We start from the raw sequence: 115343 nt of genomic DNA, 5'->3' as shown, positions 1-115343 counted from the left end.
GTAAAAGAAGTTGCGAGGTATGGAGGAAGTGTAGTGGATCTTGTACCTCCTATTGTAGAGCGTGCTTTAAAAGAAAAGTTTCAAACCCCGTTAAAGTGAACGGGGTTTTTCTTTATACGTGCGCAAAAATAATAAAATAACATATAAGTATAGACAAAATAATGTAAAAATTGGTCCATAATGTATAAAAGATGTCCAAATTTCATGTAGTATAGAAGGATGCTCGGATAAAAATACAGGAATATCTTTTGGCATAGGTGAGAAAGAACTCACTTTCTCATAAAATGGTGTCCAAAATACAAATGTAAAAATAGGGGCAAGAATACTTTGAATAATTCGTGCGAAAAAATAGGGTTTAAATCGGATATCTGTTTCAGCTAATATGCTAGCAACTTGTGCCTGAATAGAAAGACCGCTAAATGCTAAAATGAAGCTTGTTACCATAGCTTGTTGTAAGAGCGGTGTTTCATTTATTTGACTAATCATTTGGCTTCCGAGTGTCATTTCGAAAATACCTGATAATATAGGTATACTAAAATCTGTACTTAGTTGGAAGAATGATAAAATATGTTGCATAATAAAAGAAAGAGCTGCTGTAATGTGGAATACAGTAATCATTTTATTTAACACAGAGAATAAAATAATAAATCCGCCAATCATAAGTAATGTTTGAATAGAAGAAACAATGGCATCCCCAAGTAATTTACCAATTGGTCTTTTTTCTTGTAAGCGTGTCTCGTGAAGAATTAAAAAAGGGTTTTGAAAGCGACGTTTTTTTGTAGTGTGTGTATTATTTTTGTAAGCGGTATTATCGCCGTAAAAACGCATAATTAATCCGACAGCAAAGTTACTGAAATAATGGGCAGCGGCTAATATAATTCCTAATTTCGGATTATTAAAAAAACCGATAGACACAGCACCGAAAATAAAAAGTGGATTAGAAGAATTTGTGAAAGAAACGAGGCGCTCTGCTTCAATCTGAGTTAAAAGATTGCTTTTTCGTAGTCTAGCGCTTAATTTGGCGCCTGCAGGGAAACCAGAAGCCATTCCCATCGCCCAAACAAATCCGCCTATCCCTGGAACGCGAAAAAGTGGGCGCATGAGTGGTTCTAATATAACGCCAATAAATTTTACAACACCGATACTAATTAGAAGTTCCGCAATGATGAAAAACGGTAGTAGTGAAGGGAATACAACTTCCCACCATATATTTAACCCGCGAATAGAAGCTTGCAAAGCGGCTTGGGGGTGGAGTACAAGAGAAAAGGTTAAAAATAGCGTTGATATGGTAAGGAAAGCGGTTTTCCATTTTTCATACATGTAAGTAAATCCCCCTTTGTCCCAAAAAACGTTCATTTCAGTATACGTGGATACGTAGTGAATTTAGACCATAAGTATGAAAAAGGAATGAAAAAAATTAAAGGGTGAGAAAAATGAAAGAACCAAAGATTGGTTTAGCACTTGGGTCTGGAGGAGCCAAAGGGTTTGCTCATATTGGTGTAATAAAGGTTTTAAGGGAAGCTGGTATCCCTATTCACATGATTGCAGGAAGTAGTATGGGGGCGCTAATAGGTACGTTTTATGCGGCAAGTAGTAACGTTGAAAGATTGTATAAATTGGCATCTGTTTTTAAGCGGAAGTATTATTTAGATTTCACGGTACCGAAAATGGGATTTATTGCTGGAAAACGTGTCAAAGATATGATTAAAATGTTTACATATAATAAAAATTTAGAAGAGTTAGATATCCCGACGGCTGTTGTGGCTACTGACATATTGAAGGGGGAAAAAGTGGTTTTTACAAGTGGGCCAGTTGCAGATGCGGTGAGGGCTAGCATATCTGTTCCTGGAGTGTTTGTACCAGAAAAAATAGATGGAAGATTATTAGTGGATGGTGGAGTCATTGATCGCATCCCAGTATCGGTTGTGAAAGAGTTAGGGGCCGATATTGTTATCGCTGTTGATGTATCTCCAATTAAGGTGAATGGCGATGTTACGTCCATTTATGACGTAATCATGCAAAGTATTGAAATTATGCAGCATGAGCTTGTAATGAATCGGCAAATTGCATCGGATTTAATGATGCGACCAGCTGTAGAGCAATTTAGTTCACGTGCTTTTACAAACATTGAAGACATTATTCGAGTTGGAGAAGTAGAAGCAGAAAAACATGTTTCAAATATTTATTTATTAATTGAGCAGTGGAAGGAGAAACATAATGTTTAAGCGTTTTCGGTTTATATATGCAATCTTAATAGGGGTTATATTGGCGATGTTACTTGTTTACGTACGTTTACCGTATTATATAACAAAACCAGGAATGGCTGCCAAATTAGAGCCTTATGTTCAAGTTGAGGGTGGAACGAAAGAATCTGGTGATTTTATGCTTGTTACGGTTTCAATGGGACCAGCAAATGTGGTGAATTTAATAGCGGCACAGTTTAATAAATATACACATATTTCGAAAGCGGAAGAAATATTGCAAAAAGGTGAGAGTGATGAAGAATATCAATTTCGCCAAAATTATGCGATGAAAGATTCGCAAAATGCAGCAATTTATAATGCATATAAACGTGCAAATCGCTCAGTATCTTTTGAAAATAAAGGTGTATTAGTTGCTGGTGTGGCAAAAGGAATGCCGTCAGAAGGAAAGCTTAAGCTTGGTGATGTTATTATAGCTGTTGACGGAAAAACATTTGAAAAGACGGAGCAATTTATTGAATATATGACAGGGAAAAAAGAAAACGATGCTGTAAGTATTGAGTACATGAGAAATGGAAAACAATTGAAAGAGAATTTAAATGTAAAGACGATTCCTAATGGGAATGGGCGTGTCGGCATAGGTGTTTCTATCGTTACGGAAAGAGAATTAGTGGTCGATCCGAAAGTGAAAATTAATTCTCATGAAATTGGTGGACCATCCGCAGGTTTAATGTTCACATTAGAAATATATAATCAACTTGTGGAAGAAGACTTAACGAAAGGACATGAAATAGCTGGAACAGGTACAATTAATGAAAAAGGAGAAGTGGGCCCAATTGGTGGTATAAATCAAAAAGTGGTGGCTGCTAGCGATGCCGGGGCTGAAGTGTTCTTTGCGCCAAATGAAAAAGGTGCGGAGAAATCGAACTATAAAGATGCACTTGAGACTGCAAAGGATATTAAAACAAAAATGAAAATTGTACCAGTAGATACGCTGGATGATGCGTTAACATATTTAGAAAAGATGGATAAGGAAAAAACCTCTCTGAAATAGAGAGGTTTTTTTATAGGAATTTTGTAGTTGTTTCATCATAGCGAACAGGATGGTGTGTTATATCCTGTTTTAATAGTTGTGTGCGTAACGGTTCGTGCATGATGGAGAAATATACAGAGTTTGCTTTTTTCTCTATATCTAAAGCGGCATGGTCGAATGTTTTTGTATGAGTAAGGATTGGAAGTTCGATTTTTTTCTTGTTTTTTGAAAGGTAAGTTTGTCCTTTTTGTGACATACCTAGCAGGCGAATATATGGTGCGTGTTGTTCTATATTTGCGCTACGTATTTCCTCTTTTGTTGTGTTTGTTAAAATGTGTGTACAAGCTCTTTGTAATCTAGTCCATGTATAACGTTTTGTTTTTAATGCTTCCATGAATGAATAGAAGGAGGAACTGTTTTGTATTTTTGATAAAATACGATGCTCTAAACCTTCTTCTATTTCATATATATGTCGTAAGTCCCCTGGAGACATCGTCATGAGTCTATATTTAAAAAATGAAAAGTATTGTTCCCAATTATGTAATATCCCGTAATTTTGTTTGTAATTTGCTAAAAGCGAAGTGGTTGCCTGTGGGAGAAAAGGTTCAATTGTTGTAAATGATCCTTCTTCGCTAAAGAGTTGTTTTCGGATGCTTGTCGCGCTTGCAATATGTTGGTCATTAAATGTTTCATCATGATAATGAGAGGCAAATCTTTTTATAGTTTGAGCTTGTATAGAGCTATTTTGTGACAGAATTGCTTTCATATATTGGAAGCCTAAAATATTATTTGGTTGTGACATATCTATGTTTTTTTCAGATGTTAAAATGTGTGAGAAAGCATCCGATGTTGCTTTTGCATAACTATTACCAGCGTCCATGAATTGTTTTACAAGGTAGTTAAAAGTCTCTTCTTCGTTTTTTTGTACGGAGATGGTATTATAAAAATTTTCGATTTGTCCATCCTCACTACCGAAACAAATTTCAGAAACACGTAGGGCATTTAAAATGGAAATAGCACCATTTGCGAAGGTTTCAGCCTTTTGTGTTGCAAAGATGTATGGAAGCTCTACAACAAGGTCTACGCCGTTTGCTAAGGCCATTTTAGTGCGATACCATTTGGAAATGAGTGCGGGCTCACCACGCTGTAAAAAAGGACCACTCATAACGGCAATTATTATATCAGATTGTGTTAACTTTTTTGTCTGTTGCACATGATAAAGATGACCGTTATGAAAAGGGTTATATTCAACAACAATACCACCAGCTTTTATGGTAATCTCTCCTTTCGATGTAGCATCTTTTTGAAAAACGTGATACTCTATATATTATTTACTATGATGACTTCATTATAGTGTAAAGAAAAAACATTGACAAATATAAAATGGCTAGCTATAATTTTGTTTGTTGCCTTGAGGTGATATGATATGAAATGGTCCATCCATCAATTGAATAAATTGAGAAATAAAGGATTGACATTGGATGAGATGGTAGATGTAAGTGAGCTAAAAGAGGTCGAGAAAGATATTCGTGAAATTAATCCTGTTCATGTAACGGGAAGAGTTGATTTTGGCTCCGGTAAGTTTACGTTTCATCTACATATAACTGGAAGCATGGTTTTACCATGTTCTCGCTCTTTAGTAGATGTGACATTACCATTTGACATTAAAACAACTGAGGTGTTCCAAACTTCACAAGAAGAATTTGAAACTGAAGCTGAAATTCATTCTTTAGAAGGAGAAGTACTTGACTTACTGCCCGTAATCAAGGAAAATATACTTTTGGAGATTCCAATGCAAATTTTCAGTGATGATGTTTCTGGTGGAGCACCGACGCAAGGTCAAGACTGGCAAGTGATTTCGGAAGAAGACAAAGAAAAGACTGTTGATCCAAGATTGGCAGGACTTGCAAAGTTTTTTGACAAATAATCGGAAGACTGGTTCAGGCCTTCATATGAAAATAACTATTTCTTTTAAGGAGGTGGGAAGAATGGCTGTACCTTTTAGAAGAACTTCTAAAACAGTAAAAAGAAAGCGTCGTACGCATTTCAAATTATCAGTACCTGGTATGGTAGAGTGCCCAAGCTGTGGTGAAGCGAAATTAGCTCACCGTGTATGTAAAGCATGCGGTACTTACAAAGGTAAAGAAGTAATCAGCAAGTAATTGCGGGAAAATAAACGCAGAAGATATCTTCTGCGTTTATTTTTTTTGTCTTAATCTTTAGTTGTTGTATTCTATCTTTTCTAGTAACTGCATATGCTTAATAAAAAATGCATAGGGAGGACTAGAGAGATGGCGACAACAAGACAAGATGCTTGGACTGATGATGAAGATTTGCTTCTGGCAGAAGTAGTACTCCGGCATATTCGAGAAGGTGGAACACAACTTTCTGCCTTTAAGGAAGTGGGGAAAAATTTATCTCGTACACCAGCAGCATGTGGGTTTAGATGGAATTCTTACGTAAGAAAGCAATATAAAGAACGTATTGAGGAAGCAAAGCAACTTCGTAAAGTAGAAAATTATGAAGTGAAAGAGACAAAGGTGTTAGAACCTACGTCAATTACGTTGAATGATGTTATTGATTTCTTGCAAAATTATAAAGATGAAAACTCTTTAACGGTGTTGCAACAACAAGTTGAATCATTACAAACAGAAAGAGAGCGTCTTCTGGAGCGATTATCAGTATATGAAGAAGAGTATAGAACACTACTTGATTATATCGATCAAAAAAGAAGTGTAATGGTAGCGGAAAGAAACAATGCTCGCTCGAATGAGAAGTTAGAGAAGCTTAAGAAATAAAAAAACAGCTGTTATACAGCTGTTTTTTTATTTCTTAAGCCGATTCTTCGTTTGTAACCGCATTCAAATTTGCTTCTGGATGCCAAATATAAAAATCTCCATCAGTTACTGATACGGGGTTGAAATTTAATTTATCCCAAAAACCAGCTGAATGAATACGTGCTATCGTTTTAATAGGAAATTGCATTTGTTTCGCATGATTTACAAGCATTTGTCCGAATCCTTGTTTTTGAAAAGTTGGTAATACTTCAAGTTTATAAAGTTCTAGGTAGGGACCTGTAATTTCGAATGGTTCTCCGCCGTTTCTTTTCATATATAGACTCATACGTGCGATTAGTGATCCGCCATAATAAATACCGTAAAATGGAGATTCACTGTCGTTTTCAATAATGTTTGCTTGTAATTCTTCCAGCATAGATAGTTCCTGGGCTCCGCACCCTTTAAATTTTTTGAATTCATCTAACGTTTTATAATTGATGAGCAAGCGCTCAACTTTTGGGAATCCCATTACATCACATCCTTTTCTTGTCTCGTTGAATGCAGAAAAGTAAAAATATTTATAATAATAGTATAACTCATTTTTTTATTTTTATGAAGAAGATAGTATATTTCTTTTTTTATTTTTTTGAGGATTTGCTAAACTAAGAGTAGAAGCGTATTAATAGGTGGTACATACATAGTGAAAAATGAGAGTATATTTGTTGGGCAGAGGACAGCGGAATTATAGGGCGTGCTCAGGTGCTTTAAAAAGATATAAAGGGGGGAAGGCAAGGGCACTTAGTGTGAATTCCTTGTGTGAAAATGAAAATTGGAATTGTCGGACCAGGTGCTATTGGTCTATTGTATACATTTTATTTACAAAAAAATAACCAAGATGTTACGTTGTTTACAAGAACAGCTAAGCAAGCTGAAGAATTAAATGAAACAGGTGTAACTTGTATTAGAGATGGAAGATGTGAAACAGTATATCCATCTGTTTTACCGATAGAAAGTATGGTAGCGCAAAATTTAGATTATATATTTATTGCTGTGAAGCAATATCATATAGATGACGTACTACCGTTTGTGGAAGGGGCATCATCATTAATCTTTTTGCAAAACGGAATGTCGCATCTTCAAAAGATGCTGAACATAGGGAGTAAAAATATAGCTGTTGGTATTGTAGAACATGGTGCGAAAAAAGAGGGAGGGCATATCGTTCATCATACTGGGATAGGGGTAACAAAATTTGGAGTGGTTTGTGGTCAATCTATACATTTTAAAAAAATATTCAATTATTTTCCTGTTGCTTATTTTCCAGTTCAAATAGAAACGGATTGGGAAGAGATTATGCATAAAAAATTAGTAGTAAATGTATGTATCAATCCGTTGACAGCACTATTGGGAGTTAAGAATGGTGAATTAATCACGAATCGTTTTTTTTATCAAATGATGGAGCAAGTGTTTCAGGAGGCAGCATTTCTTATTAGAGGAGAAAAAGAAATGGTATGGCAAATGGTACGAAATGTGTGTGAAGGAACGTCTCGTAATACATCTTCTATGCTAGCGGATGTAAGAGCGAGTAGAAAGACGGAAATTAATGCGATTGTTGGATATGTATTAGAAGAAGCTAAGAAACAGCAACGACCAGTTCCGACACTTCAATTTTTGTTCGATGCAATAAAAGGTTTAGAAACAAGAGTATAAGTGTTATTCTTTGCTTTTACGTGAAACATTGACTACAATGTGGATTGGTGAGAGAACTGGATACGAAAGGAAGAATTATATGGAGATAAAAGAAATCTCTGTTCCGCAACAAGGTATTGTAGCGGACTATATGAACGGTAAAAAAGAGATACAGTCATGTTTTGATTATATGTTAACAGAAGATGCTTTTAAACAACGTTTACATGATTTGCGTGAAAGGGAGTTTTTCCGCCAAGATTTAGTAGCGCATTTATTAGAATATAATACAAAATTACAAGCGGGAGAATCTACACTTCAAAATGTAAAAGCGCTTGGAGATGAAAATACATATGTTGTTATAGCTGGACAACAAGCGGGGTTATTAACTGGACCGCTTTATACAATTCATAAAGTTATTTCAATTTTACAGCTTGCAAAGGAAAAGGAAGAAAGTTTAGGAGTTAAAGTTGTCCCTGTCTTCTGGATTGCGGGTGAAGACCATGATATGGATGAGATTAATCATACTTTTGTAGCGAAAAATAAAAAGATGAAAAAAACTATTTTTTATGACCGTAATCCGAAAAAGGCAAGTGCTTCTGAGTCTGAACTTTCTGTTGAAGATTGTAGAAATTGGATTGAAGAGATTTTTAAAACATACCCAGAAACAAATTTTACAAAAGATGTATTAAAATTTGTTGATGATGCTTTGAAAAAATCGAATACGTATGTAGATTTCTTTGCTCATCTTATTACGAAAATCTTTGCTAATTCTGGTTTAATCCTTGTTGATTCACATCATCCTGAATTAAGAAAGTTAGAAATTCCATTTTTCAAGCGAATTATAAGTAAGTATAAAGAGGTACAAGAGGGCCTTCGTAATCAGCAGGAAGTAATTAAAGAACTAGGATACAAACCGATTATTGAAACGAAGTCTCATGCAGTGCATATATTCATGGAAATAGATAATGAACGAGTATTGCTTGAAGAGCATCAAGGTAAGTTTGTTGGAAAGGATGGGGCGCATTCCTTTTCATACGAAGAGTTGATTGAAGAGATGGAGAGAAATCCGGCACGTTTTAGTAATAATGTTGTAACACGTCCTCTTATGCAAGAGTATGTATTTCCTACGCTCGCATTTATTGGAGGTCCAGGGGAATTAGCTTATTGGAGTGAATTACAACAAGTATTCCATACTGTCGGTTTTCAAATGCCACCTGTCGTTCCTCGTCTTACAATTACTTATGTGGAGAGAGATATAGCGACAGATTTATTCGATCTGCAATTGAGAGAAATTGATCCGTTTTTAAATGATGTCGATAAACTGCGTGAAAACTGGTTGTCTAATCAAATAGAGGAACCGATTGATGATCATTTTGAAAAGGCGAAAAAAGAAATTGCCGATATTCATACATCTTTACAGCAATTTGTAAAGAAAATAGAGCCAGGGTTAGGTGCGTTTGCAGGGAAAAACGAATTGAAAATTAATGAACAAATTGAACTGTTGGAAAGAATGTTGAAAAGAAATGTTGAGAAAAAGTATGAGGTTCAGCTAAATAAATTCCGCCGTATACAATTCGCACTTCGTCCATTAGGTGCGCCGCAAGAACGTGTGTGGAATGTATGTTATTATTTAAATCAGTTTGGTTTGGATTTCGTTGATCGTGTAATGGAAAACCCTTTTTCTTGGGACGGAAAACATCATGTTATAAAACTATAAAATCTTGCTCTTTGGAGCAGGATTTTATTTTTATTCCGTTGAATTTACTGTGAAGTGATTTTTTTCTGAATTATCAATCAAAAAATGTTAGATATGGCAATTGTGTTGGATACTTAAATATATGACAAAATAGCACAAAATGTAAACGTATTATTCGCTTTTTCGACAGTTTTTTATTTAAATTCCCGCAAAAGATGATAAAATTTAGTATATAATAAAAGAAAATAGCGATTTGTATAGTATGTTGCCTTTGTTGGTAAGTTAAATGAGTCGTTCTTTCGTATTATTTCATTCTCTAAGCGTGAAATATGTGTTTAGAGGAAGGGATACATTCAACATAATTAATTGGAAAAAGAGTAGGTGCAACAATGTTTAAACACGTAACAGTGCTTTTAAAGGAAACAGTAGACGGCTTAGATATAAAGCCAGATGGTACATATGTAGATTGTACACTGGGGGGAGGAGGACATAGTTCTTATTTATTATCCCAATTAACTGAAGGTGGAAAATTAATAGCGTTTGATCAAGATGAGATAGCGATTCAAAACGCGAAAGAAAAGTTCTCTTCATACGGTGAACAGTTTATAACAGTAAAGAGTAACTTCCGTTATTTAGCTGAAAAACTGCAGGAAATAGGTATAACAGAAGTAGATGGTATTTTATTTGATTTAGGTGTTTCATCCCCACAATTAGATACACCAGAACGAGGCTTTAGTTATCATCATGATGCACCGCTAGATATGCGGATGGATCAAGATGCCCCATTAACAGCGTATGATGTTGTAAATAGCTGGTCATATGAACAACTTGTAAGGATTTTCTTCCAATACGGTGAAGAGAAATTTTCAAAACAAATTGCAAGAAAAATTGAAGCTTATCGTGAGAATAAAGCTATTGAAACGACAGGAGAATTAGTAGAGCTAATTAAAGAAGGTATTCCGGCTCCAGCTCGTAGAACGGGTGGGCATCCTGCTAAGCGAGTGTTTCAGGCAATTCGTATAGCTGTAAATGATGAATTAAAAGTATTTGAAGAAGCATTGGAATCTGCTATTGAGATGGTTAAGCCAGGTGGAAGAGTTAGTGTTATAACATTCCATTCATTAGAAGATCGTATTTGTAAAACAACGTTTAAGCGAAATAGTACAACGCCACAATTGCCGCCAGGATTACCGATTATTCCTGATGAATTTAAGCCGAAATTAAAGCTTATTACAAGAAAACCGATTTTACCTTCTGATATAGAGCTAGAAGAAAATAATCGTGCGCGTTCTGCGAAGTTGAGAATCGCTGAAAAACGATAAAAGGGAGAGAGAGGTATGACTAATTTAGCTGTAAAGTACAAACAACAAGCGCAAGAAGAGGTGCAAATTCAAACGCCCCCACAGCAGATGGCTAAGCCGAAGGTTAAAGCGAAAATTACAAGAATCGAAAAACTGTTGTATGTAGCGTTTATTGGCTTTTTATTGTATGCCTGTGTCGCGTTTATTGGAAATAAAGCAGGCCTTTATCAAGTTAATGTAGAAGCAGCGACGATAGAAGAAAAAATTGTACAGCAGCAAAAAGAAAATCAAGAATTACAAGCTGAAGTAGAGAAGTTAAGTCGCTATGAACGAATCGCTGAAGTTGCAAAAAAACACGGGCTAGAAATTAATGCGAATAATGTGAAAGGCCTCAAATAAGGCAATAGGTGTGAAGGAACGATGAAGAAGAATATGACTAAATTTCATACCAATAAGGGAGCAGGTTATTTTATGATATTTTTCCTCCTGCTCTTTTTGCTGTTATTAGCCCGATTTTTTTACATACAATCAACAGGAACAGTTCATAATCAGGATTTAGATGCACTTGCTAAACAAAAGCATAGTAAAAAAGGAGTTCTTGAAGCGAACCGAGGAACCATTTATGATCAAAACGGTCATGTGTTAGCGCAAGACGCAAACTCTTACAAAATGGTAGCTGCACTAAAAGGTGCTAACTCAGTTGAGAATAAAGAAGATACTGCAAAGAAAATTGCAGGAGTACTTGGAAAAGGCGAAGAGGATATTTTAGCGACGTTAAATAAAGATAAAAGTCAAGTGGAATTTGGGAAGATAGGTAAGGGCTTGACGAAAGAAAAGAAAGAACAAATAGAAGCATTGAAATTGCCAGGGGTTTCTTTTATTACGGAAAATGCGAGAGTTTATCCAAATGGTGATTTCGCATCTTATGTTATAGGGCATGCGAAACCGAATGAAGATGGAATTGCAGTAGGTCAATTTGGATTAGAAAAAAGTTTGGATAAATATTTAGGAGCTTCAAATGGAGAGGTAGCTTATACAGGTGATCGTAGGGGGGTATCTCTTGACGGTGGGAAAGTGAATGTGAAGGCACCTAAAAATGGAGATAATGTATATTTGACAATGGATCAACGTATTCAAAGTTATTTAGAAGACGCGATGAAATCGGCGAGTCAACATTATGAGCCGGAAAGTTTAATTGGAATTGTGGCGGATCCGAAAACGGGGAAAATATTAGCAATGTCTAGTAAACCTAGTTATGATCCGAACATAGAGAATAATAAATACTTTTATAATGACGCAATTGCCAATGCATTTGAACCTGGATCAACAATGAAAATTTTCACGTTAGCGGCAGCTATTAATGAAGGTGTGTACAAAGGCCAAGATTATTATCAGTCCGGGACATATCAAGTCGGAAATAGGAAAATAAAAGATCATAACGGTGGTGCTGGTTGGGGCTCTATCACGTTTGATGAAGGGGTAGAGCGTTCTTCAAACGTAGCGTTTGCAATTTTAGGAGATCAAAAACTTGGTCCAGAACGTTTCCGAAAATATATTCATAGTTTTGGATTAGATGAAAAAACGAACATTGATTTATCAGGTGAAGGATCGAATACAATTTTATTTGATCAGCAAATACAACAAGTGACAACAGCTTTTGGACAAGGTTCCACTGTAACACCAATTCAGCTTGTACAAGCTGCAACGGCCATTGCAAATGATGGGAAAATGATGAAACCTTATGCAATTGATAAAATTGTAGATCCGATAACAGACAAAGTAAAATTAGAACATAAGCCAGAAGAAGTAGGAAAACCTGTTACAAAGGAAACAGCAGCGCAAGTAAGACAATTATTAGAACGTGTTGTTACATCTCCGAAAGGTACAGGGACAGCTTATAAAATTGATGGATATTCAGTTGGTGGTAAAACAGGTACAGCGCAAATTCCGGATGGAAAAGGCGGCTATATGACAGGGAGACAGAATTATATATTCTCATTCTTAGGTATGGCACCAATGGACGATCCACAACTTGTTGTGTATGTAGCTGTTAAACAGCCTAAATTAAAAGATGATGAGAACGGTGCACAACCGTTAGCTGATATTTTTAAATATGTAACAAAAAATAGTTTAGAGTATTTAAAGATTAAGCCAAATGAAGTTAAAGATCCGAAAAAACATCTGAAAGAACAACAAACTACTGTTCCGGATGTAAATGGTAAAACGATGGCTGAAGCGGGGAAAGCGATTGATAAAGCAAAACTTCGTCCAATCGTGCTAGGTGAAGGGAAAGTACAGCAACAAGTACCAAAAGCGACTGAACAAACATTAAAAGGCGACCGAGTCTTCTTGGTAGGAGATAAGCCTACAATGCCAAATATACAAGGATGGGCACTGCGTGATGTTATGAATTTAGCGAAGACATTACAGCTTAACTTGAAACCTTCTGGTACAGGATACGTAACAGAACAAAGTGTGGCGGAAGGAACATTATTACAACCTGGTACAGAATTAGGTGTCACACTCGTACCGCCACTCGAACCACAGCAAGAAGCAGAAAAGCCGTAATGGTAAAAGAGAATAAGTTCTAATTAAATAAGTACAAGCATATATTGGAACAAGCTAGGCGTAAGGGAGGCTTGTTCCAATATGCGTGTATCAAATGTAACAGTTAGAAAACGACTTATTTTTATACTTATATCAGGTATACTTATTTTCACGATTATCGATATTCGTCTTGGATATGTGCAATTTTTTCTTGGGAATATGTTAACGGATCGTGCGAAAGATTCATGGAGTCGTAATATTACTTTCGAACCCGAACGTGGGAAAATTTTAGACCGAAATGGTGTGGAACTTGCCACGAATAAAAGTGCTCCAACTGTCTTTGTTGTACCGAGGCAAATTGAAAAACCAGCGGAGACTGCAGAGAAGTTAGCTGCAGTATTAGGTGTGGAAAAAGATGAGATTTATAAAAGGATTACAAAAAAAGAATCGATTGTAAGGTTAGATAAAGGCGGAAGGAAAATATCACATGACAAAGCGAAAGAAGTACGAGGATTAAGTCTGAAGGGCGTGTATATCGCAGAGGATTCTATCCGGTACTATCCATTTGGAAACTTTTTATCACATGTATTAGGTTTTGCAGGTAGCGATAACCAAGGTCTTATGGGACTAGAAAAATATTATGATAAAGAGCTAAATGGGGACAAAGGTCATGTGCGTTTTTTTGCAGATGCGAAAGGACAAAGGATGCCTAATGTTGGTGATGATTTCAAAAAGCCAGAAGCCGGTTTAAATTTAGGATTAACAATCGATGCGCGTATTACAAGGATTATGGAAAGAGAAATGAATATTGCGGAGTCAACTTATAATCCTGACGGTATGATTGCGATTGCAATGAACCCTAAAAATGGTGAAGTTTTAGGGATGTCTAGTCGACCGAGTTTTGACCCAGCGGATTTTCAAAGTGTCTCTCCAGAAGTGTATAACAGAAATCTACCTGTATGGAGTACGTATGAGCCTGGTTCAACATTTAAGATCATTACATTAGCTGCAGCATTGAATGAAAATTTAGTAGACTTAGAGAAGGATACGTTTTATGATGATGGAGCAGCTGAAGTAGGTGGAGCTAGATTGAAATGCTGGAAAGCAGGAGGTCATGGCAGTCAAACGTTTTTAGAAGTCGTTCAAAACTCATGTAACCCGGGATTTATTGAACTTGGTGATCGCCTTGGTAAAGACCGATTATTTAAATACATTCGTAATTTTGGTTTTGGGCAGAAGACTGGAATTGACTTGCAAGGTGAAGGCAGTGGGATTTTATTTAATTTAGATAAAGTTGGTCCAGTAGAGCAAGCAACAACTTCATTCGGCCAAGGAGTTTCTGTTACGCCGATTCAACAAGTAGCAGCTGTAGCGGCGGCTGTAAATGGTGGAACATTGTATCAGCCGTATATAGCTAAGGAGTTTATTGATCCGAAAAATAATCAAGTTGTTAGTAAAAAGACACCTGTTGAGAAAAGAAAAGTTATTTCCAAGGAAACTTCAGAAAAAGTTCGTTATGCATTAGAGAATGTTGTAGCGAAAGGTTCTGGTAAAGGTGCTTATATTGATGGATATCGCGTAGGTGGAAAAACGGGTACTGCTCAAAAGGTGAAGGATGGTAAATATTTAGAGAATAATTATATAGTATCTTTTATCGGATTTGCTCCAGCGGATGATCCAGAGATTGTTGTGTATGTAGCTGTTGATAATCCAAAAGGGGTTACACAGTTTGGTGGAGTGGTAGCAGCTCCGATTGTCGGGAATATCCTTCGAGATGCGCTTCCTGTTATGGGAGTGAAACCGAGAAAAGAACAAGTTGAGAAAGAATATAAATGGGGCGATACACCAACTGTGGAAGTTCCGAATTTAATTGGAATGAAAAAGAAAGACTTACAAACACAACTCGTCGATTTGAAGCTTGATATAAGTGGAGATGGAGAGAAAGTAATTAAACAATCACCAGAAGCGGGAGCTAAAGTAAAAGAAGGCTCAAAAATTAGAATTTACTTCGGGAATTAAAGGTAACATAGTACGTTTTATGGTACAATTGGTGGAAGTGAGTTCTTTATAGAACAGTTACTTAATTTGAGACAGTAAGTGTCTCATTCATAAATAGGTCAGTAGCACTTACCTCCTTATATAGGAGGTAATGTGTTGCTTACTGAAAAAAGATAAATAAACAATGTAGAGAGGGTTTAGTGAAATGAAGTTGCATACACTTGTATCATGTTTGCATGATTTTCCAGTTGTTCCAAAAGAAAATCCAGAAATCACATCTATAGAAGCTGATTCACGTAAAGTGAAAGAGGGAAGCTTATTTGTATGTATGAAAGGATATACGGTTGATAGCCATGATTTTGCTAAGCAAGCAGCGGCACAAGGAGCGGCTGCTATTGTTGCGGAAAGACCAATTGATGTTGACGTTCCAGTTGTACTTGTGAAAAATACTTTTCGTTCGTTAGCGGTTTTAGCTGATTATTTTTATGGTCAACCGACACACAAGTTACATTTAATCGGAATTACAGGTACAAATGGAAAGACAACAACATCGCATATTATGGATGAGATTATGCGAGCACATGGTCATAAAACAGGGCTAATTGGAACGATTAATATGAAAATCGGTGATGAAACATTTGAGGTGAAAAATACAACACCAGATGCACTAACACTTCAACAGACGTTTTCAAAAATGGTTGAACAAGGTGTGGACAGCACGGTAATGGAAGTTTCGTCACATGCGTTAGATCTTGGTCGTGTACACGGATGTGATTACGATGTAGCGGTGTTTACGAATTTAACACAAGATCATTTAGACTATCATAAAACGATGGAAGAATATAAACATGCAAAAGGGTTACTATTTGCACAGCTTGGCAATAGTTATAATCATAATCGTGAAAAGTACGCTGTGCTGAATAGCGATGATAATGTAACAGAAGAGTATATGAGAAGTACTGCAGCAACAGTTGTAACATATGGTATTGATACAACAAGTGACATTATGGCAAAAAATATCGTTATGACGAGTGGCGGGACTACATTTACGCTTGTCACACCATATGAAAGTGTAAATGTTACGATGAAATTAATAGGTAAATTTAATGTATATAACGTACTTGCAGCAACAGCAGCAGGACTTGTTTCGGGTGTGAAATTAGAAACAATCATTGCTGTTATAAAAGAACTAGCTGGGGTTCCAGGGCGTTTTGAAGTTGTTGATGGAGGACAAAATTATACAGTTATTGTTGATTACGCACATACGCCGGATAGTTTAGAAAATGTATTAAAAACTGCAAAACAATTTGCAAAAGGTGATGTGTATTGTATCGTTGGTTGTGGCGGCGATAGGGACCGAACGAAGAGACCGATAATGGCAAGTGTTGCAACAAAATATGCAACTCATGCAATTTACACATCAGATAATCCAAGAAGTGAAGATCCAGCGGCTATTTTAGATGATATGGTACATGGTGCAAGTGGGAAAAATTATGAAGTGATTATTGATAGAAAAGAAGCGATACACCATGCAATCACTAAAGCGAAAGCAGATGATATCATTATTATTGCTGGTAAGGGTCATGAAACGTATCAAATTATTGGTAAAGAAGTTCATCATTTTGATGATCGTGAAGTTGCTAAAGAAGCAATTAAAGGGCGTTTAAGCAACGAAGAGTAACAACGTGAGAGGAGGACTACATGTGCTTGAGCAAGGTTTATTAGTAACGGCTGGGGTAGCATTCTTAATTTCTGTTGCCCTTTCGCCATTGTTTATTCCATTTTTAAGAAAATTAAAGTTCGGACAGAGTATTCGTGATGAGGGACCAAAGTCACATCAAAAAAAATCAGGGACACCGACAATGGGTGGTATCGTCATATACGTATCTATGATGGTAACTTCACTTATTATGGCGATTAAGTTTAATTATTTAGGTGCAGAGGTTTCGTTATTACTATTAGTGACGTTTGGTTACGGCTTGATTGGATTTTTAGATGACTACATAAAGGTAGTTAAGAAGAGAAATCTTGGTTTAACATCAAAACAAAAATTAGTAGGTCAGCTTGTTATTGCTATTGCATTCTTTTTAATTGGAAAAGGGCAAGCGTTCCACACATACATCATGATTCCGGGAACGGATGTTAAGTTTGAATTAGGTTGGGCGTATTTCGTACTTGTACTATTTATGCTTATTGGTGGATCAAATGCAGTTAACTTAACTGACGGTTTAGATGGTTTATTATCAGGAACAGCTGCTATTGCATTTGGAGCATTTAGTATTATTGCTGTGGCACAAGAGCAATTTGGAGTGGCGATATTCTGTATGGCAGTTGTAGGAGCTGTACTTGGATTTTTAGTATTCAATGCGAATCCAGCAAAAGTGTTTATGGGAGATACAGGTTCATTAGCTTTAGGTGGAGCCATTGCAGCTGTAGCGATTTTATTAAAACAAGAATTGCTACTTGTAATTATCGGCGGAGTATTCGTAATGGAAACTTTATCGGTTATCATTCAGGTCATTTCATTTAAAACAACAGGAAAACGTGTCTTTAAAATGAGTCCATTACACCATCATTATGAATTATGTGGTTGGTCAGAGTGGCGTGTTGTTGTGACGTTTTGGTCTGCAGGATTTTTATTAGCTGTGTTAGGAATTTATATCGGGGTGTGGATGTAATTGAAAACTGTAACTGAATTTCAAAATAAGAATATTCTTGTATTAGGCATTGCAAAAAGTGGTTATGCAGCAGCTACATTGTTACAAAAGTTAGGGGCAAATGTTATTGTAAATGACGGAAAGCCTTTAGCAGAGAATGTACTTGCTGCAGAATTACAAGCAAAAGGAATGGACGTTGTATGCGGTGGTCATCCTTTAGAATTATTAGAGAGAAATATTTCTCTTGTAGTAAAAAATCCAGGAATCCCGTATTCTAATCCAATATTAGTTGCTGCGAAAGAAAAGCAAATTCCGATTGTTACGGAAGTTGAATTAGCATATCGTATTTCAGAAGCACCATTTGTTGGGATTACGGGGTCTAACGGTAAAACGACGACGACAATGCTGACATTTGAAATGCTAAAAGAAGGACAAAAGCATCCTGTAATTGCAGGGAACATTGGAACTGTAGCGTGTGAAGTAGCACAGGATGCAAAAGAAAATGAAGTTGTAGTTACAGAACTTTCATCGTTTCAATTGATGGGAGTAGAATTGTTCCAACCTAAAATTGCTGCGTTTTTAAATTTATTTGAGGCCCACTTAGATTATCATGGGACGAAGAAAGAATATGGTTTAGCGAAAGCAAATATTTTTAAAAACCAAACAGAAAATGATTATAGTGTAATAAATGCGGATGATGCAGATGTGATGGCTTTGTCTGCGTATTCTAAAGGTCAAAAAATCCTGTTTTCGACAACGAAAGAAATTGAAGATGGCGCGTGTATAAAAGATAACGCTCTTTATTTCAAAGGTGAAAAAGTTGTTGAAGTAAGCGATATCGTTTTACCTGGTCAACATAATCTAGAAAATATTTTAGCTGCGATGAGTATTGCGAAATTATTAGGTACTTCTAATGAAGCAATTACGGTCGTGTTAAAACGTTTTACGGGTGTAAAACATCGTTTAGAATATGTAACAACGATTAACAACCGTAAGTTTTATAACGATTCAAAAGCAACGAATATGTTAGCGACTGAGAAAGCACTATCTGCGTTTACACAACCGATTGTGTTACTAGCAGGTGGGCTTGATCGCGGAAATGAATTCGATGATTTAATTCCGTATTTCAAAAATGTAAAAGCGATTGTAACATTTGGACAAACAGCTCCCAAACTAGTAAGAGCGGCAGAAAAAGCGGGATTAGATATAATTGAAAGTGTCGATACTTTAGATGAAGCAGTGGTGAAGGCTTATGCTCATTCTAAAGATGGCGATGTCGTTCTTCTTTCTCCAGCGTGTGCAAGCTGGGATCAATTTAAAACATTTGAAGAAAGAGGAGACATTTTTATACAAGCTGTGCATAAACTTATATAAAGTAAATCAAAACATCAGTAGGCTAACACCTACTGATGTTTTGTTACATAGGGCAAAAGGTTCTGCCTAAAGAGGTGGTGTTTGTGGGTAATGAAGAAAACGCCTGATTTTATTCTCATCATCGTAACACTTTCATTGTTGACAATCGGAATGATTATGGTTTATAGTGCGAGTGCAGTTTGGGCCTCTTATAAAATGGGGGACTCATTCTTTTTTGCAAAAAGACAATTACTGTTTGCGGGTCTTGGTGTAGTAGCTATGTTTTTTATTATGAAAATTGATTATTGGGTGTGGCGTACGTATTCAAAAGTGATTTTGCTAGTTTGCTTCATTCTTCTTATTCTCGTTCTTATTCCTGGAGTAGGTCTTGTTCGAGGAGGAGCACGAAGTTGGATTGGAATCGGAGCATTTTCGATTCAACCGTCAGAATTTATGAAGTTTGCGATGATTATTTTCTTGGCAAAGTTTTTAGCAGAACGTCAAAAATTGATTACATCTTTTAAACGTGGTTTATTACCGGCTCTTAGTTTTGTTTTTCTTGCTTTTGGGATGATTATGTTACAGCCAGACCTTGGGACAGGAACGGTAATGGTTGGGACATGTATCATTATGATATTCATTTCGGGAGCGAGGGTCTTTCACTTTGCAATGTTTGGTTTGATTGGTGTAGCAGGATTTGTAGGGTTAATTGCATCAGCACCGTATCGAATGAAACGCATTACATCATATTTAGATCCGTGGTCAGATCCGCTCGGAAGTGGATTTCAAATTATCCAATCATTACTTGCAATTGGACCTGGTGGATTATTTGGGCTTGGACTTGGACAAAGTAGACAAAAATTTCTTTATTTACCTGAACCGCAAACTGACTTTATATTTGCGATCTTATCCGAGGAATTAGGTTTTATTGGTGGTTCATTTGTGTTATTATTATTTAGTCTATTATTATGGCGCGGGATTCGTATCGCATTAGGAGCGCCAGATTTATATGGTACGTTTTTAGCAGTAGGTATTGTGGCGATGATTGCGATTCAAGTAATGATTAATGTTGGTGTTGTAACAGGACTGATGCCTGTTACGGGTATTACCTTGCCGTTTTTAAGTTATGGTGGATCAAGTTTGACATTAATGTTAATGGCAGTAGGTGTATTATTAAATATAAGTCGCCATTCTCGCTACTAAACCCTGTTTATAAGACAGGGTTTTTCGTATGTGTGTAAAAATGCAATATGTATATAGAAATAAATATAATGGAAATAAGAAAAGAGAAGCGGAGGAGTTAGTAGTGCGTGTATTAGTGAGTGGTGGGGGTACTGGTGGTCATATTTATCCAGCTCTTGCTTTAATTAGAGAAATAAAAAAGTTAAATCCAGAAGCAAGATTTTTATATATTGGTACGGAAAATGGACTAGAGAGTACAATCGTTCCAAAAGCAGGTATACCATTTCAATCTATTGTTATAAGTGGATTTAAACGAAAAATATCATTAGATAATGTGAAAACAGTAATGCGTTTTCTAAAAGGTGTACAGGATAGTAAACGATATATTCGTCGTTTTAATCCGGATATTGTAATTGGAACGGGTGGATATGTATGTGGACCAGTTGTATACGCTGCAGCCAAATTAGGTATTCCAACTATTGTACATGAACAAAATAGTGTACCAGGTGTAACGAACAAGTTTTTAAGCCGTTATGTTGATAAAGTTGCTGTTTGTTTTGAAGCAGCTATAGAGCATTTTCCAGAGTCAAAAGTGGTAATGACAGGTAATCCACGAGCATCAGAGGTAATGGATCAAAATGGAATGAAGGGGAAACGTTCAGTTGGGCTTTCTCTTCCTAAAAAGTCTGTACTTATATTTGGTGGAAGTCGTGGGGCTAGACCGATTAACGATGCCTTCGTTGAAGCAATTGAACAGTTTGGGAACAAAAGCTACGAAATACTATATGTAACGGGTGAAGTACATTATGATAAAGTGATGGAAGCCGTGAAGCAAAAAGGGAACCCAAGCAATGTTATTATTAAGCCGTTCATTCATAATATGCCAGAGGTACTAACTGGTGTAGACCTTGTTGTTTCAAGGGCTGGGGCAACAACACTTGCAGAATTAACAGCGTTAGGAAAACCAAGTGTGTTAATACCGAGTCCATATGTAACAAATAATCATCAGGAAAAGAATGCACGTTCAGTTGTTGATAAAGGAGCGGCAAAAATGTTACTTGAAAAAGATTTAACAGCTGAAACGCTTATTCGTGATATTGATGAGATTTTATTGAATGCACAAACATTACAAAATATGAAGCTAGCGGCTAAGCAACTAGGTATTCCAGATGCAGCAAATAAGCTGTATGAAGTAATGAATAAGCTTGTAAAAAAATAAAGTGAGGCTCTAATCAGTGGGGAGTGATTCTCTCTCGTTGATTATTATCTTTCACTAATCGGATGTTTACTGACATCCTGATTCCGCCTAATTTCTTTGTTATCGCCGAATTTTGATTTAAGAGCTGTACTGCCCGTAAATAGCGGGATAACGTTAGATGAACGCCCTGCATATTATTGTCATAAGGAGACTTAATATGGGGGAGATTGTCTATGGAACAATTAGTAAATGAGCTTATAGAAGCAGACGTTGGTCGTGTTTTAGTTAACGAGCCGTTAGCACGTTATACAACTATGAAAATAGGTGGACCAGCGGACATTTTAATTGTGCCAAAGCATGTAGCCGGTATTGAAAAAACATTACAGTTAGTAAAGCAATACAAAACGAAGTGGACTGTAATTGGTCGCGGTTCAAACCTTCTTGTATCTGATCAAGGCATAGAAGGTGTTGTTATTCGTTTAGGAGAAGGATTAGATCACTTAGAGGTCGAAAAACATAAGGTAAGAGTTGGTAGTGGATATCCTCTTATTAAATTGTCAACTTTACTTAGTCGTCAAGGGTTAGCTGGATTGGAGTTTGCGAGCGGTATTCCAGGAAGTGTCGGTGGTGCAGTATATATGAATGCAGGTGCACATAAATCGGATATATCGAGTGTATTATCGAAGGCTCTCATTCTGTTTGAAGACGGTACAATTGCCTGGTTAACGAATAAAGAACTGGAGTTTTCTTATCGGTCATCTGTATTGCAAACGAAACGTCCTGGTATTGTTTTAGAAGCGGAGTTTCAATTACAGGCGGGAAAACGTGAAGAAATTGTACGTAGCATGCAAAATAATAAAGACTACCGCCGTGAAACGCAACCATGGAATCATCCGTGTGCAGGAAGTATATTTCGGAATCCAATCCCACATTTTGCAGGAGATTTAGTAGAAAAAGCAGGGCTTCGTGGTTATAGGATTGGTGGAGCTCAAATTTCTGAAATGCATGGCAATTTTATTGTTAATACCGGGGGAGCTTCAGCGCAAGATGTATTGTCTTTAATTGAATTAATAAAACATACAATTAAGGATAAATTTGATGTAGATATGCACACAGAAGTAGAAATCATTGGAAGATAACGGTTATTCGTTCCGCTCATTATCATTTATGTTATAATAAGAAGATAAGAACGGCATGAGGAACATGCCGTTCTTTATGTTACATAGGGGGATCGTACATGAATAATAGTAAAGTGATTAAACTACAAGATCGTGTACCAAAATTGAAAAATCAAAAGAAAAAAAACAAAAAAAATGTTAATCATCGATTGATTTTATACATATCAATTTTATTTTTATTAGTGCTCTTTTTAATTTATTTTCGGTCTCCGCTTAGTAATATAAAAAAGATTAGTGTGTTTGGAAATCACTATATGACGGATGAGCAAGTGATGAAGGATTCAGGCGTGACATATGATACAAGTTATTTCCGAGTGACAGCACATAAAGCTGAAGAAAACTTAACGAAGCGAAAAGAAATTAAAGCAGTAAATGTAAAAAAACGTTTTCCAAACAAGATTGATATTCATATCGAAGAATATTTAACGATTGGTTATATAAATAAAGAGGGAAAACTACAACCGTTATTAGAAAATGGAAAAACGCTTGATGTACTACCTAATGGAAAACTTCCTGTTGCAGCACCGATTTTCGAACCTTTTAAAGAAGAGAAAATGAAGGAGTTAATCGCTGAACTAGAAAAATTAACACCAGCTATTTTAAAATCTATTTCGGAGATTCGCTATTCACCAACGAATGCGAATGAAGATCATCTTACTTTATATATGAATGAAGGTTATGAAGTGAGCACTACGATTCAAAATTTCGCAAAACGTATGGAAGCCTATCCACTTATTTTAAAAACAATTGAGCCAGGTAAGAAGGTATTAATTGACTTAGAAGTAGGTGCATATACGAAAGAATTAGGTGCGGAAGACAAAAAAGAATAGAATGGTAGTTTTCGTTGCTTATAGCAGAAAAAACGAAACGAATGTTCTATTATATGTATACGAATTTAGAAGAATGGTTCATTTGATGAAAAATATGTAAAAATTCTTAGATTCATACTAGTATTGGTACAAGTTTCACTTTTCTATGAGTACATCTTAGTGTAGACTTATACTTGGCGGTAAACTTTACACTGGAAATAGAATTATTTCAAGATAAGCAGTTATTCATAGTTTACTGCGATATTCTTAATTGAATGCTAAATAAAAATAAGAAAAATATAGGGTTAAAAAAGGGAAACGTATAAAGACGTTGAATATTTTTCTTATAAATAGTAAAGTTGCGATTGTTGTTCCATATATTGAGTTGTATGGTATAAATAAAGAAGGAGGTGCCAAAGAATGAACAGCAATGAAATATATGTTAGTCTTGACATCGGTACATCCAATGTTAAAGTCATCATTGGTGAAATGGTTAATGACAGCTTAAACATTATTGGTGTTGGAAATGTAAAATCAAATGGTTTAAAGAAGGGATCGATAGTTGATATAGACGAGACTGTTCGATCAATTAAAAAAGCAATTGAACAAGCTGAGCGCATGGTGGGAATCCACATTGAGCAAGTTGTAGTAGGTGTCAATGCAAACCAGGTACAGCTACTTCCTTGTCACGGAGTAGTCGCTGTTTCAAATGAAGATCGTGAAATCGGGAATGAAGATGTCTTACGCGTTCTAGATGCAGCACAAGTTGTGTCAATTGCTCCAGAGCGTGAGTTTATTGATGTGGTACCTCGACAGTTCATCGTAGACGGTCTTGACGAGATTAACGATCCACGCGGGATGATCGGTGTAAGATTAGAAATGGAAGGTACACTTATTACAGGCTCGAGAACTTTACTACATAACCTACTTCGTTGTGTAGAAAAAGCAGGTCTTGAAATTGTTGATATTTGTCTTCAACCTTTAGCGGCTGCAACAGTTGCTATATCTTCAGATGAAAAAAATAGAGGAGTAGCCCTTGTTGATATGGGGGGAGGATCTACAACTTTATCTATTTTTAAAGATGGAGAGTTACAAGCGACGAGCGTATTACCATTAGGTGGAGACCATATAACGAAAGATATTGCGATTGGGTTGAAAACTTCAACAGAAAATGCAGATCAAATTAAGTTGAAATATGGACATGCTTTTTATGATACAGCATCTGAAGAAGAGATGTTTACGGTTCCTATTATGGGAAGTGATCAAACAGAACAATATTCTCAGTTGGAATTATCGGATATAATAGAGGCTCGTGTAGAGGAAATTTTAATGTTTGTTCAAGATGAAGTGCGTAAGTTAGGAGTAAAGCAAGTGGCTTCTGGTTATGTACTAACTGGCGGAATTGCTTCTATGCCAGGTGTTCTTGATCTTGCATATGATATTTTACATGAAAATGTTCGTGTAGCAACTCCTGATTATATTGGTGTGCGTGAGCCCCAATATACAAGTGGAGTTGGATTAATTAAACATTCTTATCAAAAAGCTAAATTACGTGGGAAAAATGTGCAGGAAAAGCAAGAGCATTTTGAACCAGTACCAGCACCAGCACCAACGCCGGTACAACAGCAACCCGCGAAACAAAAAACTCGTAATCAAAACAATAATAATCAAAATGATGACCGCATGATGTCAAAAGTAAAACGTGTATTCCGTTATTTATGGGATTAAAATTGGACACGAAAAATGAGGTTCTAGGGGGATTTCGACATGTTAGAGTTTGATACTACTCAAGATCAATTAGCGAATATAAAAGTTATCGGTGTCGGCGGTGGCGGAAACAATGCTGTAAACCGTATGATTGAACACGGTGTACAAGGTGTAGACTTTATCGCTGTGAACACTGATGCACAAGCATTAAATCTATCAAAAGCTGAAACAAAAATGCAAATTGGTGGAAAATTAACGCGTGGACTTGGTGCAGGCGCAAACCCTGAAGTAGGGAAAAAAGCTGCAGAAGAAAGTAAAGAACAGATCCAAGAAGCACTTCGTGGTGCGGATATGGTCTTCGTAACTGCCGGTATGGGCGGTGGAACTGGAACTGGTGCAGCTCCAGTTGTTGCTCAAGTTGCAAAAGAATTAGGTGCTTTAACAGTTGGTGTTGTAACACGTCCATTTACTTTTGAAGGACGTAAGCGTGCGACGCAAGCAGCATCTGGTATTGCAGCATTTAAAGAAAATGTAGATACTCTTATTGTAATTCCAAACGATCGCTTATTAGAGATTGTTGATAAAAATACGCCAATGTTAGAAGCATTCCGTGAAGCTGATAACGTATTACGTCAAGGTGTTCAAGGTATTTCGGATTTAATTGCAACGCCAGGTTTAATTAACTTAGACTTTGCAGACGTAAAGACAATTATGTCTAATAGAGGTTCTGCTTTAATGGGTATTGGTTCTGGTAACGGGGAAAATCGTGCTGCAGAAGCTGCGAAAAAAGCGATTTCTAGTCCATTACTAGAAACATCTATTGATGGAGCTCAAGGTGTTATCATGAACATTACGGGTGGCGCTAACTTAAGCTTATATGAAGTACAAGAAGCGGCAGATATCGTAGCTTCAGCTTCAGATCCAGAAGTAAATATGATCTTCGGTTCTGTTATTAACGAAGGATTAAAAGATGATATCGTTGTAACTGTAATTGCAACTGGTTTTGATGATAGCATTGCAACTCAACCACCAAAACCAATTATTCGTCCGAATGCGAACCACACGCAACAACAGCAACAACCAGTAGCTCAACCTTCAAAACAACGTGAAGTAAAACGTGAAATGAAGCGTGAAGAGCCAGTTGTACATGAGCGTCATTCAGATTCAGATGATATCGATATTCCAGCATTTTTACGTAACCGTCGTAGACGATAAAAAAAGGAGCTTTCATGCTCCTTTTTTGTTTTTTAAATGGAAAAGACCTGCTAAGCAGGTCTTTTTTTTTATTTGGTATATTTTGTTGGTGAAAATAAGAGTATATCATTCTATGAATTTGTACTTTTATTTTTTACCGACAGATTATGTCTAGAAATCACAAAATAACAAAAAAACACCTCCGCAAATTGACACACTTTCCTATTGGATATGCATTATACTAGTCTCAACTTGAAAAAAGAGGTGAATTGTTTGGTTGTTTACGCCGACGTTGTTTGGTTGTTAAACGCCTGCATTGATTTTCTTTTGCTTTTATTAACAGCTACCGTGTTAAAAAAGAAAATCAAAAAATGGAGGCTTGTGTTAGGGGCATTTATAGGTTCAACTATTGTTATTTTTGCCTTTACTCCTTTTGCTTCTATGATGACACATCCAATTATGAAACTACTGTACTCGTTACTTATTGTGTATACAGCATTTGGGTTTACAACATTTAGAAATTATGCACAAACTGTTTTTACTTTTTACTTTGTAACCTTTATGGTTGGCGGAGGATTAATTGGAACTCATTTCTTTTTGCAAACGAATGAAATGGTAAATGGATTGGTTCAATCTCAGTCAATTTCTTACGGTGATCCAATTAGTTGGTTATTTGTTATTTTTGGTTTTCCAGTAATTTATTATTTTTCTAAAAAGCGTATTGAAAGCGTAGAGGTCACGAAAATACACTATGATCAAATTGTGAAAGTAAAAATTCAATTAGCAGAAGAAGAACTAGAACTGGCAGGTCTTATTGACAGTGGGAACCAACTTTATGACCCATTAACAAAAACACCCGTTATGATTATGCATGTTTCATCATTAGAACATTGCTTACCATCTTGGTTAACAGAACAAATTTATTCCAAAACAGAAATTCCTCAAATACCAGAAAATGATTCTGGTTGGGCGACAAAATTACGCTTAATTCCTTTCCGTGCAGTAGGAGTAGAGAGTCAATTTTTGTGGGCAATTAAGCCTGACAGTGTGCAAGTTGACCATGAAGGTAGTTCTATTGTTGTAAACAAAGTATTAATTGGATTAAATACACAACAGCTTTCTACTAATGGGGAGTATCAATGTATTGTGCATCCAAAAATGTTGATTTCGCAAAAAATGGTAATCGCTTAATAATGAGAGGCGGGATAATATGATGAAATTAAAATTTTATTTAGTATACCTTTGGTATAAAGTATTGCTGAAATTAGGAATTAAGACCGATGAAATTTATTATATTGGTGGAAGTGAAGCGTTGCCACCACCGTTAACAAAAGAAGAAGAGGAAGTTCTTTTGAATAAATTGCCAAAAGGAGATCAGGCAGCAAGGTCATTACTTATTGAACGTAACTTAAGGCTCGTTGTATATATAGCAAGAAAGTTTGAAAATACAGGGATAAATATTGAAGATTTGATTAGTATAGGAACAATCGGCCTTATTAAAGCGGTAAATACATTTAATCCAGAAAAGAAAATAAAATTAGCAACATATGCATCGCGTTGTATAGAAAATGAAATTTTAATGCATTTACGTCGAAATAACAAAAATCGTTCGGAAGTTTCTTTTGATGAACCACTAAACATTGATTGGGATGGGAATGAACTGTTATTGTCTGACGTGTTAGGTACAGATGATGATATTATTACAAAAGATTTAGAAGCTACTGTAGATCGTCACCTTTTAATGAAAGCATTACACCAATTAAATGATCGTGAAAAACAAATTATGGAACTTCGGTTTGGGCTTGCTGGAGGAGAGGAAAAGACGCAAAAAGATGTGGCTGATATGCTTGGGATTTCACAGTCATACATTTCGCGTTTAGAAAAAAGAATTATAAAAAGATTACGAAAAGAATTTAATAAAATGGTGTAAAGAATAAGACCAGCCGTTATGTAGGCTGGTCTTATTCTATTTAGTTGTATTAGGAAAGATAATTTAAATAACAAATCGTGAAAAAACCACATGCATAAAATCCCCTTCAAAGGAAATACTTTACACTGTACAGCAACTCCCGATAGGAGGGAACACTTTGACGAGAAACAAAGTAGAAATTTGCGGTGTTGATACAGCTAAACTTCCAGTATTAAAAAATGAAGAGATGCGTAAATTATTTCGTGAAATGCAAAGTGGAGAGATAAGCGCAAGAGAAAAATTAGTGAATGGAAACTTACGTCTTGTACTGAGCGTCATCCAAAGATTTAATAACAGAGGAGAATATGTTGACGATTTATTTCAAGTTGGTTGCATCGGACTTATGAAATCAATTGATAATTTTGATTTAGGCCAAAATGTAAAATTTTCAACGTATGCTGTGCCGATGATTATTGGGGAAATACGCAGATATTTGCGTGATAATAATCCGATTCGCGTATCGCGCTCATTGCGAGATATTGCGTATAAAGCTTTGCAAGTAAGAGAAAAGTTGATTGCAGAAAATTCAAAAGAACCAACAGCAATGGATATTGCAAAAGTGCTAGAAGTAACTCATGAAGAGATAGTATTTGCTTTAGATGCAATTCAAGATCCAGTTTCATTATTTGAACCGATTTATAATGATGGGGGAGATCCTATCTTTGTTATGGATCAGTTAAGTGATGAAAAACAAAAGGACGAGCAGTGGGTTGAAGAATTAGCATTGAAAGAAGGAATGAAGCGTTTAAATGATAGAGAGAAAATGATTATTAGAAAACGTTTCTTCCAAGGAAAGACACAGATGGAAGTTGCAGAAGAAATTGGGATTTCCCAAGCGCAAGTATCACGTTTAGAGAAGTCAGCCATTAAACAAATGAATAAAACGATTCAAGGATAAGGTCTCACCAATTATGGTGAGACCTTTTTATATGTAATATGGTTTGTGCTCATAGTAGGGGATTAGTGTTCATATAATTTCGTATAGGTGGCTTCCTGTAAATATGAGAAACAGTTTCCAATTTGTCATATAAGGGAGAGGATGAAAATGGTGATACGAATTTCAGAGTTACAGATGAAGGATGTTATAAATATTTCAGATGGAAAAAGGATTGGGAATATTGGAGATATTGAAATTGATATGAACACAGGGAAAATTTGTTCTGTTATTATTTCCAAACAGACACGTATGCTAGGTATTTTTGGAAAAGATGTTGAGATTGTAATTCCTTGGAAGGAAATTGTGAAAATTGGGGAAGATGTCATACTTGTAAGAGTAAATCCTGTTAATTCTGTAACAGAATCAATACAAACACCGACAATTTCATAAAGAATATTACAAATTCCTCTTTTTTTTCTGTTAGGATTATGAAAAAATAAAAGTATGGTAAAATAGACAGGAAGTACCATGCTTTTTTCTGTTATTTTAATTAAAAGGAGCCGCTTTATTATGAGAGAACCATTTAAATATGTGGACGGTATACTGTATTTACAAGCGTGGAAAGAACTTGGAAACATTACTGCTGGATTTACGACAAAAGATGGTGGGATAAGTACGGGCTCCTTTCATGCGATGAATTTAGGATTACATGTGAATGATATCGTGGAGAACGTTCATGAAAACAGACGCATTTTAGCAAATAAGTTACAAAAACCATTAGAAAATTGGATTTGCTCTGAACAAGTTCATGCTCATCATGTTGAAAAAGTAGGGCAACAGGAAAAGGGAAGTGGTGTCTATTCATATGAGGACGGCATTTCAAAAACAGATGGCATTTATACGAGTAATGAAGATGTTCTGTTAACGTCTTGTTACGCGGATTGTGTTCCGCTCTATTTTTATGCACCATCACATGGTATGATAGGACTTGCGCATGCTGGATGGAAAGGCACTGTGCAAGAGATTGCAAAGGAAATGATTCAAAAGTGGAATGCAGAAGGTATTTCAAGTGATGAAATTCATGTTGCAATTGGGCCGTCGATCGGATCTTGTTGTTATGTTGTGGATGATCGTGTATTAACAGCAGCACAGGAAGTAGTTAGGGGTGCTGTTCCTCATCAAAAAATTTCTGACGGGCAGTACGCAATTAATTTAAAAGAAATTAATCGTATATTATGTGTACAAGCAGGCATAAAAGAAGAGCATATTGTAATGTCATCTCTTTGTACAAGCTGTGAAGAGCAACTATTTTTCTCTCATCGTCGTGATCAAGGTAAGACAGGAAGAATGTTGAGTTTCATAGGTTTTAAGGAGGAAGAAAGCAAGTGACAGTACAAGAAAATTTAGTAATTGTAAACGAAGCTATTAAAGAATCTTGCGCTCGAGCTGGACGTTCGTTGCAAGATATTAAACTTGTTGCAGTTACAAAAACTGTAGGGATTGAAAAAACAAACGAAGTAATTGAAGCTGGAGTTATCGATTTAGGTGAAAATAGAAATGAAGGTTTCTTACAGAAATACGAGCATTTCGGTTCAAAAGTTAATTGGCACTTTATTGGCTCATTACAAACGAGAAAAGTAAAAGAAATCATTAATGAAATTGATTATTTACATTCGTTAGATCGTCTTTCACTGGCGAAAGAAATTCAGAAACGTGCTGATAAGAAAGTGAAATGCTTTATTCAAGTGAAAACCTCATCTGAAGAATCGAAGCAAGGATTGGCAATAGAAGAGGTTGTTTCTTTTATTCAAAGTTTGCAAGAATTCGATAAAATTGAAGTGGTTGGACTAATGACGATGGCTCCATTTACAGAAGAAGAGGAAGAAATCAGACGCTGTTTTAAGGAATTACGTATGCTGCAAACAGAGGTGCAGGAGCTAGAGTTATTACATGCGCCATGTAAAGAATTATCAATGGGAATGTCCAACGATTACAAGATTGCAATTGAAGAAGGGGCTACATATATTCGTTTGGGAACGATTTTAGTAGGAAAAGCGTAAAAGGAAGGAGAATCTTATTATGAGTTGGTCAAAAGTAAAATACTTCTTTTTTGATACACCGGAAGAAAAAGAAGCAGCTCAATATGGTTATGAAAAGGAGCAAACAGACATGAAAAAGCAGCAAGATCCACCAGAACAACAAGACGTTACGTTTCCGAAAGCGCAACCGAAGCAAAATGTTGTGAGTATTGAAACAGCAAAACAATCTTCAAAAGTTGTTTTATTAGAACCACGCACATATTCGGAAGCACAAGGGATTGCGGACCACTTAAAAGGTAGACGAGCTGTTGTAATTAATTTGCAGAGAATGTCTACTGATCAAGCGGTACGTATCGTTGACTTTTTAAGTGGTACTGTATACGCTATAGGCGGGGACATTCAAAAAATAGGGCCGAAAACATTTATGTGTACACCTGAAAATGTAGATATTGTTGGTGCGATTTCAGAGTTATTCGGTGAAGAAGAAGAAACAAATATAAAGAGGTGGTAATACGCCATGACAACAGTTTTTATAGTGTTAAGTTATGCTATCGAGATTTACTCGTGGGCACTTATTATTTACATTCTCCTATCATGGTTTCCTGGTGCAAAGGAATCATCTTTTGGAGAGTTCCTGGCACGTATTTGTGAACCGTATTTAGAACCATTCCGCCGCTTTATTCCGCCGCTTGGAATGATTGATATTTCTCCAATCGTTGCGATCTTTGCGTTGAAACTTGCTAAAACTGGTTTGTTCAGTTTATTAAGCTATTTCTTATAGTAAGAAGGTAAATACATGAGCATCTACGAACATTTTAGGCCTGATGAGGAGGTCTTTGTGGATAAAGTGCTAGAGTGGAAGCGAGCGGCGGAGTACCATCAAGTGAAGTTAACGGATTTTCTCGATCCTAGGCAACAACAAATTGTTTCTATGGTAATAGGACAAGGTGATGTTGCTGTGCAATTTGGTGGTGCAACGCCTAATGCAGAGCGTAAAAGAGCACTTATTTATCCAGACTATCTAGAATTAAATGAAGAAGAATTTCAAGTAGAAGTATTAGAAATTGACTATCCTTCCAAGTTTTATACGCTAGAACATAGGCAAATATTAGGTACATTTATGTCTCTTGGTTTAACAAGAGAAAAATGTGGTGATATTTTGCTGCAAGAAAATCGTGCCCAAATTGTAGTTGCGAAAGAAATTGTATCGTATATTGAGATGAACTTACAATCAATAGGGAAAGTAAAAGTCTCTTTAGCGTCAGTGCAAGGAGAACAAATTCTACAGATACATGAAACGTGGGGAGAGAAATCTGGAACGGTTTCTTCACTTCGTTTAGATGTTATGTTAGCTGAAATGTTACATTTATCTAGACAGAAAGTACAACCTTTCATAAAAAATGGTTTAGTAAAAGTCAATTGGAAAACAGTGGAGCAAACTTCTTATGAATGTTATCCAGGAGATGTTTTTTCTGTTAGAGGATATGGCCGAAGTAAATTATTTTCTGTAGAAGGTAGAACAAAACGCGACAAATGGAGAATTTTGTATGGTATACTAAAATGATTGGTTTTTTAGAAGGAAATCCTCCTATTTTGTCGAAGAAAAGATATAATTAAAAGAGGAAATTTAGATAACTACTTGGAGGTGGCGTTGTGCCGTTAACACCATTAGATATTCATAACAAAGAATTTGGTCGCGGATTCCGTGGCTATGATGAAGATCAAGTAAATGAGTTTCTTGATCAAATTATCAAAGATTATGAATTGGTCATTCGTGAGAAAAAAGCTTTAGAAGAAAAAGTTGCGCAGTTAGAAGGGAAGTTAGATCATTTCTCTAATATTGAAGATACGTTAAACAAATCTATCGTTGTTGCACAAGAAGCAGCGGAAGAAGTAAAACGTAATGCGCAAAAAGAAGCGAAATTAATTGTGCGTGAAGCTGAAAAGAATGCTGATCGTATTATTAACGAAGCATTAGTAAAATCAAGAAAAGTTGCTTTTGATATTGAAGAGCTAAAGAAACAAGCGAAAGTATTCCGAACTCGTTTCCGTATGTTATTAGAAACACAGCTTGAGATGTTAAACAACGATGATTGGGATAAACTAATTGAATTAGAAGACGAAGTAGATGAACTGTTGAAAAAAGAAGAAACAGTGTAAGCTTGACGTTTTTCTCATTATTACATATAATTTTAAACAACATATTTATTAAGAAAAACGAAGATAGGGATAAGTACCTTTTCAAACCTTATATAGCGAACTGAGGATGGTGTAAGCTCAGGATAAGGAGATAGTGGGAATATCACCCTGGAGTTCCGCGCTGAACAAATAGAGTAAGCGTAGGCGTGTATTCGCGTTAAGAATATAAAGAGGATTCTATACATATGTATATAATCTACTAGGGTGGTACCGCGGGAGACTTTCTCGTCCCTTTTGGGGATGAGAAGGTCTCTTTTTTATTCCGTTTTTTAAGTATTTCTTTTATACATGTAAGGAGGAATTGAGCATGGAGTACAAAAATACATTACTGATGCCAAAAACAGAGTTCCCAATGCGTGGGAATTTACCAAAACGTGAGCCTGCAATGCAAGAAAAATGGGCTGAAATGAATATTTACGAAAAAGTACAAGAACATACAAAAGGTCGTCCTTTATTTGTATTGCATGATGGACCTCCATATGCGAATGGTGACATTCATATGGGACATGCATTAAATAAAGTATTAAAAGACTTTATTGTTCGTTATAAATCAATGACTGGTTTTAGTGCGCCATATGTTCCGGGATGGGATACGCACGGTTTACCAATTGAACAAGCTTTAACAAATAAAGGTGTAAAACGTAAAGAAATGACAGTTGCTGAGTTCCGTAAGTTATGTGCAGAGTATGCATATGAACAAGTAGAACGTCAACGTGAACAATTTAAGCGTCTAGGTGTACGTGCAGATTGGGATAATCCATATATTACTTTAGAGCCAGCTTATGAAGCACAACAAATTAAAGTGTTTGGTGACATGGCGAAAAAAGGTTATATCTATAAAGGTCAAAAACCAGTTTACTGGTCTCCAACGAGTGAATCTGCTTTAGCGGAAGCTGAAATTGAATATCAAGATAAAAAATCAGCATCTATTTACGTAGCATTCCCTGTAAAAGATGGAAAGAACGTATTAGAAGGTGATGAAAAGTACATCATTTGGACAACAACACCTTGGACATTACCTGCAAACTTAGGTATTTCTGTTCATCCAGAGCTTGAATATAGCATTGTAAAAGTAAATGATGAGAAATATATCATTGCTTCTGAGCTGTTTGAGACAGTTGCAAAAACGTTAGAGTGGGAAAATGCTGAAGTTGTGAAAACAGTAAAAGGTAGCGAACTTGAGTATACAGTTGCAAAACATCCATTCTACGATCGTGATTCATTAGTTATGCTAGGAGATCACGTAACAACAGATGCAGGTACAGGTTGTGTTCATACAGCACCAGGACACGGGGAAGATGACTTCGTTGTTGGTAAAAAGTATGGATTAGAAGTACTTTGCCCAGTCGATGATAAAGGTGTATTAACAAATGAGGCACCTGGATTTGAAGGCTTATTCTATGATAAAGCTAACAAACCAATTACAGAAAAATTAGAAGAAGTAGGCGCGTTACTGAAACTAACATTCATTACACATTCATACCCACATGATTGGAGAACGAAAAAACCAATTATTTTCCGTGCGACAGCACAGTGGTTTGCATCTATTGAAGCATTCCGTAAAGAATTAATAGAAGCTGTAGCAGAAACAAAATGGGTACCAGCATGGGGAGAAACTCGTCTTCATAATATGGTTCGTGACCGTGGTGACTGGTGTATTTCTCGTCAGCGTGCATGGGGTGTGCCAATTCCGGTATTCTATGCTGAGAATGGTGATCCAATTATTACGGATGAAACAATTAACCATGTAGCAGATTTATTCCGTGAACACGGTTCTAACGTATGGTTCGAGCGTGAAGCGAAAGATCTATTACCAGAAGGATTTACACATCCAGGTAGCCCAAATGGTGAATTCCGTAAAGAAACAGACATCATGGATGTATGGTTCGATTCAGGTTCTTCTCACCAAGCGGTATTAGAAGAGCGCGAAGATTTACAGCGTCCAGCTGATTTATATTTAGAAGGATCTGACCAGTATCGTGGTTGGTTTAACTCTTCATTATCAACAGCAGTTGCTGTAACAGGTAAAGCTCCATATAAAGGCGTACTAAGCCACGGTTTCGTACTAGATGGTGAAGGACGTAAAATGAGTAAGTCGATTGGAAACATCGTCGTACCGAAGAAAATCATGGATCAATTAGGCGGAGACATTTTACGCTTATGGGTATCTTCTGTTGACTATCAATCTGACGTACGTATTTCAGATGATATTTTAAAACAAGTAGCAGAAGTGTATCGTAAAATCCGTAACACATTCCGTTTCTTATTAGGAAACTTAGACGACTTTAAGCCAAGTGAAAATGCAGTAGCTGTAGCTGAACTTCGTGAAGTAGATCGTTACATGTTAGTAAAATTAAATGACTTAATTACAAAAGTTAAAGAAGCATATGAGACATACGATTTCGCTGCTGTGTATCATGCAATTCATAACTTCTGTACAATTGATTTAAGTTCATTCTACTTAGACTTTGCAAAAGACATCTTATACATTGAAGGTGCAAACCACGAAGATCGTCGTGCAATTCAAACTGTATTATATGATGTTCTTGTTGCGTTAACGAAACTTGTAACACCAATCTTACCGCACACAGCTGATGAAGTATGGCCATATATTCCAGGCGTAACAGAAGAAAGTGTACAATTAACTGATATGCCAGAAGCTGTACAATTAGATGACGCGGAAGCGTTAAAAACAAAATGGGATGCATTTATGACATTACGTGATGACGTGTTAAAAGCACTAGAAGTAGCTCGTAATGAAAAAGTAATCGGTAAGTCATTAAATGCAAGCATTACGCTATATCCAACTGCAGAAATGAAAGCTATGTTAGAGTCTATTAGCGAAGACTTAAAGCAATTATTCATCGTTTCTGAGTATAAACTTGGTGGTATGATGGATGAAGCGCCAGCAGATGCACCGAAGTATGAACATACAGCGGTTGTTGTTGTTCAAGCAACTGGTGAAACATGTGAACGTTGTTGGGTAGTTTCAGAAACAATTGGTAAAGATGCTGAACATGAAACATTATGTGAGCGTTGTGCAACAGTTGTTAAAGAAAACTATGTAAAATAATAAAAAACTGACTGCTATTGATGCGGTCAGTTTTTTTGTTGATGGTATATCAAGATCACTTTCAGACTCTTTCCTGTGAAGGAAAAATGTGTGTGAGGTAAGCAAATAAATTTCGGACACACTAACTGTACATTACAGCTAGGAGGAATGTACACGTGAATGAAATTTACATGGAAATAAAAGAAGAATTGCAATTGATGAGAAAAGAGTTGCAAGAGAGACTAGCTAAAGAAGTAATGCACAAATATGATGTCGAGTTCAGCCAAGAGCTTGGATATGAAATTAAGGAAGAGATAAAGAAAAAATTGCTATTACATGATATAAAAGAGGATTTAAAGGATGTAGAACGCGCATTATTTAAAATGGAAATAGACATGTATGGTATTTGTGAAGAGACGGGGAGATTAATTTCGACAAAGCAAATGAAGACAATGCCGACTGCCCGTACGATTCATGAATTCTTCTACGAAAAGGTAAATGTATGAATACGCACAACGATATTATATTACCTTTTTTTAATTTATTTTATTCTTCTATAAAGGTTCATTGTGAAAAGGTAGCAGCTATGCTAAAATTTTGAGGTACACTGTCTTTGTGGGGGAAATGAAAATGATATATTATGTAATAGCGTTATTCGTCATTGCTATCGATCAAATATCGAAGTGGTTAATTGTAAAGAACATGGAATTGGGTACGAGTATTCCGATTATCGACAATGTATTATACATAACATCACATCGAAATAGAGGCGCTGCTTGGGGTATTTTAGAAAATAAAATGTGGTTCTTCTACATTATTACAGTTGTTTTTGTAGTGTTTATTGTATTTTATATGAAAAAGTATGCGAAAACAGACAAGCTTCTAGGTATTTCGTTAAGCCTAATTTTGGGCGGGGCAATTGGTAACTTTATTGATCGTGTATTTAGACAAGAAGTAGTGGATTTCATTCACGTGTATATTTTCTCGTACAACTATCCAGTATTCAATATAGCTGATTCAGCATTATGTATTGGTGTTGTATTAATTATTATTCAAACATTATTAGAAGGCAAGAAAGCGAAGGAGTAATTGAATGAGTGAAGTAGTACAAGTAACAGTTGCAGCAGAGCAAAAAAACGAGCGAATTGATAAATTCGTTGCAGGGATAAATAACGAATGGTCACGTACGCAAGTGCAGCAATGGATTAAAGATGACGTTGTGACAGTAAACGGAAAAGCGGTAAAAGGGAATTATAAAGTAAAAGAAGAAGATGAAATTACAGTAACAATTCCTGAACCAGAAGAGTTAGATATTCAACCAGAGGATTTAAATTTAGAAATTTATTATGAAGATGCAGATGTGCTTGTTGTAAATAAGCCACGTGGTATGGTTGTACATCCAGCACCAGGGCATACAAGTGGTACACTTGTAAACGGCCTTATGCACCATTGTACAGACTTATCAGGCATTAACGGTGTAATGCGTCCAGGTATCGTGCATCGTATTGATAAAGATACATCTGGACTATTAATGGTTGCTAAAAATGATATGGCACATGAATCGCTTGTAAATCAGCTTGTAGCAAAAACAGTAACGAGACGTTACAAAGCGATTGTACACGGTGTGATTCCGCATGATAAGGGAACGATTGATGCTCCGATTGCTCGTGATAAGAAAGAGCGTCAAAGTATGACAGTTGATGAAAATGGTAAGAACGCTGTTACGCACTTCCAAGTGTTAGAACGCTTTAAAGACTTTACGCTTGTAGAATGTCGCTTAGAAACGGGACGTACGCACCAAATTCGTGTTCATATGAAATATATTGGCTATCCACTTGCAGGAGATCCGAAGTATGGTCCGAAGAAAACGTTAGATATGAATGGACAAGCACTTCATGCGGGTATTTTAGGCTTTGATCATCCTCGTACTGGTGAATATATTCAGTTTGAGGCACCGATTCCAGAAGTGTTTGAAGACGTATTAAATATTTTACGAAAATAGTATTGACAAATCATAAGAAAACTGAGATACTGACAACAGTTAAATAATGATCCTTTAACACAGCCCCGTGAGGTTGAGAAGGTAACGGTTTGAAATACTTAGGGTATGTTGTACCCTTTTTTCAAAAGTCCTCTCGCACACGCTGAGAGGACTTTTTTTATACCATTACTCTCACGCAAGAAAAAAGCTTGGAGGTGTAGAGCATGCAAGAGAAAGCTGTCGTTTTAGATGACCAAATGATTCGCCGCGCTTTAACACGAATTAGTCATGAAATCGTGGAACGAAATAAAGGTGTCGATAATTGTGTTCTTGTCGGAATTAAAACTCGTGGAATTTTTATTGCACAACGTTTGGCAGAACGAATTGGTCAAATTGAAGGAAAAGAAATGGAAGTTGGAGAGTTAGACATTACGTTATATCGTGATGATTTAACACTACAATCGAAAAATAAAGAACCACTTGTAAAAGGTTCTGATATCCCTGTAGATATTACGAAGAAGAAAGTTATCCTTGTGGATGACGTATTATATACAGGAAGAACAGTTCGAGCAGCAATGGATGCTCTTATGGATTTAGGTAGACCATCTCAAATCCAATTGGCGGTTCTTGTTGATAGAGGTCATCGCGAATTACCAATTCGCGCTGATTATGTAGGGAAGAACATTCCAACATCAAGTGAAGAGCGTATCGAAGTTGATTTGCAAGAGACAGATCAACAAGATCGAGTAAGCATATACGATAAGTAAAGCCCTTTTAAATGTAGTCCTGTGAGGCTGCCAAAGGGTCTTGGCTTTCATATGTCAAATTTGGCATACGAAAGTGTAGGACTCTTTGTGCACAGGCACAAAGAGTTTTTTTATTGCAAAGATTTAAACTGAAGGAGGATGTAACAATGGAACAAAAGCCAGTGTTAGACGTTAATGAAGTACCGAAACCGGGAAAATGGTTATTTTTAAGTATACAACATTTGTTCGCGATGTTTGGATCAACAGTGCTTGTTCCGTTTTTAACAGGATTGAATCCATCAGTAGCATTAATATCAAGTGGATTAGGAACGTTAGCGTTCCTTCTTATAACGAAAGGTCAAGTACCTGCCTATCTAGGATCATCATTCGCCTTTATCGCACCGATTATAACAGCGAAAACGGCAGGTGGACCGGGAGCAGCAATGCTTGGTGGTTTGCTAGCAGGACTTGTGTACATCTTAATCTCACTCGGAATTAAGAAATCAGGATCAGAGTGGATTATGAAATTACTACCACCAATCGTAGTTGGTCCAGTAGTAATGGTAATCGGTCTAGCTTTAGCACATACAGCAGTTAACATGGCGATGAACGGTGCGGATGGCAAATATAGCTTTACACACTTTTCAGTAGCATTAGTAACATTAGCAATTACAATTATATGCTCGATATTTGGAAGAGGATTTTTCAGTATAATACCAGTGTTACTTGGCATTATCGGCGGATATATCTTCGCTTACTTCCAAGGGCTAGTAGACTTAAAGCCGGTAGCTGAGGCAAAATGGTTTGTTGTACCAGATTTCACAGTACCATTTGTAACATATACACCAGAGTTTTCATGGAAGATTGTACTCTTGATGGTACCAGTTGCACTAGTAACAATATCAGAACATATCGGACATCAAATTGTTCTTGGAAATGTTATTAAAAGAGATTTAATTGAAAAACCAGGTTTACACCGTTCAATCTTCGGTGACGGAGTAGCAACATTAATTGCGTCACTAATCGGTGGGCCACCGAATACAACGTATGGTGAAAACATCGGTGTGCTAGCAATTACGAGAGCATACAGTGTATACTTATTCATCGGTTCAGCAGTATTCGCAATCATGTTCGGGTTTATCGGTAAGATTTCTGCACTGATTCATTCGATCCCAACACCAGTTATGGGTGGTGTATCAATCTTACTATTCGGTGTAATCGCATCAAGCGGATTACGCATGATGGTAGATGATAAAACAGATTTAAGTGACAAACGAAACTTAATGATTGCATCAGTAATATTAGTAATCGGTATTGGTGGAGCGGTACTTCACGTAGGAGAATCATTCCAAGTAGAAGGAATGGCACTAGCAGCAATTATAGGTGTACTGTTAAATCTACTACTACCGGAAACGAAACAAATAAAACAATCTAAGCAGATTGCTTCATAATAATAACCTTTTAATTCAGTCCTGTGAGACCGGAAAGGGTGGCTTCTTTCTTGCACCCTAGTCTCACATGACTAGGGTATTTTTATGCAAAGGTTGTTATAAAAATTCAAAAGTGGTAACATAAAAATCAGAAAGATGAGGGATGACGATGAGCCATTTGTTAACGATGAGTGAATTATCGGAAGTAGAAATTTCAGAAATCCTAAAAGATGCAGAAGATTTTGCGAATGGAAAAGAGAGCAAAACGACAGAGCAAACTTTTGTTGCGAACTTGTTCTTTGAGAATAGTACGAGAACGAGATTTAGCTTTGAAGTTGCTGAGAAGAGATTAGGACTTGATGTTTTAAACTTTTCAGCTGATGCATCTAGCGTACAAAAAGGAGAAACTTTATACGATACGATAAGAACACTAGAATCAATCGGAACAAAAGCAGTGGTCATCCGCCACGAGCAAGATCGCTACTTCGATGAACTAAAAGATCAGGTGAATATTCCAATCTTAAACGCTGGAGATGGATGCGGAAACCACCCAACGCAGTGCCTACTCGATCTTCTTACAATTAAACAAGAGTTTGGAAGATTTGAAGGTTTGAAGATTGCAATAGTAGGAGATGTTCGTCATAGCCGAGTAGCACGTTCTAATGCAGAAGCATTAACGAAGCTTGGTGCAACAATTTACTTTGCAAGTCCAGAAGAGTGGAAAGATGAAGACAACACATTTGGAACATACAAACCATTAGATGAACTTGTTCCAGAAGTTGATGTAATGATGTTACTCCGTGTACAACATGAGCGTCATGATCATTATGAAACAGACATTATGAAAGAATATCATGAGAAACACGGATTAACAGTAGAAAGAGAAAAGCGTATGAAAGAAGGAAGCATTATTATGCATCCAGCTCCTGTAAACCGTGATGTTGAAATTGCAAGTGAACTTGTTGAGTGTGAGCGTTCACGCATATTTAAACAAATGGAAAATGGAGTTTACGTAAGAATGGCTGTACTAAAACGCGCCTTACCAAATGTATTAGGAGGAATGAAACATGAATTATTTGTTTAAAAATGGTCGTTATATGAATGAAGAAGGAAAAATCGTAGCAACGGATCTTCTCGTACAAGACGGTAAAATCGCTAAGGTAGCAGAAAATATTACGGCAGATAATGCTGAAGTAATCGATGTGAACGGAAAGTTAATCGCACCTGGATTAGTAGATGTACACGTACATCTTCGTGAACCAGGTGGTGAACATAAAGAAACAATTGAAACAGGTACACTAGCAGCGGCAAAAGGTGGATTCACTACAATTTGCGCAATGCCAAATACACGCCCGGTACCAGATTGCAGAGAACATATGGAAGACTTGCAAAAACGTATTGAAGAAAAAGCTCATGTTAACGTACTACCATACGGAGCAATTACAGTACGTCAAGCTGGTTCTGAAATGACAGATTTCGAAACATTAAAAGAACTTGGAGCATTTGCTTTCACAGATGACGGCGTAGGCGTACAAGATGCGAGCATGATGTTAGCGGCTATGAAACGTGCAGCAAAATTAGATATGGCAGTAGTTGCGCACTGTGAAGAGAATACGCTTATTAATAAAGGTTGTGTACATGAAGGGAAGTTTTCTGAGAAACACGGATTAAACGGTATCCCATCAGTATGTGAATCTGTACATATTGCAAGGGATATACTGCTTGCTGAAGCAGCAGATTGCCACTATCACGTATGTCATGTAAGTACGAAAGGTTCGGTACGTGTAATCCGTGATGCGAAACGCGCTGGAATTAAAGTAACAGCAGAAGTAACACCGCATCACCTAGTGTTATGTGAAGATGATATCCCATCAGCTGATCCTAACTTTAAAATGAACCCACCGCTTCGTGGAAAAGAAGACCATGCAGCATTAATTGAAGGTGTATTAGATGGAACGATCGATATGATTGCAACTGACCATGCACCGCATACAGCGGAAGAGAAAGCACAAGGAATTGAAAGAGCACCGTTTGGAATTACTGGTTTTGAAACAGCATTCCCGCTTCTATACACAAACCTTGTGAAAAAGGGAGTTATTACGCTAGAACAGTTAATTCAATTCTTAACAGAAAAGCCAGCTGATACATTCGGCTTAGAAGCAGGTCGCCTAAAAGAAGGTAGAGCAGCTGATATTACAATCATTGATTTAGAACAAGAAGAAGAGATTGACCCAACAACATTCTTATCAAAAGGAAAAAATACACCATTCGCAGGTTGGAAATGCCAAGGATGGCCGGTAATGACAATCGTTGGTGGTAAGATCGCATGGCAAAAGGAGAGTGCATTAGTATGAAAAGACAACTTATCTTAGAAGATGGAACAGTATTAATTGGAACAGGTTTCGGAGGCGAAATCGAAAAGTCAGGTGAGGTTGTATTTACAACAGGAATGACTGGATATCAAGAAACATTATCTGATCCATCATATTGCGGTCAAATCGTAACATTCACGTACCCATTAATCGGAAACTACGGCATTAACCGTGACGATTTTGAATCCATTCACCCATCTGTAAATGGTTTAATCGTAAACGAAATTTGTGATCATCCATCAAACTTCCGTAATGAAATTTCGTTAAATGATTACTTGAAAGAAAGAAATATCCCAGGATTAGCAGGGATTGATACGAGAAAATTAACGAGAAAAATTCGTCAATACGGTACATTACGCGGACGCCTTTGTAATATGGATGCAGATGTAGAGTACATTGTAAGTCAATTAAAAGCGACAGTATTTACAGATCATGTAAAACGCGTATCAACGAAAGATCCATACCCAAGCCCAGGTCGTGGTCACCGAGTTGTACTAGTAGACTTCGGTATGAAACATGGTATTTTACGAGAATTAAATAAGCGTGACTGTGATGTAATTGTAGTTCCTTACAACACAACAGCAGAAGAAATTTTACGCCTTAGCCCAGATGGAATTATGTTAAGTAATGGACCTGGAGATCCGAAAGATGTATCAGAAGCAATTGAAATGTTAAAAGACATTATCGGTAAAGTTCCTTTATTCGGAATTTGCCTAGGACATCAATTGTTCGCTCTAGCATCAGGTGCAAATACAAGTAAGTTGAAATTTGGTCACCGTGGTTTAAACCATCCAGTAAAAAATCTTGCAACTGGAAAAGTAGCAATTACATCTCAAAACCACGGATACGCAGTAGAAGAAGAATCAGTTGAAAATACAGATCTTGAAATTACACATGTTGCTTTAAACGATGGAACGGTAGAAGGTCTTCGTCATAAGAAGTTCCCAGCATTTACAGTACAATACCATCCAGAAGCTTCAGCGGGACCAGAAGATGCAAATGATTTATTCGAAGATTTCTTAACAATGATTGAAAACTTCAAGAAAGAAGGGGAAGAGTTATGCCAAAACGCCTAGACATTAACACAATTTTAGTAATCGGATCAGGACCAATTGTAATTGGGCAAGCAGCGGAGTTTGACTACTCTGGTACACAAGCTTGTCAATCTCTTAAAGAGGAAGGTTACAAAGTAATCCTTGTTAACTCTAACCCAGCAACAATTATGACGGATACTGCAACAGCAGATAAAGTATACATCGAGCCATTAACATTAGAATTCGTAAGCCGTATTATTCGTAAAGAACGTCCTGATGCAATCCTACCAACATTAGGTGGTCAAACAGGTTTAAACATGGCTGTTGAACTTGCAAAATCAGGCGTACTTGACGAGTGCGGAGTTGAAATTTTAGGAACAAAATTATCAGCAATCGAGCAAGCGGAAGATCGTGATTTATTCCGTACATTAATGCAAGATTTAAATGAACCAACACCACCAAGTGAAATTATTCATAACCTTGATGAAGCATATGGATTTGTAAATGAAATTGGTTATCCAGTAATCGTTCGACCAGCGTTCACATTAGGAGGAACGGGCGGCGGAATTTGCCATAACGAAGAAGAGCTAATTGAAATCGTAACAAGTGGTTTAAAACATAGTCCAGTAACACAATGTTTATTAGAGAAAAGTATTGCTGGCTGTAAGGAAATTGAATATGAAGTAATGCGTGATTCAAATGATAACGCGATTGTAGTATGTAACATGGAAAACATCGATCCAGTTGGTGTTCACACAGGTGATTCGATTGTAGTAGCACCGAGCCAAACGCTAAGCGACCGTGAATATCAAATGTTACGTAACACTTCATTACGAATTATTCGTGCACTAGGAATTGAAGGTGGATGTAACGTTCAGCTTGCGCTTGATCCATATAGCTTCCAATACTATGTAATCGAAGTAAATCCACGTGTAAGTCGTTCATCTGCACTAGCATCTAAAGCAACTGGATATCCAATTGCGAAATTAGCAGCAAAAATTGCAGTCGGCTTAACGTTAGATGAAATTGTAAACCCAGTAACACAAAAAACTTACGCTTGCTTCGAGCCAGCGTTAGACTATGTTGTTTCAAAAATTCCACGTTGGCCGTTTGATAAGTTTGAATCAGCGAACAGAACGCTTGGAACACAAATGAAAGCAACTGGTGAAGTTATGTCAATCGGACGTAACTTAGAAGAATCATTACTAAAAGCAGTTCGTTCTTTAGAGCTTGGCATTTATCACTTAGAATTAGACCACTTAAAAGAACTTGATAAAGAAACGATGAAAAAACGTATCATTAAAGCGGATGATGAACGACTGTTTATTGTAGCAGAAGCAATTCGCCAAGGTGTAACGAAAGAAGAAATCAATGAATGGTGTGAAATGGACTTCTTCTTCTTACAAAAAGTTGAAAACATCGTAAATATGGAACGTGAAGTAAAAGCGAATGTAGGAAATATAGAAGTACTACAAACTGCAAAAGAAATGGGCTTCAGCGATCACTACATTGCAGCAGCTTGGAACAAAACGGAGCGCGAAATTTACGATATGCGTAAAGAAAATAATATGATGCCAGTATTCAAAATGGTAGATACTTGTGCGGCAGAGTTTGAATCTGCAACGCCATATTACTACAGCACATATGCGGACGAAAATGAATCGATTGTAACAGATCGTAAGAGTGTAGTAGTTCTAGGATCTGGTCCGATCCGAATTGGTCAAGGTGTTGAGTTTGATTACGCAACAGTTCACTCAGTATGGGCAATTAAAGAAGCTGGATATGAAGCAATTATCATTAACAACAACCCAGAAACAGTTTCAACAGACTTCAGTATTTCTGACAAATTATACTTTGAACCATTAACGATTGAAGATGTAATGCACATTATCGATTTAGAAAAACCAGAAGGTGTTATCGTTCAGTTCGGTGGACAAACGGCAATTAACTTAGCAGCGAAACTAGAAGAACACGGTGTGAAAATTTTAGGAACATCACTTGAAGACTTAGACCGTGCAGAAGATCGTGATAAATTCGAAGCTGCTTTAACAAAACTTGGCATCCCGCAACCAGTTGGTAAAACAGCAACGACTGTAGAACAAGCGGTAGCAATCGCAGAAGAAATTGGTTACCCAGTATTAGTAAGACCATCTTACGTACTAGGTGGACGTGCAATGGAAATCGTATATCGTCAAGAAGAACTGCTGCACTACATGAAAAATGCAGTTAAAGTTCATGCAGATCACCCAGTATTAATCGACCGTTACATGGTTGGTAAAGAAATTGAAGTAGATGCAATTTCGGATGGTGAGAATGTATTCATTCCAGGTATTATGGAACATATTGAACGCGCTGGAGTTCACTCTGGTGACTCAATTGGAGTATATCCACCACAAAGTTTATCTGAAAAACTAAAAGGACAAATCATTGAACATACAATTGCACTTGGAAAAGGATTAAACATTGTTGGATTACTAAATATCCAGTTTGTAGTATTCAAAGATCAAGTGTACGTAATTGAAGTAAATCCACGTGCAAGCCGTACAGTACCGTTCTTAAGTAAAATTACAGGCGTACCGATGGCGAATGTTGCAACGAAAGTTATTTTAGGGCAAGACCTAGTAGAGCAAGGATACGGAACTGGCTATCACCCAGAAGAGAAAGAAGTATATGTAAAAGCTCCGGTATTCTCATTCGCGAAACTACGCTCAGTTGATACAACATTAGGACCTGAAATGAAATCAACAGGGGAAGTAATGGGTAAAGACTTAACGCTTGAAAAAGCATTATATAAAGGATTAGTTGCTTCTGGAATTAACATCCCAACGCACGGCTCAGTAATCATTACTGTAGCTGATAAAGATAAAGAAGAAGCGATGGAAATTGCAAAACGTTTCCACGAAATCGGCTATAACTTATTAGCAACAGCTGGAACAGCACAATCATTAGAAGAGCAAAATATCCCAGTACAAGTTGTAAACAAAATTGATTCTGAAGACTACAACTTACTAGATATTATCCGTCAAGGAAAAGCACAGTTTGTAATTAACACATTAACAAAAGGTAAACAACCAGCGCGTGATGGTTTCCGCATTCGCCGTGAATCAGTAGAAAATGGTGTGGCTTGCTTAACATCACTTGATACAACGAGAGCAATCTTACGAGTATTAGAATCTATGACATTCTCAGCTCATTCAATGAAAGAAATTACGCAAACAAAGCGTCACGAGGTGGTACATGCATGATGCAAAAGCAAAATATGATCGTCGTTAATCAAAAAGAAATCGCAAAAAATATTTACGAATTAGTGCTTCAAGGAACGTTAGTACAGCAAATGAACGAACCAGGGCAGTTTGTACACATTAAGGTAGCAGAGGGCATTGCGCCCCTTCTGCGCCGCCCAATTAGTATTTGTAATGTAGATCAAGAGAAGAACGAATTTACAATGCTATATCGTGCCGAAGGACAAGGGACAAAAACATTAGCAACTAGAAAACAAGGTGAAATGGTAGATGTACTAGGACCATTAGGACACGGTTTTCCTGTAGAAGAAGCAGAAGCTGGTCAAACAGCTTTACTAGTAGGCGGGGGAATTGGTGTACCACCACTTTATGAATTATCACAGCGCCTCGTTGCAAAAGGTGTACGTGTTATTCACATCTTAGGCTTTCAAACGAAAGATGTAGTTTTCTATGAAGAAAAATTTGCAGAACTTGGTGATACGTACGTTGCAACAGTAGACGGTACACACGGTACAAAAGGATTTGTCACAGATGTAATTGATAATTACGGAATTGACTTTGATATTCTTTATTCATGTGGTCCGTTAGCGATGCTTCGTGCATTAGAAGGACGTTACAAAGAGAAAAAAGCCTATATTTCATTAGAAGAACGTATGGGCTGTGGTATTGGAGCTTGTTTCGCATGTGTATGCCACTTACAAGAAGATCCAAGTGGACATTCTTACAAGAAGGTGTGTAGCGACGGACCAGTATTTCCAATCGGGGAGGTTGTACTATGAACAGATTGCAAGTTGAATTACCAGGATTATCATTAAAAAATCCAATTATACCGGCATCTGGATGCTTTGGGTTTGGTCGTGAATATGCACAGTTTTACGATTTAAGTGTATTAGGATCAATCATGATTAAAGCGACGACAGAACAACCACGTTATGGAAATCCGACGCCTCGTGTTGCTGAAACACCAGGCGGCATGCTAAATGCAATCGGACTTCAAAACCCGGGATTAGACAAAGTAATGAATTCGGAATTACCATGGTTAGAACAATTTGACATTCCAATTATTGCGAACGTTGCAGGCTCACAAGCTGAGGATTACGTAGCGGTTGCGAAGGAAATTTCTAAAGCGCCTAATGTCCATGCACTAGAATTAAATATTTCTTGTCCGAACGTAAAAACAGGTGGTATCGCCTTTGGTACAAATCCTGAAATTGCTGCTGATTTAACGAAGCGAGTAAAAGAGGTTTCTGAAGTACCTGTATACGTGAAGTTGTCACCGAACGTGGCAAACATTGTGGAAATTGCAAAAGCGATTGAAAATGCAGGTGCAGATGGTTTAACGATGATTAATACATTGCTTGGTATGCGTCTAGATTTAAAAACAGCTAAACCAATTTTAGCAAACCGTACAGGTGGATTATCAGGTCCTGCGATTAAGCCAGTAGCAATTCGTATGGTACATGAAGTAAGCCAAGCGGTAAACATTCCGATTATCGGAATGGGTGGTATTGAGACAGCGGAAGATGTAATTGAATTCTTCTATGCTGGCGCAAGCGCAGTTGCAGTAGGTACAGCGAACTTTATTGATCCGTTCGTATGTCCGACAATTATTGAAGAGTTACCAGCATTACTAGATGAATTAGGATTTGATCACATTTCGGAATGTCAAGGAAGGAGCTGGAAGCAAACATGTCACAGTCGTTAATCGTTGCATTAGATTTTCCAGGGAAACAAGATGTAGAACAATTCTTGCGCCACTTTGAAGGGGAAGAGTTATTTGTCAAAGTTGGTATGGAGTTATTTTACAAAGAAGGCCCTGCGATTATTACGTACTTAAAAGAAAAAGGACATAAGATTTTTCTAGATTTAAAACTTCATGATATTCCGAATACAGTAAAAAGCGCTATGCGTAGCCTAGCTAGTCTAGATGTTGATATGGTAAATGTTCATGCTGCAGGGGGAAGCAGTATGATGAAAGCTGCGATTGAGGGATTAGAGGAAGGTAAGCAAGAAGGAAAAGAGAGACCGATTTGTATTGCAGTTACACAACTAACAAGCACTTCAGAAGCTATGATGAAAAAAGAGATCGGCATTGAGAAAACGTTAGAAGAAGCGGTTGCTCATTATGCAAAACTAACGAAAGAAAGTGGACTTGATGGCGTTGTTTGTTCAACACTTGAAGTTCCAAAATTACGTGAAGTATGCGGAAATGAATTTGTAACAGTAACACCGGGGATTCGTCTTGCAAGCGATGATGTAAATGACCAGGTGCGCGTAGCAACACCAAAACGTGCGAGGGAACTTGGCTCAAGCTACATCGTAGTTGGACGTAGTATTACAAAAGCAGAAAATCCGCTTGAAGCGTATAAAACAGTAAAACAACAGTGGGAAGGTGTAACAGTATGAAAAAAGAAATCGCATCGCATTTATTAGAAATTGGAGCAGTATTTTTACAACCGAACGATCCATTCACATGGTCTTCAGGTATGAAATCACCAATTTATTGTGATAACCGTTTAACTTTATCTTATCCAAAAGTACGTCAAGCGATTGCAGCTGGATTAGAAGAGTTGATTAAAGAGCACTTCCCAACTGTAGAAGTTATTGCAGGAACAGCAACTGCTGGTATTGCGCACGCTGCATGGGTAAGCGATCGTATGGATTTACCAATGTGCTACGTACGTAGTAAAGCAAAAGGTCACGGTAAAGGGAACCAAATCGAAGGAAAAGCTGAAAAAGGTCAAAAAGTAGTAGTAGTAGAGGACCTAATTTCAACTGGCGGTAGTGCAATTACATGTGTAGAAGCACTTCGCGAAGCTGGCTGTGAAGTATTAGGGATCGTATCAATCTTCACATACGAGCTAGAAGCAGGAAAAGAAAAGTTAGAAGCAGCGAACGTAGCATCATATTCTTTAAGTGATTACAGTGCATTAACTGAAGTTGCAGCAGAAAAAGGTATGATTGGACAAGCTGAAACGAAGAAATTACAAGAGTGGCGTAAAAATCCAGCTAACGAAGCTTGGATCACAGCGTAACACGAAAAAAGACGACCGCGGGGGAACGCGGTCGTTTTTTATATCATTGTTATAATTTCATGTAACGAACAGATAGTAGGAATATCGTACTTGATTTGTGAGTTATCCCGATTCAACCATATCCCTTGCATCCCAGCTGCTGTACTACTAATCGCATCAGTCTCTAATCGATCGCCAATATAATAGCAATCTTTCATTTCAAGATTCGATTGTAATACACTTCTGTGAAAAATTTCAGGATCTGGTTTCGATATCCCAAATTCACTAGAAGTAAATATATATTTGAAATATTGTAGAATGTTTAGAGTAGTTAACTTTTCGACTTGTTGCTCATATTCACCATTACTAATGATACCTAATGAGTACCCTTTTTCCTGCAAGGTCTGTAATGTATAGTTTACATCTTCAAATGCGGTCCAGTTGTTCTTATATAGTTCTATATATTGATTGAATTTATGCTGAGATTCCTCGGGGGATAAGTTTACTCCATATGCTTTAAATAAATGATACATTCGCATCCTTTGTTGTTCCTGAAAAGATAATTCTTTGGACAAAAATTTGTTGAAATATTCTTCTGATAATTCATGCCAGACTTTCGTTGCCTCTAATTCATTGCCTGAAAAAATAGTATTATATATTTGAAAAAAATCTATAATACCATTTCTTTCTGCAGCCTCATAATCAAGTAAAGTTCCATCAATATCAAAGAAAATCATATTACAATCTCCTTAACTACTTAGCGCTTTCTGCAAGCTCATATCCTCTTACAAACAATAAAGTCATATAAGAAACAATAAATGAGAAGATGCTGTACATGCCAACCCAAAAGAAAAATTTTGGAGTAAAGGCGATAACACCTATTATTAAAAAACTAGCAAACGTTACAATCGGCATTACGTAATACGTTTTCGTCTTGCGCGTTCCAATAACAGAAACGATAAAGATAAGTAATGGACAAATTAATAAGACGAAAATCAATTCATTCATAGGTATGTCCCCTTTTCTAATTGCAGTAATCTGTTTCTCGTAAACGTTTTGAAATAATTACTCTCCTAATATAATTTCGCTAAGTAATAACGAATCCCTCTTGAAAACTGATAATTCATGATGAATTTTACAAGCAAAAAACGTAAGCAAGAGAACACTTGCTTACGTTATAGAATAAACATCGCAACGATCGTGGTGACAATTAAACCGATAACAACCGGTAAAAAGTTTCGGCGTGCAAGTTCAAATGGATCGACTTTACAAATCGCAGCAGCAGGAATAAGTGCCCAAGGAATTAACGTCCCGCCCCCGGTCCATATAGCTGCAATTTGCCCGAGTGCTGTTAATGTAGCTGTTCCATGGCCAAGTGCTGTTCCAAAAAGATTGGCAATGGAACCAGCAAGTGATATACCTGAAAAACCTGATCCATCTAAGCCGGTAATGACACCAACGATGGTTAATGTCCCTGCCGATACATATTGATTTAAAGGAACAGTTTGAGATAAAGCGATGCCTAAGTCGTTAATGATTCCGTGTGAACCTTTCGGTAAATAGTCCCCGATAATTTTTACAAATCCACTATCTCCTAAATAAAAGAGTGCAGCGATAGGAATAACTGGTCCGAAAATTTTAAAGCCAAATTGGAGCCCTTCTATGAAATAATCGGTCGTTTTATTCAGTCCATTTCCTTTGTAGGCGATGAGGGAAATGATGATAATCATAATAACAGTCGTTCCGCCGATAAGTGCAGTTGCGTCGCTTCCTTGTAATTTAAATTGAATCATGCAAAGGATATCAATGATATATATGATAGGGATACAAATAGCGAGCCATTTTTTTATGCGAGAAGATAATGAAGTGAGCGTTTTAGAAGACTCAGTTGATGGAATAGCTTCTTGTATAGATAAGCCTGTATGAAACTCTTTTCGTAAGAAGAAAAAAGCGACAGAAGTTGTAACAATGCCCATAACGATAACGAGTGGAACACTTGCAGATACGATGCTGGAAACAGGGAGACCAGCCGCGTCTGCAGTTAATTTCGGTGCACCTTGAATAACGAAGTCTCCAGATAAGGCGATGCCGTGTCCAAATAAGTTCATAGCAATTGCAACCCCAATTGGAGGAAGGCCGACACGTACAGCAACCGGTAATAAAATAGCTCCCATTAAGGCGACAGCTGGAGAAGGCCAAAAGAAGAAAGAAATGGTCATCATTAAAAGGCCGATAATCCAGTAGGCGAGTGTAGGTGTACGAATCATTTTTGTAAATGGTGAAATCATCGTATCATTTATGCCAGTATGAACGAGTAAATTGCTCATTGATACGATAATGGAGATGATTAATATAGTTGGTAATAGCTCAGTAATGGCGTAAATGAAACTTTGAAAAATTCCGCTAATGGCAAGAGGGATAGAACTTGTTGCAGTTAATGCTAATAAAAAGATAAAAACGATACAAATGATAGTCGTATCTTTTCGGAGAATAAAAAAGGTAATAATAGTGAGTAAACAAATAATGTAGAGAGCGTGTAATAGCGTTAATTCAACTCCCATAACATTCACATCCTTTAGGCATTCGTGTAGTGTATTGTATGAAAGCAGTGAAAGTATGTGAGTATAGGAAAAAGAAAAAAATTTCATGTACTGTAATGGTGAGAACGATAAATGGATGTTACAATACAGTTAATCCTAAAAAATGAATAAAAGAAAGTGCCACCTTATATGGTGGCACTTTCTTATTTTACTGCATGAGCTTTTTGCATCTTTTTAATTAAACGAATTTGTCCACGATGATTGATTTCATCTTCAAAAACGTGAAACCACTTAAAATAGTTATTTGCTGGTTTGTCATACCAAAAGTCTGTCGTTTTAAATAACCATTCATCAGGTAACGATTGAAAAGTCTCGATTGTTTTGGAACGTACTTCTTGTAATGTATTTATGTAAAATTCTATAGCGTTTCCTTTTATTTTCTCACGTCCAAGATCGCCTAATTCAATGCCAGGTAACCAGCGTTCTAATTCAGCCTCCGTTGGTTCACGGTCTTCAAAAGTATGAATCTGGTAGTAAAATTCAATAGCGGCCATATGGTACAATAACATGCCAATTGAATTTGTGTCCTTATCATATAAATAATCAAGTTCCTCAATTGTTAAACCTTCCACCCCTTGCATTGTTGTATAGCGAGCGTAATTCATCATGGAAACAAGATTTGAAAATTCAGGCTGTAACCCATCTATCTTATCAATTACAAAATTCAATTTAAATTCCCCCTCTTAAACGATGACTCCAGAGAAAGAATTCTATGTGCAACGAAAAACTCCTTTAAAAAAGGTCGTGATTTCAACAAGGAATAACAATTAGTTCTCGATTTGATTTTGTAATAACTTCATATCCATCTTTTGTAATGACGATATCATCTTCAATTCTACAACCGCCCCAGTTCGGAATGTAAATACCAGGTTCAACTGTAACAACCATACCTTCTTCTAAAGTAGCCGTACTTTCTTGAGATAAGCGAAGAGGTTCATGTATTTCTAACCCAAGACCGTGCCCAGTAGAGTGGCCAAAGTATTGACCGTATCCATGTTCTGTAATGTAATCCCTCGTTATATCATCGATACTTTTCGCAGTTTCTCCAGGCTTAATCGCTTCAGTCCCACGTTTTAACGCTTCTCGTACAACATTGTATATTTTTTTGAATTCTTCCGATGGTTCCCCTATTGCTACAGTACGTGTTATATCGGAACAATATCCGTCGTAAAGTGCACCGAAGTCTAATGTAACGATATCCCCTCGTTCGATTATTTTATTTGATGCAACTCCATGGGGAAGTGAAGAACGAACGCCTGAGGCTACAATGATTTGGAATGAAGAAGATGTAGCCCCTTTTTTTCGCATGAAAAATTCTAATTCATCTCGTACAGCATTTTCACTTATTCCTGGTTTTAGAAACGTAAGAATGTGGTGAAATGCTTCGTCCGCGATATTAGCTGCAATTTTCATTGTTTCTATTTCAGGCGTGTCTTTAATGATACGAATATTTTCGATAATTTCGCACACTTGAATCATTTCCGCCTGTACGTATTTTTGCAAGTTTTTATATTGTTGCAATGTCATGTTGTTTTCTTCAATTCCAAGTTTTTGAATGTTTAATTTCGATACTTGATGTGCAATTTCTTTTTCTAAATTTCCTTTATGCATAATAATTTCAGCATCTTTTATTTGTGATTTCGCTTGATCTACATAGCGGAAATCAGTGATAAAAACAGCTTGATCGGCAGAGATTAAGACGACGCCAGCACTACCTGTAAAGCCTGTTGCGTATTGACGGTTTTCTTTCTTTGTAATAAGTAACCCGTCGATTCCGTAATTATGTAGTTGTTTTTGGATGTTAGTTATTCTTATATTCATTTTAATTCCTCCTTTTTACATTAATAAAGCAAGAATTGTGCCAATATATTTATTTAGAATAAAAGAGAAGAGGGTAGCTGTGTGTCAAAAAAACTAGACGGATGTAAAATAAATATATATAAAATTTTTACAGTAAGTTTTTATGTGAATGAACAATAATGTAAACTTGCAAACAAAATCTTTTTAATTTAAATATTATATTTTTTGTATAAATAAATTAAAAAATTGGTATAATAAGGGATTGTTACGTTTTTTTGTAGGTAAAGAGATGTAACGAAAAAATTGGGTTAAGGAATGTGAATGTATGAAGAAATTAAGTAAAGTAATGTCATTTTGTTTGGCCGCTAGTATGCTTGTTATAACGGGGTGTGAAACAAGTGAAAACAAAGTTCAAGTGAATAAAATGATTGACCAGCTTGATGAAGCGCCAGAAGTGACAGAAAAAGAAGCAAAAAAGATTGTAAGAAAGAGTGTAGATGGAATAGCAAACGCGTTTAGTGAGATGGAAAAAGAAAATGGATGGAGCCGAAATAATCCTGGGGATTTAGAGACAGTTAAAAAAGGAGTTAAGGGATTAGTGTCAAAAAAGTTTGTAGAGAATCAGCTTCCTGAATTGCTTAATAACTTTAATAGATCGAGAGAGACTGATATGTTACCATTCCCAAATTATTTTCAATCTGAAATAAGATTTTCTTCTTCACAAGATAAAGAAAATTTAACGGTACATACATTAAGTTTAGAAGATGAAATAGGTCATGCGGCCCAAGAATGGGAATTTCATTTGGTGTATAAAGAAGGGGAATGGTTAATGGATAAATGGTCATTCGTTTTTCCTGAAGATTTAAAACTTACAAAAGAAGAAGCAAATAGAATTTTACAAATGCCAGACGATAAGAATGTGTCATTTGTAAGTGAAGAAAATAGTGGCGATAAGAAATATATATTCAAAGATAGTAACGGATTAATTACTGTAAATGCGAAAACATCTCTTATTTCATACAATGTAGATGAAAATAGGTATGAAAAAGTAACGAAAGAAAGAAATATTCAAGAAACAGAACAAGTACAGAGAAAGGATTCCAGTGCGTATACAGGCTCAAAAGACGAGAAACAATCGCAAAAAGAATCTTCTTCAAAGATAGATAGAGCAAATGTTTTAAGCGAATTAGCTGCTATAGATAAACAAGAAAAACATACGAATGCTATGTCAACCAATGATATAGTAAATGAAATAGAAGGAAATTATGAACTGTGGGATAATAAACTAAATGAAATTTACAGTACATTAAAAAGTACGATGTCAGCTGATGCGTTCCAGTCGTTAAAAACGAAACAAATTGCGTGGGTTAAAGAAAAAGAAAGTAAAGTTAAAGCAATTGGTACTGATACAAATAACGGAACGATGAGGCGTATCGAAGCCTCAGAAGAGAAATATAAGATGACAAAAGCAAGGTGTTATGAATTAGTAAATGGGTATATGAATTAGTGTGAACGAATATAAAAAAATGCGTTGCTTATAAGCAACGCATTTTTTATTTACGCTTTTAATTTCATTACAATATCAGCATCTGGTGTTACATATACGGTTTGCTGATTGTCGTACGTAACAAAACCAAGTTTTGCACCACTCGGTTTTTTGACATGGCGTATTTTGGTGAAATCAACAGGTACAGAGCTAGACTCTTTCGCTTTACTGTAATAGGCAGCAATTTTGGCAGCTTCTAGTAAAGTTTCTTCAGCAGGCTCTAAAGAACGAATGACAACGTGAGAGCCAGGTATGTCTTTCGTATGTAACCAAATTTCATCACGGCGGGCAAACTTCGTTGTTAAATAATCATTTTGTTTATTGTTTTTACCAACGAAAATCTCTGTGCCATCACTTGCTACATATTTATCTAATACTGGTTTAGTAGGCTTTTTCTTTGCGTTTTTCGTTTTGCGATTGCGCACATAACCTTCTTCAGCTAATTCCTCACGAATTTCTTCAATATCTTTTGAAGAAGCAGCTTCCATTTGTTGAAGTAAGCTATCAAAATAAAGAATTTCTTCATTTGTTTTTTCGATTTGTTCTTCTACAACAACAACTGAATTTTTTGCTTTTTGATACTTTTGGAAATAGCGTTGTGCATTTTCAGATGGTGTTTTTAAAGGATCTAATGTAATTTTTACAGTTCCACCATTCTCATCGTAATAATTAACGACCTCAATATCTTTATCGCCCTTTTTTAAAGCGTACATATTGGCTGTAAGTAGCTCTCCAAATAGTTGATATTTATCTGCTTTTCCAGCATCTTGCAGTGTTTTTTCGAGTTTAATGAGTTTTTTCTCGTTTTTGTTTTTTTCGTTTTGCATAAAGCGTTCTAAATCATGAGCTTGTTGTTTTACACGATCACGTTCTGCTTTGCCAAAGAAGAAACGATCTAACAATTCGCTCACTGATGAGAATGTTTTTTCTTCTCCTTGCAAGTGTGTAAGAGGGAAAAGATAAAAGAATTCTTTTCCATTTGCAGTAATCATTGTAGGTGTATATGCATGAGATAGTAATGGTGTTTGTATAGAGAAAAATGCTTCTGATAATGCTTTCTCGTTTGCCATACCGGCTTTCTTTACTACTTCTTTTGCAAATAATGGGGATATTCCCATGAAAGCACCGACGAGTTGTTTATCCATATTTCCAGATAGAAAGTCTAGCGGTCTAATAAAATCATCTGCGGTTTCAATTTGCAGAGGATTGATTTTATGTTGGGCTGGTGGCGCGACGTACTCAGCACCAGCATATACAGTTCGGTGACGGTTTACGGCTAATGAAACGTGTTTTAAGCTATCTAAAATTACGTTTGTTTTCGTATCTAATAAGATAATGTTACTATGTCGTCCCATTATTTCAATTACTAATGTTTTTAATGATTCGTCTCCGATTTCATTACGACTGCGAACTGTAATTTGAATAATGCGTTCTAAGTCGATTTGTTCAATTTTTTCAATAAATCCACCTTCTAAATGTTTGCGAAGAAGCATACAGAACATCGGCGGTATTGCTGGCGAATCGTAGTTTTGATTCGTTAAGTGCATACGCGCATATGTAGGATGAGATGAAAGAATTAGTTTTTGGTTCTTTCCATTCGCTCGAATATGTAATAAAATCTCGTATTTTGAAGGTTGATATATTTTGGAAATTCTTCCTGTGTAAAGAGAATTTTCAATTTCATGTGTAGTTGCTCTTGTAAATAATCCATCGAATGCCATAAATGAACACTCCTTTCTAACTAAATGTTAATTATAGCATTTTTTTGGACGAGGCTGAATAAGCTTTCAATAGAGTATGTCTGGAATCAGGAGGTCGATAGCAGGATGAACTGGTATGGAATGCGAGCACATGAAGTGGAAGAAAGAACGAATACGAATGTAAAGGTTGGACTTACAGAGAAAGAAGCAGAAGGGCGAGTAAAGAAATTTGGTACTAATGAATTAGAAGAAGCAAAAAGGCCTTCTGCACTAATGGTATTTTTAGCACAGTTTAAAGATTTCATGGTACTCGTTTTGTTTGGAGCAACAATTGTTTCTGCGTTTTTAGGTGAATACATTGATTCTATTGCTATTGTTGCCATTGTTATTATCAATGGTATTCTCGGCTTTTTTCAAGAAAGAAAAGCTGAAAAATCATTGGAAGCTTTAAAGGAACTAGCCGCTCCGCAAGTTACTGTAATGCGGAATGGAAAGTGGGTAAAAGCACCATCTAAAGCACTTGTTTTAGGGGATATTATTAAGTTTTCCAGTGGTGATCGTATTGGGGCTGATGTGCGTCTTGTTGAGGCATCAAGTTTATATATTGAAGAGTCTGCTTTGACAGGGGAGTCCGTACCTGTACAAAAGAAGGTAGAAGCATTGCAAGGGCAAGATGTTGCAATTGGGGATCAAAAAAATATGGCTTTTATGGGGACAATGATTACGCGAGGATCTGGTACAGGAGTTGTTGTAGCAACTGGTATGAATACAGCGATGGGGCAAATTGCAAATATGTTGCAAAATGCAGAGCAAATGGAAACGCCACTGCAAAGAAGGTTAGAACAGCTCGGAAAAATATTAATTATTGTAGCTCTTATTTTGACAGCGCTCGTTGTATTGGCTGGTGTGTATCAAGGGAATGAAGTATATCATATGTTTTTAGCTGGCGTATCGCTAGCTGTTGCGGCTATTCCAGAAGGATTGCCAGCAATTGTTACAGTAGCTTTATCACTTGGTGTACAGCGTATGATAAAAAAGAGAGCAATTGTAAGGAAGTTACCGGCCGTAGAAACGTTAGGCTGCGCTTCTGTTATATGCTCTGATAAAACGGGAACAATGACGCAAAACAAAATGATGGTAACACATATGTGGTCAGGCGGAGAATTGTGGAAAGTGACAGGGCAAGGATATGAACCTAATGGCTCTTTTATGAAAGGTGAAAAAGAAGTGAATCCAGCTAAGACAAAATCACTTTATCAGCTACTTACATTTGGTTCACTATGTAACAATGCAAATATTATTCAAAAGAAAAAGGCGTACGTATTAGATGGAGATCCAACAGAGGGAGCGCTTGTAGCTGCAGCAATGAAAGCTGGGATAACACGTGAGGCATTGAAAGGGAAATTTGAAATTATTCGTGAATTCCCCTTTGATTCAACTCGAAAAATGATGAGTGTTATTGTACGAGATCGAGAGGGGAAAAAGTTTATTGTTACGAAAGGAGCACCGGATGTTCTTTTGCAACTGAGTCAAACAATCTTATGGGGGGATAAGCAGCAGCCGTTAAGTGAGCTATATAGAAAAGAAGTACAGGCGGCTATTCATAGCTTAGGTAGTCAAGCGCTTCGAACAATTGCAGTTGCGTTTAAACCTTTAAAAGTCACGGATTCTATTGAACATGAAAGAGACGTTGAAAAAGATTTTATGTTGGTTGGAATACAAGGTATGATTGACCCACCAAGGCCAGAAGTGGCGCAGGCGGTAAAAGAGTGTAAAGAAGCTGGTATTCGAACAGTAATGATTACAGGTGATCATAAAGTGACAGCAATGGCGATTGCTGAACAATTAGGAGTTTTACCACCAGATGGACGCGTTGTTGAAGGAGTAGAACTCGCGAATATGGATGTGGAGGAATTAGAAAATGTTGTAGAAGATACGTATGTATTCGCTCGTGTATCACCTGAGCATAAATTGAAAATTGTTAAGGCACTGCAAAATCAAGGACATATAGTAGCGATGACAGGTGATGGAGTGAACGATGCTCCAGCGATAAAAACAGCGGATATTGGGATAGCGATGGGAATTACAGGGACAGATGTTGCGAAAGAAGCCTCTTCACTTGTTTTACTAGACGATAATTTTGCTACAATTAAATCGGCAATTAAAGAAGGAAGAAATATATATGAGAACATACGTAAGTTCATTCGCTACTTATTGGCGTCAAATGTTGGAGAAATTTTAGTTATGTTATTTGCGATGTTACTTGCATTACCACTGCCGATGGTTCCTATTCAAATTTTATGGGTGAACTTAGTTACTGATGGTTTACCAGCGATGGCATTAGGTTTGGATAAGGCTGAAGGAGATGTGATGAAGAGAACACCGCGTCACCCGAAAGAAGGGGTATTCGCTAGAGGGCTTGCGTGGAAAATAATAAGTCGAGGGTTTTTAATTGGAGCAGTGACGTTAGTGGCGTTTATTATTGCGTATAACCAACATCCAAATGAACTGAAATATGCACAAACTGTAGCGTTCGCGACGTTGGTACTTGCTCAGCTTATTCATGTATTTGATTGTCGTAGTGAGCATTCTGTCTTTCACCGTAATCCATTTGGGAACGTGTATTTAGTAGGGGCGGTTATTATTTCGTTACTACTCATGCTAGTGGTTATATATTATCCACCGTTACAACCAATCTTTAGCACAATGCCGATACAAGCAAGAGATTGGTTATTAATTGGAGGTTTGTCATCAATTCCGACTTTCTTACTAGTAGGTTCTTTATTAACAGGGAAAAAGACTAAGAAGAAAAAGCCGATATTATATAAGAAGGGATTAAACTTGAAATAGTCAATGTTATGAAAATGTGATATAATTTACAGAAGGTAGTAGAGCCTTGTCTCTATTACCTTTTTCATTGAGTTATTTTATGGCTTGGATGTGATAAAAATGATTTCTAGTATGACAGGGTTTGGAAGATCGAAAGTAGAAAGTGATACTTTTCAAATTACAGTAGAAATGAAATCGGTGAACCACCGTTTTTTAGAGATGAGTATTCGACTTCCTAAGCAAATGATGGTATTTGAGGACAAAATTCGTAAAATAATTGCACAGCAAGTTCGACGTGGACGCATTGAAGTGTCTATTAGTATAGTGGGTGAAGGACTTGTTGAAAGAAAATTAAGTGTGAATTGGTCACTTCTTGAGCAGTACCAATCGATGATGGAAGATATAAAAGGGAAATTTCAATTACAAGATTCTATTACACTTCAGCAATTAATGGCAATGCCAGAAGTAACAGCAATTGAAGAAATAGAAAATGTAAATGAACATTTTGAGAACAGTTTATATGAGGCTGTTCGTCAAGCTGCTCATATGTTGAAAACGATGAGAGATGGCGAAGGAGAACGATTACATAAAGATATAGCGTATCGTTTACAAGAGATTAGCAATTGTGTAAATGCAATTATTCCACATGCACCAATTGTTACACAAAAATATCGTGAACGATTAGAAAATCGCTTAAAAGAATTACATAATCAAGATCTAGATGAACAAAGATTGCTAACAGAAGTCGCAATCTTTGCAGAGCGTTGTGATATTCATGAAGAGTTAGTTCGTTTGCAAAGTCATTTAGAGCAATTTCGTGAAACATTGCAGATTGAAGAGCCTGTTGGAAGGAAAATGGATTTCATCGTGCAAGAGATGCATAGAGAAATTAATACGATTGGTTCTAAGGCAAATGACTTAACAATTTCAAAATATGTTGTAGAAATGAAAAATAACCTTGAAAAAATTCGTGAACAAGTACAAAATATTGAGTAGCTTTCAAAAAATATATAAAGTTATACGTGGTGGAGAAATCGGATAGACTTACTAGGAGGCGCAAACTATGGCCATGCGGTTTTTAAATATTGGATACGGAAATATTGTATCTGCTCATCGAATTATTGCTATTGTAAGTCCGGAGTCAGCTCCTATTAAACGAACAGTACAGGAAGCACGCGAACATAATGCTTTGCTTGATGCTACGTATGGGAGAAAAACAAGGGCGGTTATTGTTATGGATGATGGGCATGTTGTATTAAGTCCAATTCAACCAGAGACGATTGCACATCGTTTGAATAATAAAGAAGATTTAAGTGAGGAAGGGTAGGTTTTACATATTTATGAGAAGTAGAAGAGGATTGCTCATCGTTCTTTCAGGGCCTTCTGGGGTTGGAAAAGGGACGGTTCGTAAAGAGCTGTTTAGCCATGAGGATACACGTTTTCAGTACTCTATTTCAGTAACGACACGTAAGCCGCGTGAAGGTGAAGTAGATGGTGTGGATTATTTCTTTAAAGAAAGAGAAGAATTTGAGGAAATGATTCGTAATGAAAAATTACTTGAGTGGGCTGAGTTCGTAGGTAATTATTACGGAACACCGATTGACTATGTTGAAAAAACATTACAAGAAGGAAAAGATGTATTCTTAGAAATTGAAGTGCAAGGAGCAATTCAAGTTAAGAAAGCTTTCCCAGAAGGTGTATTTATTTTCTTAGCACCTCCAAGTTTATCTGAACTAAAGAGCCGTATTGTCGGACGTGGTACAGAGACTGAAGATGTTATTGAAAATCGTTTAACTGTAGCGAAAGAAGAAATCGAGATGATGGACGCTTACGACTATGTAGTAGAAAACGATCAAGTTGAATTAGCTTGTGATAGAATTAAAGCAATTGTGGTTGGCGAACATTGCCGCCGCGAAAGGGTAGCAAAATATTATAAAGAAATGACGGAGGGTCTATAATTATGTTAAATCCATCAATTGACTCATTACTACAAAAAATCGATTCTAAGTACACATTAGTAACAGTAGCTGCAAAACGCGCGCGTGAAATGCAACTTGCTAATAACTGTGTTGTAGAAAAACCTGTTTCTCATAAATGTGTAGGTAAAGCATTAGAAGAAATCGATGCAGAAGCATTAAGCTACGTACCAAGTGAAGATAAAGTAGCTGAATAAGCCTTTGCCTTCGACAAAATAAAACATAGACTTTATAATTTTCTATGTAACGGTAACAACCTATTTACAAGTAGGTTGTTATTTTTTTACGAAAGGAATGAAATATTGGTACTGACGAGCTGAGAATTCTATTTCAGTATTATAAGTTTGAAAAAGAAAGAGGACGAGTCATATGCTAAAAGGGAAAAAGATACTTCTATGTGTAACAGGAGGCATTGCGGTTTTTAAAGCAGCTGCGTTAACGAGTAAATTGACACAATCTGGCGCGATTGTAAAAGTAATGATGAGTGAGTCGGCAATGAAGTTTGTTACGCCTCTTACATTCCAAGCGCTTTCTCGCCATGATGTATATACGGATACATTTGATGAGAAAGACTCAGCTGTTATTGCTCATATTGATTTAGCAGATTGGGCGGATGTTGTACTTGTCGCACCTGCTACTGCCAATTGTATTGGAAAGTTAGCTGGTGGTATTGCAGATGATATGATTACAACTACTTTGTTAGCTACTACAGCTCCGGTATGGATTGCGCCTGCTATGAATGTGCATATGTATGAAAATAAAATAGTTCAAAAAAATATGATGACATTGAAAACGCTAGGATATACATTTATTGAGCCTGGGGAAGGCTTTTTAGCATGTGGATATGTGGCGAAGGGACGACTAGAAGAACCTGAAGCAATTATTGCACGGTTAGAGGAAGCTTTCTCAGAACACAAACCATTGCAGGGAAAAAGAATATTAATAACTGCTGGCCCAACACGTGAAAAGGTTGATCCAGTTCGTTTTATGACAAATTTTTCTTCTGGAAAAATGGGGTATGCGATTGCGGAAGTGGCAGCGAATTTAGGCGCTGATGTTATACTCGTTTCAGGACCGACAGCATTAAATCCACCGTTACATGTAACGACAGTGCAAGTGGAATCTGCACAAGATATGTTAGAAGCGGTTCTTCAACATTATCAAAACGTAGACGTTGTCATTAAAACAGCAGCAGTTGCAGATTATCGTCCGAAATATGTTCATGAGAATAAAATGAAAAAGCAAAATGGTGATGCTGTCATTGAACTTGAAAGAACGGTGGATATTTTAAAAACGTTAGGTCAGAAAAAGGATAAACAGTTACTTATCGGTTTTGCTGCTGAAACGACAAATGTAGAGGAATATGCAACGAAAAAACTACGTGAGAAAAATGCAGATATGATTGTCGCGAATGATGTAAAAGCGCAAGGAGCTGGATTTGGCACGGATACGAATATTGTAACAATGTATAGAAAAGATGGAAAAGTTATTGAGTTGCCAATTTTAATGAAAAAAGAGGTAGCTCGTGAAATATTGAAGCAAATTGAAATGATGTTAGAAGATGATCGTTTATGAAATTTGCAAGTGTAATTGTTGATGTACCTGCCCGTCAGACAGATCGACCATTTGATTACATTATCCCTAAAAAATGGGAAGATATTGTACAGACAGGAATGCGTGTAGTAGTTCCGTTTGGCCCAAGAAAATTGCAAGGTTTTATTATTGGGATTAAAGATTCGGTGGATGTAGAAAGTAAGAAGTTAAAGACAATCCATGAAATATTAGATGTAACACCGGTTTTAAATGATGAATTATTAAAGCTTGGATATTGGCTTACAAGTGAAACGTTATGCTACATGATTTCAGCTTTTCAAGTGATGCTTCCAACTGCGATAAAAGCAACGTATAAAAAACGTCTACAACTTTGTAAACAGGAAGAAATAGCACCTGAAATACTATATTTATTTCAGGATAAAGAAGCAATTGATTTTGAAGTAATCGAGCAACAGCCACATTTATACCGAACTATTCAACAAGAAATTAAAAATGGTACGGTTGAAGTCGTTTATCAAGTGAAAGATAAAGTACAAAAGAAGAAGCAAAGAGTGGTTCAGCCGGAGTTGCCAGAAGATAAATTGGAATTAGCGGCATTTGAACTGAAAAGTAAAAAACAACAAGATGTACTTTATTATTTTGTGGAAAATTATAAAAGTGCACCGTTGAAAGTAATTACAGAAGAGTTACAAATAACAGATGCTCCAATAAAAGCACTTGTTAAAAAGGGATTCATTTCAGAAAAGTATGTGGAAGTATACCGAAATCCGTATGACGATGATGATTTTGAACAAACAAAACCATTTCCACTTACGGAGGAACAAAAACAAGTTATTACACCGATTTTATCATCAATTACAAATGAAACTTATAATCCATTTTTACTATATGGTGTTACAGGAAGTGGAAAGACAGAAGTATATTTACAATCTATAGCAGCAGTGCTCAAGAAAGGAAAAGAAGCTATCGTTCTTGTTCCTGAAATTGCACTAACGCCCCAAATGGTGGATCGTTTTAAAGGTAGGTTTGGCTCACAAGTTGCAGTTCTTCATAGTGCGTTGTCTGTTGGAGAAAAGTATGACGAGTGGCGTAAGATTTTAAGAAAAGAAGTGAAAGTTGTAGTTGGTGCGCGTTCAGCTGTTTTTGCGCCTTTTGAGAATTTAGGGATTATTATTATTGATGAAGAGCATGAATCAAGTTACAAACAAGAAGATAATCCGAGGTATCATGCAAGAGATGTAGCTGTCTGGAGAGGACAATATCATAAATGTCCTATCGTTCTTGGTAGTGCGACACCAACACTTGAATCGTTTGCAAGGGCGAAAAAAGGTGTTTATGAACTATTAACAATGGAAAAACGTATGAATGAACAAGCTTTACCAACGGTAGAGATTGTTGACATGCGAGAAGAACTTCGTGACGGGAATCGATCAATGTTTTCTAAGGCGCTGCATGAAAAAATAGCAGATCGATTAGAAAAGAAAGAACAAATGGTACTCTTTTTAAATAGAAGAGGTCATTCTACATTTGTTATGTGCCGTGATTGTGGGTATGTTGTTCAATGTCCGCATTGTGATATTTCATTGACATATCATAAAATGAATCATCGTTTAAAATGTCATTATTGTAGTTACGAAGAGAATATGCCAACTGAGTGTCCAGCTTGTCAAAGTACATACATTCGTTTCTTTGGTACAGGTACACAAAAGGTAGAAGAAGAAATTACAAAACTATTTCCAGAGGCACGAGTCATTCGAATGGATGTAGATACGACAAGTCGAAAAGGAATGCATGAAAAATTATTAAAGGCGTTCGGGGAAGAAAAAGCAGATATATTACTCGGAACACAAATGATTGCTAAAGGATTAGATTTTCCGAAAGTAACGCTCGTTGGGGTGTTAACTGCAGATACGATGCTTCACTTACCTGATTTTCGGGCGAGTGAAAAGACATATCAGCTATTGACGCAAGTAAGTGGACGAGCGGGTAGACATGAATTGCCAGGGGAAGTTGTGATTCAAACGTATACGCCAGAACATTACAGTATAGAGTTAGCGAAGAACCAACAATATGATGTGTTTTTTGACCAAGAAATGCAAATGAGACGAACAAGACAATATCCCCCATATTACTATGTTGTACTCGTAACTGTATCTCATCCTGAATTATTAAAAGCGGTACAAGTGACGGAAAAAATTGCCTCGTATTTACGAACGCATTGCTCACAGCAAACAATGGTGCTAGGACCAGTTGCTTCAGCGATTCCAAGGATAAAAGATAGATATCGTTATCAATGCATGATAAAATACAAACGGGAACCAAACTTAAAGAACGTGCTCAAAATGGTAAATGAACATTATCAAGCAGAAATGCAAAAAGAGCTACAAATCTCAATTGATTTTAATCCAACAATGTTAATGTAGCGGAGGGAAATATGGCAGTTTTAGAAATAATAAAGCATCCAAATGAAGTGTTAGAAACACCATGCGAAAGAGTAATTAACTTTGATAAAAAGTTAGTGAAATTGTTGAAAGATATGCATGAAACAATGTTAATTGCGGACGGAGTCGGTTTAGCTGCGCCTCAAGTAGGTGTAAGCTTGCAAGTAGCGGTTGTTGATGTCGATGATGATACTGGGAAAATCGAGTTAATCAATCCATCAATATTAGAAAAACGTGGTGAACAAGTAGGTCCCGAAGGCTGTTTAAGCTTCCCGGGACTTTATGGTGAAGTAGAACGTGCCGATTATATTAAAGTAAGAGCGCAAAATCGCCGTGGGAAAGTATTCTTATTAGAAGCGGAAGGATTTTTAGCGCGTGCAATTCAACATGAAATTGATCATTTACACGGTGTTTTATTTACATCGAAAGTGACAAGATATTATGAAGAAAACGAACTAGAATAGGTGTTAAAAGGAGCGGTTTTTAAATGATAAAAGTAGTGTTTATGGGAACACCGGACTTTTCAGTGCCGGTGCTTCGTCGTCTTATTGAAGATGGCTATGAGGTAGTAGGTGTTGTGACGCAACCTGATCGTCCAGTAGGTAGAAAAAAAGTATTAACACCTACACCTGTTAAAGTTGAAGCGGAAAAACATGGTATCCCTGTGTTACAGCCGTTAAAAATTCGTGAAAAAGATGAATATGAAAAAGTATTGGCATTAGAGCCAGATTTAATTGTAACAGCTGCATTTGGGCAGATTGTACCAAATGAAATTTTAGAAGCACCGAAGTATGGATGTATTAATGTTCACGCTTCTTTACTTCCTGAACTTCGTGGTGGTGCACCAATTCATTATGCAATTATGGAAGGTAAAGAAAAAACAGGTATTACAATTATGTATATGGTAGAAAAATTGGATGCTGGTGATATCTTAACGCAAGTGGAAGTTGAAATTGAAGAGCGTGAAACGACAGGCTCATTATTTGATAAATTAAGTGAAGCAGGAGCACACCTTCTATCTAAAACAGTACCTTTATTAATCCAAGGTAAGTTAGAACCGATTAAACAAAACGAAGAAGAAGTAACGTTTGCGTACAATATAAAACGTGAGCAAGAGAAAATTGATTGGACAAAAACAGGTGAAGAAGTATACAATCACATTCGCGGATTGAATCCATGGCCAGTTGCTTATACAACTTTAGCGGGACAAGTTGTTAAAGTATGGTGGGGAGAAAAAGTGCCTATAACTGAACCGGCTGAAGCAGGTACGATTGTTGCAATCGAAGAAGATGGTTTTGTTGTAGCAACGAGTAATGAAACAGGTGTTAAAATTACTGAATTGCAACCTTCTGGTAAAAAGCGTATGAGTTGTTCACAATTTTTACGTGGAACAAAACCTGAAATTGGAACGAAGTTAGGAGAAAATGCATGAGACAAAATGTTCGTGAATTAGCTCTTGATGGTTTAATTCAAGTGGAAAAAAGTGGTGCATATAGCAACTTACTTTTAAATAATCTAATTGAAAAAAGTGCAATTGATAGAAAAGATATTGGTTTATTAACTGAAATTGTATATGGAACGATTCAACGTCGTGACACATTAGATTATTATTTACAGCCTTTTTTAAAAAAGAAGGTTGAGGCGTGGGTAAGAGTATTGCTTCGCTTATCTTTATATCAAATGATTTATTTAGACCGAGTGCCAGAAAGAGCGGCTATTCATGAAGCGGTTGAGATTGCAAAGCGTCGCGGGCATAAAGGAATTGCTGGTATGGTGAACGGTGTATTACGTTCGATTCAGAGAGAAGGTGTACCTTCTGTAGATGAAATCAAGGATCCAGTAGAACGTCTTGCAATTACAACAAGTCATCCAGTTTGGCTTGTCCAAGAGTGGACTTCAGAATACGGTTTAGAAACTGCAGAAAAAATGTGCGAAGTAAACATGTTACCCCCTGTACCAACAGCGCGTGTGAATGTTGATAAGGTAACGGTAGAAGAAGCGATTGAGTTGTTGGCAAGTGAAGGTATAGAAGCAAAAAGTGGTGACTTATCAGATGATGCAATTCAGATTGAAAGAGGAAATGTAGCGCATACAGAAGCGTTTAAAAAAGGATTTCTTTCTATTCAAGATGAAAGTTCTATGCTTGTAGCACGCGCTTTAGAACCGAATACGGGAGATGCAGTTCTTGATAGTTGTGCTGCTCCAGGCGGAAAAACAACGCATATCGCGGAACGATTAAAGGGAACTGGTAAGGTCATGTCCCTTGATTTACATGCACACAAAGTACGTTTAATTAAACAGCAAGCAGAGCGACTTGGTCTAGAAAATGTCGAAACTAAAGCGCTAGATGCTAGAAAAGTGCAAGAGCACTTTGCAAATGAAACGTTTGATAAAATATTGGTAGATGCACCGTGTTCTGGATTTGGTGTAATTAGACGTAAGCCTGATATTAAGTTAGGAAAAGATAAAGGCGATAGTGAAAGATTATCGACGATTCAAATTGCAATACTAGAAAAAATAGCACCATTATTAAAACAAGGCGGTCGTCTTGTTTATAGTACGTGCACAATTGAGAAAATAGAAAATGAACAAGTAATAGAGAAATTTTTACAAGAACATCCTGAATTTGAATGGGATACTACGCTTAAAGAGCGTATGCCAGAAAAATTAACTCCGTATATTGATGAAGGTCAAGTACAAATTTTACCGCATTATTTTGCGACGGATGGCTTTTATATTGCTTGTTTAAGGAAGAAGGTGTAGCATCATGGAAACGACTGTAAGAAAACAAAAGAAAAATTTAGAAACGAAGAAACCATCAATTTACTCTTTACAACTTCATGAAATGCAAGATTGGTTAAAGGAACAAGGAGAACCGAAGTTCCGTGCTGGACAAATTTTTGATTGGTTATATAAAAAACGTGTAAAAAATTATGAGGATATGTCAAACCTTTCTAAAGGATTGCGTGATAAATTGTCGAATTCCTTTGATATTACTACTTTAAACACGTTAGTAAAACAAACGTCTTCGGATGGAACAATTAAATTCTTATTCCAATTATATGACGGATATTCTATTGAAACGGTATTAATGCGACACGAATATGGAAATTCCATTTGTGTAACAACGCAAGTGGGTTGTCGTATTGGGTGTACGTTCTGTGCTTCGACACTTGGTGGATTAAAGCGAAACCTAGAAGCTGGAGAAATCGTAGCGCAAGTAGTAGAAGTTCAGCGTGCGCTTGATGAAACGGAAGAACGTGTAAGTTCTCTTGTTGTTATGGGGATTGGAGAACCATTTGATAACTATGATAATTTAATGGGATTCTTACGCATCATTAACCATGAAAAAGGACTTCATATTGGTGCGAGACATATGACTGTTTCGACGAGTGGAATTATCCCGAAAATTTATAAGTTTGCTGAAGAAGATCTACAAATTAATTTTGCGATTTCATTGCATGCTCCAAACTCAGAATTACGTTCAAAATTAATGCCGATTAACCGTGCTTATAAATTACCAGATTTAATGGAAGCTATTAAATACTATGTAAATAGAACAGGGCGTCGTATTACTTTTGAATATGGATTATTTGGAGGAGAAAATGACCAAGTAGAGCATGCTGAAGAGCTTGCTGCGCTCTTAAAAGGTGTAAAATGTCATGTGAACTTGATTCCGGTAAACTACGTACCTGAACGTGATTATGTACGTACGCCACGTGAACAAATTTTCTTGTTCGAGAAAACGTTAAAAGATCGTGGAGTGAATGTAACGATTCGCCGTGAACAAGGTCATGATATTGATGCAGCCTGCGGTCAGTTGCGTGCGAAGGAGCGCAAAGAAGAGACGAGGTGACGAGATGAAAGCCGTATTTCTATCGGATAAAGGAAAAGTTCGTCAACATAATGAAGATAGTGCAGGAGTTTTTCACAATTTAGATGGAAATGTATTAGCGGTAGTAGCAGATGGAATGGGAGGTCATCGAGCTGGTGATGTAGCTAGCTCGATGGCCATTCAATTATTCCATGATTATTGGAAGCAAACACATAATATGAATGAGCCGAAAAAAGTAGAACAATGGTTACATACTAGTGTTGGGATTATTAATGAGCGTATATATGAATACGCTCAGCAAAATGCAGAATGTAATGGTATGGGAACAACGCTTATAATAGCTGTTTGTACACCAAGCTTTGTGACAATAGGGCATATAGGAGATAGTCGTTGCTATATGGTATCAGAAGGAGAAATGACGCTAGTAACGGAAGATCATTCACTTGTAAATGAGCTTGTGAAACATGGTGAAATTTCAAAGGAAGACGCAGAGTATCATCCGAAAAAGAATGTGTTATTAAGAGCATTAGGAACAGAAGAAAAAGTTGGGTTAGATGTTAAAACGTTGGTGATTGAGGAAGATGATCAATTACTTCTTTGCTCTGATGGGTTATCAAACAAAGTTTCTATTGATGATATGCGACAAATTTTACAGTTAAATGAACAGCTTGAAGGTAAAGGGCAGTGTCTCATTCAATTGGCAAATGATCGCGGTGGAGAAGATAATATCACACTTGTTCTTATTGATTATGCGGGTTCGACAAACGAAAGTAGGTGAAGTGCAACGTGCTGATTGGAAAACGCTTAAATGACCGTTATAAGCTGCTGAAAATGATTGGTGGTGGCGGAATGGCCAATGTATATTTAGCTCATGATGATATACTTGGCCGAGATGTAGCGGTAAAAATATTAAGACTCGACTACTCAAATAACGAAGAGTTTATTAAACGTTTCCATCGAGAAGCGCAGTCTGTTACAACGTTGTCGCATCCAAATATTGTGAATATGTATGATGTCGGAGAAGAAGATGGTATATACTATCTTGTCATGGAATATGTACCAGGGCAAACATTGAAGCAATACATAATTGAGCGAGGGATGTTACCTATAGGAGAAGCTCTTGATATTATGGAGCAGTTAACATCCGCTATGGCACATGCCCATCATTTTGAAATTGTGCATCGTGATATAAAGCCGCACAATATTTTAATTCGAGCTGATGGAATAATAAAAGTAACAGATTTTGGAATTGCGACAGCTACAAGTGCAACAACAATTACACATACAAATTCAGTGCTCGGTTCAGTCCATTATTTATCACCAGAACAGGCACGTGGCGGGATAGCAAATAAACAATCAGATATCTATTCTCTTGGAATAGTTATGTTTGAATTGTTAACAGGAAGACAACCGTTTTCTGGCGAATCTGCTGTTGCTATAGCTTTAAAACATTTACAAAGTGAAATCCCATCACCAAAAAGATGGAATGAAAATATTCCGCAAAGTGTTGAAAATATTATATTAAAGGCAACTGCAAAAGATCCGTTTCACCGATATCAATCTGCCAATGCGATGAAGCGAGATATTGAAACTGCGCTATATCCAGAGAGGATAAATGAGCAACCATTTTACATACCGGAAGATATGGAAGCGACGAAAGCGATTCCGATTATTCAACAAGAACAATTATTTGAAAATGTAAGTGATGAAACGATTGTTTTAAAAGGGAGTAAGGTGGAAGAACCGATAAGAGCAGAAGCAGCTGAGTTAGATAAGAAGAAAAAACGGAGTAACAAGTGGCTTAAAGTTTTAATTTCAACATTTTTATTTTTAGCAATAGGAATAACATTAGCACTTACGGTTATTCCAGGATTATTTATTCCGAAAGATGTGAAAGTTCCTGATGTGGCTGGTATGAAATACACGACAGCTGTAAATACATTAGTAGAAAAGGGCTTTGAGGTGACGGAGCCTAATATTGTATATACAGATGATGTTGAAGTTGGGGATGTAATAAAAACGGACCCTGTAGCAGGAAGAGTCGTAAAAGAAAACGCTAAAATTACTATCTATCAATCAGGTGGAAAAAAGAAAAGTAAGATGGCAAATTTCACAGGTCAAAACTTTGAGAGTGTAAAAGCTGAGTTAGAAGAAAAATATAAACAAGTTACGGTAAATTATATTGAAAATGATAAGCCGAAAGGTGAAATTGTAGAACAAATTCCGACGCCTGATCAGATGGTTATAGAAGCGGAGCAAGAACTGAAAATCTGGGTAAGTAAAGGGCCTTATCAAATTAGACCAGGTGACTTTTCGGGGTGGACTGAAAATAGTGTAACTGGTTATTTGAATGAGAGAAAACTAACGTCAGATATAAAACGAGAGTATTCAGATACAGTCGAAAAAGGACTTGTAATTTCGCAATTTCCAAAACCAGGTACACCATTAAAAGAGGGAGATAAAGTAACTATTATTATCTCTGATGGTCAAAAGCCTAAAGTGACTAAAACGGTAAAAGTGGACAATATCTCTATCCCATATGAGCCTGCTGTAACAGGTGAAAAAAAGCCGCAAACAATAGAAATTTATAAAGAAGACATGCAGCAAAAAATGGATAGACCGGTTGAAACAAGAACAATTACTGAATCAGCGACTATTTCTTTAGAATTTGTAATTCAAGAAGGTTCAAAGGGACACTATAAAATTGTACGGGATGGAGTAACGATTATTGATAAAGAAGTACCATATCCAACTCAATAATAGTGAAAGTCTACTTATTATTATTGCCTGTTATGCTGTCTACAAAGTGGACGGTATAGCAGGCAAAAATATATGATTCAAAAAGCTAGTAAAGTGATGCAGCTGTAAATATTTTTTTGCATTTAATGGGAAATTCAATGTATATTAGCGAAAGTATATATGGTAGGTTTTGAAATCGTTATTTGGAAAATTTAAATCCATTCATTTTTAAATTCAGCATCACCTTATACAAAAAAGGAGAATTCTATGCCAGAAGGAAAAATTATAAAAGCTTTAAGTGGGTTTTATTACGTGCAGCATGAAGAAGGGGTTACGCAATGTCGTGGGCGAGGTGTATTTAGAAAAAATAAAATTACACCACTTGTAGGAGACCAAGTTGTTTTTCAGGCAGATAATCCAACTGAAGGTTATGTGCTTGAAGTGTTTGATCGAAAAAATGAACTTGTTAGACCTCCTATTGCTAATGTCGATCAAGCGATCCTTGTGTTCTCTGCAGTAGAACCAGATTTTAATCCTGGACTGTTAGATCGATTTTTAGTGCTGATTGAATATCATAACATTAAGCCAATTATTTGTATTAGCAAGATGGATTTAGTAGATGAAAAGATGAAAGCAACTGTTGAAGCTTATGCGAATGATTATCGTGAGATGGGTTATGATGTTTTATTTACTTCTATTAATACGTCAGAAAGTATTGATATATTAAAACCATACTTAGAAAATTGTGTTTCTGTCGTTGCGGGCCAATCTGGTGTTGGGAAATCTTCAATGCTTAATGTGCTACGTCCAGAATTAGAGCTGAAAACAAATGATATTTCTTCCCATTTAGGACGCGGGAAGCATACGACAAGACACGTAGAATTAATTGCAATTGGGAGTGGACTAGTAGCAGATACACCGGGTTTTAGTTCACTAGATTTCATTGATATAGAAGTAGAAGATCTTACATATTGTTTTCCAGAGTTGAAAGAAGCGAGCCAATACTGTAAATTTAGAGGGTGTACACATCTTTCTGAACCGAAATGTGCGGTGAAAGCTGCGGTTGAAGAAGGGAAGATTACAGAATATCGCTATAAGAACTATAAACAATTCGTAGAAGAAATTAGAGAGAGAAAGCCGAGGTATTAGTTATGATTAAAATTGCACCATCGATTTTATCAGCAGATTTTTCAAAATTAGGGGAAGAGATTAAAGATGTAGAAAAGGGCGGAGCGGATTACATTCACGTTGACGTAATGGATGGACATTTCGTACCAAATATTACGATTGGACCGTTAATTGTAGAAGCAATCCGTCCGATTACATCATTACCATTAGATGTACATTTAATGATTGAAAATCCTGATAACTATATCCCGACTTTCGCACAAGCGGGAGCGGATATTATTACTGTTCACGTAGAGGCGTGTCCGCATCTACATCGTACAATTCAGTTAATTAAATCTCATGGTATTAAAGCGGGCGTTGTATTAAATCCACATACGCCAGTTTCAGTGATTGAGCATGTATTAGAAGATATAGATATGGTATTACTTATGACAGTAAACCCTGGATTTGGTGGACAGAAGTTTATCCATTCTGTATTACCGAAAATTAAACAAGTTGCAGACATGGTGAAAGAGCGCAATCTAGAAGTGGAAATTGAAGTTGATGGTGGTGTAAATGCTGAAACAGCAAGACTTTGTGTGGAAGCAGGAGCAAATGTACTTGTAGCTGGGTCAGCAGTATACAATCAAAAAGACCGCGGTGAAGCAATTCGCGTAATTCGTGGGTAGTGATGAACTTTTATCCTAGTAAGGCATTTATAGGATAGGATAAAAATATGTAAAAAGGCAATCTACCGAATGGCAGATTGCCTTTTTACAATGGGAGGAGAAGAAAAAATGATTATTCATATTTTGGCAGGAGGACCTTCGGAATATTGCGCAGATTTTGCTCGATACGAGAATGAGGAAGTAGTGTGGGCAGCGGTTGATAGGGGAGTATACCGTCTATTAAAGAAAGGGATTACCCCGGCTGTTGCGTTTGGAGATTACGATTCAGTTACTGAAGAAGAATTAGTATGGATGGGACAGCAAACGAACGAATTACATATTGTTCCGCGGGAAAAAGATCAAACGGATTTAGAAATTGCAATCAACTGGGCATTAGAACAGAAGCCGGCACTAATTCGTATTTTTGGTGCTACTGGTGGAAGGCTTGATCACGGTTTGGCAAATATACAGATGCTTTTAAAAGGGTTAGAAGTAGAGATAGAAATGTGTATTGTGGACAATAAAAATGAAATAACAGTTAAAAAAATGGGTACACATATAATTGAAGAAAATAAAAATTTTCCTTATGTATCTTTTGTACCAGTTACTGAAATAGTGGAAGGGATTACATTGTTTGGTTTTAAGTACCCTCTTACTAATAAAACAATAGAGTGGGGATCAACACTTTGTATTAGTAACGAACTCGTTGAGGAAAAAGGTACTTTTTCATTTACTTCTGGCATATTAATGTTGATAAGAAGCACTGATTGAAGAAACAATTTTGCTCCTTACATCATATAGTGACCAAGTGGAGTAATGGGGATTAGGAGGGAAACCATGAGATTTTATACAATTAAGTTACCTAAATTTCTTGGTGGAATAGTTCGTGCAATGTTAAATACCTTCAAAAAAGATTAAAAAAAGCACCTATCACCGGTGCTTTTTCCATTGTTATAGTAAAAAAAGAGCCTATCGGCTCTTTTTTTTATTATTAAACACGTTCGATTTTGCCAGATTTTAATGCTCTAGCAGAAACGTAAACACGTTGAACTTTTCCGTCGATGCGTACGCGAACTTTTTGAAGGTTAGCGCCCCATTTACGTTTTGTAGCGTTCATTGCGTGAGAACGAGAGTTACCAGAACGAGCTTTTCTTCCAGTAATAGCACAAACACGAGCCATTTATATTTCCCTCCCTTGATACCTTACCATACGTAATTTTTCAATGTTAGTCTTTTATGCGATGCTAAAAACACTACTATAATTTAACACAACTAAAAAGAGAATGCAACACCGTAGAAAAAAGAAATCAAGAAAATTTACTTGACACTATATGTCAATGAAGAAAAGTTGAAATCCATAAAAATTGCTTGACATATTATAGTGGTACATGTTGTATAATAACAATGGACTATTTTGCTCATCATAAAAAAGTGTAATTTAAAACATAAAATATGAGAGTGAAAAGAAAGAACGATGGAATTTTCTTTAAAAAGATTATATGATAGTAACTAAAGTAGTCTAGCTCACTTTCACCATTTATGAAGGGGGAAACGAGATGTCAATTGAAATTAAAACGAAGTACGGTCAAATTGATATTAGTACAGATGTAATTGCAACAATTGCTGGAGGTGCCGCGGTAGATTGCTACGGTATCGTAGGTATGGCATCAAAAAATCAGTTAAAAGATGGATTAACAGACATTTTACGAAAAGAAAACTTCACTAGAGGTGTTATTGTTCGTAAAGATGAAGATGAAGTACATATTGATATGTATATTATTGTGAGCTATGGTACGAAAATTTCAGAAGTGGCACATAATGTGCAGACGAAAGTGAAATATACATTAGATCAAACTGTAGGACTAGCAGTAGATTCTGTAAACATCTACGTACAAGGAGTTAAAGTAATAAACTTGTAATGTGCATTAAGGAGGAAAATCTGTGTCAATTCAAAAAATTGATGGAAAACGTTTATCACAAATGATCATGCAAGGAGCGAATAATTTAACAAACAATGTTCAGCTTGTTGATGCATTAAACGTATTTCCAGTTCCAGATGGCGATACCGGTACAAACATGAACTTATCTATGACTTCAGGTGCGCGTGAAGTGAAAGCAAACCCTTCACAGCATGCTGGTAAAGTCGGCGTAAGTTTAGCCAAAGGATTATTAATGGGAGCTCGTGGTAACTCTGGAGTTATTTTATCTCAGTTGTTCCGTGGTTTCTCTAAATCCATTGAACAAAAAGAAGAATTAACAACAGTTGATTTTGCTGCAGCACTAGAAGCTGGAGTAGAGGCGGCTTATAAAGCGGTTATGAAACCGATTGAAGGAACGATTTTAACGGTTGCAAGAGAAACGGGTAAATATGCAGTAACAGTTGCGAAAAAACAGCGCGACTTTGTTTTGTTTATGGAAGACGTTGTGAAAGAAGCAAACGCATCGTTAAATCGTACGCCAGATTTATTACCTGTATTAAAACAAGTTGGCGTTGTAGATAGCGGTGGTAAAGGTCTTGTAGTGGTATACGAAGGATTTTTAGCTGACTTAAAAGGAGAAACGATTTCTTCTGATGCACCGACGCAACCATCTATGAATGAAATGGTACGCGCAGAACATCACCGTAGTGTACAAAGCCAATTGAGTACAGAAGATATTAAGTATGGATATTGTACGGAATTCATGGTGAAATTAGAGGCTGAAAAGGTGAAAGAGCATAATTTCTCTGAACAAAAATTCCGTGAAGATATTAGTGTATATGGTGATTCTCTACTAGTTGTGTCTGATGATGAAATTGTAAAAGTTCATATCCATGCAGAACATCCTGGAGACGCTATGAACTACGGGCAAAAATACGGTAGTTTAATTAAGATTAAAGTAGAAAATATGCGTGAACAGCATACTGCTTTATTAGATGAACCTACTATGGTTCCTGAACAACCAGCTCAATCGAAAGAAAAACAACCATATGGTATCGTAACTGTAGCTATGGGGTCTGGTATTAAAACTTTATTTGAGAGCATCGGCGCAACGAAAGTTATCGAAGGTGGTCAAACGATGAATCCAAGTACGGAGGATATCGTGAAGGCAATTGAAGAAGCAAATGCTGAAAAAATCATTATTTTACCGAATAACGGAAATATTGTAATGGCAGCAGAACAAGCGGCATCAGTTGTAGATCAAGAAGTTATTGTTGTTCGTTCGAAAACAGTTCCTCAAGGTATGGCAGCAATGTTAGCATTTAACCCAGTTGGAACGTTAGAAGAGAATGAAGAAAACATGCAAGAAGCTTTATCTCATGTGAAAACAGGTCAAATTACGTATGCTGTACGTGATACGGAAATTGATGGTGTAGCAATTCAAAAAGATGATTTCATGTGTATTGCAGATGGGAAAATTGTATCTACAAATGCTGAAAAAGTAGGAGCTGCGAAGCAATTACTAGAAGCGCTTATTGATGAAGATTCTGAAATCGTAACGATTCTACAAGGTGAAGATGCAACTGACGAAGAAGTAGCGGAGTTAGTTGAATTTGTAGAAGAGAAATTTGAAGATGCAGAAGTAGAAGTGCATGCTGGAAACCAACCAGTGTATTCTTTCATCTTCTCTGTAGAATAAGATAAGATTCGTTTTGAAAATAAATGGATTACTTACTTGCTAATGGATAAGAAGTAGTAATATGAAGTTTATTACTAGTTTTTATTCAAAAGGCTAGCATATTGAAGAGAGAAAAGAGCCTTGCTGCTAATAGTGAGGCTCTTTTTTACTTGTTTTATATAAGGGATTTGAGTAGTTTCTCTTAGAATGCCTATGATAGAATATATAAGGTGAAAGAGAGCGATTACAGATGCTAATTGGTACTCAAATAAAATGCAATAAAGAAAATAATGTGACGGGGTGTGAGAATCTTGAATGATGTTGTACAAGTTCCTGTTACGGATGTAAAGGGGATTGGAGGAGAAACATCTGAGTTACTACATGAGATGGGTATTTATACAGTTTCTCATCTATTAGAACATTTTCCATACCGTTATGAAGATTATGCGATGAAAGATCTTGCTGAAGTAAAGCATGATGAACGTGTAACGGTTGAAGGGAAGATTCATAGTGCTCCTTTGCTGCAATATTATGGTAAGAAGAAATCGCGTTTAACAGTTCGTGTTCTCGTCGGTCGTTATTTAATTACGGCGGTATGTTTTAATAGGCCTTACTATAAGCAAAAATTAAAGTTAGATGAAACGGTAACGATTACTGGTAAATGGGATCAACATCGTCAAACAATTGCTGTATCAGAACTTCATTTTGGGCCGGTTGTACGTCAACAAGAAGTGGAACCTGTTTATTCAGTAAAGGGGAAACTTACAGTAAAACAGATGCGTCGTTTTATTGCTCAAGCGTTAAAGGAATATGGAGATTCTATAGTCGAAGTGTTACCGGATGGTTTGTTAGGGCGATATAAATTATTACCAAGATATGAAGCGCTTAGGGCATTGCATTTTCCGGTAGGACAGGAAGATTTGAAGCAAGCGCGTCGCCGTTTTGTATATGAAGAATTTTTCTTATTTCAGCTGAAAATGCAAACGCTCCGGAAAATGGAGAGGGAAAATTCAAAAGGGACGAAGAAAGAGATTCCGTCAGTAGAATTACAAGAATTTATCGATGCACTGCCGTTTCCATTAACGGGTGCGCAGCGCCGAGTTGTAGATGAAATTTTGAAAGATATGACATCTCCTTATCGGATGAACCGACTATTGCAAGGTGACGTTGGTTCTGGGAAAACAGTTGTTGCTGCGATTGGCCTTTATGCATCGAAATTAGCTCATTATCAAGGTGCTTTAATGGTTCCTACAGAAATTTTAGCTGAGCAACATTATCAGTCGCTTGCTGAAACGTTTTCGCATTTTGGTATGAAGGTGGAACTGTTAACAAGTTCTGTTAAAGGTGCGAGACGTCGAGAAATTTTAGCGAAGTTAGAACAAGGAGAAATAGATATTCTTGTTGGAACGCATGCCTTAATTCAAGATGAAGTTATATTTCATAGGTTGGGTCTCGTTATTACAGATGAACAGCATCGATTTGGTGTAGCGCAGCGCCGAGTTTTACGGGAGAAAGGTGAAAGTCCAGATGTATTATTTATGACAGCGACACCAATTCCGCGTACGCTTGCAATTACTGCATTTGGAGAGATGGATGTTTCGATAATCGATGAGATGCCAGCAGGTAGAAAGGTGATTGAAACATATTGGGCAAAACATGATATGTTAGATCGCGTTCTCGGTTTTGTTGAAAAGGAGATAAAAAAAGGAAGACAGGCATACGTTATTTGTCCTCTAATTGAAGAATCTGAGAAACTTGATGTGCAAAATGCTATCGACTTACATAGTATGCTGACGCATCATTACCAAGGGAAATGCCAAGTTGGATTGATGCATGGGAGATTATCGTCTCAGGAAAAAGAAGAGATAATGGGACAGTTTAGTGAAAATAAAGTGCAAATTCTTGTATCGACAACAGTTGTTGAAGTAGGTGTGAACGTACCGAATGCGACTGTAATGGTTATTTATGATGCAGAACGTTTCGGTTTATCGCAGCTTCATCAGCTTAGAGGGCGTGTCGGCCGTGGTAGTGAGCAATCATATTGTTTATTAATAGCAGACCCTAAATCAGAAACAGGGAAAGAAAGAATGCGCATAATGACTGAAACAAATGATGGATTTGTATTGTCAGAAAAAGATTTAGAATTACGAGGTCCTGGAGATTTCTTTGGGAGTAAGCAAAGTGGCTTACCAGAATTTAAGGTTGCTGACATGGTACATGATTATCGAGCGTTAGAAACAGCAAGGCAAGATGCGGCGATACTAGTAGATTCAGAAGCGTTTTGGCACAATGATCAGTACGCTGCCTTGCGTACGTATCTTGATGGGACAGGGGTGTTCCAAGGAGAGAAGCTCGATTAAAGGGAGTCAACAAAAGTTTTTGTTGCATTCTACTTTTAATGATTATATACTACTGTTAGTACCTAGTCATAAAAATGGATGGTGCGGTATGAAAAAAAGAAGAAGTAAAAAAGAAAGACAAGAGTTATTACAACAAACAATCGAATCAAATCCTTTTATTACGGATGAAGATTTAGCGGAAAAATTTCAAGTGAGTATACAAACAGTACGACTTGATCGTATGGAATTGTCTATTCCTGAATTAAGAGAGAGAATTAAACATGTAGCTACAAAGCAACATGAAGAAGATGTGAAATCTTTACCGTTAGAAGAGGTTGTTGGAGAAATTATTGATATTGAATTAGATAGACATGCAATCTCTATCTTTGAAGTAAAGGTAGAACATGTATTTAAAAGAAATCAAATTGCCCGTGGGCATCATCTGTTTGCGCAAGCAAACTCACTAGCTGTTGCAGTTATTGATGAAGAATTAGCTTTAACTGCAAAGTCTACCATTCGATACATTCGCCCTGTAAAATTAGGAGAGCGTGTTGTTGCAAAAGCGCGCGTTGAAGATGTAGAGAATGATAAGGGACGGACGGTTGTCAAAGTGCGTAGCTTCGTTGGAGAAGAACTTGTTTTTACAGGCACTTTTGAAATGTATCGATCTAGTAATTATAGTGAGGAAGGTAACAACTTATGAAAATCGCAATAGATGCAATGGGCGGAGATCACGCTCCAAAGGCTGTAGTATTAGGGGCAATGAAAGCTATTAAGGAATATTCTGATTTACATATTACGTTAGTAGGGAAAGAAGAGGAAATTCGTCAATACTTAACGAGTGATGAACGAATTACTATTCTTCATACAGACGAAAAAATAGAATCAACGGAGGAACCAGTAAGAGCGGTTCGTCGAAAAAAACAAGCTTCAATGGTGCTTGCGGCACAACAAGTAAAGGATGGAGAAGCAGACGCTTGTATATCCGCAGGTAGTACAGGAGCTTTAATGGCAGCTGGATTATTTGTTGTCGGTCGTATGGAAGGAATTGAGCGACCAGCTTTATCGCCTACAATGCCAACTGTAGATGGAAAAGGTTTTGTTATGTTAGATGTTGGAGCAAATGTTGATGCAAAACCAATTCATTTATATCAATATGCAGTAATGGGATCTGTTTATGCTGAGAAGGTAAGAGGAATTGAAAATCCTCGCGTTGGACTATTAAACGTTGGAACAGAGGATGGAAAAGGAAACGAGCTTTCAAAGCAAGTATTTGCAATGCTTAAAGATGCGCCAATTAATTTCGTTGGGAACATTGAATCAAGAGATTTATTGCAAGGTGTAGCAGATGTTGTTGTATGTGATGGTTTTACAGGGAATGTAGCGTTGAAATCATTAGAGGGAACAGCACTTGCGCTATTCTCTATGTTGAAAGAACAATTAATGAGTTCATTTACGAGTAAATTAGCAGCGGCGGTATTAAAGCCAAAACTTATGGTATTAAAAGATAAAATGGATTATTCGGAGTATGGAGGAGCTGCATTATTTGGATTGAAAGCACCTGTCATTAAGGCTCACGGTTCTTCTAATGACCAGTCGATATTTAGTGCGATTCGTCAAACGAGAGAAATGGTAGCGAAAGAAGTAATTCCTACGATTTCAAGCGTAATGGAGAAAGAGTCACTCCAATAAGAGGAGGATTTGAAATGGGAAAAATAGCATTTCTTTTTCCGGGCCAAGGTTCACAGGCAGTTGGAATGGGTAAACAATTAGCAGAGAATAATAAAGAGGTTGCAAAAGTGTTTGCAAAAGCAGATGAGGTGTTGCAAGATTCACTTTCAGAAGTGATTTTTGAAGGACCGCAGGAAAAGCTTACATTAACAACAAATGCGCAGCCTGCATTATTAACAACGAGTTTTGCTATTTTGACAGCTTTGAAAGAGTATGACATTACACCTGACTTTGTCGCTGGTCATAGTTTAGGTGAATATAGCGCTCTTGTAGCAGCTGGTGCATTAACTTTTGAAGATGCGGTATATGCTGTAAGGAAACGCGGGGAATATATGGAAGAAGCTGTTCCGGGCGGGGAAGGTGCAATGGCAGCTATATTAGGTGCTGACCCACATATGCTGAAACAAGTTACAGAAGAAGTAACAAGTGAAGGATATGCAGTGCAAATCGCTAATATGAATAGTACGAAGCAAATTGTAATTTCTGGAACGAAGCAAGGCGTAGAGGTTGCTTCTCAAAGAGCGAAAGAAAATGGTGCAAAGAGAGCAATTCCACTAAAAGTAAGTGGGCCATTCCATTCTTCACTTATGAAGCCGGCAGCTGAGAAGTTTCAAAGTGTTTTGAATGAAATTACAATTCATGATACGAACATTCCTGTTATTGCAAATGTTACGGCGGATGTTATTACACGTGGTGCCGACATTCAAGAAAAGTTAATCGAACAGCTTTATTCGCCTGTATTATGGTACCCGTCTATTGAATGTATGGTGAAGCAGGGAGTAGATACATTTATTGAAATTGGGCCTGGAAAAGTACTTGCTGGACTTATGAAGTCAATTGATTCATCAGTGAAAGCATATGCGATATATGATGAAGAGACATTAAAAGATACCATTTCAAATTTGAGAGGAGAAAACTGATGTTAAAAGGGAAGGTAGCATTAGTAACTGGCGCTTCACGTGGAATTGGTCGCGCGATTGCGATCGATTTAGCGAAACAAGGGGCAAATGTAGTAGTAAATTATGCAGGTAATGAACAAAAAGCAAATGAAGTAGTAGATGAAATTAAGAAATTAGGTTCTGATGCAATTGCGGTAAAAGCAGATGTTGCAAATGCTGATGATGTTACAAATATGGTGAAACAAACAGTAGATACATTTGGACAAGTTGATATTCTTGTAAATAATGCTGGTGTAACAAAAGATAATTTATTAATGCGTATGAAAGAAGAAGAATGGGATACAGTTATTAATACAAACTTAAAAGGTGTATTCTTATGTACAAAAGCAGTATCTCGTTATATGATGCGTCAACGTCACGGTAGAATTATAAATATCGCTTCTGTTGTGGGTGTTATAGGAAACCCAGGGCAAGCTAATTATGTTGCTGCTAAAGCGGGTGTTATTGGATTAACAAAAACATCTGCAAAAGAGTTAGCAAGTCGAAATATTACTGTGAATGCAATTGCGCCGGGCTTTATTGCGACTGATATGACGGATGTACTAGATGAGAATATTAAAGCTGAAATGTTAAAAGTTATTCCAGCTGCTCAATTTGGTGAAGCGAAAGATATCGCGAATGCTGTAACGTTTTTTGCTTCTGATCAAAGCAAATATGTTACAGGTCAAACGTTAAATGTTGATGGCGGTATGGTAATGTAATAAAAGAATCGATTTCACCTAGTTTTTTTGGTCAATATTTAATATAATATTTGAGGGGAGGTGAATGGAATGGCAGATGTTTTAGAGCGCGTAACAAAAATCATCGTTGATCGTTTAGGAGTAGAAGAGACTGAGGTAGTACCAGCTGCAAGCTTCAAGGAAGATTTAGGAGCAGACTCCCTAGATGTAGTAGAACTTGTAATGCAATTAGAAGATGAATTCGAAATGGAAATTTCTGATGAAGATGCTGAAAAGATTGCTACTGTTGGCGATGCTGTGACTTACATAGAGAGTCATCTATAATGCTTAAGTGAAGTCCCGTTTTTTAGCGGGGCTTTCTGGCTTATATCTGGAGGGACCTATGCCGTACCGAAAATATAGAGAAAAAAAATACGAAACAAAATATCGTGAAGCATTTAAAGTGTTTCAAGAAAAGATAGGTATTACGTTTACAGATGAAAAATTATTGATTCAAGCATTTACGCATTCATCGTATGTGAATGAGCATCGAAAAAAACCGCATGAAGATAATGAGCGTCTTGAATTTCTTGGAGATGCAGTATTGGAACTGACTGTATCACAGTATCTGTTTCAAAAATATCCGACAATGAGCGAAGGAGAGTTAACAAAACTACGTGCAGCTATTGTATGTGAGCCATCTCTTGTTCGTTTTGCGAACGAATTGTCATTTGGCAGCCTTGTTTTATTAGGAAAAGGTGAAGAAATGACAGGTGGACGTGAACGACCAGCTTTATTAGCGGATGTCTTTGAAGCGTTTATTGGTGCCCTTTATCTTGATCAAGGGCTAGAAACAGTTTGGGAATTCTTAAAAGAAATTGTATATCCGAAAATTAATGAGGGTGCTTTTTCTCATGTGATGGATTATAAGAGTCAGTTGCAAGAATTGATTCAGCGTGATGGCAGTGGCAATGTTGAGTATCAAATTTTGCAAGAAAAAGGACCAGCTCACAATCGAGAATTTGTGTCACGTGTTACGTTAAATAACGTAGCTTTAGGTCTTGGTAGTGGTAAGTCGAAAAAAGAAGCAGAGCAACAAGCTGCTGCAGAAGCATTGAAAAAATTAAAAGAACAACTATAAGGAATCCCCCTTTGAATGAGGGGGATTCCTTATGCATAGAATGAAACTTTCTTTTTGTTTATAAAGAAAAAGAAGGTAAATCCGTATAATACTTGTTTTTATATAGAGAACATTTATAACGACGGAGAATAGGAGGAAGGCCTTTCGTGTTTTTAAAAAGATTAGAAATAGCAGGGTTTAAGTCTTTTGCTGAGCGTGTATCTGTTGATTTTGTCCCAGGTGTAACTTCTGTAGTAGGACCTAATGGAAGCGGGAAAAGTAATATTACTGATGCAATTCGCTGGGTACTTGGTGAACAATCTGCAAAATCATTACGTGGTGCAAAGATGGAGGATATTATTTTTGCAGGCAGTGATACGAGGAGAGCGGTTAATGTTGCTGAAGTAACAATAACTTTAAATAATGAAGATCAACGTTTACCAATTGAATACAATGAGGTGTGTGTAACACGTCGTGTATCTCGTTCAGGTGATAGTGATTTTTATATTAATAAACAATCATGTAGATTGAAAGATATTATCGATTTATTTATGGACTCTGGTATGGGAAGAGAAGCTTTTTCAATTATTAGCCAGGGGAAAGTGGAAGAGATTTTAAGTAGTAAGTCAGAAGAGCGTCGAGGTGTATTTGAAGAAGCGGCAGGCGTACTAAAATACAAACTTCGCAAAAAGAAAGCTGAAGGGAAACTAGCAGAAACACAAGAAAACTTAAATCGTGTACAAGATATAATTCATGAATTAAGTAGTCAAGTAGAACCTTTAGAAAGACAAGCTTCTATTGCGAAAGATTATCTTGAGAATAAAGAAGAATTAGAGAAAGTAGAAGCTGCGCTTATTGTTCATGAAATTGAAGAATTGCATGAGAAATGGGAAGCGCTTCGAAATCAGTTTGGGCATAATAAAAACGAAGAAGCTAAAATGTCAACGAATTTACAAAAAAGTGAAGAAGAGCTTGAGGAATTACGAGGACAATTACAAGCGGTAGACGAGTCTGTAGACTCGTTGCAAGAAGTACTTCTTCTTTCTAGTAAAGAGCTAGAAAAACTAGAAGGGCAGCGTGAGTTGTTAAAAGAAAGAAAGCAAAATGCTACGACGCATTGTGCGCAACTTGAGCAGTTAATTGTTGAATTAACTGAGAAAGCTAAAAGTTACGATGGTGAGATTGAGTCAAGTACAGAATCTTTAATGCAATTTGTGAATGAAGTAAAAGAGTTGGAGCAAAAATTGCATGATAATGAGCAACTGCTTGCTACTTTTGCTGACAATTTAGAGGAACAGATTGAGAATTTAAAAGGTGACTATATTGAGCTTTTAAATCAACAAGCTAGTCATCGTAATGAATTATCTATGATTGAAGAACAATCGAAACAGCAAACGTCTAAAAACGAGCGTCTAGATGAAGAGAATGCGAAATATGTAGAAATGCGTATGGAAATTACAGCGAAAAAGACGAAACTTGTAGAAAGTTACGAACAAGCGAAAGAAAAAGTAGCTGGCATTCTCTCAAATATACAGAAGACAGAGGCGGCGCTTGGGAAATGTAAGACGCAGTATAGTGAAAATGAAACAAAACTGTATCAAGCATATCAATTTGTGCAACAGGCACGTTCTCGAAAAGAAATGCTTGAAGAGATGCAAGAAGATTATTCTGGATTCTATCAAGGTGTACGTGAAGTATTGAAAGCTAGAGAAAATAGGTTGCAAGGTATCGAGGGTGCTGTTGCGGAACTGTTAACGGTACCGAAAGAATACGAAGTTGCAATGGAAATCGCTCTAGGTGCAGCGATGCAGCATATTGTTGTACAAACAGAGGAACATGCTCGTAATGCGATTGCATTTCTAAAGCAAAATAAACATGGACGTGCAACGTTTTTACCGCAAGCTGTTATTAAAAGCAGATCGTTATCATTTGAGCAATTACGCATTGCAAATCAACACCCATCGTTTGTAGGTGTGGCGGCAGAACTTGTGCAGTACAACAATAAATATGAAAATGTAGTTTCAAATTTATTAGGTACTGTTATTGTTGCGAAAGATTTACGTGGAGCAAATGAGTTGGCGAAACAACTGCAATACCGTTATCGCATTGTAACAATCGAAGGTGACGTAGTGAATCCTGGCGGTTCTATGACTGGTGGGGCGGTAAAGCAAGCGAAATCTTCTTTATTAGGACGCCAACGTGAACTGGAAGAGTGGACTCGCAAGTTAACTGATATGGAAGAAAAAACAACGAAGTTAGAAAACTTTGTTAAAGCAGTAAAACAAGAGATTCAAGAAAAAGAAGTGAAAATACGCGAACTAAGGCAAACTGTAGAAGCAGATCGTGTAGATGAGCAGAAATTAAGAGAAGAGATTAATCGTTTAGAATTAGAAGAACATCGTATTAATGATCGGTTGTCTATTTATGATTTAGAGATTGAAGGGTTTTTACAAGATCGAGTAAAAATGCAAGGGCGTAAAGAGGAGTTAGAAGGGGTTTTAACGAATCTTCAAGCTGAAATCACTAAGTTAGATAGTAAAATTGTAGCTTTAACAAAACAAAAAAGTGAGCAACATTCTTCGAAAGAAAAAGTTCAAAAAGAAATGACTGAGTTAAAAGTGCTGGCAGCTGAAAAGCAACAACGCTTATCTAATCAAAAAGAAAAAGTTGAACGATTGACGAAGGAAAAAGAAGAAACGGATGCGACACTTGTAAAAACGAAAGAGGATTTAGCGTTCTTAAAACAAGAAATGACATCTAATTCAAGTGGTGAAGAGCAAATTACGAATATGATTGAGAAGAAAGCATATGATCGTAATCAAACTTCAGAATTAATTCGCTCTCGTCGTGAACAACGTGTATCGTTGCAAGAGAGAGTAGAACATTTAGAGCGCAATTTGAAAGAAACGACAGGTAAACATAAATATGTTCTTGAAATGTTGAAAGATCAAGAAGTGAGAATAAATCGACTGGATGTAGAGTTGGAAAATAGATTACAACATTTACGTGAAACATATACGATTTCATTTGAAGCGGCAAAACTAAAATATACAATGACAATGCCTGCAGAAGATGCGCGTAAGAAAGTAAAATTAATCAAATTATCCATAGAAGAGTTAGGTACAGTGAACCTAGGGGCAATTGATGAATATGAACGTGTAGCGGAGCGTCATACATTCTTACTAGAGCAGAGAGACGACTTAGAAGAAGCGAAAGCGACATTGCACCAGCTTATTACCGAAATGGATGAAGAAATGAAAAAACGCTTTTCTACTACGTTTGAAGGCATTAGAATGGAGTTTCAATCGGTATTCTCTGAATTATTTGGAGGCGGTAGAGCGGATTTAGTAATGACTAATCCAGAGGATTTACTAAATACGGGTATTGATATTGTAGCACAACCGCCAGGGAAGAAACTGCAGAACTTAGGTTTACTTTCAGGTGGAGAGCGTGCTTTAACAGCAATTGCGCTTTTATTTGGTATTTTAAAAGTACGCCCAGTACCGTTCTGTGTACTAGATGAGGTAGAGGCAGCCCTTGATGAGGCGAATGTAGCTCGTTTTGCACAGTATTTAAAGAAATTCAGTGATGAGACGCAGTTTATTGTAATTACACATAGAAAAGGTACAATGGAAGAGTCTGATGTGTTGTACGGTGTAACAATGCAAGAATCGGGGGTATCTAAACTTGTTTCGGTTCGTTTAGACGCCGGAGAAGAACTTATTGCAAGTGAATAGGAAGGATGGGAAAGTATGAGTTTTTTTAAAAAACTAAAAGAAAAAATTTCAAAACAAACGGATACAGTTACAGAGAAATTTAAACAAGGATTAGAAAAAACGAGAAATTCATTTGCGGATAAAGTGAATGATTTAGTGTATCGTTACCGTAAAGTGGACGAAGATTTCTTCGAAGAGTTAGAAGAAATTTTAATCGGTGCAGACGTTGGCGTTGCGACGGTAATGGAATTAATTGACCAATTGAAAGAAGAAGTACAACGTCGTAACATTCAAGATCCAAAAGAAGTACAAGCTGTTATTTCAGAAAAACTAGTAGGAATTTACAAAGGTGACAGCGATTTTAGTAACGAAATTAATATGCAAGAGGACCAATTAACGGTCGTTTTATTTGTTGGTGTTAATGGTGTAGGAAAAACGACGACAATTGGTAAACTGGCGCATAAGTTTAAATCAGAAGGTAAGTCAGTCCTATTGGCGGCAGGAGACACATTCCGTGCTGGAGCGATTGAACAATTAGAAGTATGGGGCGATCGCGTTGGTGTAGAAGTGATTAAACAAGGATCTGGATCTGATCCAGCGGCGGTTATGTATGACGCTGTACAAGCAGCGAAAGCACGTAAGGTAGATGTATTACTATGTGACACAGCAGGACGCTTGCAAAATAAAGTGAACTTAATGAAAGAGTTAGAGAAGGTGAAGCGTGTAATTGAGCGTGAAGTACCAGGTGCTCCTCATGAAGTATTGCTTGTTATTGATGCAACAACAGGACAAAACGGTTTAAGCCAAGCGAAAACATTCCGTGAAGCAACGAATGTAACTGGTATTGTTTTAACGAAGTTAGATGGAACTGCTAAAGGTGGTATTGTATTAGCGATTCGTAACGAAATGGATGTACCGGTGAAGTTTGTTGGATTAGGAGAGCAAATGGATGACTTGCAGCAGTTTGATCCAGAACAATATGTGTATGGTTTATTTGCGAACTTAGTAGAAACAGAAGAAGTATAAGCGAAAGAAGCGGTATTTCCGCTTCTTTTTCTATAAAAAATATATGATGTTAAGAAAAAAACTTGACACTCTTTTGGACTACATGTAAACTAATTCATGTAAAGGGAAATCACTTAACAAAGGATGATCCAACATGCTCGAAAAAACAACGAGAATGAACTATTTATTTGATTTTTATCAATCGTTGTTAACGCAAAAACAAAGAAGTTATATGTCGCTTTATTATCTAGATGATTTATCTCTTGGTGAAATTGCGGAAGAATTTGATGTAAGTCGCCAAGCCGTGTATGATAACATTAAACGGACTGAAGCGATGCTTGAAGAATATGAAGAAAAATTAGTATTACTTCAAAAGTTTCAAGAGCGACAGCGACTTGTTGCAAAGCTAAAACAGCTAATCAGCGAAGAAGAGCATGTGAATGAAGAAATGAAACAAGTTGTTGAAGCTATCGAAAAATTAGATTAGGAGGGCGGCAATATGGCATTTGAAGGATTAGCCGACCGACTTCAACAGACAATGCAAAAAATCCGCGGCAAAGGAAAAGTTTCTGAAGCCGATGTGAAAGAAATGATGAGAGAAGTTCGTCTAGCTCTTTTAGAAGCGGATGTTAACTTTAAAGTAGTAAAAGATTTTGTGAAGCGTGTGTCTGAACGTGCTGTCGGACAAGATGTAATGAAAAGTTTGACACCTGGACAACAAGTAATTAAAGTTGTACAGGAAGAACTTACAGAACTTATGGGCGGAGAGCAAAGCAAAATTGCTGTTGCTAATAAGCCACCGACTGTTATTATGATGGTTGGTCTGCAAGGTGCGGGTAAAACAACGACGACAGGTAAGCTTGCGAATTTGCTTCGTAAAAAGCATAATCGTAAACCGATGCTTGTTGCAGCGGATATTTACCGTCCAGCAGCGATTAAACAGCTTGAAACATTAGGGAAGCAATTGGACATGCCTGTATTTTCTTTAGGAGATCAAGTAAGTCCTGTTGAAATTGCGAAACAAGCGATTGCAAAAGCAAAAGAAGATCATCACGATTATGTTTTAATCGATACAGCGGGTCGCCTGCATATTGATGAAGAATTAATGGATGAATTAGCGAAAGTGAAAGAAGTTGCGAAACCGGATGAAATTTTCCTTGTTGTCGATGCGATGACGGGGCAAGACGCGGTAAATGTTGCACAAAGTTTCCATGAACAGTTAGGTTTAACAGGTGTTGTATTAACGAAATTAGATGGTGATACGCGCGGTGGTGCTGCATTATCTATTAAGGCTGTGACAAACACGCCGATTAAATTTGCTGGTATGGGTGAAAAACTAGATGCAATTGAAGCGTTCCATCCAGAGCGTATGGCATCCCGTATTTTAGGGATGGGCGATGTCTTAACGTTAATTGAAAAAGCGCAAGCTACAGTTGATGAAGAGAAAGCAAAAGAACTTGAGCAAAAAATGCGTACGCTTTCGTTTACGCTTGACGATTTCCTAGAACAACTTGGACAAGTGCGCCAACTTGGGCCGCTTGATGAATTGTTAGGAATGCTTCCTGGTGCAAATAAAATTAAAGGGCTGAAAAATGCGCAAGTTGATGAAAAACAAATTGGGCATATTGAGGCAATTATTCGTTCTATGACTAAATTAGAACGAGAACAACCGGAAATAATCAATGCTAGTCGCAAAAAGCGCATTGCCAAAGGTAGCGGTACAACTGTACAAGAAATCAATCGTCTAATTAAGCAATTCGATGACATGAAAAAAATGATGAAGACGATGACGGGAATGCAAAAAGGTAAGAAAAAAGGACTAGGTGGATTGAAGTTTCCATTCATGTAAGGAAAAAAAGATGGCTCTGTTAAGAAAAAATACTTTACAAAGCAATAGTCTTTTTGCTAATATAATTATCTGTGTGAAATAAATTCGGAGGTGCTTTATAAATGGCAGTTAAAATTCGTTTAAAACGTATGGGAGCTAAAAAAACTCCTTTCTATCGTGTAGTTGTTGCAGATTCTCGTTCTCCTCGTGACGGACGTTTCATTGAGGAAATCGGAACTTACAATCCAGTTGCTCAACCAGCTGAAGTTAAGATCAACGAAGAAGCAGCATTAAAATGGTTAGGAAATGGTGCTAAACCATCTGATACAGTTCGTAACTTATTCTCTAACCAAGGTATCATGGAGAAATTCCACTTATCTAAACAAGGTAAGTAATTGAGGCAATGACTATGAAGAAGTTAGTCGAGACGATTGTCAAGCCTCTTGTCGATTATCCTGAAGATGTAAAAGTTACACAGGAACTTTGCAACGGAGAGATAAAGTATCGATTAACTGTACATCCTGAGGATGTTGGAAAAGTCATTGGAAAGCAAGGGAGAGTTGCGAAAGCGATTCGAATGCTCTTGTATTCAGTGGGACATCATAATGATGAAAAAGTAACACTGGAAATTCAATAAACGTAAAAAGGGCGAGGAGTTATTCCTCTCCCTTTTTTAACATTTAAATAGAGATTGCATGTTCCATCTGCGAAATGGAGATGCTTAATTTATATAGAAACCAGGGGTGACATACTATTTATGACAAAATGGTTTAACGTAGGGAAAATTGTAAATACTCATGGCGTAAGAGGAGAAATCCGTGTTATTTCTCGTACTGATTTTCCAGAAGAGCGATATAAAGTAGGAAACACGCTATACATATCGAATGAGAAAGGCACAGACTATCTTCCGGTGAAGGTAACTTCTCATCGCCAACATAAGACATTCGATTTATTAACATTTGAAGGATATAACAATGTAGATGAAGTAGAGAAGTTTAAAGGTTCTTTAATAAAAGTACCAGAAGAGCAGTTAGGCGAACTTGCTGAAGGTGAATACTACTATCATGAAATTATTGGTTGCAGTGTTGTAACGGAAGAAGGAGAAGCGCTAGGGACAATCAAAGAGATTCTATCTCCTGGTGCAAATGATGTTTGGGTAATTAAACGCCCGAAGGGTCAAGATCTCTTAATTCCTTATATCGATGATGTTGTACTTCAAGTTAATATTGAAAATAAATTAGTAACCATTCATGTAATGGAAGGGCTGCTATAATGAAAATTGATATTTTAACGTTGTTCCCAGACATGTTTACCGGTGTATTTGGATCTTCTATATTAAAGAAGGCGCAAGAAAAAGAAGCGGTAAACCTTCGTGTTGTTAACTTTCGTGATTATACAACAAGTAAGCATAATAGCGTAGACGATTATCCTTACGGCGGAGGAGCTGGTATGGTGCTTACTCCTCAGCCTATTTTTGATGCTGTAGAGGATTTGACGAAAGAGACAGAGCGTAAGCCGAGAGTTGTCTTAATGTGTCCGCAGGGCGAAAGATTTACGCAGAAGAAAGCGGAAGAGCTTGCAGGGGAAGAACATTTAATCTTCGTATGTGGGCATTATGAAGGATATGACGAACGAATTCGTGAGCATCTCGTAACGGATGAGATTTCTATTGGTGACTATGTATTAACGGGCGGAGAATTAGCCTCTATGGTTATTACTGATAGTGTGGTACGTCTCTTGCCAGGTGTGCTAGGAAATCATGCTTCACAAGTAGAGGATTCGTTTAGTACAGGTTTATTAGAGCATCCTCATTATACACGTCCAGCTGATTTTCGTGGTATGAAGGTACCGGATGTATTAATGTCAGGGAATCATAAAAACATTGATGAATGGCGACATAAGGAATCTTTGCGCCGAACGTATACGCGTAGACCTGATTTATTAGATGAGAGAGAGCTATCTAAACAAGAGAAAAAATGGCTTGAGGAAATAAAGCGAGAGCAGTAATAACTTCATATATTTGCTATTGCAACAGGCCTAGTAATATGCTATTATAACATTTGTGCTACTGAAATCAGTAGCCGTATTAACGATGTTCCGCTGTAATTTATTAAGACTTTATAAGAGCATCTGTTTAAAGGAGAGAATTTAATATGCAACAATTAATCGCAGAAATTACAAAAGGCCAATTAAAAACTGACCTTCCTTCATTCCGTCCTGGTGACACTTTACGTGTACACGTAAAAGTTGTTGAGGGAACTCGTGAAAGAATTCAGCTTTTCGAAGGTGTTGTAATTAAACGTCGTGGTGGCGGAATCAGTGAAACATTCACAGTTCGTAAGATTTCTTACGGTGTAGGTGTTGAGCGTACATTCCCAGTTCACACGCCAAGAATCGCGAAAATCGAAGTACTTCGCCGTGGTAAAGTACGTCGTGCTAAGTTATACTACTTACGTAACCTTCGCGGTAAAAAAGCACGTATTAAAGAAATTCGATAAGACATGTATGGGAGCTTGTAAATGCACAAGCTCCCTTTTTCCAATCTATATGAAATTTTGGTATAATACGAGCAGTTTACATAACCGTGGAGGGGAAATGCATGAAAAAAGAGAAGAGTTCACTTTGGGAATGGATTAAAGCAATTTTGATTGCTGTTGTATTAGCTGGTGTTATTAGACAGTTTTTCTTTGCGCCAATTCTCGTAGACGGGGTATCGATGGCACCTACTTTACATGATCGTGATCGAATGATTGTGAATAAAATTGGTTATCACATTGGAGATCCAAAACGCTTTGATATTATCGTATTTCGAGCAACAGAAGATAAAGATTACATTAAGCGCATTATAGGCCTGCCAGGCGATGAAATAGAGTATCGTAATGATAAACTGTATATTAACGGAAAGGCTTATGAGGAGCCGTATTTAGACAAGCAGAAAAAGCAAATTGCTGACGGACCGCTTACATATGATTTTAATCTTGAAGAAATGACAGGCAAGAAAACCGTTCCAAAAGATCAATTATTTGTTTTAGGTGATAATCGTCGTTTTAGTAAAGATAGCCGTTCAATCGGTACGATTTCAATGGATCAAGTAATTGGTAAAGCTAATATGTTATATTGGCCGTTAGAAGACGCACGTATTGTGAAATAAATGAAAAAGAAGGTGGCAACATGGTAATTCAATGGTTTCCAGGGCATATGGCGAAGGCTAGACGCCAAGTAACGGAGAAATTAAAATTAATTGATGTTGTAATTGAACTTGTAGATGCTCGATTACCATTATCATCTCGAAACCCAATGATTGATGAAATCATTACACATAAGCCAAGGCTTGTTGTTTTAAATAAAGCGGATATGGCAGATGATCGTTTAACAAAACAATGGATCGCATATTTTAAAGAAAAAGGCCATATGGCAATTTCAATTAACGCGCAAGCTGGACAAGGTATGAAGGAAATTGCAGCAGCTTGTAAAGTGCTTGTTAAAGAAAAATTTGATAAAATGGTTGCAAAAGGTATTAGACCGAGAGCGATTCGTGCATTAATTGTAGGTATACCAAATGTTGGTAAATCTACATTGATTAATAAATTGGCAAAGAAAAATATTGCTAAAACAGGAGATCGTCCAGGTGTGACAACAGCTCAACAATGGATTAAAGTTGGGAAGGAAATGGAATTGTTAGATACACCAGGTATTCTGTGGCCTAAATTTGAAGATCAATTAGTGGGTCTTCGCTTAGCGACAACGGGTGCAATTAAAGATTCAATTTTAAATTTACAAGATGTAGCTGTTTACGCATTACGTTTTATGGAGAAACATTATCCAGAACGCTTGAAAGAACGCTATAATTTAAATGAGATTCCAGAAGATATTGTGGAATTATTCGATGCAATTGGAAAAAATAGAGGCTGCTTAATGGGCGGCGGAATGATTGATTATGATAAGACATCTGAGCTTGTGCTTCGTGAGCTTCGTGGTGGCAAACTTGGAAAAATGACGTTTGAAACACCGGAAGAGTTTGCAGAGCAAGTAGAAGATGTGGAAAAAATAGAAGAAGTATAAGACGTGCGTTTGTGCGTCTTTTCTTTTTGGATATGTTTAAAAAGGAGCTTGTATAAATGCAAACTATAACGATAAAAGAAGCAGAAAATGTATTGAAAGAAATTATGAATGAAGAAGATGATCGCTTTCAACTGTTAATGAAAGATGATCGAAAAGGTGTTCAAAAGCTCGTTTTGAAGTGGTATAAACAAAAAGAGTTAGAACAGAAAGAAAAAGAGAAGTTTTTTGAAATGTCCAAGTATGAAAATGCTTTGCGTGAAAAAGGGGTCACATATATCGCGGGTATTGATGAAGTAGGGCGCGGGCCATTGGCTGGGCCTGTTGTGACGGCAGCTGTCGTTCTTCCTGAGGATTTTTATATTCCAGGGTTAAATGATTCGAAAAAGTTGAGTGAAGCGAAACGTGAGCGTTTTTATGATGAAATAAAAGTACAAGCAATTGCAATTGGAGTAGGAATTGTATCGCCGCAAGTTATTGATGACATTAATATTTACCAAGCAACGAAACAAGCGATGTTAGATGCAGTTGCGAATTTATCTTGTACACCCCAACATTTATTAATTGATGCGATGAAACTTCCTACACCAATTCCGCAAACATCAATTATTAAAGGTGATGCGAAAAGTGTTTCGATTTCAGCCGCATCCATTATCGCAAAAGTAACGAGAGATCGTATGATGAAAGAACTGGGAGAGAAGTATCCTCAATATGGATTTGAGCAACATATGGGATATGGCACAAAGCAACATTTAGAGGCAATTCAAGTGCATGGAGTATTAGATGAACACCGAAAGTCATTCGCGCCAATTAAAGATATGATTCAAAAATAAGCTGTAAATATACAGCTTATTTTTTTATTTTGGCATATAAACATTACTATTTCCGAAAAAGAATAAAGCGATTTCAGTTTTCTGACACTTTATTGTAGACAGCGTGCCAATCATCTTATACAATGGCAATGTAATGTTTTTTAAACATTAAAAAACTTTTCGAGTAAAACAGGAAAACAGGGGAGGATGGGACCATGAATATCCATGAGTACCAAGGTAAGGCAGTCCTTAGAAGCTATGGGGTTAGCGTTCCGAACGGGAAGGTTGCATTTACAGTAGAAGAAGCTGTAGAAGCGGCGAAAGAATTAGGAACAGATGTATGTGTAGTGAAAGCACAAATTCACGCTGGTGGACGCGGCAAAGCTGGCGGAGTAAAAGTTGCAAAAAATTTAGATGAAGTTCGTACATATGCAGAAAGCATTTTAGGAACTACACTTGTGACACATCAAACAGGTCCTGAAGGTAAGGAAGTAAAACGCTTACTTATCGAAGAAGGTTGCGATATTAAAAAAGAATATTATGTAGGTCTAGTTTTAGATCGTGCAACTTCTCAAGTTGTTTTAATGGCGTCTGAAGAAGGCGGAACAGAAATTGAAGAAGTAGCAGAAAAAACACCTGAAAAAATCTTTAAAGAATATATTGATCCAGCAGTAGGCTTACAAGGTTTCCAAGCGCGCCGAATCGCATTTAACATCAATATTCCAAAAGAGCTTGTAGGACAAGCTGTGAAGTTTATGATGGGCTTATACCGTGCGTTTATCGAAAAAGATTGCTCTATCGCTGAGATTAACCCACTTGTTACAACAGGTGAAGGTAAAGTTATGGCATTAGATGCAAAATTAAACTTTGATTCTAATGCATTATATCGCCATAAAGACATTTTAGAGCTTCGTGATCTTGATGAAGAGGATTCAAAAGAAATTGAAGCTTCAAAATACGACTTAAACTACATTCCTTTAGATGGAAATATCGGTTGTATGGTTAATGGTGCAGGTTTAGCGATGGCTACAATGGATATCATTAAACATTACCACGGTGACCCAGCTAACTTCTTAGATGTTGGTGGCGGTGCAACTGCAGAAAAAGTTACAGAAGCATTCAAAATTATCCTTTCTGACAAAAATGTAAAAGGTATCTTTGTTAACATTTTTGGTGGCATTATGAAGTGTGATGTTATTGCAGAAGGTGTTATTGAAGCAACGAAACAAGTAGGTCTTGAGTTACCTTTAGTTGTACGTCTTGAAGGTACAAACGTAGAACTAGGTAAGAAAATTTTAAATGAGTCTGGCTTAAATATTGTTGCAGCAGAATCTATGGCAGACGGTGCACAAAAAATTGTTTCACTAGTGGGCTAATAGAAAGCGGGGGAGAAAAATGAGCGTATTAGTTAATAAAGATACAAAAGTTATTGTTCAAGGTATTACAGGTTCTCAAGGTTTATTCCATACAAAACAAATGATTGAATACGGTACGAAAATTGTCGGTGGTGTAACACCAGGTAAGGGCGGCACTGATATTGAAGGTGTACCAGTATTTGATACAGTAGAAGATGCAGTGAAAGCAACAGGCGCAAACGCTTCAGTTGTATACGTTCCACCCGCTTTTGCGGCAGATGCAATTATGGAAGCTGTTGATGCAGAAATTGATTTAGTAGTATGTATTACTGAAGGGATTCCTGTATTAGATATGGTAAACGTAAAGAGATATATGGCGGGTAAACATACACGTTTACTTGGACCAAACTGCCCAGGTGTAATCACACCGGATGAATGTAAGATTGGTATTATGCCAGGATATATTCATAAAAAAGGTCATGTTGGTATCGTATCTCGCTCTGGTACATTAACGTATGAAGCTGTACATCAGTTAACACAAGAAGGTATTGGCCAATCTACTGCTGTAGGTATCGGCGGAGACCCTGTTAACGGTACAGACTTTATTGATGCTTTAAAAGCATTTAATGAAGATGAAGAAACACATGCTGTAATTATGATTGGTGAAATCGGCGGTACAGCAGAAGAAGAGGCAGCTGAATGGGTAAAAGCTAATATGACAAAACCTGTTGTAGGCTTCATTGGTGGTCAAACAGCGCCTGCTGGCAAACGTATGGGCCATGCTGGTGCAATCATTTCTGGCGGTAAAGGAACTGCTGCTGAAAAGATTAAAACAATGGAAGCTTGTGGCATTAAAGTAGCTGAAACTCCAGCAGTTATGGGAGAAACGCTAATCTCTGTTTTAAAAGAAAAAGGTTTATTTGAGACTTGTAAAAACTATTAATCTGTTGAAAGACACCTTCTTACTTGAGGGTGTCTTTTTAGACTTTTTCTGTTTACATAATAAAAATTATGGGTAAGGAGAATCAAGATGAAAAGAGAGAGATTATTACATCTTCATTACTTGCTAGCAGATTATTGGAAAGCGATGGAGAGGCTACTATATGTCGATCCAGAATTAGAGAACATATATAATTTTAACGAAAAACAAATGGAACACTACACTGGAATATCCTCGAAAAAATCTTCAGAACTAGTAAAATTTCTTCAAAGTTCAAATCTTCCGCAATATATATCTTATTTAGAGAAAAATCGTATTTTTTATATAACGATATGGGATGAAAATTATCCGCAATTATTACGTGAAATACAAGACCCTCCCTTCGTTTTATATGGAAAAGGAGAGAAAGATTTCCTGAATAAAGTAAATAAATTAGCAGTTGTTGGAACGAGAGAACCATCATTATATGGTCATGAGAGTTTGAAGTTTATTTTACACCCTTTATTAGAAAGAGAGTGGCTTATTGTCAGTGGGTTTGCAAAAGGGATAGATACAATGTCTCATGAGATTACAGTAAGGCATCATTGCCCGACTATTGCGATATTAGGGCATGGATTGTCTTTTATGTATCCGAAAGAAAATAGACCTTTATATGAAATGTGGAAGGAATATATATTGTTATTGACAGAGTATCCGCCGCACTATGCACCGAAAAAATGGTATTTTCCAAAAAGAAACCGGATTATTAGTGGTATAAGTAAAGGTGTTTTAGTTGTAGAAGCGAAATCGAGAAGTGGAACACTTATTACTGCGGACCTTGCGTTAGAGCAAAGTAGAGAGGTATTTGCGCTTCCTGGACCTATATTTATAGAGGGGGCATCGGGAACGAATCATCTTATTCAGCAAGGAGTAAAACTAGTAAGAAATGCAGAAGATATCTTGGAAGAGATTTTAAATTAACCTTATATTTTTATGTTTTTATTAAACAATTATTGACAAATGGTAGATTGGCACTGTATGGTATATTCATTCTTGATTGACAAAAACAAGAGAAATCAATAAGATTAATGAAGACTTGAATCCACCTCTTAAGGAGGCACTAGCATGTCAGATTACCTCGTAATCGTGGAGTCGCCTTCTAAGGCGAAGACCATTGAGAAATATTTAGGGAAAAAATACAAAGTTGTCGCGTCTATGGGACATGTTCGCGATTTGCCAAAAAGTCAAATGGGGATAGAAGTAAAGAACAACTTCACCCCGAAGTATATTACCATTCGTGGTAAAGGTCCCGTCTTAAAAGATTTAAAATCAGCGGCCAAAAAAGCAAAGAAAGTCTATCTCGCGGCCGATCCAGACCGTGAAGGGGAAGCGATTGCTTGGCATTTAGCGAATACGTTAAATGTGGACGTTGAATCAGATTGTCGGGTTGTGTTTAATGAGATTACGAAAGATGCGATCAAAGAATCATTTAAACATCCTCGTGCAATTAATATGGATTTAGTGGATGCACAACAAGCAAGACGTATACTTGATCGTCTTGTTGGTTACAATATTAGTCCTTTATTATGGAAGAAAGTAAAAAAAGGATTAAGTGCAGGACGTGTACAATCTGTAGCAGTTCGTTTAATCATCGAGCGTGAAAGGGAAATTCAAAACTTTGAACCTGAAGAATTCTGGACAATTAAAACAGAATTTGTAAAAGGAAAAGACACATTTGAAGCAAGCTTTTACGGTGTAGATGGTGAAAAAGTTCAATTAACAAATGAAACGCAAGTGAATGAAATAATTGAACAGATGAAAGACAATGCGTTTTCAGTTGAAAATGTAACGCGCAAAGAGCGAAAACGTAACCCTGCATTACCGTTTACAACATCTTCCTTGCAACAAGAAGCAGCCCGTAAGTTAAACATGCGAGCAAAGAAAACAATGATGCTTGCACAGCAATTGTATGAAGGGATAGATCTTGGAAAACAAGGAACTGTAGGTCTTATTACGTATATGAGAACTGATTCAACACGTATCTCAGAAACAGCTCAAACAGAGGCTCGTACTTACATCACTGAAGCGTATGGTACGGAATACATAGGAACAGAAAAGAAGAAAGAAACGAAAAAGTCAAATGCACAAGATGCGCATGAGGCAATTCGTCCTACTTCGGTAATGAGAAAGCCAGAGGAACTAAAAAGTTTCTTAGGTCGTGATCAACTTCGATTATATAAATTGATTTGGGAGCGATTTGTTGCAAGTCAAATGGCGTCTGCTATAATGGATACTGTGACAGCGAGACTCATTAATAACAATGTTCAGTTCCGTGCAAGTGGATCGGTTGTAAAGTTCCCGGGATTTATGAAAGTGTATGTAGAGTCAAAAGATGATGGTGCTGAAGAAAAGGATAAGATGTTGCCGCCTTTAGAAGTAGGGGAAACTGTATTTTCAAAGGATTTAGAACCAAAGCAACATTTTACACAACCTCCTCCGCGCTATACAGAGGCTCGCCTAGTAAGAACACTTGAAGAACTTGGAATTGGAAGACCGTCGACATATGTACCTACACTTGAAACGATTCAAAAGCGTGGGTATGTAGGCTTGGATAATAAACGCTTCGTTCCGACTGAACTTGGTGAAATAGTAATTGAACTTATTTTAGAGTTTTTCCCAGAAATTATTAACATTGAATTTACTGCCAATATGGAGCAAAGCCTTGATGAAGTAGAAGAAGGAAATGCGAATTGGGTAAAAATTGTTGATGATTTCTACGTAGGTTTTGAACCGCGTTTAGAAAAAGCGGAAAAAGAAATGCGTGAAGTGGAAATTAAAGATGAACCAGCTGGGGAAGATTGTGAATTATGTAATCACCCAATGGTCTTTAAAATGGGTAAATACGGGAAATTTATGGCTTGCTCGAATTTCCCAGATTGTCGTAATACAAAGCCGATTGTGAAAGAAATCGGTGTTACTTGTCCAAAGTGTGATAAGGGTCAAATTATTGAACGCCGTAGTAATAAAAAGAAACGTCTTTTCTATGGGTGCGGTACGTATCCGGAATGCGACTTTGTATCTTGGGATAAGCCAATTGGTCGTAAGTGTCCGAAGTGCGAAGGCATGCTTGTAGAGAAAAAGTTGAAAAAAGGCGTGCAAGTACAATGTATTTCGTGCGATTATGAAGAAGAACAACAAATGTGAGCGTAACTGCTCACATTTTTTTCGGGAAGAAAAGGAAAGGTGATATAAATGACAACACAAGTAGTAAACGTCATTGGCGCAGGTCTTGCAGGAAGTGAAGCAGCTTATCAAATTGCAAAACGTGGTGTCCAAGTTAGATTATATGAAATGAGACCGGTAAGGCAAACGCCAGCTCATCACACAGATAAATTCGCTGAATTAGTATGTAGTAACTCACTTCGTGCAAACACTTTAACAAATGCAGTTGGAGTTATTAAAGAGGAAATGCGCTTAATGGATTCTGTAATTATTCGTGCGGCGGATGAGTGCTCTGTACCAGCTGGAGGCGCTTTAGCTGTAGACCGTCATGAGTTCGCAGCTAAAGTAACAGAATACGTAAAGAACCATCCAAATGTAACTGTAATGAATGAAGAAATTACAGATATTCCAGAGGGACCGACAATTATTGCTACAGGTCCATTAACATCTCCTGATCTTTCTGCAAAATTGAAAGAATTAACAGGAGAAGATTATTTCTACTTCTATGATGCTGCAGCCCCAATCGTAGAAAAAGACAGCATTGACATGAATAAAGTATATTTAAAATCGCGTTATGACAAAGGTGAAGCTGCATATTTAAATTGCCCAATGACAGAAGAAGAGTTTGATCGTTTTTATGAGGCTCTAATTGCTGCTGAGACAGTGCCTTTAAAAGAGTTTGAAAAAGAAATTTTCTTTGAAGGTTGTATGCCAGTAGAGGTTATGGCAAGTAGAGGGAGACAGACGTTAGTATTTGGACCTATGAAACCTGTTGGATTGGAAGATCCAAAAACAGGGAAAACGCCATATGCTGTTGTTCAGTTACGTCAAGATGATGCAGCGGGAACTTTATACAATATCGTAGGTTTCCAAACACATTTAAAGTGGGGACCGCAAAAAGAAGTGTTACAGTTAATTCCAGGATTAGAAAATGCAGAGATTGTACGTTATGGTGTAATGCATCGTAATACGTTTATTAATTCACCTAATTTGCTTCGTCCAACATATCAATATAAACAACGGGATGATTTATTCTTCGCTGGTCAAATGACTGGAGTAGAGGGATATGTTGAATCGGCAGCATCAGGATTATTAGCAGGAATTAATGCTGCGCGTCTTGTGCAAGGTGAAGAGCCAGTTGTATTACCGCCAGTAACTGCGATGGGTAGCATGGCAAATTACATTACGGCAACGAACGCTAAAAACTTCCAACCGATGAATGCGAACTTCGGTCTATTTGCACCGTTAGAGAAGAAGATTAAAAAGAAAGCAGAACGAAATGAAGCGTACGCAGCACGCGCTTTAGAAACGATTCGAAATTTTGTAAATATTTAGTTAAATTTCTTGCAAAGGCTACTAAGTTGTGATACGATTTAGTAGCCTTTATTGAGGTGAGTTGTGTGAATGTGAAGAAATTGTTACAATTATTCGTTGGATATTTACAAATTGAAAGAAATTATTCAAAATATACAATTGCAAGTTATCAAAATGATTTAGAACATTTTGTGCAATTTATGGAACGAGAAGGCATATCCTCTTTTTTAGACGTTACATACGCGGATGTTCGTTTGTACTTAACGACGTTGCACGATGAGAAGTTAGCCCGTAAATCTGTCGCAAGAAAAGTATCAAGCTTACGAAGTTTATATCGTTTTTTGATGCGTGAAGGTTATCGAAAGGATAATCCGTTTGCACTTGCGTCACTCCCCAAAAAAGAATTGTCAATCCCAAAGTTTTTATATGCTGAAGAGTTAGAGGAATTATTTGAAGTTTCTGACACAGAAACACCATTAGGTCAAAGGAATCAAGCTTTGTTAGAGTTGATGTATGCGACTGGGATCCGTGTGAGTGAATGTGTCAATTTACAACTTACCGATATTGACTTTGCGGTGGGAACAATTTTAGTAATGGGAAAAGGAAAAAAACAAAGGTATATTCCGTTCGGAAGCTATGCGCAAGATTCTTTAATTACTTATATAGAGAATGGGAGAAAACAGTTAGTTAATAAGACTGACGAAGACTCTCATATGGTATTTTTAAATGCGAAAGGTAAACCGCTAACAAGTCGTGGAGTTCGTTATGTTTTAAATGAACTCATTAAAAAGGCTTCGCTGACAATGCGGATAAGTCCCCATATGTTAAGGCATACATTTGCTACACATATGCTAGATGAAGGGGCGGATTTACGTACTGTACAGGAGTTATTAGGCCATGAAAATTTGTCGACGACACAAATTTATACGCATGTCTCTAAAGAAAGATTGCGTTCTGTTTACATGAAGCATCACCCGCGGGCATAAATTGCTTTAAAAGCTATAAAAACAAATAAAGGAGTTTTTTCTATGGGAAATTTCCACGCTACAACGATATTTGCAGTTCATCATAATGGAGAATGTGCAATGGCTGGAGATGGCCAAGTGACAATGGGAAATGCTGTTGTAATGAAACATACAGCTCGTAAAGTTCGTAAACTTTTCCAAGGTAAAGTTTTGGCTGGTTTCGCAGGATCAGTTGCTGACGCATTTACTCTTTTTGAAATGTTTGAAGGGAAATTAGAAGAGTATAATGGCAACTTGCAGCGTGCTGCTGTTGAAATGGCCAAACAATGGCGTGGCGATAAAATGTTACGTCAGCTAGAAGCAATGCTCATTGTCATGGATAAAACAACTATGCTCCTTGTTTCAGGTACAGGAGAAGTAATTGAACCGGATGATGGTATTTTAGCAATTGGATCTGGTGGGAATTATGCACTTTCTGCAGGTCGTGCTTTAAAGCAATATGCAAGTGAACACTTAACAGCGAAGCAAATTGCGAAAGCGAGTTTAGAGATTGCTGGCGATATTTGTGTTTATACGAATCACAACATAATTGTTGAAGAATTGTAGAATCGTAAGGGAGGCATTTTATATGCATTTACATTTTACTCCGCGCCAAATTGTGGAAAAATTAGATCAATACATCATCGGTCAAAAAGACGCAAAGAAAGCGGTTGCTGTAGCGTTGAGAAATCGATATCGTCGCAGTAAATTAGCTGAAAATTTACGTGACGAAATTGCACCTAAAAATATCTTAATGATTGGACCGACAGGTGTTGGGAAAACAGAGGTAGCACGACGAATGGCGAAACTCGTTGGAGCACCTTTTATTAAGGTTGAGGCTACAAAATTCACAGAAGTTGGATATGTGGGTAGAGATGTAGAGTCGATGGTACGTGACCTAGTGGAAACATCGGTTCGTATCGTAAAAGAAGAAATGGTAGTGAAAGTTCAAGATAAAGCCGAAGAGCAAGCGAATCAACGTCTTGTTGAAATTTTAGTGCCGAGTCCAGAGAAACAATCTGGATTCAAAAATCCATTAGAGATGCTTTTTGGAGGCACTCAAAATTCGAATCAAACGTCTGATACACAAGAAGATGTTGAAATCGAAAAGAAGCGTCAAGATGTGGAGAGAAAGCTTGCTGCAGGGCTTCTTGAAGACGAAATTGTATCGATTGAAGTGACTGAACAACAGTCTTCCATGTTTGATATGTTACAAGGAACTGGCATGGAGCAAATGGGAATGAATTTCCAAGATGCGCTAGGAAGTTTTATGCCGAAAAAAACGAAAAAACGTAAACTTTCTGTAAAAGAAGCAAGAAAACTCTTGACAAATGAAGAGGCACAGCGCTTAATTGATATGGATGAAGTTACACAAGAGGCTGTTTATCGTGCTGAACAGCTCGGGATTATTTTTATCGATGAAATTGACAAAATTGCTGGTAAGCAGTCGAATAGCGTAGATGTATCACGTGAAGGTGTGCAACGTGACATTTTGCCGATTGTAGAAGGGTCGAATGTTGCGACAAAATACGGATCAGTAAAAACGGATTATATTTTATTCGTTGCAGCTGGAGCGTTCCATATGTCTAAACCGTCGGATTTAATTCCGGAATTGCAAGGGAGATTTCCGATTCGAGTAGAATTAACAAAATTATCGACAGACGATTTTGTTAAAATACTAATCGAGCCTGACAATGCGTTAATTAAACAATATATGGCATTATTAGCGACTGAAGGTATAGAAATTGAATTTTCAGACGAAGCTATTCGTAAGATTGCTGAGATTGCTTATCAAGTTAATCAGGATACAGATAATATTGGAGCAAGAAGACTTCATACGATTATGGAGAAGCTCCTTGAAGATTTATCGTTTGAAGCATCTGAAATTACGTTAGAGAAAATAACGATAACACCTCAATACGTTGAGGAGAAATTAGCAACAATTGCTAAAAATAAAGATGTGAGCCAGTTTATTTTGTAATAGTGTCATCAGGTGACTCGCCCTAGTTTCCAAGTGATGAAAAAATATGTGAGTAACATGTAGGAGGAACTTTTGAAATGGAATTATTAGCAAAAACGAGAAAATTAAATGCGTTATTACAGAGCGCAGCAGGGAAGCCTGTAAACTTTAGAGAAATGTCTGACACAATGTGTGAAGTAATCGAAGCAAACGTATTCGTAGTTAGCCGTCGTGGTAAATTACTAGGTTATGCAATTCACCAACAAATCGAAAACGAACGCATGAAGCAAATGCTTGCAGAACGTCAATTCCCAGAAGAATATACACAAAGCTTATTCAACATTACAGAAACATCTTCAAACTTAGATGTGAACAGTGCTTACACAGCATTCCCAGTAGAAAACAGAGAATTATTTGGTCAAGGTTTAACTACAATCGTACCAATCGTTGGTGGCGGTGAGCGTCTAGGTACATTAGTATTAGCTCGTCTTGGTCAAGAGTTCTTAGATGATGATTTAATCCTTGCTGAGTACAGCTCAACTGTTGTAGGTATGGAAATCTTACGTGAAAAAGCAGAAGAAATCGAAGAAGAAGCACGTAGTAAAGCTGTTGTTCAAATGGCGATCAGCTCATTATCTTACAGTGAGTTAGAAGCAATTGAGCACATCTTCGAAGAATTAAATGGAACAGAAGGTTTACTTGTTGCAAGTAAAATTGCTGATCGCGTAGGAATTACTCGTTCTGTAATCGTAAATGCACTACGTAAATTAGAAAGTGCTGGTGTTATTGAGTCTCGTTCTTTAGGTATGAAAGGAACATACATTAAAGTGCTAAACGACAAGTTTCTACAGGAACTTGCTAAATTAAAAACAAACTAATTTATAAAAAACTCTCCTCGATTGAGGAGAGTTTTTTATGTGCAATGGATAGATGGTGCTTGTGAAAAGTGTCATAAGCGTGTTTTCTGGGAAAACTATTAATTGTATTTATTTTTTTTGCTTAAAAGAAATGAAGGTTGGTAATACTAGAATTCGAGTATGAACAAAGAAAGTTTTACATTGTTCGCATTTTCGACTTGATTGTAATATTTCAGTATGATATAGTAAGCAGTGGTGTCAGTACAAAGTACACACGTTTACTGATTTAAGTGTTGGTGCTACGTTTGTAGTTTCGCTTAGAGATGAAGTAAACGGAGGATATCAAAAACCATTTAGGAGGAACTATATTATGTCAGTAATTTCTATGAAGCAATTGCTTGAAGCTGGTGTTCATTTCGGACATCAAACTCGTCGTTGGAACCCAAAAATGAAGCGTTACATTTTCACAGAGCGTAACGGTATCTACATCATCGACTTACAAAAAACTGTGAAAAAAGTTGAGGAAGCTTACAGAACGATGCGCGACATCGCTGCTGAAGGCGGAGACATCTTATTCGTAGGTACTAAAAAACAAGCACAAGAAGCTATTAAAGAAGAAGCAACTCGTGCTGGTATGTACTTCGTTAACCAACGTTGGTTAGGCGGAACTTTAACAAACTTCCAAACAATCCAAAAGCGTATCAAGCGTCTTAAAGACATCGAAAGAATGCAAGAAGATGGTACTTTCGAAGTACTTCCTAAGAAAGAAGTTGTTCAACTTAAAAAAGAGTTAGAGCGTCTTGAGAAATTCTTAGGCGGTATTAAAGATATGAAAGGTCTTCCAAGTGCATTATTCGTAGTAGACCCTCGTAAAGAGCGTATTGCAGTTGCTGAAGCACGCAAATTACACATTCCAATCATCGGTATCGTTGATACAAACTGTGATCCAGACGAAATCGATCACGTTATCCCAGCAAACGATGATGCAATTCGTGCTGTAAAACTTCTTACATCTAAAATGGCAGACGCGATCCTTGAAGCAAAACAAGGTGAAGAAACTGTTACTGCGTAACAAAGTTGGAAAGGTGATAAGGGGTTCGGCCTTTTATCACCTTTTTTAAGGTATAAACACCTTTATAAAAGGTATAAATACATATTTTAGGAGGATGAAAAGTATGGCAATCACTGCTCAAATGGTAAAAGAATTACGTGAAAAAACTGGCGCAGGTATGATGGACTGCAAAAAAGCTTTAACAGAAACTAACGGCGACATGGAGAAGGCAATTGACTTCTTACGTGAAAAAGGTATTGCGAAAGCTGCTAAAAAAGCTGACCGCATTGCTGCTGAAGGTTTAACTTTCATCGAAACAAACGGTAACGACGCTTTAATCTTAGAATTAAACTCTGAAACTGATTTCGTTGCGAAAAACGAAGGTTTCCAAACACTAATTAAAGAATTAGCTGCTCACTTATTAACTAACAAACCAGCTAACGTTGAAGAAGCTATGGCTCAAACAATGGAAAACGGTAAAAAGGTTGAAGAGCACATCAACGAAGCAATCGCTAAAATTGGTGAAAAACTTACACTTCGTCGTTTCGAAATCGTATCAAAAACTGATGCAGATGCATTCGGCGCTTACCTACACATGGGTGGACGCATTGGTGTATTAACAGTTCTTGAAGGTTCTACTGATGAAGCTGCTGCTAAAGATGTTGCAATGCACATCGCTGCAGTTAACCCTAAATACATCGACCGCGATGCTGTAACAGCTGAAGAAGTTGAGCATGAGCGTCAAGTATTAACACAACAAGCATTAAACGAAGGCAAGCCTGAGAAAATCGTTGCAAAAATGGTTGAAGGCCGTTTAGGCAAATTCTTCGAAGAGATTTGCTTACTTGACCAAGCATTCGTTAAAAACCCTGATATGAAAGTTCGTCAGTTCGTTGAGTCTAAAGGCGGAACATTAAAAGGATTCGTTCGCTACGCTGTTGGTGAAGGTATCGAAAAACGCGAAGACAACTTTGCTGAAGAAGTAATGAACCAAGTAAAAGGTAGCAACTAATACAGATTAGGGAACACATTGTGTTCCCTTTTTTAAAATAAAGATGTAAGCAATTGGAGGTTCATTATGAGTAAACCGAAATATAATCGTGTCGTTTTAAAGCTAAGTGGAGAAGCTTTAGCTGGAGAGCAAGGATTTGGAATTAACCCAACTGTTATTAAGTCAGTTGCGGAACAAGTAAAAGAAATTGCAGAACTTGATGTAGAGGTTGCTGTTGTTGTTGGTGGCGGTAACATTTGGCGTGGGAAAATTGGAAGTGAAATGGGCATGGATCGTGCAGGGGCAGATTACATGGGCATGTTAGCGACAGTTATGAATTCATTAGCTCTTCAAGATAGCTTGGAGAATATCGGAATTCAAACTCGTGTACAAACTTCAATTGAGATGCGTCAAGTTGCAGAACCTTACATTCGTCGTAAAGCAGTTCGTCACTTAGAGAAAAAACGTGTTGTTATCTTTGCAGCAGGTACAGGTAACCCATACTTCTCTACAGATACAACAGCAGCATTACGTGCGGCAGAAATTGAAGCAGATGTAATTTTAATGGCGAAAAACAATGTAGATGGTGTATATAATGCGGATCCATCTATTGATCCAACAGCTACGAAATATGAAACGCTTACTTACTTAGACGTATTAAAAGAAGGTTTAGGTGTAATGGATTCTACAGCTTCTTCTCTATGTATGGATAATGATATTCCATTAATTGTATTCTCAGTTATGGAAAAAGGTAATATTAAACGTGCCGTTTTAGGCGAAAATATCGGAACAGTGGTAAGGGGGAAATAAATATGGGACAACAAGTATTGAAGTCTTCAAATGAAAAAATGGAAAAAGCAGTTGCTGCTTATTCTCGTGAATTAGCAACAGTTCGTGCTGGCCGTGCAAACGCGTCTGTATTAGATAAGGTACAAGTTGATTACTATGGTGCACCAACACCAGTTGTGCAATTAGCGAACATTACAGTTCCAGAAGCGCGTTTACTAGTAATTCAACCTTATGATAAAACTTCTATCGGTGATATTGAAAAAGCAATTTTAAAAGCAGATTTAGGCTTAAATCCTTCTAATGATGGAACTGTAATTCGTATTGCATTCCCTGCATTAACAGAAGAACGTCGTCGTGATCTTGTAAAAGTTGTGAAAAAATATGCTGAAGAAGCTAAAGTTGCTGTTCGTAACGTACGTCGTGACGGAAATGATGATCTTAAGAAGCTTGAAAAAGCTGGCGAGATTACAGAAGATGATTTAAGAGGATATACTGAAGATATCCAAAAAGAAACAGATAAATATATTGCAAAAGTTGACGAAATCGCAAAAAACAAAGAAAAAGAAATCATGGAAGTGTAATAGCGATAACTTCGCAATTATGACCCTCTTCTTAAGGGGGTCTTTTTACACTTTTAGGCATACGTCTGCTTGCTGGAGGGTATGAATGATGTTTAAAAACTTTCCTTTTTTTAAAGGTAAAAAGGACACATCGTTTGATCATCTCGTTGAAGAAGTGAAAAAAGGATATATCCCAGAACATATTGCCATCATTATGGATGGGAATGGAAGATGGGCAAAGAGGAGAGCAATGCCTCGTATTGCGGGACATCATGAAGGTATGCAAGTTGTAAAGAAAATTACAAAATTTGCAAGTAAACTTAATGTGAAAGTGTTAACTCTTTATGCTTTTTCAACTGAGAACTGGAAAAGACCGAAAAAGGAAGTTGATTATTTAATGAAGCTTCCAGAAGAATTTCTAGGTACATTTTTACCAGAATTGATTGAAGAAAACGTACAAGTCCGAGTAATAGGGCAAAAAGATCGTCTTCCTACGCATACACGCAGAGCGATGGAGAAAGCCATGGAAGATACGAAAGAGAATACGGGATTAATTCTTAATTTCGCGTTAAACTATGGAAGTCGAGATGAAATCGTTTCTGCTGTGCAACATATGATGAAAGATAATGAGGAAGGAAAAATTCGTTCTGAAGAGGTAAGTGAAGAAATGCTTTCCTCCTACTTAATGACGAGTTCTTTACCTGATCCAGAGTTGTTAATCCGAACAAGCGGAGAGCTACGTATTAGTAATTTCATGTTATGGCAAATTGCATATTCGGAGTTTTGGTTTACAGACGTGTATTGGCCAGACTTCAAAGAAGAACATTTGCTAAATGCGATTACTGACTTTCAACATAGAGGGCGCAGATTCGGAGGCGTGTAGAAAGAGAGGGTTTGGTAGTGAAACAGAGAATTATTACTGGAGTGGTTGCTGCCGCGCTATTCATTCCCATCGTAATATACGGTGGCGTGCCTTTTACGGTTTTAGTGTATGCACTTGCTTCTATAGGTTTATATGAATTAATTCGTATGAATAAGCTTACGCTTATTTCAGTACCGACAGTTTTAGCTGCAGTATTATTGTGGATTCTTTTAATTCCAAGTAGTGCATCAGAACTGTTTACATGGATTGGATTAGGTAAATTGGAAATCACATTTGTGATTGTTTTATTACTTTTATCATATACAGTCCTTTCTAAGAATACATTTACTTTTGATAATGCTTCATTTTTACTGATGGCAACGACATATGTGGCAATGGGATTCTTATATTTAAATGAAACGAGAATATTAGGAATTAAATATGTATTTTGCGCATTATTTGTTATATGGGCTACTGATTCAGGCGCATATTTCGTAGGAAAAGCATTGGGCAAGAGAAAATTGTGGCCAGAAATCAGTCCAAATAAAACGATTGAAGGTTCATTAGGGGGCATCGTTTGTGGAATTATTGTGGCACTTGTTTACAACGTGTTCTTCCCAGTCGAATCGAATGTAGTAATTTTAATTGTGCTGACAATTATTATTTCTATTTTTGGACAAATTGGTGATTTAGTACAATCTGCTTTTAAACGTCATTATGGCGTAAAGGATTCAGGTACAATTTTACCTGGGCATGGTGGTATATTAGACCGAACAGATAGTTGGTTATTCGTTTTACCAATTCTCTACTTCTTATTACAATATAATTAATAAATGAACGAGGGGTTGGAGTCATGAAAAACATTAGTTTATTAGGTGCAAGCGGATCAATTGGTACACAAACTTTAGATGTATTACGCTCGCACCCAGACCAATTCCGTCTCGTTGCTTTTTCTGTAGGGAAAAATATTGACTACGCAGTAAAGGTAATTCAAGAATTTTCTCCGCAAATCGTCTCTGTGCAAAGAGAAGAAGATGTTTTAAAATTACAATCTGTTTCTGGTAATACAAAAATTGTATATGGTAGTGAAGGACTTTTAGAAGTAGCACTACATCCAGATGCGGAGATTGTAGTAAATGCTGTTGTAGGTAGCGTAGGGTTGTTACCAACACTTCGTGCAATTGAGGCGAAAAAAACAATTGGAATTGCAAATAAAGAAACGTTAGTAACTGCAGGACATCTTGTAATGGAAGCAGCACGAAAACATAATGTTTCGTTACTTCCAGTTGATAGTGAACATTCGGCTATTTTTCAATGCTTGAATGGTGAAAATGAAAAAAGAATTTCTCGTCTTATTATAACGGCTTCTGGTGGAAGTTTCCGCGATAAAACGAGGGATGAATTGCATCATGTGACCGTAGAAGATGCGCTTCGACATCCAAACTGGTCAATGGGTTCGAAAATTACAATTGATTCTGCTACAATGATGAATAAGGGACTAGAAGTAATTGAAGCACATTGGCTTTTTGGTATCCCTTATGAGCAAATCGATGTTGTTTTACATAAAGAAAGTATTATCCATTCTATGGTTGAATTTGAAGATCGTAGTGTAATGGCGCAGCTTGGTTCACCTGATATGCGAGTACCAATTCAATACGCACTTACATATCCGGATAGATTGCCTCTTTCAGACACAAAACAGTTAAACTTATGGGAAATAGGGACGTTGCATTTTGAGAAAATGGACCAAGAACGATTCCGTTGTTTACGTTTTGCGTATGAAGCTGGAAAAGCAGGTGGAAGTATGCCAGCTGTAATGAACGCAGCGAATGAAGTAGCTGTTGAAGCCTTTTTACAAAAGAGAATTGATTTCTTAACAGTGGAAGACCTCATTGAAAAAGCAATGAACCATCACAATGTCATTGCACGACCGAGCTTAGAGGAAATTTTGGAAATTGATGCGGCCACAAGACGGTTTGTGATGGAACAAATTTAGCAAAGGTGGTTATGGAATTGAATACAGCGATTGCCTTTATATTAATTTTCGGTGCACTCGTATTTTTCCATGAGCTAGGGCATCTATATTTCGCAAAAAGAGCAGGTATTTTATGCCGCGAGTTTGCGATTGGTTTTGGTCCGAAAATATTCTCATTTGAAAAGAATGAAACGGTGTATACGATTCGATTACTGCCCCTTGGTGGCTATGTAAGAATGGCTGGCGAGGATGCGGACACAGTTGAGTTAAAGCCTGGGAAAAAGGTTGGCCTTGTATTAAATGAAAAAGACGAAGTTGTGAAATTAGTTTTTGATGGATATGAAAAGTATCCAAATGTTCGTGTTATTGAAGTCGAACAAGCTGATTTGGAGCATAATTTAACAATTTCGGGCTATGAAGAGTACGAGGAAGAGCTTCAAACATTCCGAGTGAATGAAAAGGCTCGTATTATTACTGCGGGGGAAGAAATTCAAATTGCCCCGTATAATAGACAATTTGGCTCGAAAAAACTAGGGCAACGCGCTTTAACAATCTTTGCGGGTCCTGCAATGAACTTCATTTTAGCATTTGTTATTTTTGTGATTCTTGGATTTGTACAAGGGGTTCCTGTTGACAAACCAATGGTCGGAAAAGTGATGGATAACAGTGCAGCACAGCAAGCTGGATTGAAAGAGAATGATACAATTCAAGCTATTGATGGGAAAAACACAAGTACATGGAAAGATGTTGTTACTATTGTACGTGAAAACCCAAATAAAGAAATTACGTTACAAGTAAAGCGTGATAATGAACAGTTTAATGTGAAAGTTACGCCAACACTCGATAAAGAAGGTAAAGAAGAAGTTGGTAGAATTGGTGTCTACTCTCCTGTAGAGAAAACAGTGATGGGTTCTATTAAATCAGGTTTTGAACAAACGTACCAATGGACGAAACTAATTTTTGAGTCTCTTGTGAAATTAGTAACTGGTCAATTTTCTATTAATGAGTTGTCAGGTCCAGTAGGAATTTATAATCTAACAGATCAAGTTGTAGATTATGGGTTTACGCGTGTACTAAGTTTAGCTGCAGTTCTAAGCATTAATCTTGGTTTATTTAATTTATTACCAGTTCCTGCTTTAGATGGTGGCCGTTTATTCTTCTTCTTAATTGAAGCGTTACGAGGGAAACCAATTGATCGCCAAAAAGAAGGAATGGTTCACTTTATTGGTTTTGCATTATTAATGTTACTTATGTTAGTTGTAACTTGGAATGACATTCGTAAGTTTTTCTTGTAAAATAAAGTGAAACTTATAATGAAATAGAGCTCGTAGAATAAAATCCCTCACCTAACTCGAGGTGAGGGGTTTTACTGCGTGTAAGAGTAAAATGAAG

At 37.0% G+C, this 115343-nt stretch carries 111 protein-coding genes, 1 pseudogene and 1 other annotated feature (1 of these 113 only partly in view); of the genes and pseudogenes, 102 read left to right on the top strand and 10 right to left on the bottom strand.

What is annotated here, in order from left to right; genetic code table 11:
* Positions 1-99: the end of a pantetheine-phosphate adenylyltransferase gene (coaD, locus tag D1166_RS07365; protein WP_000200601.1), read on the top strand. Its footprint begins 393 nt before the window's first position; the window shows 99 of its 492 coding nt (coding positions 394-492); its start codon lies beyond the left edge, outside the window; it ends in the stop codon at positions 97-99.
* On the opposite strand, the gene ylbJ is transcribed toward coaD, so the two are convergent.
* On the bottom strand, positions 91-1320 hold the full coding sequence (gene ylbJ / locus D1166_RS07360; RefSeq protein ID WP_000273083.1) for a sporulation integral membrane protein YlbJ: 1230 nt from the start codon (positions 1318-1320) through the stop codon (positions 91-93). The two genes, coaD and ylbJ, sit on opposite strands and share 9 nt — an antisense overlap.
* 113 nt (positions 1321-1433) lie before the next feature.
* Between ylbJ and D1166_RS07355 the strand changes: the two genes are divergently transcribed.
* Together D1166_RS07355 and D1166_RS07350 are read left to right on the top strand one after the other, a co-directional pair.
* On the top strand, positions 1434-2225 hold the full coding sequence (locus tag D1166_RS07355; protein ID WP_000662590.1) for a patatin-like phospholipase family protein: 792 nt from the start codon (positions 1434-1436) through the stop codon (positions 2223-2225).
* Positions 2218-3255 carry a SepM family pheromone-processing serine protease gene (locus tag D1166_RS07350; protein ID WP_000476280.1) on the top strand — a complete coding sequence of 346 codons (1038 nt, stop codon included), beginning with the start codon at positions 2218-2220 and terminating at the stop codon, positions 3253-3255. The genes D1166_RS07355 and D1166_RS07350 overlap by 8 nt, the downstream gene beginning before the upstream one ends.
* A gap of 10 nt (positions 3256-3265) precedes the next feature.
* Here D1166_RS07350 and D1166_RS07345 read toward each other — a convergent pair whose 3' ends face one another.
* Positions 3266-4447: a nucleotidyltransferase gene (locus D1166_RS07345; RefSeq protein WP_002103536.1), complete on the bottom strand. Its 1182-nt coding sequence runs from the start codon at positions 4445-4447 to the stop codon at positions 3266-3268.
* Positions 4448-4660: 213 nt separating this feature from the next.
* On the opposite strand from D1166_RS07345, the gene D1166_RS07340 reads away from it, so the two are divergent.
* The 3 genes from D1166_RS07340 (at position 4661) to D1166_RS07330 (ending at position 6032) form a co-directional block, all read left to right on the top strand.
* Complete coding sequence (locus tag D1166_RS07340; protein ID WP_000872149.1) at positions 4661-5161, top strand: YceD family protein; 501 nt, start codon at positions 4661-4663, stop codon at positions 5159-5161.
* Between the two features lie 61 nt (positions 5162-5222).
* Positions 5223-5396 (top strand): 50S ribosomal protein L32, encoded by a 174-nt coding sequence (gene rpmF / locus D1166_RS07335; protein WP_001984764.1) that lies wholly within the window; start codon positions 5223-5225, stop codon positions 5394-5396.
* A 129-nt stretch (positions 5397-5525) separates the two neighbouring features.
* Positions 5526-6032, top strand: a complete 507-nt coding sequence (locus D1166_RS07330) for an RsfA family transcriptional regulator (protein ID WP_000246468.1) — start codon at positions 5526-5528, stop codon at positions 6030-6032.
* 34 nt (positions 6033-6066) lie between these two features.
* Here the strand turns inward: D1166_RS07330 and D1166_RS07325 are convergent, their stop codons facing one another.
* Complete coding sequence (locus tag D1166_RS07325) at positions 6067-6540, bottom strand: N-acetyltransferase (protein WP_000506692.1); 474 nt, start codon at positions 6538-6540, stop codon at positions 6067-6069.
* A gap of 293 nt (positions 6541-6833) precedes the next feature.
* Here D1166_RS07325 and panE point away from each other — a divergent pair, with 293 nt between their 5' ends.
* The 39 genes from panE (at position 6834) to pyrE (ending at position 50493) form a co-directional block, all read left to right on the top strand.
* Positions 6834-7718 carry a 2-dehydropantoate 2-reductase gene (gene panE / locus D1166_RS07320; RefSeq protein ID WP_002101275.1) on the top strand — a complete coding sequence of 295 codons (885 nt, stop codon included), beginning with the start codon at positions 6834-6836 and terminating at the stop codon, positions 7716-7718.
* Positions 7719-7797: 79 nt separating this feature from the next.
* Entirely contained in the window at positions 7798-9414 is a 1617-nt protein-coding gene (bshC, locus tag D1166_RS07315) for a bacillithiol biosynthesis cysteine-adding enzyme BshC (protein WP_000403027.1), read from the top strand.
* Positions 9415-9782: 368 nt separating this feature from the next.
* Positions 9783-10715 carry a 16S rRNA (cytosine(1402)-N(4))-methyltransferase RsmH gene (gene rsmH, locus D1166_RS07310; RefSeq protein WP_000472508.1) on the top strand — a complete coding sequence of 311 codons (933 nt, stop codon included), beginning with the start codon at positions 9783-9785 and terminating at the stop codon, positions 10713-10715.
* A 15-nt stretch (positions 10716-10730) separates the two neighbouring features.
* The gene (gene ftsL / locus D1166_RS07305) at positions 10731-11093 is read left to right on the top strand and encodes a cell division protein FtsL (RefSeq protein WP_000182804.1); all 363 of its coding nucleotides are present in this window, start codon (positions 10731-10733) and stop codon (positions 11091-11093) included.
* A gap of 21 nt (positions 11094-11114) precedes the next feature.
* Entirely contained in the window at positions 11115-13262 is a 2148-nt protein-coding gene (locus tag D1166_RS07300) for a penicillin-binding protein (protein ID WP_000739961.1), read from the top strand.
* 81 nt (positions 13263-13343) lie between these two features.
* Positions 13344-15260, top strand: a complete 1917-nt coding sequence (locus D1166_RS07295; protein ID WP_001266237.1) for a stage V sporulation protein D — start codon at positions 13344-13346, stop codon at positions 15258-15260.
* 184 nt (positions 15261-15444) lie between these two features.
* Entirely contained in the window at positions 15445-16920 is a 1476-nt protein-coding gene (murE, locus tag D1166_RS07290) for a UDP-N-acetylmuramoyl-L-alanyl-D-glutamate--2,6-diaminopimelate ligase (protein ID WP_000766316.1), read from the top strand.
* 22 nt (positions 16921-16942) lie between these two features.
* The gene (gene mraY / locus D1166_RS07285; protein WP_000893060.1) at positions 16943-17917 is read left to right on the top strand and encodes a phospho-N-acetylmuramoyl-pentapeptide-transferase; all 975 of its coding nucleotides are present in this window, start codon (positions 16943-16945) and stop codon (positions 17915-17917) included.
* Positions 17918-19270 (top strand): UDP-N-acetylmuramoyl-L-alanine--D-glutamate ligase, encoded by a 1353-nt coding sequence (gene murD, locus D1166_RS07280; protein WP_000860116.1) that lies wholly within the window; start codon positions 17918-17920, stop codon positions 19268-19270.
* A gap of 90 nt (positions 19271-19360) precedes the next feature.
* Complete coding sequence (gene spoVE / locus D1166_RS07275) at positions 19361-20452, top strand: stage V sporulation protein E (protein WP_000753520.1); 1092 nt, start codon at positions 19361-19363, stop codon at positions 20450-20452.
* 103 nt (positions 20453-20555) lie between these two features.
* Complete coding sequence (gene murG, locus D1166_RS07270; protein ID WP_021728036.1) at positions 20556-21650, top strand: undecaprenyldiphospho-muramoylpentapeptide beta-N-acetylglucosaminyltransferase; 1095 nt, start codon at positions 20556-20558, stop codon at positions 21648-21650.
* A gap of 212 nt (positions 21651-21862) precedes the next feature.
* Positions 21863-22768 carry a UDP-N-acetylmuramate dehydrogenase gene (gene murB / locus D1166_RS07265; RefSeq protein ID WP_000437021.1) on the top strand — a complete coding sequence of 302 codons (906 nt, stop codon included), beginning with the start codon at positions 21863-21865 and terminating at the stop codon, positions 22766-22768.
* Positions 22769-22866: 98 nt separating this feature from the next.
* Positions 22867-23637, top strand: a complete 771-nt coding sequence (divIB, locus tag D1166_RS07260; RefSeq protein ID WP_001065788.1) for a cell division protein DivIB — start codon at positions 22867-22869, stop codon at positions 23635-23637.
* A gap of 399 nt (positions 23638-24036) precedes the next feature.
* On the top strand, positions 24037-25344 hold the full coding sequence (ftsA, locus tag D1166_RS07255) for a cell division protein FtsA (protein ID WP_001087557.1): 1308 nt from the start codon (positions 24037-24039) through the stop codon (positions 25342-25344).
* Between the two features lie 39 nt (positions 25345-25383).
* On the top strand, positions 25384-26538 hold the full coding sequence (ftsZ, locus tag D1166_RS07250) for a cell division protein FtsZ (protein WP_000888984.1): 1155 nt from the start codon (positions 25384-25386) through the stop codon (positions 26536-26538).
* Positions 26539-26790: 252 nt separating this feature from the next.
* Positions 26791-27708: a sigma-E processing peptidase SpoIIGA gene (gene spoIIGA, locus D1166_RS07245; RefSeq protein ID WP_000261970.1), complete on the top strand. Its 918-nt coding sequence runs from the start codon at positions 26791-26793 to the stop codon at positions 27706-27708.
* 19 nt (positions 27709-27727) lie between these two features.
* A complete protein-coding gene (sigE, locus tag D1166_RS07240; RefSeq protein ID WP_000976948.1) occupies positions 27728-28447 on the top strand; it encodes an RNA polymerase sporulation sigma factor SigE in 720 nt (239 codons plus the stop codon).
* Between the two features lie 157 nt (positions 28448-28604).
* Complete coding sequence (gene sigG / locus D1166_RS07235; protein ID WP_000197755.1) at positions 28605-29384, top strand: RNA polymerase sporulation sigma factor SigG; 780 nt, start codon at positions 28605-28607, stop codon at positions 29382-29384.
* 147 nt (positions 29385-29531) lie between these two features.
* Positions 29532-29813, top strand: coding sequence for a YlmC/YmxH family sporulation protein (locus D1166_RS07230; protein ID WP_000236745.1), 282 nt, complete (start codon positions 29532-29534; stop codon positions 29811-29813).
* A gap of 120 nt (positions 29814-29933) precedes the next feature.
* Positions 29934-30752, top strand: a complete 819-nt coding sequence (gene pgeF, locus D1166_RS07225; protein WP_001209006.1) for a peptidoglycan editing factor PgeF — start codon at positions 29934-29936, stop codon at positions 30750-30752.
* Positions 30749-31423: a YggS family pyridoxal phosphate-dependent enzyme gene (locus D1166_RS07220; protein ID WP_000218007.1), complete on the top strand. Its 675-nt coding sequence runs from the start codon at positions 30749-30751 to the stop codon at positions 31421-31423. The genes pgeF and D1166_RS07220 overlap by 4 nt, the downstream gene beginning before the upstream one ends.
* Positions 31424-31442: 19 nt before the next feature.
* The gene (locus D1166_RS07215; RefSeq protein ID WP_000119129.1) at positions 31443-31913 is read left to right on the top strand and encodes a cell division protein SepF; all 471 of its coding nucleotides are present in this window, start codon (positions 31443-31445) and stop codon (positions 31911-31913) included.
* A gap of 6 nt (positions 31914-31919) precedes the next feature.
* Positions 31920-32183: a YggT family protein gene (locus D1166_RS07210; RefSeq protein ID WP_000214233.1), complete on the top strand. Its 264-nt coding sequence runs from the start codon at positions 31920-31922 to the stop codon at positions 32181-32183.
* A 15-nt stretch (positions 32184-32198) separates the two neighbouring features.
* Positions 32199-32966, top strand: coding sequence for a YlmH family RNA-binding protein (locus tag D1166_RS07205; RefSeq protein WP_002098127.1), 768 nt, complete (start codon positions 32199-32201; stop codon positions 32964-32966).
* An 89-nt stretch (positions 32967-33055) separates the two neighbouring features.
* Complete coding sequence (gene divIVA, locus D1166_RS07200; protein WP_001131611.1) at positions 33056-33562, top strand: septum site-determining protein DivIVA; 507 nt, start codon at positions 33056-33058, stop codon at positions 33560-33562.
* A 51-nt stretch (positions 33563-33613) separates the two neighbouring features.
* Positions 33614-33837, top strand: a binding site (T-box leader).
* A gap of 71 nt (positions 33838-33908) precedes the next feature.
* The gene (gene ileS2 / locus D1166_RS07195; protein ID WP_000455952.1) at positions 33909-36674 is read left to right on the top strand and encodes an isoleucine--tRNA ligase; all 2766 of its coding nucleotides are present in this window, start codon (positions 33909-33911) and stop codon (positions 36672-36674) included.
* 155 nt (positions 36675-36829) lie between these two features.
* The gene (locus tag D1166_RS07190) at positions 36830-37159 is read left to right on the top strand and encodes a TraR/DksA C4-type zinc finger protein (RefSeq protein WP_001002956.1); all 330 of its coding nucleotides are present in this window, start codon (positions 36830-36832) and stop codon (positions 37157-37159) included.
* Between the two features lie 124 nt (positions 37160-37283).
* Complete coding sequence (lspA, locus tag D1166_RS07185; protein ID WP_000642184.1) at positions 37284-37742, top strand: lipoprotein signal peptidase LspA; 459 nt, start codon at positions 37284-37286, stop codon at positions 37740-37742.
* A gap of 4 nt (positions 37743-37746) precedes the next feature.
* A complete protein-coding gene (locus tag D1166_RS07180; protein ID WP_000005830.1) occupies positions 37747-38655 on the top strand; it encodes an RluA family pseudouridine synthase in 909 nt (302 codons plus the stop codon).
* Between the two features lie 203 nt (positions 38656-38858).
* Positions 38859-39401 (top strand): bifunctional pyrimidine operon transcriptional regulator/uracil phosphoribosyltransferase, encoded by a 543-nt coding sequence (pyrR, locus tag D1166_RS07175; RefSeq protein WP_001156491.1) that lies wholly within the window; start codon positions 38859-38861, stop codon positions 39399-39401.
* Between the two features lie 146 nt (positions 39402-39547).
* On the top strand, positions 39548-40831 hold the full coding sequence (uraA, locus tag D1166_RS07170; protein ID WP_118043263.1) for a uracil permease: 1284 nt from the start codon (positions 39548-39550) through the stop codon (positions 40829-40831).
* Between the two features lie 148 nt (positions 40832-40979).
* Entirely contained in the window at positions 40980-41894 is a 915-nt protein-coding gene (gene pyrB, locus D1166_RS07165; protein ID WP_000018849.1) for an aspartate carbamoyltransferase, read from the top strand.
* On the top strand, positions 41878-43164 hold the full coding sequence (gene pyrC / locus D1166_RS07160; protein WP_097856059.1) for a dihydroorotase: 1287 nt from the start codon (positions 41878-41880) through the stop codon (positions 43162-43164). The genes pyrB and pyrC overlap by 17 nt, the downstream gene beginning before the upstream one ends.
* Entirely contained in the window at positions 43161-44258 is a 1098-nt protein-coding gene (locus D1166_RS07155; protein ID WP_000828684.1) for a carbamoyl phosphate synthase small subunit, read from the top strand. Before pyrC ends, D1166_RS07155 begins: the two co-directional genes overlap by 4 nt.
* Positions 44243-47461 (top strand): carbamoyl-phosphate synthase large subunit, encoded by a 3219-nt coding sequence (gene carB, locus D1166_RS07150; RefSeq protein ID WP_097856060.1) that lies wholly within the window; start codon positions 44243-44245, stop codon positions 47459-47461. The genes D1166_RS07155 and carB overlap by 16 nt, the downstream gene beginning before the upstream one ends.
* A complete protein-coding gene (gene pyrK / locus D1166_RS07145; RefSeq protein WP_000983359.1) occupies positions 47458-48237 on the top strand; it encodes a dihydroorotate oxidase B electron transfer subunit in 780 nt (259 codons plus the stop codon). The genes carB and pyrK overlap by 4 nt, the downstream gene beginning before the upstream one ends.
* Entirely contained in the window at positions 48234-49163 is a 930-nt protein-coding gene (gene pyrD / locus D1166_RS07140) for a dihydroorotate oxidase B catalytic subunit (protein WP_097796334.1), read from the top strand. Before pyrK ends, pyrD begins: the two co-directional genes overlap by 4 nt.
* The gene (pyrF, locus tag D1166_RS07135; protein WP_000083496.1) at positions 49148-49864 is read left to right on the top strand and encodes an orotidine-5'-phosphate decarboxylase; all 717 of its coding nucleotides are present in this window, start codon (positions 49148-49150) and stop codon (positions 49862-49864) included. Before pyrD ends, pyrF begins: the two co-directional genes overlap by 16 nt.
* On the top strand, positions 49861-50493 hold the full coding sequence (pyrE, locus tag D1166_RS07130; protein ID WP_000711449.1) for an orotate phosphoribosyltransferase: 633 nt from the start codon (positions 49861-49863) through the stop codon (positions 50491-50493). Before pyrF ends, pyrE begins: the two co-directional genes overlap by 4 nt.
* 38 nt (positions 50494-50531) lie before the next feature.
* On the opposite strand, the gene D1166_RS07125 is transcribed toward pyrE, so the two are convergent.
* The 3 genes from D1166_RS07125 to D1166_RS07115 form a co-directional block, all read right to left on the bottom strand.
* Positions 50532-51209: an HAD family hydrolase gene (locus D1166_RS07125; protein ID WP_097856061.1), complete on the bottom strand. Its 678-nt coding sequence runs from the start codon at positions 51207-51209 to the stop codon at positions 50532-50534.
* 16 nt (positions 51210-51225) lie between these two features.
* Positions 51226-51480 (bottom strand): YbeF family protein, encoded by a 255-nt coding sequence (locus D1166_RS07120; protein ID WP_001003933.1) that lies wholly within the window; start codon positions 51478-51480, stop codon positions 51226-51228.
* A gap of 167 nt (positions 51481-51647) precedes the next feature.
* Positions 51648-53033 (bottom strand): hypothetical protein, encoded by a 1386-nt coding sequence (locus D1166_RS07115; protein ID WP_000537865.1) that lies wholly within the window; start codon positions 53031-53033, stop codon positions 51648-51650.
* Between the two features lie 38 nt (positions 53034-53071).
* Here D1166_RS07115 and D1166_RS32145 point away from each other — a divergent pair.
* Positions 53072-53173: pseudogene (locus tag D1166_RS32145) on the top strand (YoqO family protein); the annotation flags it as partial.
* A gap of 42 nt (positions 53174-53215) precedes the next feature.
* Here D1166_RS32145 and D1166_RS07105 read toward each other — a convergent pair.
* The gene (locus D1166_RS07105; protein WP_001012043.1) at positions 53216-53740 is read right to left on the bottom strand and encodes a DinB family protein; all 525 of its coding nucleotides are present in this window, start codon (positions 53738-53740) and stop codon (positions 53216-53218) included.
* Positions 53741-53822: 82 nt separating this feature from the next.
* Positions 53823-54893 carry a M24 family metallopeptidase gene (locus D1166_RS07100; RefSeq protein WP_001026209.1) on the bottom strand — a complete coding sequence of 357 codons (1071 nt, stop codon included), beginning with the start codon at positions 54891-54893 and terminating at the stop codon, positions 53823-53825.
* Positions 54894-55197: 304 nt separating this feature from the next.
* Here D1166_RS07100 and D1166_RS07095 point away from each other — a divergent pair, with 304 nt between their 5' ends.
* Positions 55198-56379 (top strand): lysozyme inhibitor LprI family protein, encoded by a 1182-nt coding sequence (locus D1166_RS07095; protein ID WP_000736527.1) that lies wholly within the window; start codon positions 55198-55200, stop codon positions 56377-56379.
* A 50-nt stretch (positions 56380-56429) separates the two neighbouring features.
* Here D1166_RS07095 and D1166_RS07090 read toward each other — a convergent pair whose 3' ends face one another.
* Positions 56430-58139 (bottom strand): Rqc2 family fibronectin-binding protein, encoded by a 1710-nt coding sequence (locus tag D1166_RS07090; RefSeq protein WP_097856243.1) that lies wholly within the window; start codon positions 58137-58139, stop codon positions 56430-56432.
* A 105-nt stretch (positions 58140-58244) separates the two neighbouring features.
* Here D1166_RS07090 and D1166_RS07085 point away from each other — a divergent pair, with 105 nt between their 5' ends.
* From D1166_RS07085 to spoVM, 17 genes are all read left to right on the top strand, one after another.
* Positions 58245-60968, top strand: coding sequence for a calcium-translocating P-type ATPase, SERCA-type (locus D1166_RS07085; RefSeq protein ID WP_001104777.1), 2724 nt, complete (start codon positions 58245-58247; stop codon positions 60966-60968).
* 99 nt (positions 60969-61067) lie between these two features.
* On the top strand, positions 61068-61943 hold the full coding sequence (locus D1166_RS07080; protein WP_000625872.1) for a YicC/YloC family endoribonuclease: 876 nt from the start codon (positions 61068-61070) through the stop codon (positions 61941-61943).
* Between the two features lie 67 nt (positions 61944-62010).
* A complete protein-coding gene (gene remA, locus D1166_RS07075; RefSeq protein WP_001251456.1) occupies positions 62011-62274 on the top strand; it encodes an extracellular matrix/biofilm regulator RemA in 264 nt (87 codons plus the stop codon).
* 13 nt (positions 62275-62287) lie between these two features.
* On the top strand, positions 62288-62905 hold the full coding sequence (gmk, locus tag D1166_RS07070; RefSeq protein ID WP_001257741.1) for a guanylate kinase: 618 nt from the start codon (positions 62288-62290) through the stop codon (positions 62903-62905).
* 2 nt (positions 62906-62907) lie between these two features.
* Positions 62908-63120, top strand: a complete 213-nt coding sequence (gene rpoZ / locus D1166_RS07065) for a DNA-directed RNA polymerase subunit omega (protein ID WP_000933960.1) — start codon at positions 62908-62910, stop codon at positions 63118-63120.
* A gap of 172 nt (positions 63121-63292) precedes the next feature.
* Positions 63293-64498 carry a bifunctional phosphopantothenoylcysteine decarboxylase/phosphopantothenate--cysteine ligase CoaBC gene (gene coaBC / locus D1166_RS07060; protein ID WP_000911749.1) on the top strand — a complete coding sequence of 402 codons (1206 nt, stop codon included), beginning with the start codon at positions 63293-63295 and terminating at the stop codon, positions 64496-64498.
* On the top strand, positions 64495-66900 hold the full coding sequence (gene priA / locus D1166_RS07055) for a primosomal protein N' (protein WP_000666715.1): 2406 nt from the start codon (positions 64495-64497) through the stop codon (positions 66898-66900). Before coaBC ends, priA begins: the two co-directional genes overlap by 4 nt.
* Positions 66901-66911: 11 nt before the next feature.
* The gene (gene def / locus D1166_RS07050; protein WP_000279455.1) at positions 66912-67382 is read left to right on the top strand and encodes a peptide deformylase; all 471 of its coding nucleotides are present in this window, start codon (positions 66912-66914) and stop codon (positions 67380-67382) included.
* A 23-nt stretch (positions 67383-67405) separates the two neighbouring features.
* The gene (gene fmt / locus D1166_RS07045; RefSeq protein WP_000598804.1) at positions 67406-68350 is read left to right on the top strand and encodes a methionyl-tRNA formyltransferase; all 945 of its coding nucleotides are present in this window, start codon (positions 67406-67408) and stop codon (positions 68348-68350) included.
* Positions 68347-69681: a 16S rRNA (cytosine(967)-C(5))-methyltransferase RsmB gene (rsmB, locus tag D1166_RS07040; RefSeq protein WP_001249668.1), complete on the top strand. Its 1335-nt coding sequence runs from the start codon at positions 68347-68349 to the stop codon at positions 69679-69681. The genes fmt and rsmB overlap by 4 nt, the downstream gene beginning before the upstream one ends.
* A 4-nt stretch (positions 69682-69685) precedes the next feature.
* Complete coding sequence (rlmN, locus tag D1166_RS07035; protein ID WP_000450541.1) at positions 69686-70774, top strand: dual-specificity RNA methyltransferase RlmN; 1089 nt, start codon at positions 69686-69688, stop codon at positions 70772-70774.
* A gap of 4 nt (positions 70775-70778) precedes the next feature.
* Positions 70779-71531 (top strand): Stp1/IreP family PP2C-type Ser/Thr phosphatase, encoded by a 753-nt coding sequence (locus D1166_RS07030; RefSeq protein WP_000648703.1) that lies wholly within the window; start codon positions 70779-70781, stop codon positions 71529-71531.
* Positions 71532-71539: 8 nt separating this feature from the next.
* Positions 71540-73513: a Stk1 family PASTA domain-containing Ser/Thr kinase gene (gene pknB, locus D1166_RS07025; protein ID WP_000904748.1), complete on the top strand. Its 1974-nt coding sequence runs from the start codon at positions 71540-71542 to the stop codon at positions 73511-73513.
* Positions 73514-73759: 246 nt separating this feature from the next.
* Positions 73760-74641 (top strand): ribosome small subunit-dependent GTPase A, encoded by an 882-nt coding sequence (gene rsgA, locus D1166_RS07020; protein WP_001113932.1) that lies wholly within the window; start codon positions 73760-73762, stop codon positions 74639-74641.
* A gap of 2 nt (positions 74642-74643) precedes the next feature.
* Complete coding sequence (gene rpe, locus D1166_RS07015; RefSeq protein ID WP_000589974.1) at positions 74644-75288, top strand: ribulose-phosphate 3-epimerase; 645 nt, start codon at positions 74644-74646, stop codon at positions 75286-75288.
* 69 nt (positions 75289-75357) lie between these two features.
* The gene (locus D1166_RS07010; RefSeq protein WP_002062149.1) at positions 75358-76038 is read left to right on the top strand and encodes a thiamine diphosphokinase; all 681 of its coding nucleotides are present in this window, start codon (positions 75358-75360) and stop codon (positions 76036-76038) included.
* Positions 76039-76104: 66 nt separating this feature from the next.
* Entirely contained in the window at positions 76105-76185 is an 81-nt protein-coding gene (gene spoVM / locus D1166_RS07005; protein WP_001213599.1) for a stage V sporulation protein SpoVM, read from the top strand.
* Between the two features lie 73 nt (positions 76186-76258).
* Here spoVM and rpmB read toward each other — a convergent pair whose 3' ends face one another.
* Positions 76259-76447 (bottom strand): 50S ribosomal protein L28, encoded by a 189-nt coding sequence (rpmB, locus tag D1166_RS07000; protein ID WP_000124776.1) that lies wholly within the window; start codon positions 76445-76447, stop codon positions 76259-76261.
* 376 nt (positions 76448-76823) lie between these two features.
* On the opposite strand from rpmB, the gene D1166_RS06995 reads away from it, so the two are divergent.
* From D1166_RS06995 to rseP, 38 genes are all read left to right on the top strand, one after another.
* Complete coding sequence (locus D1166_RS06995) at positions 76824-77186, top strand: Asp23/Gls24 family envelope stress response protein (protein ID WP_000021109.1); 363 nt, start codon at positions 76824-76826, stop codon at positions 77184-77186.
* 22 nt (positions 77187-77208) lie between these two features.
* Positions 77209-78885 carry a DAK2 domain-containing protein gene (locus D1166_RS06990; RefSeq protein ID WP_000027129.1) on the top strand — a complete coding sequence of 559 codons (1677 nt, stop codon included), beginning with the start codon at positions 77209-77211 and terminating at the stop codon, positions 78883-78885.
* Between the two features lie 290 nt (positions 78886-79175).
* Complete coding sequence (recG, locus tag D1166_RS06985) at positions 79176-81224, top strand: ATP-dependent DNA helicase RecG (protein WP_001000813.1); 2049 nt, start codon at positions 79176-79178, stop codon at positions 81222-81224.
* A gap of 88 nt (positions 81225-81312) precedes the next feature.
* Entirely contained in the window at positions 81313-81906 is a 594-nt protein-coding gene (gene fapR, locus D1166_RS06980) for a transcription factor FapR (protein WP_000747349.1), read from the top strand.
* The gene (gene plsX, locus D1166_RS06975; protein ID WP_000684098.1) at positions 81903-82895 is read left to right on the top strand and encodes a phosphate acyltransferase PlsX; all 993 of its coding nucleotides are present in this window, start codon (positions 81903-81905) and stop codon (positions 82893-82895) included. The genes fapR and plsX overlap by 4 nt, the downstream gene beginning before the upstream one ends.
* Positions 82896-82909: 14 nt before the next feature.
* A complete protein-coding gene (gene fabD / locus D1166_RS06970; protein WP_000515903.1) occupies positions 82910-83854 on the top strand; it encodes an ACP S-malonyltransferase in 945 nt (314 codons plus the stop codon).
* The gene (gene fabG, locus D1166_RS06965) at positions 83854-84594 is read left to right on the top strand and encodes a 3-oxoacyl-[acyl-carrier-protein] reductase (protein ID WP_000911768.1); all 741 of its coding nucleotides are present in this window, start codon (positions 83854-83856) and stop codon (positions 84592-84594) included. Before fabD ends, fabG begins: the two co-directional genes overlap by 1 nt.
* Positions 84595-84663: 69 nt before the next feature.
* Complete coding sequence (gene acpP / locus D1166_RS06960; RefSeq protein WP_000786062.1) at positions 84664-84897, top strand: acyl carrier protein; 234 nt, start codon at positions 84664-84666, stop codon at positions 84895-84897.
* A gap of 58 nt (positions 84898-84955) precedes the next feature.
* A complete protein-coding gene (rncS, locus tag D1166_RS06955) occupies positions 84956-85693 on the top strand; it encodes a ribonuclease III (protein WP_001146875.1) in 738 nt (245 codons plus the stop codon).
* A gap of 146 nt (positions 85694-85839) precedes the next feature.
* Positions 85840-89409 carry a chromosome segregation protein SMC gene (smc, locus tag D1166_RS06950; RefSeq protein ID WP_000478977.1) on the top strand — a complete coding sequence of 1190 codons (3570 nt, stop codon included), beginning with the start codon at positions 85840-85842 and terminating at the stop codon, positions 89407-89409.
* 15 nt (positions 89410-89424) lie between these two features.
* The gene (ftsY, locus tag D1166_RS06945; protein ID WP_000007655.1) at positions 89425-90414 is read left to right on the top strand and encodes a signal recognition particle-docking protein FtsY; all 990 of its coding nucleotides are present in this window, start codon (positions 89425-89427) and stop codon (positions 90412-90414) included.
* 133 nt (positions 90415-90547) lie between these two features.
* Positions 90548-90880 carry a putative DNA-binding protein gene (locus D1166_RS06940; protein ID WP_000891062.1) on the top strand — a complete coding sequence of 111 codons (333 nt, stop codon included), beginning with the start codon at positions 90548-90550 and terminating at the stop codon, positions 90878-90880.
* A gap of 12 nt (positions 90881-90892) precedes the next feature.
* The gene (gene ffh, locus D1166_RS06935) at positions 90893-92242 is read left to right on the top strand and encodes a signal recognition particle protein (protein ID WP_000863460.1); all 1350 of its coding nucleotides are present in this window, start codon (positions 90893-90895) and stop codon (positions 92240-92242) included.
* Positions 92243-92343: 101 nt separating this feature from the next.
* Complete coding sequence (rpsP, locus tag D1166_RS06930) at positions 92344-92616, top strand: 30S ribosomal protein S16 (protein ID WP_000268750.1); 273 nt, start codon at positions 92344-92346, stop codon at positions 92614-92616.
* Between the two features lie 14 nt (positions 92617-92630).
* On the top strand, positions 92631-92858 hold the full coding sequence (locus D1166_RS06925; protein WP_000737401.1) for a KH domain-containing protein: 228 nt from the start codon (positions 92631-92633) through the stop codon (positions 92856-92858).
* 120 nt (positions 92859-92978) lie between these two features.
* Positions 92979-93494: a ribosome maturation factor RimM gene (gene rimM, locus D1166_RS06920; RefSeq protein WP_000170278.1), complete on the top strand. Its 516-nt coding sequence runs from the start codon at positions 92979-92981 to the stop codon at positions 93492-93494.
* Positions 93494-94228 (top strand): tRNA (guanosine(37)-N1)-methyltransferase TrmD, encoded by a 735-nt coding sequence (gene trmD, locus D1166_RS06915; RefSeq protein WP_000686903.1) that lies wholly within the window; start codon positions 93494-93496, stop codon positions 94226-94228. Before rimM ends, trmD begins: the two co-directional genes overlap by 1 nt.
* A gap of 146 nt (positions 94229-94374) precedes the next feature.
* Positions 94375-94719 carry a 50S ribosomal protein L19 gene (gene rplS, locus D1166_RS06910; protein WP_001186516.1) on the top strand — a complete coding sequence of 115 codons (345 nt, stop codon included), beginning with the start codon at positions 94375-94377 and terminating at the stop codon, positions 94717-94719.
* A gap of 101 nt (positions 94720-94820) precedes the next feature.
* A complete protein-coding gene (gene lepB / locus D1166_RS06905) occupies positions 94821-95372 on the top strand; it encodes a signal peptidase I (protein WP_000711851.1) in 552 nt (183 codons plus the stop codon).
* Between the two features lie 20 nt (positions 95373-95392).
* A complete protein-coding gene (gene ylqF, locus D1166_RS06900) occupies positions 95393-96283 on the top strand; it encodes a ribosome biogenesis GTPase YlqF (protein ID WP_000236702.1) in 891 nt (296 codons plus the stop codon).
* Positions 96284-96339: 56 nt separating this feature from the next.
* The gene (locus D1166_RS06895) at positions 96340-97113 is read left to right on the top strand and encodes a ribonuclease HII (protein WP_001193513.1); all 774 of its coding nucleotides are present in this window, start codon (positions 96340-96342) and stop codon (positions 97111-97113) included.
* 194 nt (positions 97114-97307) lie between these two features.
* Positions 97308-98468 carry an ADP-forming succinate--CoA ligase subunit beta gene (gene sucC / locus D1166_RS06890; protein ID WP_001020791.1) on the top strand — a complete coding sequence of 387 codons (1161 nt, stop codon included), beginning with the start codon at positions 97308-97310 and terminating at the stop codon, positions 98466-98468.
* A 19-nt stretch (positions 98469-98487) separates the two neighbouring features.
* Positions 98488-99390 carry a succinate--CoA ligase subunit alpha gene (gene sucD / locus D1166_RS06885; RefSeq protein ID WP_000115178.1) on the top strand — a complete coding sequence of 301 codons (903 nt, stop codon included), beginning with the start codon at positions 98488-98490 and terminating at the stop codon, positions 99388-99390.
* 87 nt (positions 99391-99477) lie between these two features.
* Complete coding sequence (gene dprA / locus D1166_RS06880; RefSeq protein WP_097856244.1) at positions 99478-100347, top strand: DNA-processing protein DprA; 870 nt, start codon at positions 99478-99480, stop codon at positions 100345-100347.
* Between the two features lie 144 nt (positions 100348-100491).
* Positions 100492-102570 (top strand): type I DNA topoisomerase, encoded by a 2079-nt coding sequence (gene topA, locus D1166_RS06875; RefSeq protein ID WP_001286963.1) that lies wholly within the window; start codon positions 100492-100494, stop codon positions 102568-102570.
* A gap of 48 nt (positions 102571-102618) precedes the next feature.
* A complete protein-coding gene (gene trmFO / locus D1166_RS06870; protein ID WP_000213002.1) occupies positions 102619-103923 on the top strand; it encodes an FADH(2)-oxidizing methylenetetrahydrofolate--tRNA-(uracil(54)-C(5))-methyltransferase TrmFO in 1305 nt (434 codons plus the stop codon).
* A gap of 65 nt (positions 103924-103988) precedes the next feature.
* The gene (xerC, locus tag D1166_RS06865) at positions 103989-104888 is read left to right on the top strand and encodes a tyrosine recombinase XerC (RefSeq protein WP_001101241.1); all 900 of its coding nucleotides are present in this window, start codon (positions 103989-103991) and stop codon (positions 104886-104888) included.
* A 42-nt stretch (positions 104889-104930) separates the two neighbouring features.
* Entirely contained in the window at positions 104931-105473 is a 543-nt protein-coding gene (hslV, locus tag D1166_RS06860; RefSeq protein WP_000526272.1) for an ATP-dependent protease proteolytic subunit HslV, read from the top strand.
* Between the two features lie 22 nt (positions 105474-105495).
* Positions 105496-106887, top strand: coding sequence for an ATP-dependent protease ATPase subunit HslU (hslU, locus tag D1166_RS06855; RefSeq protein WP_000550087.1), 1392 nt, complete (start codon positions 105496-105498; stop codon positions 106885-106887).
* A 77-nt stretch (positions 106888-106964) separates the two neighbouring features.
* Positions 106965-107744, top strand: a complete 780-nt coding sequence (gene codY, locus D1166_RS06850) for a GTP-sensing pleiotropic transcriptional regulator CodY (RefSeq protein ID WP_000421290.1) — start codon at positions 106965-106967, stop codon at positions 107742-107744.
* A gap of 349 nt (positions 107745-108093) precedes the next feature.
* Positions 108094-108795, top strand: a complete 702-nt coding sequence (gene rpsB, locus D1166_RS06845) for a 30S ribosomal protein S2 (RefSeq protein ID WP_000111485.1) — start codon at positions 108094-108096, stop codon at positions 108793-108795.
* A 103-nt stretch (positions 108796-108898) separates the two neighbouring features.
* Entirely contained in the window at positions 108899-109786 is an 888-nt protein-coding gene (tsf, locus tag D1166_RS06840; protein ID WP_001018578.1) for a translation elongation factor Ts, read from the top strand.
* Between the two features lie 66 nt (positions 109787-109852).
* A complete protein-coding gene (gene pyrH / locus D1166_RS06835; RefSeq protein ID WP_000042668.1) occupies positions 109853-110575 on the top strand; it encodes a UMP kinase in 723 nt (240 codons plus the stop codon).
* Between the two features lie 2 nt (positions 110576-110577).
* Positions 110578-111135 carry a ribosome recycling factor gene (frr, locus tag D1166_RS06830; protein ID WP_000531501.1) on the top strand — a complete coding sequence of 186 codons (558 nt, stop codon included), beginning with the start codon at positions 110578-110580 and terminating at the stop codon, positions 111133-111135.
* An 85-nt stretch (positions 111136-111220) separates the two neighbouring features.
* Positions 111221-111997, top strand: a complete 777-nt coding sequence (gene uppS, locus D1166_RS06825) for an isoprenyl transferase (RefSeq protein ID WP_000971296.1) — start codon at positions 111221-111223, stop codon at positions 111995-111997.
* A 17-nt stretch (positions 111998-112014) separates the two neighbouring features.
* Positions 112015-112806: a phosphatidate cytidylyltransferase gene (gene cdsA / locus D1166_RS06820; RefSeq protein ID WP_000813592.1), complete on the top strand. Its 792-nt coding sequence runs from the start codon at positions 112015-112017 to the stop codon at positions 112804-112806.
* A 23-nt stretch (positions 112807-112829) separates the two neighbouring features.
* Positions 112830-113972, top strand: coding sequence for a 1-deoxy-D-xylulose-5-phosphate reductoisomerase (gene dxr / locus D1166_RS06815; protein WP_000790372.1), 1143 nt, complete (start codon positions 112830-112832; stop codon positions 113970-113972).
* A gap of 17 nt (positions 113973-113989) precedes the next feature.
* A complete protein-coding gene (gene rseP, locus D1166_RS06810; RefSeq protein WP_001090245.1) occupies positions 113990-115246 on the top strand; it encodes an RIP metalloprotease RseP in 1257 nt (418 codons plus the stop codon).
* Positions 115247-115343: the final 97 nt, after the last annotated feature.

The sequence above is a fragment of the Bacillus sp. ISO11 genome (genome assembly GCF_003458115.1).
In the GTDB taxonomy this organism is placed as follows: domain Bacteria; phylum Bacillota; class Bacilli; order Bacillales; family Bacillaceae_G; genus Bacillus_A; species Bacillus_A cereus.
The sequence above is the reverse complement of the archived record's forward strand: the minus strand, read 5'-3'. Positions and strand labels throughout refer to the sequence as shown.

Excerpts from the sequence above, each read along its gene's own strand:
- rsgA (WP_001113932.1), top strand. The coding sequence starts at position 73,760 with ATGCCAGAAGGAAAAATTATAAAAGCTTTAAGTGGGTTTTATTACGTG.
- D1166_RS07215 (WP_000119129.1), top strand. The coding sequence starts at position 31,443 with ATGAGTTGGTCAAAAGTAAAATACTTCTTTTTTGATACACCGGAAGAA.
- murB (WP_000437021.1), top strand. The coding sequence starts at position 21,863 with ATGGAACAATTAGTAAATGAGCTTATAGAAGCAGACGTTGGTCGTGTT.
- rpsB (WP_000111485.1), top strand. The coding sequence starts at position 108,094 with ATGTCAGTAATTTCTATGAAGCAATTGCTTGAAGCTGGTGTTCATTTC.
- D1166_RS07205 (WP_002098127.1), top strand. The coding sequence starts at position 32,199 with ATGAGCATCTACGAACATTTTAGGCCTGATGAGGAGGTCTTTGTGGAT.
- D1166_RS07095 (WP_000736527.1), top strand. The coding sequence starts at position 55,198 with ATGAAGAAATTAAGTAAAGTAATGTCATTTTGTTTGGCCGCTAGTATG.
- lspA (WP_000642184.1), top strand. The coding sequence starts at position 37,284 with ATGATATATTATGTAATAGCGTTATTCGTCATTGCTATCGATCAAATA.
- D1166_RS07125 (WP_097856061.1), bottom strand. The coding sequence starts at position 51,209 with ATGATTTTCTTTGATATTGATGGAACTTTACTTGATTATGAGGCTGCA.
- ileS2 (WP_000455952.1), top strand. The coding sequence starts at position 33,909 with ATGGAGTACAAAAATACATTACTGATGCCAAAAACAGAGTTCCCAATG.
- D1166_RS07010 (WP_002062149.1), top strand. The coding sequence starts at position 75,358 with ATGGCAGATTGCCTTTTTACAATGGGAGGAGAAGAAAAAATGATTATT.
- D1166_RS07080 (WP_000625872.1), top strand. The coding sequence starts at position 61,068 with ATGATTTCTAGTATGACAGGGTTTGGAAGATCGAAAGTAGAAAGTGAT.
- D1166_RS07210 (WP_000214233.1), top strand. The coding sequence starts at position 31,920 with ATGACAACAGTTTTTATAGTGTTAAGTTATGCTATCGAGATTTACTCG.
- ftsY (WP_000007655.1), top strand. The coding sequence starts at position 89,425 with ATGAGTTTTTTTAAAAAACTAAAAGAAAAAATTTCAAAACAAACGGAT.
- codY (WP_000421290.1), top strand. The coding sequence starts at position 106,965 with ATGGAATTATTAGCAAAAACGAGAAAATTAAATGCGTTATTACAGAGC.
- D1166_RS07085 (WP_001104777.1), top strand. The coding sequence starts at position 58,245 with ATGAACTGGTATGGAATGCGAGCACATGAAGTGGAAGAAAGAACGAAT.
- pyrF (WP_000083496.1), top strand. The coding sequence starts at position 49,148 with ATGTCACAGTCGTTAATCGTTGCATTAGATTTTCCAGGGAAACAAGAT.
- pyrR (WP_001156491.1), top strand. The coding sequence starts at position 38,859 with ATGCAAGAGAAAGCTGTCGTTTTAGATGACCAAATGATTCGCCGCGCT.
- rpmB (WP_000124776.1), bottom strand. The coding sequence starts at position 76,447 with ATGGCTCGTGTTTGTGCTATTACTGGAAGAAAAGCTCGTTCTGGTAAC.
- fmt (WP_000598804.1), top strand. The coding sequence starts at position 67,406 with ATGATAAAAGTAGTGTTTATGGGAACACCGGACTTTTCAGTGCCGGTG.
- D1166_RS07090 (WP_097856243.1), bottom strand. The coding sequence starts at position 58,139 with ATGGCATTCGATGGATTATTTACAAGAGCAACTACACATGAAATTGAA.
- rpmF (WP_001984764.1), top strand. The coding sequence starts at position 5,223 with ATGGCTGTACCTTTTAGAAGAACTTCTAAAACAGTAAAAAGAAAGCGT.
- hslU (WP_000550087.1), top strand. The coding sequence starts at position 105,496 with ATGCATTTACATTTTACTCCGCGCCAAATTGTGGAAAAATTAGATCAA.
- uraA (WP_118043263.1), top strand. The coding sequence starts at position 39,548 with ATGGAACAAAAGCCAGTGTTAGACGTTAATGAAGTACCGAAACCGGGA.
- D1166_RS07100 (WP_001026209.1), bottom strand. The coding sequence starts at position 54,893 with ATGAATATAAGAATAACTAACATCCAAAAACAACTACATAATTACGGA.
- fabD (WP_000515903.1), top strand. The coding sequence starts at position 82,910 with ATGGGAAAAATAGCATTTCTTTTTCCGGGCCAAGGTTCACAGGCAGTT.
- acpP (WP_000786062.1), top strand. The coding sequence starts at position 84,664 with ATGGCAGATGTTTTAGAGCGCGTAACAAAAATCATCGTTGATCGTTTA.
- rpoZ (WP_000933960.1), top strand. The coding sequence starts at position 62,908 with ATGTTAAATCCATCAATTGACTCATTACTACAAAAAATCGATTCTAAG.
- trmFO (WP_000213002.1), top strand. The coding sequence starts at position 102,619 with ATGACAACACAAGTAGTAAACGTCATTGGCGCAGGTCTTGCAGGAAGT.
- lepB (WP_000711851.1), top strand. The coding sequence starts at position 94,821 with ATGAAAAAAGAGAAGAGTTCACTTTGGGAATGGATTAAAGCAATTTTG.
- D1166_RS06895 (WP_001193513.1), top strand. The coding sequence starts at position 96,340 with ATGCAAACTATAACGATAAAAGAAGCAGAAAATGTATTGAAAGAAATT.
- rpsP (WP_000268750.1), top strand. The coding sequence starts at position 92,344 with ATGGCAGTTAAAATTCGTTTAAAACGTATGGGAGCTAAAAAAACTCCT.
- D1166_RS07330 (WP_000246468.1), top strand. The coding sequence starts at position 5,526 with ATGGCGACAACAAGACAAGATGCTTGGACTGATGATGAAGATTTGCTT.
- remA (WP_001251456.1), top strand. The coding sequence starts at position 62,011 with ATGGCCATGCGGTTTTTAAATATTGGATACGGAAATATTGTATCTGCT.
- D1166_RS07295 (WP_001266237.1), top strand. The coding sequence starts at position 13,344 with ATGCGTGTATCAAATGTAACAGTTAGAAAACGACTTATTTTTATACTT.
- pgeF (WP_001209006.1), top strand. The coding sequence starts at position 29,934 with ATGAGAGAACCATTTAAATATGTGGACGGTATACTGTATTTACAAGCG.
- pyrE (WP_000711449.1), top strand. The coding sequence starts at position 49,861 with ATGAAAAAAGAAATCGCATCGCATTTATTAGAAATTGGAGCAGTATTT.
- frr (WP_000531501.1), top strand. The coding sequence starts at position 110,578 with ATGGGACAACAAGTATTGAAGTCTTCAAATGAAAAAATGGAAAAAGCA.
- rncS (WP_001146875.1), top strand. The coding sequence starts at position 84,956 with ATGCCGTACCGAAAATATAGAGAAAAAAAATACGAAACAAAATATCGT.
- carB (WP_097856060.1), top strand. The coding sequence starts at position 44,243 with ATGCCAAAACGCCTAGACATTAACACAATTTTAGTAATCGGATCAGGA.
- pyrH (WP_000042668.1), top strand. The coding sequence starts at position 109,853 with ATGAGTAAACCGAAATATAATCGTGTCGTTTTAAAGCTAAGTGGAGAA.
- rsmH (WP_000472508.1), top strand. The coding sequence starts at position 9,783 with ATGTTTAAACACGTAACAGTGCTTTTAAAGGAAACAGTAGACGGCTTA.
- dxr (WP_000790372.1), top strand. The coding sequence starts at position 112,830 with ATGAAAAACATTAGTTTATTAGGTGCAAGCGGATCAATTGGTACACAA.
- def (WP_000279455.1), top strand. The coding sequence starts at position 66,912 with ATGGCAGTTTTAGAAATAATAAAGCATCCAAATGAAGTGTTAGAAACA.
- spoVE (WP_000753520.1), top strand. The coding sequence starts at position 19,361 with ATGAAGAAAACGCCTGATTTTATTCTCATCATCGTAACACTTTCATTG.
- fapR (WP_000747349.1), top strand. The coding sequence starts at position 81,313 with ATGAAAAAAAGAAGAAGTAAAAAAGAAAGACAAGAGTTATTACAACAA.
- rpe (WP_000589974.1), top strand. The coding sequence starts at position 74,644 with ATGATTAAAATTGCACCATCGATTTTATCAGCAGATTTTTCAAAATTA.
- panE (WP_002101275.1), top strand. The coding sequence starts at position 6,834 with ATGAAAATTGGAATTGTCGGACCAGGTGCTATTGGTCTATTGTATACA.
- pyrC (WP_097856059.1), top strand. The coding sequence starts at position 41,878 with ATGAATTATTTGTTTAAAAATGGTCGTTATATGAATGAAGAAGGAAAA.
- D1166_RS07155 (WP_000828684.1), top strand. The coding sequence starts at position 43,161 with ATGAAAAGACAACTTATCTTAGAAGATGGAACAGTATTAATTGGAACA.
- dprA (WP_097856244.1), top strand. The coding sequence starts at position 99,478 with ATGAAAAGAGAGAGATTATTACATCTTCATTACTTGCTAGCAGATTAT.
- spoVM (WP_001213599.1), top strand. The coding sequence starts at position 76,105 with ATGAGATTTTATACAATTAAGTTACCTAAATTTCTTGGTGGAATAGTT.
- ftsA (WP_001087557.1), top strand. The coding sequence starts at position 24,037 with ATGAACAGCAATGAAATATATGTTAGTCTTGACATCGGTACATCCAAT.
- tsf (WP_001018578.1), top strand. The coding sequence starts at position 108,899 with ATGGCAATCACTGCTCAAATGGTAAAAGAATTACGTGAAAAAACTGGC.
- D1166_RS06940 (WP_000891062.1), top strand. The coding sequence starts at position 90,548 with ATGCTCGAAAAAACAACGAGAATGAACTATTTATTTGATTTTTATCAA.
- D1166_RS07180 (WP_000005830.1), top strand. The coding sequence starts at position 37,747 with ATGAGTGAAGTAGTACAAGTAACAGTTGCAGCAGAGCAAAAAAACGAG.
- trmD (WP_000686903.1), top strand. The coding sequence starts at position 93,494 with ATGAAAATTGATATTTTAACGTTGTTCCCAGACATGTTTACCGGTGTA.
- ftsL (WP_000182804.1), top strand. The coding sequence starts at position 10,731 with ATGACTAATTTAGCTGTAAAGTACAAACAACAAGCGCAAGAAGAGGTG.
- D1166_RS07120 (WP_001003933.1), bottom strand. The coding sequence starts at position 51,480 with ATGAATGAATTGATTTTCGTCTTATTAATTTGTCCATTACTTATCTTT.
- rimM (WP_000170278.1), top strand. The coding sequence starts at position 92,979 with ATGACAAAATGGTTTAACGTAGGGAAAATTGTAAATACTCATGGCGTA.
- rplS (WP_001186516.1), top strand. The coding sequence starts at position 94,375 with ATGCAACAATTAATCGCAGAAATTACAAAAGGCCAATTAAAAACTGAC.
- fabG (WP_000911768.1), top strand. The coding sequence starts at position 83,854 with ATGTTAAAAGGGAAGGTAGCATTAGTAACTGGCGCTTCACGTGGAATT.
- murE (WP_000766316.1), top strand. The coding sequence starts at position 15,445 with ATGAAGTTGCATACACTTGTATCATGTTTGCATGATTTTCCAGTTGTT.
- ffh (WP_000863460.1), top strand. The coding sequence starts at position 90,893 with ATGGCATTTGAAGGATTAGCCGACCGACTTCAACAGACAATGCAAAAA.
- divIB (WP_001065788.1), top strand. The coding sequence starts at position 22,867 with ATGAATAATAGTAAAGTGATTAAACTACAAGATCGTGTACCAAAATTG.
- D1166_RS06995 (WP_000021109.1), top strand. The coding sequence starts at position 76,824 with ATGTCAATTGAAATTAAAACGAAGTACGGTCAAATTGATATTAGTACA.
- rsmB (WP_001249668.1), top strand. The coding sequence starts at position 68,347 with ATGAGACAAAATGTTCGTGAATTAGCTCTTGATGGTTTAATTCAAGTG.
- D1166_RS07030 (WP_000648703.1), top strand. The coding sequence starts at position 70,779 with ATGAAAGCCGTATTTCTATCGGATAAAGGAAAAGTTCGTCAACATAAT.
- pyrD (WP_097796334.1), top strand. The coding sequence starts at position 48,234 with ATGAACAGATTGCAAGTTGAATTACCAGGATTATCATTAAAAAATCCA.
- gmk (WP_001257741.1), top strand. The coding sequence starts at position 62,288 with ATGAGAAGTAGAAGAGGATTGCTCATCGTTCTTTCAGGGCCTTCTGGG.
- plsX (WP_000684098.1), top strand. The coding sequence starts at position 81,903 with ATGAAAATCGCAATAGATGCAATGGGCGGAGATCACGCTCCAAAGGCT.
- topA (WP_001286963.1), top strand. The coding sequence starts at position 100,492 with ATGTCAGATTACCTCGTAATCGTGGAGTCGCCTTCTAAGGCGAAGACC.
- D1166_RS07230 (WP_000236745.1), top strand. The coding sequence starts at position 29,532 with ATGGTGATACGAATTTCAGAGTTACAGATGAAGGATGTTATAAATATT.
- rlmN (WP_000450541.1), top strand. The coding sequence starts at position 69,686 with ATGGAAACGACTGTAAGAAAACAAAAGAAAAATTTAGAAACGAAGAAA.
- D1166_RS06925 (WP_000737401.1), top strand. The coding sequence starts at position 92,631 with ATGAAGAAGTTAGTCGAGACGATTGTCAAGCCTCTTGTCGATTATCCT.
- sucD (WP_000115178.1), top strand. The coding sequence starts at position 98,488 with ATGAGCGTATTAGTTAATAAAGATACAAAAGTTATTGTTCAAGGTATT.
- D1166_RS07115 (WP_000537865.1), bottom strand. The coding sequence starts at position 53,033 with ATGGGAGTTGAATTAACGCTATTACACGCTCTCTACATTATTTGTTTA.
- bshC (WP_000403027.1), top strand. The coding sequence starts at position 7,798 with ATGGAGATAAAAGAAATCTCTGTTCCGCAACAAGGTATTGTAGCGGAC.
- hslV (WP_000526272.1), top strand. The coding sequence starts at position 104,931 with ATGGGAAATTTCCACGCTACAACGATATTTGCAGTTCATCATAATGGA.
- D1166_RS07350 (WP_000476280.1), top strand. The coding sequence starts at position 2,218 with ATGTTTAAGCGTTTTCGGTTTATATATGCAATCTTAATAGGGGTTATA.
- pyrK (WP_000983359.1), top strand. The coding sequence starts at position 47,458 with ATGATGCAAAAGCAAAATATGATCGTCGTTAATCAAAAAGAAATCGCA.
- D1166_RS07300 (WP_000739961.1), top strand. The coding sequence starts at position 11,115 with ATGAAGAAGAATATGACTAAATTTCATACCAATAAGGGAGCAGGTTAT.
- D1166_RS07340 (WP_000872149.1), top strand. The coding sequence starts at position 4,661 with ATGAAATGGTCCATCCATCAATTGAATAAATTGAGAAATAAAGGATTG.
- ftsZ (WP_000888984.1), top strand. The coding sequence starts at position 25,384 with ATGTTAGAGTTTGATACTACTCAAGATCAATTAGCGAATATAAAAGTT.
- D1166_RS07325 (WP_000506692.1), bottom strand. The coding sequence starts at position 6,540 with ATGGGATTCCCAAAAGTTGAGCGCTTGCTCATCAATTATAAAACGTTA.
- ylqF (WP_000236702.1), top strand. The coding sequence starts at position 95,393 with ATGGTAATTCAATGGTTTCCAGGGCATATGGCGAAGGCTAGACGCCAA.
- sucC (WP_001020791.1), top strand. The coding sequence starts at position 97,308 with ATGAATATCCATGAGTACCAAGGTAAGGCAGTCCTTAGAAGCTATGGG.
- coaBC (WP_000911749.1), top strand. The coding sequence starts at position 63,293 with ATGCTAAAAGGGAAAAAGATACTTCTATGTGTAACAGGAGGCATTGCG.
- uppS (WP_000971296.1), top strand. The coding sequence starts at position 111,221 with ATGATGTTTAAAAACTTTCCTTTTTTTAAAGGTAAAAAGGACACATCG.
- D1166_RS07355 (WP_000662590.1), top strand. The coding sequence starts at position 1,434 with ATGAAAGAACCAAAGATTGGTTTAGCACTTGGGTCTGGAGGAGCCAAA.
- priA (WP_000666715.1), top strand. The coding sequence starts at position 64,495 with ATGAAATTTGCAAGTGTAATTGTTGATGTACCTGCCCGTCAGACAGAT.
- sigE (WP_000976948.1), top strand. The coding sequence starts at position 27,728 with ATGATGAAATTAAAATTTTATTTAGTATACCTTTGGTATAAAGTATTG.
- pyrB (WP_000018849.1), top strand. The coding sequence starts at position 40,980 with ATGAGCCATTTGTTAACGATGAGTGAATTATCGGAAGTAGAAATTTCA.
- ylbJ (WP_000273083.1), bottom strand. The coding sequence starts at position 1,320 with ATGTATGAAAAATGGAAAACCGCTTTCCTTACCATATCAACGCTATTT.